This is a genomic window from Pseudomonas sp. MF7453, from assembly GCF_016405455.1.
Lineage (GTDB): Bacteria > Pseudomonadota > Gammaproteobacteria > Pseudomonadales > Pseudomonadaceae > Aquipseudomonas > Aquipseudomonas paralactis.
In genome coordinates, this window is the sequence record NZ_JAEKCN010000001.1 from 675,183 (window position 1) to 767,135 (window position 91,953).

The window sequence follows — 91,953 nt, forward strand, 5'->3', positions numbered from 1 at the left end:
GGGCATAACGCAACGGCTCGCGCTGCAATGTGCTGGGATCGCGCTCCAGGGCGCCGATCAAGGCGCGATAGCCTTCACGCAGGGCCAGGTCGTCGCCGCCATAAACCTCAAGGGTGTCCTTGGGGTCACGGATCAGCAGGCTGCCGAGCATGCAGGTCAGGCCGGCTTCCGTGACCTGGCCGGTCTTGGCGATCTTGTCCACCAGTACTGCAGCGAGAAAGACACCGCCAAGGGCCGTCAATTGCTCCTGGGTCGGGCTCATGCCGGGTGGCTCCAGGCTTGGGCCACTTCAATCACGCCGCCGCCCAGGCAGACTTCGCCGTCGTAGAACACCACGGATTGGCCTGGGGTGACCGCGCGTTGCGGATCATCGAAGGTGGCGCGGTAGCCGGTGGCAGTCTTTTCCAGCGTGCACGGCTGATCGCTCTGGCGATAGCGCACTTTGGCGGTCAGGCGGCGTGGTGTGCTCAGGTCGATCGGGTTGACCCAGTAGATCTCGGAAGCGAGCAGGGCGCCGGAGAACAGCAGCGGGTGTTCGTTGCCCTGGCCGACCACCAGCACATTGTTTTCCAGATCCTTGATCAGCACGTACCAAGGCTCTTCACCGGCGTCTTTCAAGCCGCCGATGCCCAGGCCCTGGCGCTGGCCGATGGTGTGGTACATCAGGCCGTGGTGGCGGCCGATCACTTCACCTTCGGTGGTCTTGATTTCACCCGGCTGCGCCGGCAGGTACTGCTTGAGGAAGTCGCTGAAGCGGCGCTCGCCGATAAAGCAGATACCGGTGGAGTCTTTCTTCTTGGCGGTGGCCAGGCCGTGTTTCTCGGCAATCTTGCGCACTTCGGGTTTTTCCAGCTCGCCGACCGGGAACAGAGTCTTGGCGATCTGTTCACCGCCCACGGCGTGCAGGAAGTAGCTCTGGTCCTTGTTCGGGTCCAGGCCCTTGAGCAGTTCGGTGCGGCCATCGATATCGCGACGGCGCACGTAGTGGCCAGTGGCAATCAGGTCGGCGCCGAGCATCATCGCGTAGTCGAGGAACGCCTTGAACTTGATCTCGCGGTTACACAGGATGTCCGGGTTCGGCGTGCGACCGGCCTTGTACTCGGCCAGGAAGTGCTCGAACACGTTGTCCCAGTACTCGGCGGCGAAGTTGGCGGTATGCAGCTTTATGCCAATTTTGTCGCATACGGCCTGGGCGTCCGCCAGGTCGTCCATGGCGGTGCAGTATTCGGTTCCATCGTCTTCTTCCCAGTTCTTCATGAACAGGCCTTCCACCTCATAACCCTGCTCCATGAGCAGAACGGCGGAAACGGAAGAGTCCACGCCGCCGGACATGCCGACGATGACGCGCTTCTTTTGTGTGTCAGAAGGGGCTGGATCACGCATAGGGTTTCAACGGGTGTCTTGAAAAAGGACGCGATTCTATCAGGCCCGAGCCGCTAAGGCTAAAGAGAAGGGCGGATCAATTCGAGACTGTGCCTGTGGCCGGCCAGATAATCATCGATACAGCGGATGATCAGCTCGCTGCGCCAGTCGTCGCGCACGGCCATCAGCTCGTCACGGGTTAGCCAGCGGGCGCGCAGGATGCCTTCGTCAAGTTGATAATCCGGGTGATGTTTAAGCGCCTTGGCGATAAAGCACACGCGCTGATAGGTCACGCCATTGCTCGGCGCGGTGTACAGATAGATGCCGACAATGCCGGTGGCTTCTACGTCCCAACCGGTTTCTTCAAGGGTTTCGCGCACGGCGGCTTCGGTCAGGGTTTCGTTCGGGTCCAGGTGGCCGGCGGGCTGGTTGAGCACGGCTCGGCCGCCCTTGAGTTCTTCGACCATCAGGAACTTGCCGTTGTCTTCGACGATGGTGGCGACGGTGATGTGGGGGAGCCAGGTCATTGCAAGCCTCGGTATCGGGAAGGTGACTCGGTCAATGTGGGAGCTGGCTTGCCTTAATGCCAGTCAATTAAGGCTTTTCTGTAGGAGCGAGCTTGCTCGCGAAAAACGTCAACGATAACGCGTGCTTGCTGAATGAACGCGGCGCCTTTGAGTTTTTCGCGAGCAAGCTCGCTCCTACAGGCTGTAATCGCAGGCAAGCCTGCTCCCACATTTGATTGGGTTTCTTCAATGAAGTCCCTACAAACAGAAACCCCGGCACTTGGCCGGGGCGTCTTTGCATCCTTACAACCTTACTTCAACTTGGCAATCGCCGCATTGAGGGTGTTGCTTGGGCGCATGGCTTTGCTGGTCAGCTCAGGGTTCGGCGCGTAGTAGCCGCCGATGTCCACTGGCTTGCCCTGTACGGCGTTGAGTTCGGCAACGATGGTGGCTTCGTTCTCGGCCAGGGTTTTTGCCAGTTCGCCGAACTGCGCTTGCAGTGCAGCGTCTTCGGTCTGGGCAGCCAGGGCCTGGGCCCAGTACAGCGCCAGGTAGAAGTGGCTGCCGCGGTTGTCGATGTTGCCGACTTTGCGCGATGGCGACTTGTTGTTGTCCAGGAACTGGCCGGTAGCCTGGTCCAGGGTCTTGGACAGCACCAGGGCTTTCGGGTTGTTGTAGGTCACGCCCAGATGTTCAAGGGACGCGGCCAGGGCCAGGAACTCGCCCAGGGAATCCCAGCGCAGGAAGTTTTCTTCCAGCAGCTGCTGAACGTGCTTGGGTGCCGAACCGCCAGCACCGGTTTCGAACAGGCCACCGCCATTCATCAGCGGCACGATCGACAGCATCTTGGCGCTGGTGCCCAGTTCCATGATCGGGAACAGGTCGGTCAGGTAGTCGCGCAGTACGTTACCGGTTACCGAGATGGTGTCCAGGCCCTTGCGGGTGCGCTCCAGGGTGAACTTCATCGCATCGACCGGGGCCATGATGCGGATATCCAGGCCTTCAGTGTTGTGGTCTTTCAGGTATGCCTGAACTTTCTCGACCACTACGCCATCGTGGGCGCGCTTTGGGTCCAGCCAGAAAATGGCCGGGGTGTTGCTGGCGCGGGCGCGGTTGACCGCGAGCTTGACCCAGTCCTGGATCGGCGCGTCTTTGGTCTGGCACATGCGGAAGATGTCGCCGGCTTCGACGTTCTGTTCCATCAGCAGGTTGCCCTGGCTGTCGGTGACGCGAACCACGCCGTCAGCCTTGATCTGGAAGGTCTTGTCGTGGGAGCCGTACTCTTCGGCTTTCTTGGCCATCAAGCCAACGTTTGGCACGCTGCCCATGGTGGTCGGGTCGAAGGCGCCATTGGCCTTGCAGTCTTCGATGACCGCCTGGTAGATGGTGGCGTAGCAGCGATCCGGGATCACGGCCTTGGTGTCGTGCAACTGGCCGTCGGTGCCCCACATTTTGCCGGAGTCACGGATCATGGCCGGCATCGAGGCGTCGACGATCACGTCGCTCGGCACGTGTAGGTTGGTGATGCCTTTGTCGGAGTTGACCATCGCCAGGGCAGGGCGGGCGGCGTAGACCGCCTGGATGTCCGCTTCGATCTGCGCTTGCTGATCGGCCGGCAGCGCTTTGATGCGGGCGTACAGGTCGCCGATGCCGTTGTTCAGGTTGAAGCCGATCTGCTCAAGTACGGTCGCGTGCTTGGCCAGTGCATCTTTATAGAACTCGGCAACGATCTGGCCGAACATGATCGGGTCGGAGACCTTCATCATGGTGGCTTTGAGGTGAACCGACAGCAGCACGCCTTGCTTCTTGGCGTCTTCGATTTCAGCGGCGATGAAGCTGCGCAGAGCTTTCTTGCTCAGTACGGCGGTGTCGATGATCTCGCCGGCCTGGACACTGGTCTTTTCTTTCAGGACGGTGGTGGTGCCGTCCTGGGCAACCAGCGCAATTTTGACAGCGTCGGCGGCTTCGATTTGTACGGCTTTTTCGCTGCCGTAGAAGTCACCATTGCTCATGTGGGCAATGTGCGACTTGGAGTCGGCAGCCCAGGCGCCCATTTTGTGCGGGTGCTTGCGTGCGTAGTTCTTGACCGACAGCGGTGCGCGACGGTCGGAGTTGCCTTCGCGCAGTACCGGGTTCACGGCGCTGCCCTTGACCTTGTCGTAACGTGCACGGGTTTCTTTTTCCGCGTCGGTGGTTACGGTTTCCGGGTAGTCCGGCAGGGCGTAGCCCTGGGCCTGCAGTTCCTTGATCGCGGCTTGCAGCTGCGGGGTCGAGGCACTGATGTTCGGCAATTTGATGATGTTGGCTTCAGGGGTAACGGCCAGGTCGCCCAGTTCGGCGAGGTGGTCCGGGATAGCCTTGGTGCCCAGTTGCTCGGGGAAGCTTGCGAGGATGCGCCCTGCGAGGGAGATGTCGCGGGTTTCAACGGCAATATCAGCGGAAGCGGTGAAGGCCTCTACGATAGGCAGCAGTGAATAGGTGGCGAGGGCTGGGGCTTCGTCGGTGAAGGTGTAGATGATCTTCGAGCGGGTGGGCATATTCGGATTAACTCTCTTCTTTGCTGAAAGCGTGCGCAGAAACTCGAGATGCGCCGGGTGGAGCGCGTTCGTTCAAAGTCATCCATGAGCGAAATGTCGAGGTTTCTTCGCGGTGATGTTGGGTTGCATCAGTCGAGCGTCAAGCGTTTGGACTATTGTAATAGTCCTGCTTTCTGGCTGAGGGCTACTGTCTAGAGCGGTCAGCCGTCGTGACTCTTTGGTCAGCGGCGGCATTATACATAGGTCGCTATGCTTACGCAGAGGCTTCATACAAAAGGTGTGTCGTCCATTGGTCTAAAGGTCGCAGGTGCGCAGTTGCGCCAAAAGGGGAATGATGTGCTCAAGATTGGCACTTTTCCCTTTGCTTTCAGGCTTGTAGGCGACAATTTATGCTGTTTTCGATGCAAATGAGCATGGCGCGAGGTTTCAGTCGCCATTTATCTGGAGTAGGCTCGAACGCAGCCAGATGTTCAATCCATAGATGGAGTTCAGCATGGGATACAAGAAGATTCAGGTTCCGGCAGTCGGCGACAAAATCACCGTCAACGCAGACCATTCTCTCAATGTTCCTGACCAACCGATCATCCCCTATATCGAAGGTGACGGTATCGGCGTCGACATCAGCCCGGTAATGATCAAGGTGGTCGACGCAGCTGTTGAAAAGGCTTATGGCGGCAAGCGTAAAATCTCGTGGATGGAGGTGTATGCCGGCGAAAAGGCCATCCAGGTCTACGATCAGGACACCTGGCTGCCCCAGGAAACCCTGGATGCGGTCAAGGATTACGTGGTGTCCATCAAAGGCCCGCTGACCACGCCGGTCGGTGGTGGTATTCGCTCCCTGAACGTGGCCTTGCGTCAGCAACTCGACCTGTATGTGTGCCTGCGCCCGGTGCGCTGGTTTGAAGGTGTGCCCAGTCCGGTCAAAAAGCCTGGCGATGTGGACATGACCATCTTCCGTGAGAACTCCGAGGACATTTACGCCGGCATTGAGTGGAAGGCCGGTTCGCCTGAAGCGATCAAGGTGATCAAGTTCCTCAAGGAAGAAATGGGCGTTACCAAGATCCGCTTCGATCAGGATTGCGGGATTGGCGTCAAGCCGGTGTCGAAAGAGGGCACCAAGCGTCTGGCACGCAAGGCCCTGCAATATGTGGTGGATAACGACCGCGACTCGCTGACCATCGTGCACAAAGGCAACATCATGAAGTTCACCGAAGGTGCCTTCAAGGAATGGGCCTACGAAGTGGCGGCCGAAGAGTTCGGCGCGACCCTGCTCGATGGCGGCCCGTGGATGCAGTTCAAGAACCCCAAGACCGGCAAGAACGTAGTGGTCAAGGATGCAATTGCCGACGCCATGCTCCAGCAGATCCTGCTGCGTCCGGCTGAATATGACGTGATCGCAACGCTTAACCTCAATGGCGACTACTTGTCCGATGCCCTGGCGGCTGAGGTCGGTGGTATTGGTATCGCGCCGGGGGCCAACCTGTCGGACACCGTGGCGATGTTTGAAGCCACCCACGGCACTGCGCCTAAATATGCAGGCAAGGATCAGGTCAATCCGGGTTCATTGATTCTGTCGGCAGAAATGATGCTGCGTCATATGGGCTGGGTCGAGGCGGCCGACTTGATCATCAAGGGCACCAATGGTGCGATTTCGGCCAAGACCGTGACCTACGACTTCGAGCGCCTGATGGATGGCGCTACGTTGGTGTCGTCGTCGGGCTTCGGTGATGCGCTAATCAAACATATGTAAGCAGGCAGAAAAAACCGGCCGCCCTGATGAATGGGCGGCCGGTTTGTTTTAAGTGTGTTGTTCAGTGGCTGATCAAACCAGTTTCTTTTTTTGACGTTTGACCGGGTGCTGCAGTTTTTCCTGCCGTGGACGTGGCTGTGACTAACTTGATATCCACCGCATGCAGGCCCTTTGGGCCCTGTTTGATATCAAAGGACACCGGTTGACCCGCCTTCAGCGTTTTGTACCCGTCCATATCGATCGCTGAGAAATGCGCAAAAAGGTCTTCACTCTTGCCGTCTTCATTAATGAAGCCGTAGCCCTTGACATTGTTGAACCACTTGACCTTACCGCTTAGCATCGCCATATCCCTCTGCACCAGACTCCATCACTGGAGTATCATCCTGTCTATCCGTCCTAACCCGAATAAATAAGGTTGACTGCGCGGACCTTTTTTACCCACTGTGGGTTCTATTGGTTGTAACACTGATTTGCCGATAGTCAAGGCGACCAATCGGTCAGAGTTGAAATTCTGACAGCTCGCCCCCACCACTGTAATTGAACCACTGACGAACCTTTCTTTCCATGCATGCAAATAGCCAGATTCGACTAACATTCAATCAGGATCGCCCGGATCAGGAACATGACGACGACGGTTCTGCAGGCATTGCTGTTCAGGAGGCCAAGCCTGCTTTACAGGCACCGCCGATGTACAAGGTGGTTTTGTTCAATGATGACTACACACCGATGGATTTCGTCGTCGAAGTGCTCGAGGTGTTTTTTAACCTGAACCGCGAGTTGGCGACCAAGGTAATGCTGGCCGTTCACACAGAAGGACGGGCAGTATGTGGAGTGTTTACCCGCGACATCGCCGAGACAAAGGCCATGCAGGTCAACCAGTACGCCAGGGAAAGCCAGCATCCGCTACTCTGTGAAATCGAGAAGGACGGTTAACGCCGACCACTTGGGTATGAGGTGAAGCTATGTTAAACCGCGAGCTCGAAGTCACCCTCAATCTTGCCTTCAAGGAGGCTCGTTCGAAGCGTCATGAATTCATGACCGTCGAGCACCTTTTGCTGGCACTTTTGGATAATGAAGCTGCCGCCACCGTTCTGCGTGCGTGCGGCGCCAACCTCGACAAACTCAAGCATGACCTGCAGGAGTTTATCGACTCCACCACGCCACTGATCCCCGTGCATGACGAGGACCGCGAGACCCAGCCAACCCTGGGCTTCCAGCGGGTATTGCAGCGTGCTGTCTTCCACGTACAGAGCTCCGGTAAGCGTGAGGTCACAGGCGCGAACGTGCTGGTGGCGATTTTCAGCGAACAGGAAAGCCAGGCCGTGTTTCTGCTCAAGCAGCAGAGCGTTGCCCGTATCGATGTGGTCAATTACATCGCCCACGGTATCTCCAAGGTGCCCGGGCACGGCGATCATTCCGAGGGTGAGCAGGATATGCAGGACGAAGAGGGCGGTGAGTCTTCTTCTTCCAGCAACCCGCTGGATGCCTATGCCAGCAATCTCAATGAGATGGCGCGGCAGGGGCGGATCGATCCACTGGTGGGGCGTGAGCACGAGGTCGAGCGTGTAGCGCAGATTCTCGCGCGGCGCCGCAAGAACAACCCGTTGCTGGTGGGTGAGGCGGGCGTGGGTAAAACCGCGATTGCCGAAGGCCTGGCCAAGCGCATTGTCGACAATCAGGTACCGGACCTGCTGGCCAACAGCGTCGTCTACTCCCTTGATCTGGGCGCATTGCTCGCCGGGACCAAGTACCGTGGCGACTTCGAGAAGCGCTTCAAGGCGCTGCTCGGCGAGCTGAAAAAACGCCCGCAGGCGATCCTGTTCATTGACGAGATTCACACCATCATTGGTGCCGGTGCGGCTTCCGGTGGGGTGATGGACGCCTCCAACCTGCTCAAGCCATTGCTGTCTTCGGGTGATATCCGCTGCATCGGTTCGACCACCTTCCAGGAATTTCGCGGGATCTTCGAAAAAGACCGTGCCCTGGCGCGGCGCTTCCAGAAGGTCGACGTGTCCGAGCCTTCGGTTGAAGACACCATTGGCATTCTTCGCGGCCTCAAGGGGCGCTTTGAAGCGCACCATGGCATCGAGTACACCGATGAGGCTCTGCGTTCGGCGGCTGAGCTGGCCTCGCGCTACATCAATGACCGGCACATGCCGGACAAGGCCATCGACGTCATCGACGAGGCGGGTGCCTATCAGCGCCTGCAGCCGGTCGAGAAGCGTGTGAAGCGTATCGACGTGCCTCAGGTCGAGGACATCGTGGCGAAGATCGCGCGGATTCCGCCAAAACACGTCACCAGTTCCGACAAGGAGCTGCTGCGTAACCTGGAGCGCGACCTCAAGCTCACCGTGTTCGGTCAGGATGCGGCGATCGACTCGCTGTCCACCGCCATCAAGCTGTCCCGTGCGGGGCTCAAGTCGCCGGACAAACCGGTCGGTTCGTTCCTGTTCGCAGGGCCTACCGGCGTCGGCAAGACCGAGGCGGCGCGGCAACTGGCCAAGGCCATGGGGATCGAGCTGGTCCGTTTCGACATGTCCGAGTACATGGAGCGTCACACCGTGTCGCGTCTGATCGGTGCGCCTCCGGGCTATGTCGGTTTCGACCAGGGCGGCTTGTTGACCGAAGCGATCACCAAGCAGCCACATTGCGTATTGCTGCTCGATGAAATCGAAAAGGCTCACCCGGAAGTCTTCAATCTGCTGTTGCAGGTCATGGACCACGGGACGCTGACCGATAACAACGGGCGCAAGGCGGATTTCCGCAATGTGATCGTGATCATGACCACCAACGCCGGTGCCGAAACGGCTGCGCGAGCTTCTATCGGCTTTACGCATCAGGATCACTCTTCCGATGCAATGGAAGTGATCAAGAAGAGCTTCACGCCGGAGTTCCGCAACCGTCTGGACACCATTATCCAGTTTGGTCGCCTCAGCCATGAGGTTATCAAGAGCGTGGTGGACAAGTTCCTCACCGAGCTTCAAGCGCAGTTGGAAGACAAGCGCGTGCAGCTGGATGTGACGGAAGCGGCCCGCAGCTGGATCGCAGAAGGCGGGTACGATGCGGCAATGGGCGCACGCCCAATGGCGCGTCTGATCCAGGACAAGATCAAACGGCCACTGGCCGAAGAGATCCTGTTCGGCGAACTCTCCGATCATGGCGGCGTGGTGCATATCGACCTGAAGGATGGCGAGCTGACCTTCGAGTTCGAGACCACGGCGGAAATGGCCTGATCGTTGTTCAGTAACACCAAAAGGCGCCGAAAGGCGCCTTTTTGCTGCCTGAAATACTATTTACGAAGCAATGACGGTCAACTGTGGGAGTTGGCTTGCCTGCGATGGCGGTCCTTCAATAGCCCATCTATATTCTGACCCGCCGCTATCGCAGGCAAGCCAGCTCCCACAGGGGCAAGTAGTGACTGTTAAATCCTGCGCACACAAAAACGCCCGGCATAACCGGGCGTTTTGTATTGACTTGCTTAGCGAGCGCGGTAAGTGATGCGCCCTTTGCTCAAGTCATAGGGCGTCAGCTCGACGCGCACTTTGTCACCGGTAAGAATACGAATGTAGTTCTTGCGCATCTTGCCGGAGATATGCGCGGTTACGACGTGCCCATTTTCCAACTCCACACGAAACATGGTGTTGGGCAGGGTGTCGACGACAGTGCCTTCCATTTCGAAGCTGTCTTCTTTCGACATGCAGTAAAGCCCTCGGTATCCAGTGAATGGCCCGGTGCAACTGCGCCAGGCAAAAGCGGCGTGCATTGTGCCCGAAAAAGGGGGTTCAAGCCAAGGGGTTCTAGTTAAGTGTGACCCATCTTTGATTAATCAGCAGCTCAATGGGCCGATATTGGGTCTTGTAGTTCATCTTTTTGCAGTTCTTGATCCAGTATCCGAGGTACACCGCTTCCAGTTCCAGGCGCAGTGCTTCCCCTATTTGCCAGAGGATCGCAAAGCGCCCAAGGCTGCGGCGTTCCTCCTCGGGCTCATAGAAGGTGTACACCGCCGACAGGCCGTTGGGCAGCAGATCGGTCACCGCCACCGCCAGCAGCCGTCCGTTGAGGCGGAACTCGTAAAACCGCGAGAACGGCAGATCACGAACCAGGAAGGTGGAAAACTGATCACGGCTGGGCGGGAACATATCGCCATCGGCATGGCGTTGCTCGATGTAGCGCTGATAAAGATCGAAATATTCTTCGCTGTACTGCGGCTTGACCGCATTCACCGTCAGGTCGGCATTGCGTTTGAAGATGCGCTTCTGATTGCGATCGGGCAGAAATTGCGCGGCCGGAATGCGAGCCGGCACACAGGCGTTGCAATTTTGGCAGTGTGGACGGTACAGATGATCGCCGCTGCGCCGAAACCCCATCTCGGACAGGTCGGCGTACACGTGCACGTCCATCGGCTGGCTGGGGTCGAGGAACAGCGTGGTGGCCTGCTCGTCGGGCAGATAGCTGCAAGAGTGGGCTTGAGTGGCATAGAACTTCAAGCGCGCCAGCTCGGTCATGATCAACCCTCGGGATAAGCTTTGGAATAAGTGTAAGCCAGGTAGGCGAAAGTCGCCTATGAAACCCACGGTCCAGAGCTGGGTTGGTCCAAATGTTTGCGCAGGAAATCGGCAAAGTCGCTGCGTGATATGGCGCGGGCACCGAGGCTGTGCAGGTGATCATTGGGCATCTGGCAGTCGATCAGCACAAAGCCCCACGCCTGTAATTGACGGGTCAAGGTGGCGAAACCGAATTTCGAGGCGTTGTCGGCGCGGCTGAACATGGATTCGCCAAAAAACAGCTGGCCCATCGCCAGGCCATACAGGCCGCCTACCAGTTCGCCCTGGTCCCACACTTCCACAGAGTGGGCGTAGCCGCGCTGGTGCAGCGCAAGGTAGGCGTCCTGGATGCCCTCGGTGATCCAGGTGCCATCCGCGTAGGCGCGCGGTGCTGCGCAGGCCTTGATGACGGCGGCGAAATCCTGATCGAAGGTCACGGTATAACGGCGTTGGCGCAATAACTTGCCGAGGCTGCGGGATACGTGCAGTTCGTCGGGGAAGATCACCGTGCGCGGGTCGGGTGACCACCAGAGGATGGGCTGACCTTCGGAGAACCATGGGAAGCAGCCATGGCGATAGGCCTGGATCAGGCGTTCGGCCGACAGGTCGCCACCGGCGGCGAGCAGGCCATTGGGTTCGCGCATGGCCTTGGCCAGGGGCGGGAAAGTCAGGTTGTCGCGTTGTAACCAGGTCAGCATGGCATCCAGGCTTACGGAAGGGGAGGGGAGAGACAGGCAAGGCGTCTGTCACACAAGCGTTGATTATTGTCGACCCGGCGCCAGGGGGCCAGCCCGATTAAGCTGTGATTGCGCATTAGCATGAGCGGGTGTTTCTGCAACTCTGTGCATAAGGCGCGGTCGTAATCGGGTCTGGCACATGCCAGCCATTTGCCAAGTTTGCCTGGATTGCCAGATACAGCTCATAAGCCTTTGTCAGCAAAGGCAATGCATGCTCAAATTGAACAGGCTTTGATACGTCAATTGCCAAGGCTGCCAGGTGAAGGCAAGTGTGTGGCATCGCGCACGCAAACCCGTACAATGCGGCCATTGTGGCGTTATCGCCATTTCACCTATCCAAGACCTGGTGTTAAAAGTAGATTCAGCAACATACGTTCATTTTTCAGCTGCTCGGGATAGAGCAGTCATGTGTCGTCATTCAACAGATGGACGCGCTAAAGGCGCAGGAAAAGACCCGTTTTGAAGAAATCCGCCGCAGCACCCAAAGCAGCAGTCGTACCGGCCTGGCGCCAGCACCTGCATTACCGACTCAAGGAAGGCGCACTGATTGCCATCGGTGCCCTGTGCCTGTTCCTGATGATGGCCTTGCTCACCTATGGCAAGGACGATCCGGGCTGGAGCCATAACAGCAAGATCGACGATGTGCAGAATTTCGGTGGGCCGGTAGGGTCCTACAGTGCCGATATACTGTTCATGATCCTGGGGTATTTCGCGTACATTTTCCCGCTGCTGCTGGCGATCAAAACCTGGCAGATCTTCCGTCAGCGTCACGAGCCATGGCAGTGGAGCGGCTGGCTGTTCTCCTGGCGCCTGATCGGTCTGGTATTCCTGGTGCTGTCCGGCGCGGCGCTGGCGCATATCCACTTCCATGCACCGACCGGCCTGCCGGCGGGTGCGGGCGGGGCCCTGGGCGAAAGCCTCGGTGACCTGGCACGCCGTACACTGAATATCCAGGGCAGCACCCTGATGTTCATCGCGCTGTTCCTGTTCGGCCTCACGGTATTCACCGACCTGTCATGGTTCAAGGTGATGGACGTAACCGGCAAGATCACCCTCGACCTGTTCGAATTGTTCCAGGGCGCGGCCAACCGCTGGTGGGCCGCCCGTGTCGAGCGCAAGCAAATGGTGGCGCAGCTGCGTGAGGTCGACACCCGTGTCAACGAGGTGGTGGCTCCAAGCACGCCGGATCGGCGCGAGCAGGCCAAGGTCAAGGAGCGCTTGATCGAGCGCGAGCAGGCCCTGAGCAAGCACATGTCGGATCGCGAGAAGCAGGTACCGCCAGTGATCGCTCCGGCACCGCCCAAGGCGCCGGAACCCAGCCATCGCGTACAGAAAGAGAAACAGGCCCCGCTGTTTATCGACAGCGCCGTCGAGGGCACCTTGCCGCCGATCTCGATTCTCGACCCGGCAGAAAAGAAACAGCTCAATTATTCCCCCGAATCCCTGGCGGCTGTCGGCCACCTGCTGGAAATCAAGCTCAAGGAGTTCGGCGTCGAAGTGTCGGTGGATTCGATCCATCCGGGCCCTGTGATTACCCGTTACGAAATCCAGCCGGCCGCCGGTGTAAAAGTCAGCCGCATTTCCAACCTGGCCAAAGACCTGGCGCGTTCCCTGGCCGTGACCAGCGTGCGTGTGGTTGAAGTGATCCCCGGCAAAACTACCGTGGGTATCGAAATTCCCAACGAAGACCGCCAGATCGTGCGTTTCTCCGAAGTGCTGTCGACCCCCGAGTACGACAATTTCAAATCGCCGGTCACCCTGGCCCTCGGCCACGACATCGGCGGCAAGCCGGTGATCACCGACCTGGCGAAAATGCCTCACCTGCTGGTAGCCGGTACCACCGGTTCCGGTAAGTCGGTGGGTGTGAACGCCATGATCCTGTCGATCCTGTTCAAGTCCGGGCCGGATGACGCCAAGCTGATCATGATCGACCCGAAAATGTTGGAGCTGTCGATCTACGAAGGCATTCCGCACCTGCTGTGCCCGGTGGTCACCGACATGAAGGACGCTGCCAACGCCCTGCGCTGGAGCGTTGCCGAGATGGAGCGCCGCTATAAGCTGATGGCCAAGATGGGTGTTCGTAACCTGTCGGGCTTCAACGCCAAGGTCAAGGAAGCTCAGGACGCCGGCGAGCCGCTCACCGACCCGCTGTACAAGCGCGAAAGCATTCACGACGAGGCACCGCTGCTGACCAAGCTGCCGACCATCGTGGTGGTGGTCGACGAATTCGCCGACATGATGATGATCGTCGGCAAGAAGGTTGAAGAATTGATCGCCCGTATTGCCCAGAAGGCGCGTGCTGCCGGTATTCACTTGATCCTTGCGACTCAGCGCCCGTCGGTGGATGTGATCACCGGCCTGATCAAGGCCAACATCCCGACGCGTATGGCGTTCCAGGTATCGAGCAAGATCGACTCACGGACCATCATCGATCAGGGTGGCGCCGAGCAACTGCTGGGCCATGGTGACATGCTCTACATGCCGCCGGGCACCAGCCTGCCGATCCGTGTGCACGGTGCCTTTGTGTCCGATGACGAAGTACACCGCGTGGTCGAAGCCTGGAAACTGCGCGGCGCACCTGAATACAACGACGACATCCTCGCGGGCGTCGAAGAGGCCGGCAGCGGCTTTGACGGTGGCAGCGGCGGTGGCGACGACGATGCCGAAACCGACGCGCTGTACGATGAAGCCGTGGCTTTCGTGCTCGAAAGCCGTCGCGCCTCCATCTCTGCGGTGCAGCGCAAGTTGAAAATCGGCTACAACCGCGCTGCCCGCATGATCGAAGCCATGGAACACGCTGGCGTCGTCACCGCAATGAACACCAACGGCTCGCGTGAAATCATCGCCCCCGGGCAGATGCGCGACTGATCCCGTGCCGCGTGGCAACACGCGGCACGCTCTGACTACTCAATGAGGACTCCCATGCGCTTTATCCGCATGCTGTTGTTGCCGGCACTGGCCCTGACTGCTGTTTCGGCTCACGCTGACCCGGCTTCCGTCGCCAGCCTGAAGAACCTGCTGGACAAATCCCAGACCCTGACGGCGCGCTTTTCCCAGCTGACCCTGGATGCCGGCGGCACCCAGTTGCAGGAAACCGCCGGTGAAATGGCCGTGCAGCGCCCGGGGCTGTTCTATTGGCATACCGAAGGCAAGGCTGAGCAGACCATCGTTTCCGATGGCCAGAAAGTCACCCTCTGGGACCCGGACCTGGAGCAGGCGACCATCAAGAAGCTCGATCCACGCCTGAACCAGACCCCGGCACTGCTGCTGTCGGGTGACGTGTCGAAAATCAACGACAGCTTCGACGTCACTTCCAAGCAGACCAGCAACGTCATTGAGTTCACCCTCAAGCCAAAATCCAGGGACACGTTGTTTGACTCGCTGTCCCTGTCCTTCGGCAACGGTGTGATCAATAACATGCGCCTGATTGACAGCGTTGGCCAGCGCACCGATATCCTGTTCTCCGGGGTCAAGGCCAACCAGCCGGTGCCCGCTTCCAAGTTCAAGTTCGACATCCCCAAGGGTGCCGACGTGATCCAGGAATAACCTGCCCAGAGGTTTCAAGCGCTGCCCATGGATCTGTTTCGAAGTGACCCGATTGCCCAGCCCCTGGCCGCACGCTTGCGTTCGACCAACCTGGATGAGTACGTCGGTCAGGAGCACCTGCTCGCTCGCGGCAAGCCTTTGCGCGAAGCCCTGGAGCAGGGTGCGTTGCATTCGATGATTTTCTGGGGGCCGCCGGGTGTGGGCAAAACCACCCTGGCGCGGCTGCTGGCGAAAGTCTCGGATGCCCACTTTGAAACGGTCTCGGCGGTACTCGCCGGGGTCAAGGAAATCCGCCAGGCGGTGGAAGTCGCCAAACAGCAGGCCGGCCAGTACGGCAAGCGCACCATCCTGTTTGTCGACGAAGTGCATCGCTTCAACAAGTCGCAGCAGGATGCGTTCCTGCCGTATGTTGAAGACGGCACCTTGATCTTTATCGGTGCCACCACTGAAAACCCTTCGTTTGAGCTCAACAACGCCTTGCTGTCGCGAGCGCGCGTCTACGTGCTCAAAAGCCTGGACGAAGCGGCGATGCAAAAGCTGCTGCAGCGGGCCTTGAATGAAGACAAAGGCCTGGGCAAGCGCCATCTGAGTGTCAGTGAAGAGGGCTTCAAGATCCTGCTGACCGCCGCCGATGGCGATGGCAGGCGTTTTCTCAACCTGCTGGAGAACGCCTCGGACCTGGCCGAAGACGGCGGCGAAATTGGCGTCGACCTGTTGCAAAGCCTGTTGGGTGATACGCGTCGGCGCTTCGACAAGGGCGGTGAAGCGTTCTACGACCAGATTTCCGCGCTGCACAAGTCTGTGCGCGGCTCCAACCCGGACGGTGCGCTGTACTGGTTTGCGCGCATGATCGACGGCGGTTGCGATCCGCTGTACCTGGCCCGTCGCGTGGTGCGCATGGCCAGCGAAGACATCGGCAATGCCGACCCGCGTGCCCTGAGCCTGTGCCTCGCCGCCTGGGACGTGCAGGAGCGCCTCGGCAGCCCCGAAGGCGAGCTGGCCGTGGCTCAGGCCATCACTTACCTGGCCTGCGCACCCAAAAGCAATGCGGTGTACATGGGCTTCAAGTCGGCGCTGCGGGCGGCGGCCGAACATGGCTCGCTGGAAGTGCCGATGCACTTGCGCAACGCGCCGACCAAACTGATGAAGCAGTTGGGTTACGGTGACGAATATCGCTACGCCCATGACGAACCGGATGCCTATGCGGCCGGCGAAGACTACTTCCCCGACGCGCTGGAACCGTTGCCGCTCTACCAGCCGGTGCCCCGTGGCCTGGAGCTGAAGATCGGTGAAAAGCTCAATCACCTGGCCCAACTCGACCGTCTGAGCCCTAGAAAGCGGAGAAAATCATGATTCCTTTGGTGGTTGCCGTCTCGGCTGGAGGTATCGCCGGTACACTGCTGCGCTTCGCCACCGGTAATTGGATCAATGCCAATTGGCCGAAACACTTCTATACGGCGACGCTCGCCGTTAATATCGTGGGCTGCCTGTTGATCGGCGTGTTATACGGCCTGTTTTTGTTACGCCCGGAAGTGCCTGTCGAGGTACGTGCCGGCCTGATGGTTGGCTTTCTTGGCGGCCTGACGACTTTTTCATCCTTTTCACTGGATACCGTGCGCCTGCTGGAAAGCGGGCAAGTGCCGCTGGCGATTGGCTATGCGGCCATCAGCGTATTCGGCGGGCTGCTCGCCACCTGGGCTGGCCTGTCCTTGACCAAACTTTGATAACGAGAGACCGACATGCTCGATTCCAAACTGTTACGTAGCAACCTTCAGGACGTAGCGGACCGCCTGGCATCCCGTGGCTTTGCCTTGGATGTTGCGCGCATCGAAGCGCTGGAAGAACAGCGCAAGACCGTCCAGACCCGCACCGAAGCACTGCAGGCTGAGCGTAATGCGCGTTCCAAATCCATTGGCCAGGCCAAACAGCGCGGTGAAGACATCGCGCCGCTGATGGCGGATGTCGAGCGTATGGGCACTGAGCTGTCCGACGGCAAAATCGAGCTGGAAGGCATCCAGACCGAGCTGGATTCGATCCTGCTGGGCATTCCGAACCTGCCCCACGAATCCGTACCGGTCGGCGAAGACGAAGACGGCAACGTTGAAGTTCGCCGTTGGGGCACGCCCAAAGCCTTCGATTTCGAGATCAAGGATCATGTGGCCCTGGGTGAATTGACCGGTGGCCTGGATTTCGAGACCGCGGCAAAAATGTCCGGTGCCCGTTTCGCCTTGCTGCGTGGCCCGATCGCGCGTATGCACCGTGCGCTGGCCCAGTTCATGATCAACCTGCACACCGGCGAGCACGGCTACGAAGAAGCCTACACCCCGTACCTGGTCCAGGCGCCGGCGTTGATGGGCACCAGCCAGCTGCCGAAATTCGAGGAAGACCTGTTCAAGATCACTCGTGACGGCGAAGCCGACCTGTACCTGATCCCGACGGCCGAAGTGTCGCTGACCAATATCGTCGCCGGCGAAATCCTCGACGCCAAGCAACTGCCGTTGAAACTGGTTGCCCACAGCCCGTGCTTCCGTAGCGAAGCCGGCGCGTCGGGCCGCGACACCCGCGGCATGATCCGCCAACACCAGTTCGACAAGGTCGAGATGGTTCAGGTAGTAGAACCGTCGACCTCCATGGAAGCTCTGGAAGGCCTGACCGCCAATGCCGAACGCGTGCTGCAACTGCTGGAGCTGCCTTACCGCGTACTGGCGTTGTGCACCGGCGACATGGGCTTCAGCGCCGTGAAGACCTACGATTTGGAAGTGTGGGTGCCGAGCCAGGACAAGTACCGCGAAATTTCGTCGTGCTCCAACTGCGGTGATTTCCAGGCCCGTCGTATGCAAGCGCGTTTCCGTAACCCGGAAACCGGCAAACCGGAGTTGGTGCACACCCTTAACGGTTCGGGCCTGGCCGTAGGCCGTACCCTGGTGGCCGTGCTGGAAAACTACCAGCAGGCCGACGGTTCGATCCGTGTGCCTGAGGTGCTCAAGCCGTACATGGGCGGCGTTGAGGTCATCGCCTAAATGGAATTTCTGCCGCTGTTTCATAACCTGCGCGGCAGTCGAGTGTTGGTCGTCGGTGGCGGGGAGATTGCCTTGCGCAAATCCCGGCTGCTGGCCGACGCCGGTGCGTTGCTGCGGGTGGTTGCTCCCCAGATCGAAGACCAGTTGCGTGAACTGGTACTGGGCAGTGGCGGAGAACTGATTTTGCGCGGTTACCAGGAGGCCGACCTTGAGGGTTGCACCCTGATCATCGCGGCAACGGACGATGAGCCGCTGAACGCGCAAGTGTCCAGTGAGGCCAAGCGCCGTTGCGTGCCGGTCAACGTCGTGGACGCGCCGGCCTTGTGCAGCGTGATCTTCCCGGCGATTGTCGACCGTTCACCCTTGGTGATTGCGGTGTCCAGCGGCGGCGACGCGCCGGTATTGGCGCGTTTGATCCGTGCCAAGCTGGAAACCTGGATACCTTCCACCTACGGCCAACTGGCCGGTTTGGCGGCGCGTTTTCGCGCCCAGGTCAAAGGTTTGTACCCGGATGTGCAGCAGCGCCGGGCGTTCTGGGAAGAAGTATTTCAGGGGCCGATTGCCGACCGTCAACTGGCTGGGCAGGGCGCTGAAGCTGAGCGCCTGTTGATCGAAAAGGTCAATGGCGCGCCACCTTATGCCCCCGGTGAGGTGTACCTGGTGGGGGCGGGCCCGGGCGACCCGGATTTGCTCACCTTTCGTGCGTTGCGCCTGATGCAGCAGGCCGATGTGGTGCTGTATGACCGCCTTGTGGCGCCAGCAATCCTGGAACTATGCCGTCGTGATGCCGAGCGCGTGTATGTCGGCAAACGGCGTGCCGATCACGCCGTGCCCCAGGACCAGATCAACCAGCAATTGGTGGACCTGGCCAAGCAAGGCAAGCGTGTGCTGCGCCTCAAGGGCGGCGATCCGTTCATTTTTGGGCGTGGTGGCGAAGAGATCGAGGAATTGGCGGCCCATGGCATCCCGTTCCAGGTGGTGCCGGGGATTACGGCGGCCAGTGGTTGCGCGGCGTATGCGGGCATTCCGCTGACGCATCGTGACTATGCGCAATCGGTGCGCTTTATCACCGGGCACCTGAAGAACAACACCTCGGATCTGCCCTGGCAGGACCTGGTCGGGCCGTCGCAGACTCTGGTGTTCTACATGGGCTTGATTGGCTTGCCGATCATTTGCGAGCAGTTGATCAAGCACGGGCGCTCGGCGGACACACCGGCTGCCTTGATCCAGCAGGGCACCACGTCCAACCAGCGCGTGTTTACCGGCACCCTGGCGGACTTGCCGCGCATGGTGGCGGAGCATGAAGTACATGCGCCGACACTGGTGATCGTGGGTGAGGTAGTGGTGCTGCGCGAGAAGCTCAAGTGGTTCGAGGGCGCTCAGTCCCAAGTCTGACCTCAAAAGCATCGGGGGCTTGCCCCCTCCCACATTGGAATGCATTCCAAGTGTGGGAGGGGGCTTGCCCCTGATGAGGCCATCTAATTACAACCGATGATCCGGATTAGCCAAAGACACCTTTACCTGGCAGCCGCGCTCTATCATGGCTGTTATCAAACCCCTGCAACGGCCCCTTCGGCACAATCCCCGTCGGGTTGATCGTGCGATGGCTGGCATAGTAATGCCCCTTGATATGCTCGAAATTCACCGTCTCGGCCACACCCGGCCACTGGTACATCTCCCTTAGCCAATTCGACAAATTCGAGTAATCGGCGATCCGCCGCAGGTTGCATTTGAAGTGGCTGTAGTACACCGCATCAAAACGAATCAGCGTGGTGAACAGCCGCACATCGGCTTCGGTCAGGTACTCGCCGGCCAGATAACGATGGCTGCCCAGGTGCTGTTCCAAATGATCCAGCTCGGCAAACACATCATCAAACGCACTTTCATACGCCTGTTGTGAGGTGGCGAAGCCTGCGCGGTACACGCCGTTGTTCACAGCGGGGTAGATGCGTTCGTTGAGGCTGTTGATCGTCGAATGCAGGGCTTGGGGATAGAAATCCAGGGTATTGCCGGTCAGCTCATTGAACGCGCTGTTGAACATGCGGATGATCTCCGCCGATTCGTTGCTGACGATGCGCTTGAGCTTTTTATCCCACAGCACCGGCACGGTGACGCGGCCGGTGTAGTCGGCAGTATCGGCGGTGTAGCGCTGGTGCATGAAGTCCAAACCGTCGAGCGTGTCACCGCTGGAGCCGTGAGCCTTGTCGAAGGTCCAGCCGTTCTCCAGCATCAACCAGCTGACCACTGAGACATCGATCAGGCTTTCCAGACCTTTGAGCTTGCGCAGGATCAGGGTGCGGTGCGCCCAGGGGCAGGCCAGGGACACGTAGAGGTGGTAGCGACCGGCCTCAGCCTTGAAGCCGCCTTCGCCACTCGGGCCGGGCGCGCCATCGGCGGTCACCCAGTGGCGGCGTTGTGCCTGTTCCCGTTGAAAAGCGCCATCGGCGCTACTTTCGTACCACTGGTCTTTCCACTGTCCTTCGATCAGCAAACCCATGACTGGCTCCTTGGCTGTTAAACGTTGGAGCCCAGTCTAAAGGGATGAGTTCGAACTAAAAGCGCAAAGACCGGGGGTGAATGATCGATTAAATCGATTTATTCCGCGCATCCCAGTATTGCTGGGCCAATTCAAACGCCTGTTGCCGCGGGTGACCAAGACCGCGCAGCGCCAGGGCCATGGTGGCGATCAGCGCCAGTTGCGGGTAGCTGTCCTCGATCTCGCCGCGCCACAACGCTTTCAACTGTTCAGGCTCAAGCGTCGCCGGTTTGACGTGACGCTGAGCGGAAAGGGCGGGCCACTCTTCGTCCCAGCTCTGGCCGCCGCTGGTGCCATACAGGTGGCTGACGGTGTCGGGGTTGATCTCGATCTCGCCGCCGTCACCCTTGACCACAATCACATTGTCCCCGAGCAGGCCGCTGGCATCACGATGTACGCCCTGATAGCCCGGATGGAAAATACTCTGCAGGCCGCAACGTGCATTCAGCGGGTTAAGCAGCCGCGCCAGGGAATGGATGGGCGAGCGCAGGCCCAAGGTGTTGCGCAGGTCGATCATGCGTTGCAACTGCGGTGCCCAGTCGCCCAGCGGGATAAAGGCCAGGTTGCCGTGCTCGAAGGCACTTCCCACCTGCTGCCAATTGCGGCACAGCGGGATCTGTAATGTCTCCAGCAGTTGCTCGGTGTACAACCGGCCCGCCGTGTGGGCGCCGCCGCCGTGCATCAGGATGCGCACACCGTTTTGCGCCAGGCACTTGGCTGCGAGCAGAAACCACGGCAGATGACGCTTTTTGCCGGCGTAGGTGGGCCAGTCGATGTCCACGTTCAACGCTGGTGCGTGCAGGCGTTCGCGTACCGCTTCGGTGAAGCCGGCCAGTTCTTCCGGGCTTTCTTCCTTATGGCGCAGTAGCATCAGGAAGGCGCCGAGCTGAGTGTCCTCGACCTTTTCGTCAAGCAACATGCCCATGGCTTGCCGCGCTTCTTCGCGGGTGAGGTTGCGCGCGCCGCGCTTGCCTTTGCCAAGGATGCGCACGAACTGTGCAAAGGGGTGCTCTTCGGGCGTTGTGAGGGTCAGTGGGGCGAAGTCGGTCATAAGCAATTCGTCGGCCTGGGCAGGCCCGCCAGCTTGGCGGCGAGTTTGGCGGGAGTGCCGTTAAATAGTTTGTTGAGGTGCAGGCTGTTGCCCTTTTCCGGGCCCAGTTTCAAGGCGGTGTACTTGATCAGCGGGCGTGTGGCGGGGGACAGCTGGAATTCGCTATAGAACTGGCGCAGCAGCATGAGGATTTCCCAGTGATCCGCGCTCAGCTCCAGGGCTTCAGCCGCGGCCAGGGCGTGCGCCACTTCATCGGACCAGTCATTGAGGTCGACAAGATAACCGTCCTTGTCCAGCTCCAGGCTGCGCGTACCTACGGTCAGGGTGTTCATAGCCAGGTGTTGACCTTGTCGTAGTCGATCGACAGTTGCACGAAGTCTGGATAATCCACGCTGTCCGCCCAGTCGGGAAGCGGCAGGTTGCGCGCCAGCATGTCTTCGGCCAGTACAAACACCTTTACGCCTTTGCTTGGCAGGGCGGGTGTGTGCAGCGCGTAGGCACCGTCGCCACACAGCAGGATAGCGTCCTGAGCGCCGCAGATGCGCAGGCAGCTGTCGAGGCGGCTGTCGGTAAAGGGGGAGTGAGATACCACATGTAAAGTCGACATCAGAGGGTAATCACCTCGTCGTAACGATCAATCAGCTCGCCAATGGTTTGGCTGTCCAGCGTCTGCGCGTTGGCGGGCGGCAGCAACCCGCGTGCGGACAGGCTGTGGCCGCAGGCGAATACATCATCAACGCCGAACAGGCCCAATGCCTGCAGGTTGGCACTCAGGTCTTTTTGTTGCACGGCGTTGGCAGCCTGATGCGGCGCCAGTTGGAACACACCGTCATCCAGAAACAGCAGACCGATGGGCAGGTCAAACGCACCACCGGCCAGCACGATATCCAGCGCTTCCCGCGCACTCGGCCCGGACCACGGGGACTGGCGGCTGATCACCAATAGGGATTTGGACATGTCACGGCCCTCCAAAACAGATCAGGCGGTCGGCATCCTGGATCGCGTCATGCAACTGCCCAAGGCCTGATAACGCCCAGGGTGCCTCCAGATTCACGGCGCTGCGTTGATAGCGCGTAGCCTCTTCGGCATTCAGCACACCACGGCGCAAGGCGGCGGCGATGCACACCACACCGTCGAGCTGGTGCTGGCTGACGAACTCGCGCCATTGGCGCGCAATGTCTGGCTCGTCCTGGGGCGCAACGACGTTACTGGACGCGCTGTACACGCCATCCTGATAAAAAAACAGCCGCACAATCTCATGCCCGCCGGCCAACGCTGCCTGCGCGAACAACAGGGCGCGGCGCGAGGAGGGCGCGTGGGCGGCGCTATACAGTGCAATCGCGAACTTCATGGAAGACTCTGCCAACAAACGTCGGCCAATGATAAAGCCGCCGCCGCGAAAAAGCCCGCCGTGATCAAAACGGTCACTGTGGTTGATCGTTCTGACGATTGCCGGTAGGCGCCCGGCTGCCTAGTCTGTGGTGATCGCAACCCGAATGGAGTCTTTATGTCTGGTCCCTTGGCGTCCCTTAAAGTGCTGGATTTTTCCACCTTGCTGCCCGGCCCGTTTGCCTCCCTGATGCTGGCAGACATGGGCGCCGAGGTGCTGCGTATCGAATCGCCCACGCGTATGGACCTGTTGCGGGTATTGCCGCCCCATGACCGGGGTACTTCGGCCAGCCATGCGTATCTGAACCGCAACAAGCGCAGCCTGGCCCTGGACCTCAAGCAGGCCGAGGCGGTGGAGATCGTGCGTGAGCTGATCAAGGGCCATGACATCCTGCTCGAACAGTTTCGCCCTGGGGTCATGGAGCGCCTGGGGCTGGGTTATGAGGCCTTGAAGGCGATCAATCCCCGGTTGATTTATGTGTCGATTACCGGCTACGGCCAGACCGGCCCTTATAAGGATCGCGCCGGGCACGATATCAACTACCTGGCGTTGGCCGGCGTTGCCAGCCATACGGGGCGCCAGGACACCGGCCCGTTGCCTCTGGGCGTACAGCTGGCGGATTTGGCTGGCGGTTCGCTGCACGCCGTGGTGGGCTTGCTGGCGGCGGTGATTGCCCGGCAGCAGAGTGGGGTGGGCCAATACCTGGATGTGAGCATGACCGACTGCTCGTTCAGCCTGAACGCCATGGCCGGTGCCGGCTATCTGGCCTGCGGGGTAGAGCCCGGATGGGAAAACCATGTGCTCAATGGCGGGAGTTTCTATGACTACTACCGCACACGCGATGGGCGCTGGATGTCGGTGGGCAGTTTGGAACCGGGTTTCATGCAGCAGCTGTGCGCGGCCTTGGGGCGGCCGGAACTGGCGGCACACAGCGTGACGCCCGAACGCCAGGCCGTGCTCAAACAGGCGTTGCAGGTGGAGTTCGAGAAGCGCAGTTTTGACCAGTTATGTGAGTTGTTTGCCGGGGTGGATGCCTGTGTTGAGCCGGTGTTGAGTTTGAGCGAAGCGGTGGAGCATCCACAGTTGAAGGCGCGGGAGCTGGTCAGCCAGGTGCCCCGGGGTGATGGCTCGACACAAGCGCAATTGGCCTGCCCGCTGAAGTTCTCAGAGGGGTTGCCGGCGCCCAGGCATATTGGAGTGGCGGTGGGGGCGCACAGTGATGAGGTGCTGGCGGAGTTGGGGTTCGGTATTGAGCGGATAGAGCAATTGCGGCAGGCCAAGGTTGTAGGTTGACTGAGCCGACGCTTTCGCAGGCAAGCCACATTTTGATTGTGTTCACAGATCCAAATGTGGGAGCTGGCTTGCCTGCGATGAGGCCCTTATTCCACCCGCGTTTCTCCAGTGAACACCAAGGTCTGCCGACACCGCCGACACAAATACCGCCGCCCCTGGTTCACCAGGCCATGGCGTTGCGCCGAAAACGGAAAATCGCTGTCCGCACAGGGGCACCGATAGATATAGCGGGTCACCTGGCGGCGCTTGACTTCATAGGTATGGCAACGATCCGGCGGCAGTTCATAAACCCCGCGCATGATCAGCTGCCATTCCTCGCCATGGGGCTGGATACGCTCGCCAAACAGTTGGTGGGCAATCAGGTGCGCCACTTCGTGGGCCACGGTTTGCTTGAGAAAGTGTTGGCTGTTTTCACGGTACAACTGAGGGTTGAAGCGCAGCAGGTTCTCGTGCAAATGCGCGACACCGGCTTTCTGGCCCCGCAGCTTGAGGCTGACCTGGGGGCGTTTGAAGCTTCGTTTGAAAAAGGATTCGGCTTGCAGGAAACAATCTTCGACGCGGGTATTGAGTTGCTCGGGCATGCTGTACAAATCTCCAGAGGCGCCCAGTATGCCGCAAAGCAGGGTGTTTCCGAATCTGTCAGGCGCCGAATGGTCATGCATAACGCACAAAGCCACCTTGCGGTGGCTTTGCCTACGGTTTTTTTCGGTCAACTGGTGTAGATCGGCCCGACGCCCAGGCCCCAGACGATTACGGTAAACGCCATGATCGCCACCAGTACCACCAGGCCCACGGCCAATACCGAGCTGGAAAACAGGAAGCCTTCGTCCGGGTCGATACTCATGAAGGTCGGCAGCCCCACATACAGCAGATACACCGTGTAGCAAATCGCCGCCGTGCCCACGACCATGCCCAGCCACATATGCGGGTAGAGCGCCGCCAGCCCGCCGATAAACAAGGGTGTGGCGGTATAAGTGGCAAACGCCACACAGCGTGCCATGCTGGGGCTGGCGTCGTAGGTGCGCGCCATCCAGTGAATGAACGCGCCCATCACTGCCACGCCGCCAAGCATGGCCGCGTAGGACATGAGTGTCATCCACAATGCGCTTTCCTGAGTCAGCATCACCGGTGCGCGGTTGCCGATGACCCAGCCAACCTGAGTGGTGCCAATAAAGGCGGAAATGGCGGGGATCGCCGCGAGAATCAGGGTATGAGTGAGGTACATGTGGCCGATGCTTTCTTCTTTATCGCCACGGATTTCCCGCCATTCCTGGTCGGGATGGGTAAACAGCCCCACGACGTGATGGATCATGCCAGTCACTCCTGTCGTTATTACCATCGCCCCCCATCGGAGCGCCCACGGGCCAAATGGCCTGAAAGGTCTGGATAGATGTGCGACCTCAAGTCGCAGTATAGGAAGGGATGACCGGAATAACCGTAGGGCCTTTAGAGCAAATTGCGCTGTAAACAGGCGGGCTAATCGCGGAGGGGTCTGTAAGGATTCATGCGATCCAGTGGGGGAGCTGGCTTGCCTGCGATGGCGGCCTGTCAGGACCGCAGGTGTGGACTGGCACACCGCTATCGCAGGCAAGCCAGCTCCCACATTGGAACTTCGTCAGTCTTGCCGGTAAAATGCTGCGCTTTTCGTCACACACCTTTGCGGATCCAAGCGCCATGGGCACTCTTACAGTCAACCAGAACAAGCTGCAAAAACGCCTGCGTCGCCTGGCCGGTGAAGCGGTCGCCGATTTCAGCATGATCGAGGACGGCGACAAGGTCATGGTCTGCCTTTCCGGCGGCAAAGACAGCTACACCATGCTCGACGTGTTGCTGCACCTGCAAAAGGTCGCACCGATCAAATTCGAGATCGTGGCGGTCAACATGGACCAGAAGCAACCCGGTTTCCCCGAGCATGTGCTGCCGGCCTACCTGAAAGAACTGGGCGTCGAGTACCACATCGTCGAAAAAGACACCTACTCGGTGGTCAAGGAACTGATCCCGGAAGGCAAGACCACCTGCTCGCTGTGCTCACGCCTGCGCCGTGGCACGCTGTATACCTTTGCCGATGAGATCGGCGCGACCAAGATGGCCCTGGGTCATCACCGCGATGACATCGTCGAAACCTTCTTCCTCAATATGTTCTTCAACGGCTCGCTCAAGGCCATGCCGCCCAAGCTGCGCGCCGACGACGGACGCAACGTAGTGATCCGGCCGCTGGCGTATTGCAACGAGAAGGACATCCAGGCGTATTCCGACTTCAAGCAGTTCCCGATCATTCCATGCAACCTGTGCGGCTCCCAGGAAAACCTGCAGCGCCAGGTGGTCAAGGAGATGCTGGTGGACTGGGAGCGCAAAACCCCCGGGCGTACCGAAAGTATCTTCCGCAGCCTGCAGAATGTGATCCCGTCGCAACTGGCCGATCGCAACCTGTTCGACTTCACCAGCTTGAAAATCGATGAGACGGCAGCCTCGCGTTTCGTCAATGTAGTGAACCTCTGAGCCGCATCGAGGCTCTAGTAAACGGCGCTTGCGGGCGCCGTTTTCAATTCAACTGCCAGGAGAGGGCATGCGCGATTACAAGTGGCTGCACGAATATTGTCTGAACCGCTTCGGTTCGGCGGCCGAGCTGGAAGCCCATCTGCCTGTGCCCAAAACCCCGGCGCAATTGCGCAAGATCAGTGATGACCGCTATCTGTCGACTCTGGCACTGCGCGTCTTCCGTGCGGGCTTGAAGCACAGTGTGGTCGACGCGAAATGGCCGGCGTTTGAGCAGGTGTTTTTCGGCTTCGATCCGGAGAAAGTCGTGCTGATGGGCGCCGAGCACCTGGAGCGGCTGATGCAGGACACCCGCATCATCCGCCACCTGGGCAAGCTCAAGAGTGTGCCGCGCAATGCGCAGATGATTCTGGATATCGAGCAGGAAAAGGGCAGCTTTGGCGCGTTTGTCGCCGATTGGCCGGTCACCGATATCGTCGGGCTATGGAAATACCTGAGCAAACACGGCCATCAACTGGGTGGGCTGTCGGCCCCGCGTTTCCTGCGCATGGTGGGCAAGGATACGTTCGTGCCGAGCTATGACGTGGTGGCAGCGTTGAATGCGCAGAAGATCGTCGACAAGGCGCCGACCAGCCTGCGGGACCTGGCGACGGTGCAGGGTGCCTTCAACCAGTGGCATGCCGAAAGTGGGCGGCCGATGTGCCAGCTGTCGATGATGTTGGCCTATACCGTCAACCATTGATCACTGTAGGAGCGAGCTTGCTCGCGAAGAACCTGAGGACAACGCGTTAAACCTGCATGAGCGCGTTATCGTTGACGATCTTCGCGAGCAAGCTCGCTCCTACAGGGAGTGGGTCAATCGGCCAGTCTACGGTTTAACTGATGCCGCCAACGCACATACAACAGCGCCGTACAAAACACCGCCAGGCTCGCCAGCATCTCCAACACCCCGAACCACTGACGGTTCGGGTCGTACGCCGCCAGCGCGCCCTTGATGAAATACAGGTTCACCACAAAGCACATCCACGAATGCCCGCGCGCGCTGCCGATCATCATTCCTGGCGCCAGCACCAGCAGCGGCACCAGCTCGATCAGCAGGATCACCCAGGGCCGCGCGCCGTGCAGGTCGGCAATCAACAGGTAATACACGCACAAAAGGCCTACCAGGGCGAAAAACGCCAGCAGGCTCAATGCGCGTGCAATTTTGACCCGTGGTTCCAGCCACGCCTGGGGCGGCAGGACTTTAGGCTTCCTGGCCACGGCCATGCTCCAGCAGTGTGGCGGTCTTGGCCAGGCGCAGGCCCAGGGCCCGGCACAGGGTGATTTCATGTTGATCGAGCATACGCTTGCCGTCAGGCCCGGAATGGTGGCTGGCGCCGTACGGCGTGCCGCCGCCCTGGGTATCGAGCAGTGCCTGTTCGCTGTAGGGCAGGCCGGTGATCAACATGCCATGGTGCAGCAGCGGCAGCAGCATCGACATCAGCGTGGTTTCCTGGCCGCCGTGCAGGCTGGCGGTGGAGGTGAACACGCCGGCGGGCTTGCCGACCAGAGCGCCGGTGAGCCACAGGTTGCTGGTGCCGTCGAGGAAGTACTTGAGCGGTGCCGCCATGTTGCCGAAACGGGTCGGGCTGCCCAGGGCCAGGCCTGAACAGTGCTTCAGGTCGTCCAGGCTGGCATACAGCGCGCCTTCATCGGGAATGCTCGGCGCCACGGCTTCACATTCGGTGGAAATCGCCGGCACCGTGCGCAGACGTGCTTCCATGCCGCCTTGTTCGATACCCCGGGCAATTTGCCGGGCCATTTCGCTGACCGAGCCATTGCGGCTGTAATACAGCACCAGCACATAGGGCGTGGTCACGGCAGAATCTCCAGTACGTTCTCGGGTGGGCGGCCAATGATGGCTTTGTCGGCGGTTGCCAGGATCGGGCGCTCCATCAGCTTGGGGTGCTCGGCGATGGCGGCGATCAATTGCGCTTCGCTCAAGCCGGCATCGGCCAGGTTGAGGGCTTTGTATTCGTCTTCGCCGGTGCGCAGCAGTTGGCGTGCGCTGATCCCCAGCTTTTTGAGCAGGGCCTTGATCTGTGCGGCGTTCAGCGGGGTTTCCAGGTAGCGCACTACGGTGGGGGTGAGGCCGCGGGCTTCAAGCAGTTCGAGCGCACCGCGGGATTTCGAGCAGCGCGGGTTGTGATAAAGCGTCAGATCGGTCATGTGCGGGTCGCATCTTGCGTAAGGTGGCGGGTATTCTACCTGCGCTGGCGCCTGTCCTTAAACCGTAAGAGGCGATAGGCCGCAGCCAACGTTCATTTTTGCGAAGGAATACCCCATGACAAGGCGACTGATCGGTGCATTGGCGATCATCACAACCCTGCTGCTCAGCGGCTGCGGTAACGATTACGGCGTTGACCAATATGGCCAGAAAGTGGCGGCCGAACGCTTGGACAAACAGTGGCTGGTGGTCAATTACTGGGCCGAATGGTGTGGGCCGTGCCGCACGGAAATCCCCGAGCTCAATGCCTTGGCCGAACAACTGAAGGGGCAGGGCGTTGGCGTGTTCGGGGTTAACTTCGACAACGTGCAGGGCGAGGAACTGAAGGCCGCCAGCGACAAGCTGGGGATCAAGTTTACGGTCCTGGCCCAGAACCCGGACGGGATCTTCGAGATTCCGCGCAGTGAGGCGTTGCCGGTGACTTACATCATCGACGACAAGGGCAAGGTGCGGGAGCAGTTGATGGGGGAGCAGACGGCGGAAGGGGTGTTGGCCAAACTCAAGGCCCTGAAAGGCTGACACTGTGGGAGCTGGCTTGCCTGCGATGGCATCGCTGCGGTGTACCTGATACACCGCGTGGTCCGTATCGCAGGCAAGCCAGCTCCCACAGAACCAGAGGACACCGCGTTAATACAGGAGCGTGCGCCCAGGTCAGCCTTCTTCGAGCCACAAGCGAATCGGCTTGCCTTCGGCCGGCCAGAAGCGCGTCTGTTCGATCGGCGAGATGTCCCAGCGCTGAACGCCTTGCAGGGCCTGGAAGAAGCGGTGCTCCTGCTCCATCAACGCCTCGGCGCACATTTTGCGGGTGCTGCCGATAGCTCCGAAGCTCAGCTTGTCACCCTCGACGGTGTACGGCGCAAACCAGTGGTTGCAGCCGCCGTTGCCGTAGGCACGGCCATCGGCGCCCAGGGTGACGGTCAGGTGCGCGTAGTCCATCAACGGCCGCTCACCGATCCACTCCACCACGTAGCTATGGTCGCGTTCGAGCTTTGCGCTATCAGCGGCGCAGCCCGTCAGCCCCAAGCCGATTGCGGCGAGCAGCAGCGGGCCCTTCATTGGGCGGCCTGCTGGCATTTCGGGCAGCGGTGTTTGTCGCCTTCGCCGGCCCAGCCGAGTTCTTTGATGCGTGCGTTGGCGGCCGGTTGCAGCGGCTCTTTGGTCAGCTTGGTTTCCACCGCGAATTCAAACTCCAGCACGGCCTCGCAGCTGTCGCAGTTGACCTTCCAGGTGTGAATCTCCAGTTCGCCGAACTTCGGCCCCTGGGCCATGGCGACCCATTGGCCCGCCGGGCGGATGGAGTAGCGCACGTCCCCTTCGACCGTCAGGCGCATCGACAGGGTTTTACTGCCGCGCAGGGTGACGATCAGAACGTCGCCGTGTTTGATCGAACCACCGTTGCCGGTGACCTGGTAACGGCCCGGCACCAGGGCGCGGCATTCGATCAGGGTGTGTTGCGGGCTCAGCAAGCTGAAGCGGAAATCGTGTTCGGCCATGGATCCTCCAAATAGGCGCGGCATCCTATCACGGGTGCCGGCCCATCATGAGCCTGGTATGTGACCGCTGATCAACCCTCGACCAGGTTCTGCGCCCGGCCATCGGCCCACGCCACGATGTTGGCCAGCGTGGTGCCGGCGATCGCCGCCAGGGCTTCACGGGTGAGAAAGGCCTGGTGTGCAGTGATGATCACGTTGGGGAAGGTCAGCAGGCGCGCGAGTACGTCGTCTTGCAGGGGCAGGTCCGAGCGGTCCTCAAAAAACAGCTGGGCTTCTTCTTCATAAACGTCCAGCCCCAGGTAGCCCAATTGGCCTTCCTTGAGGGCTTCGATCAGCGCGGGCGTGTCGACCAGGCCACCGCGGCCGGTGTTGATCAGCATTGCGCCGGGCTGCATATGCGCCAGGGAGCGGGCATTGATCAGGTGTTTGCTGTCGGCAGTCAACGGGCAGTGCAGGCTGATGATCTGCGCCTCGGCCAGCAAGTCGGGCAGGCTCACGTAGCGGGCGCCCAGGGCCTGGACGTGTGGATTGGGGAAGGGGTCATACGCCAGTAACTGGCAGCCGAAACCGGCCATGATCTTGGCGAAGGTTGCGCCGATCTGCCCGGTGCCGACCACACCAACGGTTTTGCCGACCAGATCAAAACCGGTGAGCCCATGCAGGCTGAAGTCGCCATCGCGCGTGCGGTTGTAGGCACGGTGCAGGCGGCGGTTAAGGGCCAGGATCAGCGCCACGGCGTGTTCGGCCACGGCGTGGGGTGAATAGGCCGGCACGCGTACGATGCTCAGGCCCAGGTGTTTGGCGGTGACCAGGTCGACATGGTTGTAACCGGCGGAGCGCAGAGCAATCAGGCGTGTACCGCCCTTGGCCAGTTGCTCCAGCACTGGAGCACTGAGGTCGTCGTTGATAAAGGCGCAGACCACCTGATGGTGTTCGGCCAGGGCCACGGTATCAAGGTTGAGGCGGGCGGGTTGGAATTGCAGTTCCAGGCCGGCCGGCAGCGGTTCGCCGAGGAAACTCTCGCGGTCGTAGGTTTGGCTGCTGAAGAGAATGACGCGCATTAAGAAGGCTCCCTGCAATTTACATATTGGAGTGCTGACTGAATGTGGGAGGGGGCTTGCCCCCGATTGCGGTGCATCGGTTACAGATATTTCGACTGACAAACTGCTATCGGGGGGCAAGCCCCCTCCCACATTGTTGATTCATTGCCCATGAAAACAGGGTCAGGCGCTGACTCTGGCTTCACTGGCCAGCCGCGCAATCGCCATGTCCAGTTCATCCAGCGCGGCCATGGCCTTGGCATCATCCTGTTTGAGCAGGGTTTCAGCGCGTTGGCAGGCCGCGCGCAGTTGTGGCACGCCACAGTAGCGTGTGGCGCCGTGCAAACGGTGCACGCGTTCGATCAGGGCATGGTTGTCATTGGCTTCGCGGGCGACGGTAATCGCCAGGCGGTCGGCTTCCAGGGAGGCCAGCAGCATGGCGAGCATATCGGCGGCCAGGTCGGCCTTGTTGGCCGCCAGGCGCAGGCCTTCCTCGTGGTCGAGCACCAGCAGTTGCACGCCTTGAACCAGGCCTTCGTTGACGCGTTCCGGGCCTTGGTTACGCAGGGCCAGGCCGGTCCACTTCAACACCACCTGGGCCAGTTGCCGCTCGCTGATGGGTTTGGTCAGGTAGTCGTCCATGCCGCTTTGCAGCAGGGCGCGTTTTTCATTGGCCATGGCGTGAGCCGTGAGGGCCACCACCGGCAGCGGCGTGCCGTGTCGCTCGCTTTCCCACTGGCGAATCGCCTCGGTGCTTTGGCGACCGTCCATGCCGGGCATTTGCACATCCATCAATACCAGGTCGAAGGTTTCCTGTTTCACCGCATCAATGGCCGCGTAACCGCTTTCCACCGCCAGTACCTTGGCGCCCATGTCTTCCAGCAGGGTTTGTACCAGCAGCAGGTTCGCCGGGTTGTCGTCCACGCACAGCACACGTGGCGCACGGCTGGACAACGGCTCTCCCGGCTCGCTGCGTGAAGGGCGGGGGCTGATCAGGTCGGCCAGGGAGCGGCGCAGCTTGCGTGTACAGGCGGGCTTGGCCTGCAATTGGCTGTTGGGGTTGGGCACCGATTGGTTGAACAGCATCTGCTCTGTGGTCGGGCACAGCACCAGCACCTTGCAACCCAGGTGTTCAAGGTCCCACAAATGTTGGTTGAGACGCTCGGGCGGAATGTCATTGGCGGTGACGCCAAGCACGGCCAGGCTGATGGCCTGTTCGGTCTGGTGCGCACTGGTAATGCCATTGGTCAGGCTTTCCAGGGTATTGAACGGAGTGACTTCCAGGCCGCAGTCTTCCAATTGATGTTGTAGAGCCTGGCGCGCCAGTTCGTGGTTTTCCAGCACGGCCACGCGGCGCCCCAGCAGCGGTGGGGCGGGCAGGTCTTCGACGTCGTCGCGGGTCTTGGGCAGGTTCAGGCTGATCCAGAACTCCGAGCCTTCACCCGGTGTGCTGTCGACGCCAATTTCGCCACCCATCTGCTCGATCAATCGCTTGGAAATCACCAGGCCCAGGCCGGTGCCGCCAGGCTGGCGCGACAGCGAGTTGTCAGCCTGACTGAACGCCTGGAACAGCGCGCGCACATCCTGGTTGGACAGGCCGATGCCGGTATCTTGTACGCTGATGCGCAACTGCACGCTGTCTTCCTGTTCGTCCTCGACCATCGCCCGGGCGACGATAGTGCCTTCGCGGGTGAACTTGATGGCGTTGCTGATCAGGTTGGTCAGGATTTGTTTGAGGCGCAGCGGGTCGCCTACCAGCGCCAGTGGCGTGTCGCGGTACACCAGGCTCACCAGTTCGAGCTGCTTGGCATGGGCGGCGGGGGCGAGGATGGTCAGGGTGTCTTGCAGCAAGTCCCGCAGGTTGAACGGCACGCTGTCGAGCACCAGCTTGCCGGCTTCAATCTTGGAGAAATCGAGGATTTCGTTGATGATGCCCAGCAGGTTGTCGGCGGACTTTTCAATCGTGCCCAGGTAATCCAGCTGGCGCGGCGACAGCTCGCTTTTTTGCAGCAGGTGGGTAAAGCCGAGGATACCGTTGAGCGGCGTGCGGATTTCATGGCTCATATTGGCCAGGAACTCGGACTTGATGCGGCTGGCCTCCAGGGCCTCCTTGCGTGCCAGGTCCAGCTCGATGTTCTGGATCTCGATGGTCTCCAGGTTCTGACGCACGTCTTCGGTGGCCTGATCGATGCTGTGTTGCAGTTCTTCCTGGGCGTTTTGCAGGGTTTCGGCCATGCGGTTGATGCCCGATGCGAGCTGGTCCAGTTCCTGGCTACCCAGGGGCGGCAGGCGTGTTTCCAGGTTACCGTCCTTGAGCTGGGCCACGGCTTGCTTGATCTGGCCAATCGGCGAATTGATGGTGCGGCTGATCCGCAGGGCGAGCGCTGCGGTGAACATCAGGCCGATGGCGATCAACAACAGGCTGGCGAACAGGCTACGGTAGCCGCGCAGCAACATGCCATTGTGTGAGAGTTCCACTTCGACCCAGCCCAGCAGGCGGTCGGCCTCATCAGGTATCACGTCGCCGGCGAGGTTGCGATGACGGCCGAATACCGGCAGCAGATAGCGGGTGGCATCGTTGCCGGTGCGCTGCAACAGGCGCGAACTGTTGCCGGTGGGCGGTTGGTTGAGCATGGTTGGGCCGGCGTGGGCCAGGGACGAGCGGTCCGGCGCCAGGAACGACACGGCGCGCACGTCCGGTTGCTCCAGGGACTGGGTGGCGATGCGCTCCAGCAGCTCGGTGTTCTTGTGGCCCAGGGCGGGCGCTACCAAGGGCGCCAATTGCTCGGCGATCATTTCGCCGCGTTGCAGCAATTGGCTCTGCAACTCCGACAGTTGCATCCAGGTGAAGTAGCCTCCCAACAACAGGGCCATCAGGCTGGTCGGTAATAAGGTCAGCAACAGTACGCGGCCTTTTATCCCCATTCTTCTAAGCACGCCACTCTCCTGCTACCACGTTGTTATCCATTATCCACACAGGCATCCGGCCCGCGCCACCTGCGCAGTGTAGCCATTTGCACGGTCTGGAATCTCGCAAATTAATGACATGCGGCAATCTTCGGGCCATTCGGCGCCGGGTGGCGATTGCCTGTGAACGTTTAATCTTGAATAATCAGTGATTGAGAATGACTTGCAGACGCTAATGAATCCCGCAGCAGTTGGCTTACCCACAATCCTGACCATCGAAGATGACCCTGTGCTGGGTGCCTACGTGCATGAGCAGCTTGGTCGCAGTGGTTTCCAGGTGACGTGGTGCCGCAACGGCCAGCAGGGCCTGCAAATGGCTTGCGAGCAGGCGTTCGACCTGGTGTTGATGGATATCCTGCTGCCGGGGCTCGACGGTTTGTCGATCCTCACCCATTTGCGCAGGAGCCATACCATGCCGGTGATCCTGATGTCGGCCCTGGGCGCTGAAGCCGACCGCATCAGCGGCTTTCGCCTGGGGGCGGACGACTACCTGCCCAAACCGTTCAGCATGGTTGAGCTGCGTGTGCGCATTGAAGCCATCCTGCGCCGCGTGGCCCTGGACCGCCGACCCGAGCCGCCGCGCCCGGTGGTGCGCGAGGATGCCCGGGTACTGCAGTTCGATGATGAGCGCTGTGATGTGGCCTGCCAGGCACAGTGGGCCGGGTTGACGCGCAGTGAATACCGTCTGCTGGAAACCCTGCAGCGCAATGTTGAAGAAGTACTCAGTAAAGCCTTCCTGTATCAGCACGTGCTGCAGCGTGGTTATGCGCCCCATGACCGCAGCCTCGATATGCACGTCAGTCAGATTCGCCGCAAACTCAAGGCCATCGGCTACGCCGAGCGTGAAGTGCGCACGGTGTGGGGCAAAGGCTATGTGCTGAGCGGTCATGATGAAGGGCTTTGAGCGGCTGCCTGGCAAGCACTCACTGTTTTGGAAACTGGCCTGCCTGTTGATCGCCTTCTGTTTGCTGATGATTTGGCTCAGTTGGTCGTGGGGCCGCTACATGGAACAGCAGAGTGCTTACCTGTCCGACAAATCGCGGGAGATCCTCAACGGTTACGCCGCAGGTGCCGAACTGGCGTGGAGTACGCAAGGCAGCGCTGGTGTGGATGCCTGGTTGCAGCTGATGGCCAAGCGCGAAACTACCTGGGTGGGAGTGATCGGCAACGATTTGCAATCGCTCGGCAGTACGCCTCTCAACGACAAGGAAAGTCAGCGCCTGACCTTTTTGCGCGGCCTGGATTGGCCGGTCAGCCGGCATGTCATCGGCCTGCCGTGGATGAAGGTACCGTTTCCGGTTGACCCCGGGATGGGCTCGCTGGTGATCGAATTGCCGCAGCGCTTTATGCCGGGCCGCTATCAGCTGTTCTGGCGGGTGGTGACCAATGGCGTCATCCCGGGCCTGTTTACCTTGTTGCTGTGCATTGGCCTCTATCGGCTGCTGATCATGCCCCTCAATCAACTGCGTGAGCAGGCCAATGCCTGGCGTGCGGATCAATTGAATACGCGGATGTCCCGCGATGCCACCAGTCGTCAGGACGAACTGGGGGAGTTGGGCCGCGCCTTTGACCATATGTCTGAACGCTTGCAGGGCACGGTGCGCTTGCAGCAGCAGTTGCTGCGCGATATGTCCCATGAATTGCGCACGCCCTTGAGCCGCCTGCGGGTGGCCTGCGACAGTGAGCAGGATCCGACCCGTTTGCGCGAGCGCCTGGGCCGGGAGATCGACGCCATGCAACGCCTGGTGGAAGACAGCCTGCAACTGGCCTGGCTCGACAGCGAAACAGCGCCGCTGCCCCAGGAAGATATTCAGCTCCAGGCGTTGTGGGACATGTTGCGGGAAAACGCCTGTTTCGAAAGCCATTGGCCGGCATCACGCTTACCATGCCTGTTGCCGGCCGACAGCTGGGTGCGCGGCAACCTGAATGCACTGGCCCAGGCCCTGGAAAATATCCTGCGCAACGCCATACGTCACTCGCCAGCCGATGGCGCCGTGCTACTCGACGGCTGCCGCGAGGGAGATTATTGGCATATCTGGCTGCAGGACCAGGGCGGCGGCATTGATGAGCAGGATTTGGAACGTATCTTCGCGCCCTTTACCCGCTTGGACGGCTCGCGACCTGGCGATGGTGGGTTCGGCCTGGGCTTGAGCATTGCCCGCAACGCTGTGCAGCGTCAGGGCGGGCGCCTGTGGGCGCAGAACTGCGGGCCGGGTTTGCGTGTGCATATGCGCTTGCCGGCCCGTTAACCGTCAACGGCGACGCAGCTTGCGTTTCTTCCACTGGTGGGCGACCCACCAGCGCCAGTAGGCCATGGTCAAGCAATAGGCCAGCGCACCCAGCACCAGCCCCAATACCACCGAGCCCAGCAAAAACGGCTGCCAGAGCGTGCTCAACTGGCCGCTGATCCATTCCCAGGTCAGGTCGTCGGGCAGGCTGCGCGGCGGTACATTCATCAGCCAGGCGCCGGTCAGGTAGGTACAGACGAATACCACCGGCATGGTGACCGGATTGGTCAGCCATACCAGGCTGACCGCTATCGGCATATTGCCGCGCACGGTGATCGCCAGGATCGCTGCAAGCAGCATCTGCAACGGAATCGGTATAAACGCCGCAAATAAACCCACCGCCATCGCGCGCGCGACTGAATGCCGGTTCAGGTGCCAGAGGTTCGGGTCATGCAGCAGGGTGCCAAGAAACTGTAATGACTTGTGTTCCCTGATGCTGCTGGGATCGGGCATGTACCGTTTGAATAAGCGCCGGGGCATAAGGGGTCCAGGTCAATTTGAAGGGCAAGTATGCCCGGATTCTATAAACAGAAAATTCAGACTTTGTGACAAAACATCATAGGCGCTCCCGGTCAGTCGGCTAAGACTTAAGTGGATCACTGGAAAAGGATGATCCATGAAAACAGGGATGTTCGCGCTGGCGCTGGGGTTGCTGGCGTTGCGCTGGTTACCCGCGCTGCCGTCTGGCGCCGGGCTGCTGGCCATGCTGATACTGGCCTTGATACTGCTGCCTTTTCGCACCTATCCCGTGGCGTTCTTTCTGGTTGGCTTGAGTTGGGCCTGCATCAGCGCACAGTGGGCACTGGATGATCGATTGCAACCGACGCTGGACGGTCAGACACGCTGGGTGCAAGGGCGTGTCATCGGCTTGCCGCAGCACACACGCACGGGCGTGCGTTTCGAGCTGGCCGACAGTCGGTCCCGTAATGCACGGCTACCCCAACGTATCCGCGTGTCCTGGCACGGCGGGCCGACCGTAAACAGCGGCGAGTACTGGCGTCTGGCATTGACCCTCAAGCGGCCTGCCGGCCTGCTCAATTTCCATGGCTTTGACCACGAAGCCTGGCTGCTGGCCCAGCGCATCGGCGCCAGTGCGACGGTGAAGGACGGTGAGCGCCTGGCGCCGGCGCGCCATGCCTGGCGCGATGCGGTTCGCCAGCGCCTGATGGCCGTGGAGGCCCACGGCCGTGAGGCGGGCCTGGCGGCGTTGGTGTTGGGCGACGGTTCCGGGCTTGCACCTGAGGATTGGCAAGCGTTGCAGAACACCGGCACGGTGCATCTGCTGGTGATTTCCGGACAGCACATCGGCTTGCTGGCGGGGTTGATCTACGGCTTGGTCGCCATGTTGGCGCGCTATGGTTGCTGGCCGCGAGGCTGGCCGTGGCTGCCGTGGGCGTGCGGCTTGGCGTTTGCCGCGGCGTTGGGCTACGGCCTGCTGGCGGGGTTCGGAGTGCCGGTGCAGCGGGCGTGTGTGATGGTCGGCCTAGTGCTGCTGTGGCGTATGCGTTTTCGCCATTTGGGGGTCTGGTGGCCGTTGTTGCTGGCGTTGAATGGCGTGCTGCTCATTGAGCCCCTGGCCAGTTTACAGCCGGGGTTCTGGTTGTCGTTTGCGGCGGTCGCGGTGTTGGTGCTGGCGTTCAGCGGGCGCCTGGGGCCCTGGAACGTCTGGCAGATCTGGACCCGCCCCCAGTGGTTGATCGCAATTGGCTTGTTTCCGGTACTGCTGGTGTTGGGGTTGCCCATCAGCCTCAGTGCCCCGGTGGCCAATCTCTTCGCCGTGCCCTGGATCAGTCTGGTGGTACTGCCGTTGGCGCTGCTGGGCACGGCGCTGCTATGGGTGCCGTTGATCGGCGAGGGCCTTTTGTGGCTGGCTGGTGGCGCGCTGGATGGGTTGTTCAAGGGCCTGGCGCTGCTGGCTGCACAACTGCCGGCCTGGGTACCGGCTGAAGTGCCGTGGATGTATTGGTTGGTGAGCCTGGCGGGCGCAGTGATCGTGCTGTTGCCCAAGGGGCTGCCGTTTCGAGTGCTGGGTTGGCCGATGCTGTTGGTGGCAGTGTTTCCGCCCAGGGATGGGGTGCCCAATGGCCAGGTGGAGGTGTTGCAACTGGATGTCGGTCAGGGCCAGGCACTGATTCTGCGTACCCGCCATCACACCTTGCTCTACGATGCCGGCCCACGCTCGGGGCCTGTCGATCTGGGCGCGCGGGTGGTCTTGCCGTCGCTGAAAAAGCTCGGGGTAGGGCAGTTGGACATGATGCTGCTCAGTCATGCCGATGCTGATCATGCCGGCGGTGCGGCGGCGGTGGCTCTTGGCCTGCCCGTCAAGCGTGTGGTGGGCGGTGAAACCGAAGGGCTGCCAGCGTTCCTCGCTACACAACCCTGTAGCAGTGGCGAGCAGTGGGAGTGGGACGGCGTGGCATTTGAACTGTGGCAATGGTCTGACGCGATTGAGGGTAATCCGAAATCCTGCGTATTGCAGGTCCAGGCCAATGGCGAGCGCTTGCTGCTCACCGGTGATATCGACCGCGCCGCCGAACAAGCATTCCTGGCCTCGCCGCTGGCGGTTCCGACCAACTGGCTGCAAGCGCCGCACCATGGCAGCCGCAGCTCTTCATCCTGGTCTTTCCTGCAGCGGCTGGCGCCAACAGCGGTGCTGATTTCCCGGGGGCGCGGCAATGCGTTCGGGCACCCGCATTCGCAGGTGCTGGAGCGCTATCAGGCATTGGGCAGCCGGGTCTATGACAGTGCCGAGCAAGGCGCTGTACGGTTGCGCCTGGGAGCATTCACGCCACCGACGGTTGCGCGCAGTCAACGTCGTTTCTGGCGCGAACCGTTACCGTAACCCGGCGTTACCAAAGACTCAGGGCCGCAACGGGCGGGCCTGTTGCCGACGAACCCCGCCGCTGAACCTATATGGTAAAGTGGCGCACTTTTTCGAGGGGACATTCACTGTGTGGGAATTGGTCAAATCCGGCGGCTGGATGATGTTGCCGATTATTCTGAGCTCCATCGCCGCACTCGGCATCGTCGCCGAACGCCTGTGGACCCTGCGCGCCAGTCGCGTGACCCCCGAGCACCTGCTGGGGCAGGTCTGGGGCTGGATCAAGAACAAACAGCTCGACAAGCAAAAGCTCAAGGAGCTGCGCGCCAATTCGCCGCTGGGTGAAATCCTTGCCGCCGGCCTGGCCAACTCCAAGCATGGCCGCGAGATCATGAAAGAGTGCATTGAAGAAGCCGCTGCCCGGGTTATCCATGAACTGGAGCGCTACATCAACGCTCTCGGTACCATTGCCGCTATGGCACCGCTGCTGGGCTTGCTCGGTACGGTGCTGGGCATGATCGATATCTTCAGCTCGTTCATGGGCGCTGGCATGGCGACCAATGCGGCGGTTCTCGCCGGTGGTATTTCCAAGGCCTTGATCACCACGGCAGCGGGCCTGATGGTAGGGATTCCGGCGGTGTTCTTTCACCGCTTCCTGCAACGTCGCATCGACGAACTGGTGGTTGGCATGGAACAGGAAGCCATCAAGCTGGTGGAAGTGGTGCAGGGCGACCGTGACGTAGACCTGGTCGAGGGCAAAGCGTGAAATTTCGCCGCAAGCAACGGGAAAATGTCGATATCAACCTCGCGTCATTGATCGACGTGGTGTTCATCCTGCTGCTGTTTTTTGTCGTGACCACCACCTTTACCCGAGAAACCCAGCTGCGTGTCGATCTGCCGGAGGCGGTGAGCGGTTCACCCGCCGAAGACCAGCAGGTCAAGCAATTGGATATCGCCATCAGCGCAGACGGCGTTTTTTCAGTGAATAACCAATTGCTGCCGAAAAACGACCTCGCCAGCCTGATGGAGGCCTTGCAGAAGGAATCCGGTGGCGACACCCAGCTACCGCTGTCGATCAGTGCTGATGGCAAGACCCAACACCAAGCGGTGATCACTGCCATGGACGCGGCCGGCAAGCTGGGCTTCAGCCATTTGCGCATGACCACCGTCGAGGCGGCGAGCCCGCCCTGATGGCCATGTCCGATCGTTTGCTCAAGGCCTGGTACGAGGGCCATCCGGCATTGGTGCTGTTGCGGCCGCTGGAGTCACTGTATCGCCGGGTGGTGGAACGCAAGCGTGCGCGCTTCGTGGCAGGCGAGGGCGAGATTTATCAATCACCGGTGCCGGTGGTGGTAGTCGGCAATATCACCGTGGGTGGCACCGGCAAAACGCCGCTGATCCTGTGGTTGATCGAGCATTGCCGTCGTAGCGGTTTACGCGTGGGCGTGGTCAGCCGTGGCTACGGCGCCAAGCCGCCGCAGTTGCCGTGGCGGGTCGAGGCCAGCCACAGCGCCGAGGTGGCCGGCGACGAGCCCTTGCTGATCGTGCAACGCAGCGGCGTAGCACTGATGATCGACCCCGACCGCAGTCGTGCAGTAAAGGCCTTGCTGGCCAGTGAACCCCTGGACCTGATCCTTTCCGACGACGGGCTGCAGCATTACCGCCTGGCCCGCGATCTTGAACTGGTGCTGATCGATGCCGCCCGCGGCCTCGGCAATCGTCGCTGCCTGCCTGCCGGGCCGTTGCGCGAGCCGGTAGAACGCCTGCAGAGTGTGGATGCATTGCTCTATAACGGTGCCGGCTCGGACCCCAAGGATGGTTTTGCCTTCCGGCTGCAGCCCACCGCGCTGGTCAACCTGCACAGTGGCGAACGCCAGCCCGTCACGCATTTTCCAAGGGGCCAACAGGTGCATGCGGTCGCCGGTATCGGCAATCCGCAACGTTTCTTCAATACCCTTGAAACGCTACACTGGCAGCCGCTGCCCCATGCTTTTGCCGACCACGCGCCCTATAGCGCCGAGGTCTTGAATTTTACCCCGTCATTGCCGCTGGTGATGACCGAAAAGGACGCGGTGAAGTGCCGCGCCTTTGCCCAGCCAGACTGGTGGTACCTTGCGGTGGATGCGGTGCCGTCGCCGGCGTTTGTCGCCTGGTTCGACACGCAGTTGATGCGCCTGCTGCCCAACCGTCTATTGCCTTAACGCTTCTTTCCAGGAATCACTCATGGACACCAAACTGCTCGATATCCTCGCTTGCCCGATCTGCAAAGGCCCGCTCAAGCTCAGCGCCGACAAAACCGAGCTGATCAGCAAAGGTGCCGGCCTGGCTTACCCGATCCGTGATGGCATCCCGGTCATGCTCGAAAGCGAAGCCCGTACCCTGACCACCGATGAGCGCCTGGATAAATGACCACCGCCTTTACCGTTGTCATTCCCTCGCGTTATGCCTCGACGCGCCTGCCGGGCAAGCCGCTGCAACTGATCGGCACCAAGCCGATGATCCAGCTGGTATGGGAACAAGCGTGCAAAAGCAGCGCCGAGCGGGTGGTGGTGGCTACCGACGACCCGCGTATCATCGAGGCGTGCAAAGGTTTTGGAGCCGAAGCGGTCCTGACCCGCGAAGACCATAACTCCGGCACTGATCGTCTGGCCGAAGTGGCGACAAAGCTTGGCCTGGCGCCCGACGCCATTGTGGTCAACGTGCAAGGCGACGAGCCATTGATCCCTCCGGGTGTCATCGACCAGGTCGCCGCCAACCTCGCGGCCCATGGCGAGGCGCGTATGGCGACCCTGGCCGAACCGATCGAAGACATCGAGACGCTGTTCAACCCGAACGTGGTGAAAGTGGTCAGCGACATCAATGGCCTGGCACTGACGTTCAGTCGCTCCACCTTGCCGTGGGCGCGGGATGCCTTTGCCAAGAATCGCGACGTGTTGCCGGAGGGCGTGCCATATCGCCGCCATATCGGCATCTACGCCTACCGCGCCGGTTTCCTGCATGATTTTGTCAGCTGGGGCCCCTGCTGGCTGGAAAACACCGAATCCCTGGAACAACTGCGCGCCCTATGGCACGGCGTGCGCATCCATGTGGGCGATGCGTTGGAAGCGCCGCCGGCGGGTGTCGACACCCAGGAAGACCTCGAACGCGTCCGTCGCCTGCTGGGCGCCTGATGGAAGTTCTGTTTGTATGCCTGGGCAATATCTGCCGCTCGCCAACAGCCGAAGGCATCTTGCGCTATAAATTGCGCGAAGCCGGCTTGGCGGGCCAGGTTGAGGTGGCGTCTGCCGGTACGGGCGAATGGCATGTCGGCAACCCCCCGGACCAGCGCAGCCAGCGTGCGGCGCTGGCGCGTGGCTATGACTTGTCGAGCCAGCGTGCCCAGCAGGTCAGCCGCGCCGACTTTGCGCGCTATGACCTGATCCTGGCCATGGACGACAGTAACCTGCGCAACCTCAAGGCCATGCAGCCGGGGCAGGGCAAGGCGGAACTGGATTTGTTCCTGCGCCGCTTTGACGGCGAAGTGGACGAAGTGCCAGACCCTTACTACGAAGGTGAACAAGGTTTCGAGCGGGTCCTGGACCTGATCGAGCGCGCCTGTGATTTATTGGTGATCGAATTGAAGGGGCGGTTATGACCTTGCAAGTGCGTGCTCAGGTATCGCTTAAGCCATTCAACAGCTTCGGCATTGATGTGCGCGCTCGATTATTCGCCGAGGCCCACAGCGATGCCGAGGTTCGCGAGGCCATCGCCTATGCCGCTGCACACGCGGTGCCGCTGCTGGTGATCGGCGGCGGCAGCAATTTGCTGCTGACCCAGGATATCCCGGCGCTGGTGTTGCGCATGGCAACCCAAGGCATTCGCGTGCTGCACGACGACGGCATGCATGTCGTGATCGAAGCCGAAGCGGGCGAAGCCTGGCATCCGTTCGTCCTCTGGACCCTTGAGCACGGCTTCTGCGGCCTGGAAAACCTTAGCCTGATCCCCGGCACCGTCGGCGCTGCTCCCATGCAGAACATCGGTGCCTACGGCGTAGAGATCAAGGATGTCTTCACCGGCCTCACTGCGCTGGATCGCCAGACGGGCGAGCTGCGGGATTTCAGCCTGGACGAATGCAACTTTGCTTACCGTGACAGTCTGTTCAAGCATGAGGTCGGGCGGTGGTTGATCCTGCGGGTACGCTTTGCCCTCAGTCGCGCCACTCACCTGAAACTCGACTACGGCCCTGTTCAACAGCGCCTGACCGCGCAAGGCATCACCCACGCTACGCCAAGCGACGTGAGCCGGGCGATTTGCAGCATTCGCCGCGAGAAACTGCCGGACCCGGCAGAACTGGGCAATGCTGGCAGCTTTTTCAAGAACCCACTGGTACCCCAGGCCCTCGCTGCCGAACTGCAAAGCCACTACCCCGACTTGGTCGCATACCCTCAGGCCGACGGGCAAATGAAACTCGCCGCCGGCTGGCTGATCGACAAGGCAGGGTGGAAGGGCTTTCGAGACGGCGATGCGGGTGTGCACAAGATGCAGGCGTTGGTCCTGGTCAATTACGGCGCAGCCACAGGGCGTGAGATTGCCAACCTGGCGCTACGTATCCAGCAGGATATCTTCAAGCGTTTCAAGGTCGAGCTGGAGATGGAACCCAACCAGTACTGATCTTTCAGGCCTGGAAATGAAAATGCCCCGTATCTTGCGATACGGGGCATTTTTTATTGCGCTGGTTGATCAGTCGTCGCGGCTCATGATGCCGAAGATCTGCAACAGGCTGATAAACAGGTTGTAGATCGACACATACAGGCTGATGGTGGCCATGATGTAGTTACGCTCACCACCGTGGATGATGGCGCTGGTCTGGAACAGGATGCACACCGAAGAAAACAGCACAAAACCCGCGCTGATCGCCAGTTGCAGGCCGCTGATCTGGAAGAACATGCTGGCCACTACCGCTGCCAGCAGCACGAAGAAACCTGCGGTGATAAAACCACCCAAGAAGCTCATGTCCTTACGGCTGATCAGCACGTAGGCGGACAGGCCACCAAACACCAGTGCGGTCATGGCAAACGCCGAACTGACCACTTCCGCACCGCCGGCCATGCCCAGGTAACGGTTGAGGATCGGGCCGAGGATAAAGCCCATGAAACCGGTCAGGGCAAACGCCGACACCAGGCCCCATGCCGAGTCACGCAGCTTGTTGGTCAGGAAGAACAGACCGTAGAAGCCGATCAACACGACAAAGATATTCGGATAACCAACGCGCATCTGTTGGGCCACATACGCCATCACGCCGCTGAATGCGAGCGTCAAGGCGAGCAAGCCGTACGTATTGCGCAACACGCGGCTGACTTCAAGCTGCTCAGCCTGCGCGTTGCCATTCACTGCGTAATTCTGTTCGCGCATGGCGACACTCCTTCAGTTTTGAAACGTTCAGTCGCAAAGATCATAACAGACGCCCTGTAACAAGCGATGCAGAGAGTTTGACAGTGTGTTTCATTCGGGTATTATGGCGCCCGCTGACACGGGATGAGCGACTATAATCCTGTGATGCACAAGGGAAATTGGCAGAGTGGTTGAATGCACCGGTCTTGAAAACCGGCGGACGTTAATAGCGTCTCCAGGGTTCGAATCCCTGGTTTCCCGCCAAGATTTACACGAAAGCCTCGCGAAAGCGGGGCTTTTGCGTTTCTGGGGGTTTGAGTGTGCTGATAATCAAACAAATGCTGTTTTTCGCATTTATACCGTTCAAAGACGAACCACCATTCGTCTAACATCCCGCACTCTCCATCCGTTGCTACCTCTCAATCTTAAGCGCGGATATCCCGAGCGATAAAACGGAGAGCCAGTATGGAAATCAACGAGAAAGCCCCAGGCAACATTTCCCAGCAAGCGGTTACCCGTAACACCGATAACGAGACGGGGCATGACCCGAGGCGCGATGAGGACAATATCCCGCTACCCCCGGATGACGAGGCCCTCATCGAGGAGGATATGGCGGATGTAGACGCGGCGGATTCCGTGGCAAGTGAGCACCCCGCTACCTGAAGACGTCCCGATCAATGAAGCCCGGCCCAGCGCCGGGTTTTTATTACGGCTTTCGGCTCACTTGAACAACCAGGGCCCCTCAATATTGCCATCGCATAATTGTGAATGGCTTCACGATGCCTCTATGATCAGCACGCACTGTATTGGATCGCTGAGCCTCAACCCTTTGAAGGACATGAGCATGGACAAGCACTTCGGTAATTCAGGCCTTTTCAAAACCACTTCGTATCAAGGCAACGACGCTCACGACGGCTGCAGCACTGCTGACTGGGAGCTGAAAAACAGTGCGCTGAATACGAAGGAGTTTTTGATATGTCCAAAGAACTACTCGGAGTTTTTGCTCTAGGGTTGATGGTGGTCGGTGAGTTTTGTGCAATCTACAGTGAGGTGGTGACCGCCAAGTTGGCCCAGACCGGCAGTGGTTCCTGGGAGGCCTTTGTACTTCCTGTGGTCTTGATGTGTTTTGCAGGGCTGTGCCTGCTGGGTGCCTATTGGCTGGGGTATATGGTTGTCGGTGATATCTGGATTGTCACGGTAGTCTCGGTCACTTCGTTATTGCTTCTGGAGCCTGTGGTGGTCTGGGCGCTGTTTCATGAAGCACCAGGGCGCGGCGCGTTGATCGGGTTCTGCCTGGGCGCCTTGGGGATGCTTGCGACGGTAGTGCTCTAGCACCCCGGGGAATCAAGTGCCGGGTCAGATCAGCATCTGTAGTCCGATGCTTATCTGGCCCGCACCACTGCACTTTTTTCCATTCTGCTGATCTACCCTGTCCCAGCCACCCGACTCACACGGGTGGCCAACAGAATCAGACCCGGTGCCGATGGATCGAACGTCAACTGTTTTTACCTCCCGATGGCCGCTGCTGCTTGCTGCGGTTGTCGCGCTCTGCGCAACAGGTTGCAGCCAGCAACAGGGCCGCGATATCGCCAGGCAATTCAGCGATGGCAAGCCCGATGAATTCTTCCAGACCAGTGTCGACCGCATGGCCACCCTGGGGATGCGCGACAACCTGCAAAGCCTCTACTTGCTGATGAGCAAGCTCTACCTGCGCAACCCCAGCCAGTGGCGTCAGTCGGGCTACCCGGATGCGGTGAGCGCCGCTCGGGTCATTCGCCAGGCCATCGAAAATCGTCAACCCTTGCCCGCATTGGGGGACCGGCGTGATCTGGCCGCCCTGAGTTACTCCCTGAGCCCTGACTTTCGTGGCGACCGGGTAGGCGCGTTTATCTACGCGATTGGCAGCATGCTCGTGACCGCCCACGGCGGGCGTACGCAGTTCTATGTGACCGACTCAATCAACCCGCAGTTTGTCAGCAATGCGGCGCGCAATATTGAAAAGGCCACCTGGCTGCTCAGCCAGCGCCAGGATGCCAACGGTGTGTTGCTGTTGTTTTCCAACGAAATATCGGAGGAGGGCAGTAACCTCAGTTTTGCCGTTGAGTTCGGCAAGATCGTGGCGCGTCTGGACTTGCTCACCCAAATCCTCGATGAGCGTTACCGACGCATTGGCCTCAATTACGCGCAAAGTTTGTTGCTGATGAACTTCCTGCCGGTGCAGTGAGGCTTATCCATCGACCAATCGGTACGGTGTTTCCCTTTCCGCTGTAGGAAGCGGCCTATCTTGCCTCCCGCTGCTTGAAACGCTTGCCTGCGGGCAATAGCCTCGGATTTTTCTTAAACACGAGGCCCTCCCTTGGGTAAACGAAAAACGGTTTGGCCCACGGATCGCGAAATACGTTTGCGGTTTATCCTGTTCGCGGTGATCGATGCCGCGACTGTCCAGGGCGTCTCTGCCGAGTTGCTGTTGCCGGCGCATACGCTGCTGCGCAACTCGCCTTCGGAGGCGCAGTTGCGCGATGCACTGGGCGACATCCTGGCTACCGATGAAATGTACGGTTTTCGCTTTCCGCCGGGTTCGGATGCGGACGATCTGATGCGGGAATTGGCGGAGCCGGACGGCTGAAACCTGACCGGTGCTGGTTTGCCGGCGCCATGGTTCGTCATTAAGGCGTGACCTGACGGGTGTACTTGCCTTCCCATCACTGTTCGCGTGGTGGGCCCGGCCTGCCACGCCCCCGCATTCCAAGGACTTGCCCCAATGTTGCTGCGCCAACCGCCGTTTCTTTTCGCCGCCCTGACCCTCAGTTCGCTGGTACAGGCCGAAGGCCTGCAATTGGCGCCAGTCGAAGTCACCACCACCGAGGCCAGTGCCGGGGAAATCGCCCAGGGCCAGCTCAAAAGCGTGCCCGGCGGCACCAATTACATCGATATGGGCAGCGTGCAACAGGGGCGGGTGAGCAGTAACGAGGATGTGTTCAAGTACCAGGCCGGGGTGTACGCCAAGGCGGCGAATAACGAAGGCGTGAAGCTGTCCATTCGTGGTTCGGGGCTGAACCGCAGCCCGGGTGCCCATGGCTCCGGCCTGTATGAAATGTTCGACGGTCTGCCGCTCACGGGCCCGGGCGGTACGCCGTATGAGCTCAAGGACCCGCTGTGGCAAAGCCGCGTGGAAGTGCTACGGGGCGCCAATGGTTTCGATCAGGGCGCGTTGGCTTTGGGCGGTTCGGTCAATTACGTGACCCGCACTGGCTATGACGCGCCCAAGCTGCAAGTGCGCTATGAAGTCGGTAGCCGCGGCTATGCCCAGCGTGAGATCAGTTCCGGCCAGGTGCTGGGGGAGGCCGATTACTACATCAGCCTCACCGATTCCGAGTCCGACGGCTACCAGCACCAGAGCGCCGGGACCGGCAAGGGCATCGCCGCCAACTTCGGCTACCGCTTCAACCCGGACCTGGAAACGCGCTTCTACCTGCGCTACCGCGAAACCACCAACGACTCGCCCGGCAAGCTTACGCGTTACCAGATCAGCCATGACCCGCGTGCCGCCAACAGCCTGAACGCCACCCGCGATTCAAAACGCCTGCAACCGGGCTCTACCTGGATCGCCAACAAGACCACCTTGCAACTCGATGACGCATCAAGAATCGAAGTCGGGCTGGCCTATCACGATTACCCGATGGATCTGCGCGAGGGCACCAACCGCCTCAAGGTTGCCTACACCGATATCAGCGGCACCCTGAACTACATCCGTCAGGACAACCTGTTCGGCCATGCCAGCAAAACCACCGTCGGCCTGCGCACCACCCAGGCGATGCCCAATAATGGCGCCTCGGAATATGTGCGCATCCCGGCGGGCAAGACCGCAATCTATGCGCCCGGCACCAAAACCCGCGATTACAGCTACCTGGGCTCCGACACCGTGCTGCATGTTGGCAACGAGCTGGAGCTGGTGGAGGATCTGTGGCTGACCACTGGCCTCGCGGCGATCTACACCCGTCGCGAAACCCAGGTGACTTACCCCGACGGCTAGGCGCCGCTCAGTCAGCATGACTGGGACTACGCACCGCGCATCGGCCTGCGTTACGACTTCACCCCGCAATTGCAGGTATACGCCAACCTGAGCCGGTCGGTAGAGCCGCCGCACGCCTGGTCGATGATCTGGGGTTCCAACAAATATTTCGACGCCGGCCCTGCCAATGGGTTGGCACGCGAAGGTGTCAGCCTGAAGAACCAGACCGCCACCACCCTGGAAGTCGGCGGGCGCGGTGAAGCATGGCTCGGCCATTGGGACCTGGCCCTCTATCGCTCCGAAGTACGCCACGAATTGCTCTCCGTGGAAACCCAGGCCCAAACCGCCAACAGCAGCGCGATTATTGCCGAATCCAACGCCAGCCCCACCGTGCACCAGGGCGTGGAGCTGAGCCTGCTCAGCCCGCTATGGGACGGTGGCCGCAACGGCAGGCTCGACCTGCGCCAGGCCTATACCTTCAGCGACTTCCACTACCGCGACGATGACCGTTTCGGCGACAACACCTTGCCCGGCATCCCCAAGCATTACTATCAGGCCCAGGTGCGCTACAGCCACCCGACGGGTTTCTACACCAGCCTCAACACCGAGCACGCCTCGCGGGTAGCGGTGGACTACGCCAATTCCTACTACGCCGCGGCTTACACCACCCTCGGTGCCACGTTCGGCTATGACGCACCCCAGCAAGACTGGCAAGCCTGGGTCGACCTGCGCAACCTGACCAACCGCCGTTATGCCAACACCGTTACGCCGGGGTACGACGACAACGGCATGGACGCAGCACGTTCAACCCCTGCCGATGGGCGTGGCATTTACACCGGCGTGTCGTGGAGCTGGCGCTAAATCAACCCTCGTGTTCGCGCAGGCGCTTGTACAGCGTGTTGCGGCTTACGCCCAACTCCCGCGCCAGGTGGGAAATATTCCCGCCCATGGCTTGCAGGCGTTGTTTGAGGTCAAGGTTTTCATCCAGACGCTCGCGGGTGGGCAGCGGCGGCGCTTGCTTCAAATCGGTAAAAAAATCATCCGGCAGATGTTCTGCGCGAATCGGCTGGTCCTCGGCCATCGCCAACGCCACCTGCAGCACGCTGCTCACCTGACGCAAATTGCCCGGCCACGGATGTTGCTCAAATAACCTCAGCACCTCGGCACTCAGCCCGGCCCACTGGTTCGGCTCGCGGTGTTGCTGCCACAGTTGCTGAAACAACGCCTGCTTGTCGGTGCGCTCGCGCAACGGCGGCAATTCCAGGGTCAGGCCGCCGATGCGGTAGTACAAATCCTCGCGAAAACGTCCGGCTTGCACCAGCTCGCGCAATGCACGGTTGGTCGCCGAGATAATGCGCAAATCCACCGGGAACACCTCGCTGCTGCCCACCGGCTGCACACAGCGCTCCTGCAACACCCGCAACAGGCGGGCCTGGGTTGGCAACGGCATATCGCCGATCTCATCGAGAAACAACGTGCCCTTGTCGGCCTTGCGGATCAGGCCGATGCTGCCTTTCTGATTGGCGCCGGTAAACGCGCCTTTTTCGTAGCCAAACAGTTCCGATTCCACCAGCTCTGCGGGAATCGCCGCACAGTTCACCGCGATCAACGCCTGTCGGCTGCGGGAACTGGCCTGGTGCAGGGCTTTGACGAACACCTCTTTGCCCACGCCGGTTTCGCCATGAATCAGCAGTGGAATGTCCTTTTCCAACAGGCGCTCGGCCTGGCGCACGGCTTTCTCCACGCGCGCATCGCCAAAATGCAGGGTCTTGAGGTTGATCGAGGTCGGTGCTGGCGGCGGCGGTTGGCTGAACACCCGCGCCTGTACCGGCATCTGCCTGGGCCGTTTCAACAGGCACTGGAAGCGATTGCGTCCCGCCGCCTGCAACGCAAACGGCAACCCTTCGGGCTGGTTGAGCAACTCCAGCAGTGACACCTTGAACAGACTGTCGATCATCACCCGCGACAGGCTTATGCCCAGCAGGTTGTCCGCACGCCGATTGGCCGACAGCACTTGGCCGCTTTCATCAAAGATCAGCAGGCCCGCCCACTGGCTGTCGAGGTTGCTCAAGCCGGTGTTGAAGGTCAGTTGAAAATGTTCGCCACGAAAGAGGTTGAGGATCAGCCGATTTTCCACGGTCTGGCTCATCATCTTGACCATGCCCAGGGTGTGGGAGGGCGGCAGGTAGCTGTCGCTGGACACATCCAGCACCGCGATGATTTCCCGTTGGGCATCGAAGATAGGCGCCGCCGAGCCGGTCATGAAGCGGTTGGCCTTGAGGAAATGTTCGTCGTGTTCGATATGCACGGCCTGGGCGCAGGCCAGTGCGGTGCCGATGGCGTTAGTGCCGCTGGCACGCTCCATCCAGCTCGCGCCGGGGCTGAAGCCACGGGCCAGCCTGGGTTCGATAAACCGTTGGGTGCCCCACGACGTCAGGACCTGGCCCTGATTGTCGGCCAGCATGATCAGGCAGTTGGAGTTGCTGAGGATGTTTTCGTAGTAGGGCAGCACTTCCTGATGCGTGGTCTGCACCAGTGAATGCTGGCTTTCCAGCAGTTGACTGATGCCGTCGGCGGGCAGTTGGTCAAAGCTGGGGGGGCTCTGGTGATCCAGGCCATAGGCGCGGCAACGGCGCCAGGATTCCTGGATAAGGGTGTCGTGGGTCAAGGGTTCGGCCATCGTGCGACCTTCATTATTATTGTTGTCGGGTCTTGCGCCATCTAACGTCAGACATCGAACAATGTGGGAGCGGGCTTGCCCGCGATGGCAGAGGGTCAGGCACAGCATCTACAAACTGATGCACCGCCATCGGGGGCAAGCCCGCTCCCACATTTGATCTTCGTCGCGCATAAAGTGTTGTTCACAACTGTTCATTGTCAACCCCGACAGTGTTCAGTTGTTCAGCCGGATTGTTCACTCCTGAACATCATGGTTCACCCATTTCCTTACACATCAAGCGCTTGCGGTTTTGGCACGAAACTCGCTCTGACAACGGACCAGATTCATTCCAATAATAAAAAAGGTCGTGTCATGTCATTGACCCTGGAACATGTCTCCCGCGTTGTCGACGGCCAAACCTGGATCGACGACGCCAACCTGCGGTTCGAAGCCGGCTCCTTCAACGTGCTGCTCGGTCGCACCCTGTCCGGCAAGACCAGCCTGATGCGCCTGATGGCCGGCCTGGACAAGCCCGACAGCGGTCGCATCCTGATGAACGGCGTGGACGTCACGCAAAAGCCGGTACGCCTGCGCAATGTGTCGATGGTCTACCAGCAGTTCATCAACTATCCCACCATGACCGTCTTCGAGAACATCGCCTCGCCGTTGCGTCAGGCCGGTGTATCCAACGAACTGATCCAGAGCAAGGTGCTGGAAACCGCCAGAATGCTGCGCATCGAAAAGTTCCTGCAACGCCACCCGCTGGAACTGTCCGGTGGCCAGCAGCAACGCACCGCCATGGCCCGCGCCCTGGTCAAAGACGCCGAACTGATTCTGTTCGATGAGCCGCTGGTCAACCTGGACTACAAACTGCGCGAAGAGCTGCGTCAGGAAATGCGCGAACTGTTCAAGGCGCGCCACACCATCGCCATTTATGCCACCACCGAGCCCAACGAGGCTTTGGCCCTGGGTGGCACCACCACCATTCTTCATGAAGGCCGGGTGATCCAGAGCGGCAAGGCTGCCGAGGTCTACCACCAGCCGCAGACCGTGCTGGCCGCTGAGCTGTTCTCCGAGCCGCCGATCAACCTGATGCCAGGGCGTATCAGCGGTAATGAAGTGAGTTTCGCCAACTTCGTGCATTTCCCACTCAACGTCGACCTGCGCCCCATCGGCGAGGGCGAGTTCCGTTTCGGCGTGCGCCCAAGCCATATCAGCCTGGTGCCGAGCAATGACGATGACCTGGAGCTGGCGGTGACCGTGGAGGTCGCTGAAATCAGCGGCTCGGAAACCTTCCTGCATGTGCGCAGCGAGCACTTCCTGCTGGTGCTGCACCTGCCGGGGGTGCATGAATACGACGTGGACGCGCCGATCCGCGTGTATATCCCTACCCATAAACTGTTTGTGTTCGATGGTCAGGGCCGCTTGGTCCAGGCCCCCGGGCGCCGTGTCGCGAGGGTTGCCTGATGGCCGAGATCCATTTGCGCAACCTGGCCCATAGCTACAACCCTACGCCTACAGTGCCAGAAGACTACGCCATCCGGGAAATGAACCATGTGTGGGAGCAGGGCGGTGCCTACGCCTTGCTCGGGCCGTCAGGCTGCGGCAAGTCCACGCTGCTCAATATCATTTCCGGCCTGCTTAGCCCCTCCGAAGGCCAGGTACTGTTCGACACCCAAGTGGTCAACGACCTGACCCCGGAAAAGCGCAACATCGCCCAGGTGTTCCAGTTCCCGGTGGTGTACGACACCATGACGGTGTTCGATAACCTGGCCTTCCCGCTGCGAAACCAAGGCATGGCCGAGGCGAAAATTCACAGCAAGGTGCAGGAAATTGCCGAAGTTCTTGACCTGCAAACCCTGCTGAGCAAAAAAGCCCGCAACCTCACCGCCGACGAAAAACAGAAAGTCTCCATGGGCCGTGGCCTGGTACGCGATGACGTGTCGGCGATCCTGTTCGACGAGCCGCTGACGGTGATCGACCCGCACCTGAAGTGGAAACTGCGGCGCAAGCTCAAGCAGATCCATGAGCAGTTCAACATCACCATGGTCTACGTTACCCACGACCAACTGGAAGCCTCCACCTTCGCCGACAAGATCGCGGTGATGTACGGCGGGCAGATCGTGCAGTTCGGCACGCCGCGGGAACTGTTCGAGCGGCCGAGCCATACCTTTGTCGGCTATTTCATCGGCAGCCCGGGGATGAATCTGATTGAGGTGCAGGCCAAGCCTGGCGGTATAGGGTTTGCCAACACCTTCCTGCCGCTGTCGGAGGCGTTGCAGCAACGGCTCAACGTCACCGACTGCAAAAAACTCCAGGTCGGCATCCGCCCGGAGTTTATCCACGTATGGGATGAGCACAACCCTGACGCCCTGCAAGCCGAGGTCCTGCATGTCGAAGACCTGGGCACCTACAAAATCATGACCCTCAACCTTGACGGCGCCACGCTTAAAGTGCGCCTGGCCGAAGACAAACCGGTGCCGGAAGGCAGGGCGTCCATCAGCTTCCCCGCTCAATGGCTGATGCTCTACGCCGACGATTACCTGCTGGAGGTGGCGCCATGAACAAGGTGCAGAACAACAAGGCCTGGTGGCTGGTGTTGCCGGTGTTCCTGCTGGTGGCGTTCAGTGCGGTGATCCCGATGATGACCGTGGTCAACTATTCGGTGCAGGACATTTTCGACCAGTCCAGCCGCTATTTCGTCGGGGCCGACTGGTACAAGCAGGTGTTGCTCGACCCACGCCTGCACGACTCGCTGCTGCGCCAGTTCATCTACTCGGCCTGCGTGCTGTTGATCGAGATCCCGCTGGGCATCGCCATCGCCCTGACCATGCCCACCAAGGGCCGCTGGTCCTCGCTGGTGCTGATCATCCTCGCCATTCCCTTGCTGATTCCGTGGAACGTGGTCGGCACCATCTGGCAGATCTTTGGCCGCGCCGACATCGGCCTGCTGGGCTCGACCCTCAACGCCCTGGGCATCAGCTACAACTACGCGGCGAACACCATGGACGCCTGGGTCACCGTGCTGGTGATGGATGTGTGGCACTGGACCTCATTGGTGGCCCTGCTGTGCTACTCCGGCTTGCGGGCCATTCCGGACGTGTACTACCAGGCCGCACGGATTGATCGTGCATCGGCCTGGGCGGTGTTCCGACATATCCAGTTGCCGAAGATGAAAAGCGTGCTGCTGATCGCGGTAATGCTGCGGTTTATGGACAGCTTCATGATCTACACCGAACCCTTCGTGCTCACCGGCGGCGGGCCGGGGAACGCCACCACTTTCTTGAGTCAGACGCTTACCCAGATGGCCGTCGGCCAATTCGACCTGGGCCCGGCGGCGGCGTTTTCCCTGGTGTACTTCCTGATCATTCTGTTGGTGTCCTGGCTGTTCTACACCGCCATGACCCATTCCGACGCCAACCGCTGAGGCCGCCAACATGAGCAAGCGCAAGCTTATTCCATTACTGATCTACATCCTGTTCCTGCTGGTGCCGATTTACTGGCTGCTGAACATGTCCTTCAAGAGCAACACCGAAATCCTCGGCGGCTTGACCCTGTTTCCGCAGGATTTCACCTTGGCCAACTACAAGGTGATCTTCACCGACCCAAGCTGGTACACCGGCTACCTCAACTCGCTGTACTACGTGAGTCTGAACACGCTGATCTCTCTGAGCGTGGCGCTGCCGGCGGCCTATGCGTTCTCGCGCTATCGTTTCCTGGGTGATAAGCACTTGTTTTTCTGGCTGCTGACCAACCGCATGGCGCCGCCTGCGGTGTTTTTGCTGCCGTTTTTTCAGCTGTATTCCTCCATCGGGTTATTCGACACGCACATTGCCGTGGCCCTGGCCCATTGCCTGTTCAATGTGCCGTTGGCAGTGTGGATCCTGGAAGGTTTCATGTCTGGGGTGCCCAAGGAAATCGACGAAACCGCCTACATCGATGGCTATAGTTTTCCCAAGTTCTTTGTGAAAATTTTTGTTCCGTTGATCGGCTCCGGCATCGGCGTCACGGCGTTTTTCTGCTTTATGTTTTCCTGGGTCGAACTGCTGCTGGCGCGCACCCTGACTTCGGTCAACGCCAAGCCCATCGCGGCGGTGATGACCCGCACGGTGTCAGCATCGGGGATTGATTGGGGCGTCCTGGCGGCAGCGGGCGTGTTGACTATCCTCCCTGGCATGTTGGTGATCTGGTTTGTTCGCAACCACGTGGCCAAGGGCTTTGCCCTCGGCCGGGTCTAGAGGAGTCGATGATGGAATGGATGGCCTGGACCACCCCCACTGCGTTGTTCTTTGGCGGCATCGCCCTGATTCTGGCGGGCATGACCACCTGGGAGCTGCGTTCGCCGAGCATCCCCCGGCGCGGGTTGCTGCCGATCAGCACCACCCGTGGTGATCGCTTGTTTATCGGTCTTCTCGGCAGCGCCTACCTGCATTTGCTGGTCATTGGCGTTACCGACTGGAGCATCTGGGTGGCGTCCGCGCTCTCCCTGGTATGGCTGTTGAGTGTGATGCGTTGGGGCTAGGTCTACACAACCCTGTAGGAGCGAGCTTGCTCGCGAAAATCGTCAACGATAACGCAGTGTTCCTGGTAGCCCGCGGTGTCTTTGAGTGCTTCGCGAGCAAGCTCGCTCCTACAAGGGAGGTGGTTGCAGATAGCCCGTTTGAAACTAACCTGGAGGTCTCTATGTTGAATAAAAACAATAAGCTGCGACATAGCATTTCATTGGCCGCCGTACTGGCCCTCAGTGGTTTGAGCGCTTCGGCCTGGGCCGATGCGTATGAAGATGCCGCAAAAAAATGGATCGGCAGCGAGTTCAAACCCTCAACCCTCAGCGAAGCCCAACAGCTTGAAGAGTTGAAGTGGTTTATCAAGGCGTCGGAGCCGTTCCGTGGGATGAAGATCAACGTGGTGTCGGAAACCCTCACCACCCACGAGTACGAGTCCAAGGTGCTGGCCAAGGCCTTCAGTGAAATCACCGGCATCAAGCTTACCCATGACCTGCTGCAGGAAGGCGACGTGGTGGAGAAGCTGCAAACCCAGATGCAGTCCGACAAGAATATCTATGACGGCTGGGTCAACGACTCGGACCTGATCGGTACGCACTTTCGCTACGGAAAGACCGAGTCCATCACCGATCTGATGGCCAACGAAGGCAAGGACTTCACTTCGCCCACCCTGGACCTCAAGGACTTTATCGGCCTGTCGTTTACCACCGCGCCGGACGGCAAGATCTACCAGTTGCCCGACCAGCAGTTCGCCAACCTCTACTGGTTCCGCGCCGACTGGTTCGAGCGCCCGGAGCTGAAGGCCAAGTTCAAGGAAAAATACGGCTACGACCTCGGCGTACCGGTGAACTGGTCGGCTTATGAAGACATCGCCAAGTTCTTCAGCGAAGACGTCAAGGAAATCGACGGCAAACGCATTTATGGGCACATGGACTACGGCAAGAAAGACCCGTCCCTGGGCTGGCGTTTCACCGATGCCTGGTTCTCCATGGCCGGCGGCGGCGACAAGGGCTTGCCCAACGGCTTGCCGGTGGACGAGTGGGGCATTCGTGTAGAGGACTGCCATCCGGTGGGCTCCAGCGTCACCCGTGGCGGCGACACCAACGGCCCGGCGGCGGTATTCGCCACGCAGAAATACGTGGATTGGATGAAAGCCTACGCGCCACCGGAAGCGGCGGGCATGACCTTCTCCGAGTCCGGCCCGGTGCCGTCCCAGGGCAACATTGCCCAGCAGATCTTCTGGTACACCGCGTTTACCGCCGACATGGTCAAACCGGGCCTGCCGGTAGTGAACGCCGACGGTACGCCGAAATGGCGCATGGCGCCGTCGCCGGTCGGGCCGTACTGGGAAAAGGGCATGAAGAAGGGCTATCAGGACGTAGGCTCCTGGACCTTCCTCAAGTCCACGCCCGAGAAGCAGAAACTCGCGGCCTGGCTCTACGCGCAGTTCGTGACTTCCAAAACCGTATCGCTGAAGAAGACCATCGTCGGCCTGACACCGATTCGAGAGTCTGATATCAACTCCCAGGCCATGACCGACATGGCGCCCAAACTCGGCGGCCTGGTGGAGTTCTACCGCAGCCCGGCGCGCACCGAGTGGTCGCCGACCGGCACCAACGTGCCCGACTACCCACGCCTGGCGCAACTGTGGTGGAGCAACATCGCCGCCGCAGCCAGCGGCGAGAAAACCCCGCAACAGGCGCTGGACAACCTGGCCAAGGAGCAGGATGCGATCATGACGCGCCTGGAACGCTCCAAGGTGCAACCGGTATGCGGCCCGAAAATGAACCCAGAGCGTGACGCACAATACTGGTTCGACCAGCCGGGCGCACCGAAGCCGAAACTGGCCAACGAGAAGCCCAAGGGTGAAACCGTGAACTACAACGACCTGCTCAAGCAGTGGGAGGCAGCGCGCAAGTAATAGCGCCATCTCAACCCCTGTAGGAGCGAGCTTGCTCGCGAAAAACGTCAACGATAACGCGTGTTTCCTGAATAAACGTGGCGTCTGTGAGTTTTTCGCGAGCAAGCTCGCTCCTACACGCATTTTGGTTTTGTGCGCCCTGAAAAACGACCGCTTATCCCTCCCAACTCAACGCCATTTGAATTTTCCGCACGCCCCGACGCTCTGCATTTTAGAAGCGCGTGATGTTGAGCGCTCTTGCGGGGCCACCTTGTGGGAGGCCCGTTGTAACGGACTTTGCGGAAACTGCCATCATGACACTCCTTACAGCGCTGTCAGGCCAGCCGGCCTCTCTCACCGACTCGGCCCAGGGCCGCCATCAACGGGTGTATCAACAGCTGTACGGCGAAACGCCAGACGCCGCCGAGCTGGCGCGTGAATACCTGCAGGATCAATTGGCCCAGGTAGAGCAAACCGATTGCGACTTGCCTGAGGCGCCCGAACAACTCACGGCCTGGGTCGAGCAGCGCTGCGCCGCCGTGGCTCAGGCCTATGCCGATTATCTTGAACAGCGCCAGCAAGGGCGGCCACGACGCTATTTCCACAACAAAGCCCACGCGTTGTACGTGCTGCAACGCGTGGCGCCGACCAAACAGGTGGATGGCGCCTGGCTCTACGGCCTGCTGCGCTACTGGCAAGACCAGCGCTTTGACGGCTTGCTCACCACCTATCTGGAAGAATTGGGCGATGGTGAAGCCGCGCAGAACCATGTGGTGATCTATCGCAAGCTGCTCAGTGATCACGACGCCGACAGCGAAGCCGGGCTTGAGGACGAGCACTACCTGCAAGGTGCGCTGCAACTGGCCCTGGGCTTGTGCGCCGAGGAGTTTTTGCCGGAAGTTATCGGCTATAACCTGGGCTACGAACAACTGCCGCTGCACCTGCTGATCACCGCTTACGAACTCAGCGAACTGGGCATTGACCCCTATTACTTCACCCTCCATGTGACCATCGACAACGCCAGCAGCGGCCACGCCTGCAAGGCTGCACAAGCGGTGCTGGGCCTGCTGCCGCTGGGCGAGGGCAGGGCAGACTTTTATCGCCGTGTCGCCGCTGGCTATCGCCTTAACGATCTTGGCCCCGGTACCACGGCGGTGATCCAGCAGTTCAACCTGCAAGATGAGGTGGTCGCGATGCTTGAGCGCAAGCGTACCTTCGGCCAGCACATGCACTCGGACTACTGCCGCTTCGAAGGCCAGACCGTTAACCAATGGTTGGCCAAGCCAGGGCAGATCGGTGATTTCCTCAACGCCTTGCAAGACAAGGGCTGGATCAAGCGCAACCAGGACCCGGCCGAGAGCCGTTTCTGGCAGTTGATCGAGGGGGCGGGTGCGGCGATGTTCGGTGTGTTCAGCGCAGCGGAAAAACAGCTGCTGCATGACTGGATCGCTGCTGACTGGGCCAGCGGTCAGCGTGTGCCGCCGGTGCGGCCGGGGCGCGGCAGCCGGCTTGCCCGCGACCATCACCGCCCGGCAGACCCCGACACCCAGGCCCTGGCCGATTCGCTGTGGAACCTGCCTGACGAGCAACAGCTCAACGCGCTGATTCCGTGGCTGTCGGCACGCCGCCACAGCAGCCCCGCAGGCTTGTATGCCACTCGCCGCTTTATCCAACTGCGCGCGCGTTTGCGCTAAGGAATGTATCTATGTCTGCCCAACAACTCTCTGATCGCGCCTTGCTGAACCTGGGCCGAGGGTTGAAGGAAAGCGGTTACCGCTTCATTACGCCGACGCCCTTGACCCACGAGCGTGTCTACCGGCGTTTGGCGACGCCGTTGGCGATGACCCTGCGCGACGTATTCGGCTGGTCGATGCCGTTCGACCACGACCTGTTGCCCGAGGCGTTTCGCGAAGAGTTGCAGCAAGCCGATGTGATCGAAAAGCACGACGCCTTATGGCGCAGCACGGTACGTTGGTCGAGCCTCGACGACCTGCTGTTCGCCCATTCACCTTACCCTACGGTGCAAGCGGACGCGGTGTTCTTCGGCCCCGACAGCTACCGTTTTGCCCAGGTGATCGAAGCCCATTTGCAGCAGCGTTTTGAACCGCTCAAGCGCGCTGTAGATATTGGCTGCGGCGCCGGTGTGGGCGCATTGGTGGTTGCCCGTGCCCGGCATGACGCCCAGGTGCTGGCGGTGGACATCAACCCCCGCGCCCTGCGCCTGACTGCTGTGAACGCCGAACTGGCCGGGTTGAGTAACGTCAGTGTGTACCACAGTGACGTGCTGGCCAGCGTTGAGGGGCAATTCGACCTGATCGTTGCCAACCCGCCGTACATGAACGACGACCGCCAGCGTGCCTATCGCCATGGCGGGGGAGCGTTGGGCGAGCAGTTGTCGGTGCGCATCGTCAGCGAATCCCTCGGGCGTCTGGCCCTGGGTGGCAGCCTGCTGCTGTACACCGGGGTAGCCATGGTGGCGGGTGGCGATCCTTTCCTTGATGCGGTCAAACCGTTGCTGGGCAGTGATGCCTATGGCTGGACCTATCGCGAACTGGACCCTGATGTCTTCGGTGAGGAGCTGGAGAAACCTGGTTATGAACGCGTGGAGCGCATCGCGGTGGTTGCGCTCACGGTCACTCGACTGCGTTGACCCTTGATGCTTACTTTCGGTATCGAAGAGGAATACTTCATCACCGACCTGCACACGCGCCGGATGCTCGGCGAGCCTTCGGCAGCGGTGCTGGCGGCGTGTCGCGAGGCGATCGGCGCTGGCTTCTCGTATGAGATGTTCCAGGGCCAGATCGAAGTTGCGTCACCGGTATTCAGTGCCAGCGCTGAAGCCGCGGATTACCTGGCTACAGTGCGCCGCAATCTGGCGCAGCGCCTGGGTGAGTTTGGCCTCGGCGTGGTATGTGCCGGCAGCCATCCGTTGGCCGACTGGCGCGAACAGCGGCCCACCGACCAGGCCCATTTCCAGCAGTTGTTCGACGATATTCAATACGTAGCCCGGCGCAGCCTATTGTGCGGGCTGCATGTGCACGTGCAGGTGCCGCAAACCCATGACCGCATCGCCGTGATGAATCAGGTATCACCCTGGCTGCCGCTGTTATTGCTGCTCAGTTGCTCCTCGCCATTGTGGGACGGCGCACCCAGCGGGTTTATGAGCTACCGCCAGGCCGCGTGCGATGAATGGCCGCGCATGGGCGTGCCGGAACATTTCGCCGACTGGAACGAGTACCTGCACTACCTCGCGGTGCTGCAACGCATGGGCGCGATCAAGGCCGATGGCAATGGCTGGTGGGGCATTCGCCCGGCGGCGCGTTACCCAACCCTCGAACTGCGCATGACCGATGCCTGCCCGCGGCTGGCGGATGCCCTGGCCCTGGCCGCGCTGTTTCGCGTCATGGTCACCCACGCCTGCGGCCTTGAGCGGCCCGGCGCCGGGTTCACTGCCCAGACGCGCTGGCTGCTCAAGGAAAATCGCTGGCAGGCTAAACGCTACGGCGCGGGCGGCCACTTTGCATTGGATGACACCGGCGCCATGGGCAGCGCCGAACAATGGTTGCACTGCGCGCGCCAGACGTTCGGCTCCACCGCGGAGGCCATGGGCGAGCCGCAGCTGTTCGATACGCTGCAAGCGCTGCTGCGGCGCGGCAACAGTGCGACCGAGCAGTTGCGTTGGTACGCCCTGGCCCGCGACGAGGGTGTCGATGAGGTGGCCAGCCTGCGCAGCGTAGTCGACCATCTGCTGGCCCAAAGTCGCGGCGACCATTGATCGGGTGCCGCCCCTCGTAGAGGGAACACCGGCGCGCTGCGCGGCCCTTATCTAGTAACCCCTCAACGGCAGGAGCGCAGATCATGCGAGCGATGACTTACCAGGGCGCACACAAGGTGCAGGTCGATACGGTGCCCGATCCGATCATTGAACAACCCGATGACATCATTCTGCGTGTCACCGCGACCGCAATCTGCGGCTCGGACCTGCACCTGTACCGCGGTAAAATCCCAACCGTGGAACACGGCGATATCTTCGGCCATGAGTTCATGGGTATCGTCGAAGACACAGGTCCAGCGGTTACGGCTGTGCAACGTGGCGACCGCGTGGTGATTCCATTTGTGATTGCCTGCGGTGACTGCTTTTTCTGCCAGTTGCAGCAGTTCGCCGCCTGCGAAACCACCAACGACGGGCGCGGCGCCATTCTGAATAAAAAAGCGATCCCACCGGGGGCGGCGCTGTTCGGCTACAGCCGCTTGTATGGTGGCGTGCCGGGCGGCCAGGCGGAATTGGTACGGGTGCCCAAGGCCAACACTGGTCCGTTCAAGGTGCCCGGTACCCTGGCGGATGAAAAGGTGCTGTTCCTCTCGGATATTTTGCCCACCGCCTGGCAGGCAGTGACCAATGCCGGCATCGGCCAGGGTTCCAGCGTGGCGATCTATGGCGCCGGCCCGGTGGGGCTGCTGAGTGCGGCGTGCGCGCAGATGCTGGGGGCCGAGCAGATCTTCATGGTCGACGATCATCCGTACCGGCTGGCTTACGCACAGCAGATGTACGGCGTGATCCCGATCAACTTCGAAGAAGATGACGACCCTGCCGACACCATCATCCGCCAGACCGCCGGTATGCGTGGCGTCGACGGAGTGATTGATGCGACGCAAGGTGATCCTGCTGCCGGGGATCAGTGATCGGCCACTGACCGAGCCGCTTGAAGAGGAACTGACCCCAGAGCTGCGCGTGCAGGGTGTCCCCGGTTTCTAGACCCGTAGGAGCGAGCTCGCTCGCGAAAAACGTCAACGATAACGCGTGTTTCCTGATTAAACATGGCGCCTGTGAGTTTTTCGCGAGCAAGCTCGTTCCTACACAAAGCCTTTAAAGATCGGCATACACCATTAGACGCTGTCAGGCCATGGCTTGGGGTTGAATGCGCAACTCACCGTCCACATCCTTGACCAACCTACTGGCCACAAACAACGGCGCCAGGCGCTTGTGCAACTGCGGCTCGACAAACTCCTTGACCGTGTCCAGCACCAGCACACCACTGAGCGGCAACTCGGCCTTGGTGTACGACAACCATGCCTTCTTCAACGCCATCAACACATCGCTGCCGGCCGTCGAAGCGAAACGCCGATGCATCGGTTTGGCATCAAAGGAAAAGGTGTGCTGGAACTCATAGCCGGTTTCATCACCGCCACTGGCAGCGCAACGTACGCAGGTACAAGGGCCATCGCCGAAGGCGCTGCGCAGGTAGGCGTTGAAGTCCACCACGGGCTTGAGTGACAGGCGTTTATCAACCTCAAACAGGTCTCCGGTCATTTTTTCGTCAGTGTTCAACGTCCATTTCCTCGCAATCGGTGGCGGTATTTCAAAGCGCGGCACAATACCAGCCGAGCGCTAGTTTGGGGATTATTTGCATAACAATAGATCCCGATATTCTTTTCGTGTCTTAAAAAACGTCGCTACGCTCCATCACCTTCTCGATATCGCAGCGGACTCTTTCATGACCTTCAAGCGTTCCTCGTTGCCCCTCCTGGCCGCCTCGCTGGCCGCCGCGAGCGCCTTGCTCAGCCCCGGTGCCCAGGCCGAAGGCAAGATCAGCATCGCCCAGCAGTTCGGCATTGGTTACCTGATCCTTGACGTGGTGCGCGACCAGCATCTGATCGAAAAGCACGGCAAGGCGCAAGGCCTGGATATCCAGGTGGAATGGAACAGCATCTCCGGCGCTACCGCCATGAACGAATCGTTGCTGGCCGGCGCGCTGGATGTGGTCTCGGCCGGTGTACCGCCGATGCTGACTCTGTGGGACCGCACCAAGGGCAAGCAGAACGTCAAGGCCATTGCCTCCCTCGGCTCGATGCCCAATTACCTGCTCACCAACAACCCCAATGTGAAGAGCCTCAAGGACTTCAGCGAGACCGACCGCATTGCCGTGCCCGCCGCCGGTGTGGGGTTCCAGTCCCGAACCTTGCAGATCGAGACCGCCAAGCAGTTCGGCGACGCCAACTACAAGAAATTCGACAACATCTCCATCAGCCTCGCGCACCCTGATGCCACCGCCGCGCTGATTGCCGGTGGTTCGGAGATCAACTCGCACTTCTCCAGCCCGCCGTTCCAGTATCAGGAACTGTTGAATCCCAACGTACACAAGGTGCTCAGCTCCTACGACATCCTGGGCGGGCAGGCGACGTTCAACGTGCTGTACACCACTCAGAAATTCCACGACGAAAACCCCCGGACCTACAAGGCGTTCTACGCCGCGCTGGCCGAGGCCGAGCAGATCATCAAAGCCGACAAGCCTGCGGCCGCCAAGGCATATATCCGCGTCGAACAGTCCAGGCTGCCGTTGGACCTGGTGGAGAAAATCGTCCAGGACCCGGAAATCGACTTCACCATCGTGCCCCAGCGCACCTTTATCTATGCCGAGAAGTTGCAGGAGTTGGGGGTGTTGAAAAACAAGGCGGCGAGCTGGAAAGAGTATTTCTTCGAAGAAGCCCATGGCGGTGCGGGTAGCTAAACCCTCTGCGGCTATGAAATACAGTCAACTCTGGGAGGGAGCTTGCCCTATTGCCTGTAGGAGCGAGCTTGCTCGCGAAAAACTCACAGGCGCCGCGTTCATTCAGGACGCACGCATTATCGTTGAGGTTTTTCGCGAGCAAGCTCGCTCCTACAGAAGGCAATTTACGGCAAGCCCCCTCCCGGCTGTTGATTCTTGTTGCGCCTGAATATCAGCGGAAGAACTCACCGGGCGTTGCATCGAACTGCTGACGGAACGCAGCAATGAACGCCGACGTTGATTCATATCCACACCCCAGCGCCACATCCGTCACCCGCTCGCCGCGTTCCAGGGCGGGCAGGGCGCTGAGCAGTCGCAGGCGCTGGCGCCATGCGCGGAACGTCAGCCCGGTGTCCTTGAGGAACAAGCGGCTGAGGGTCTTTTCGCTGACGCCCAGCCTGGTGCTCCACTCTCCCAGGGTGGTCTGCTGCTCGGGGCGCAGGTTCAGGCTGCGGTAGATCTGCCGCAGCCGTGGCTCATGGGGTAACGGCAACATCAAATCCACCTGGGGCGCTGCGGCGAGTTGATCGAGCAACACCTGGGCCAGGCGCCCGTCCGGGCCATCCTCTGCATATTCCACCGGCACCTGGCTGAAATTGCGGATCAACTCACGCAACAAACTGCTCACCTCCAGCACCTGGCAACGCTCGGCCGCCCAGGCGGTGACGCTGCAATCAAGGTACAAGCTGCGCATTTCGGTATGCGGCGAGCTGAATACCCGATGGGGCATACCCGCTGGGATCCATACTGCGCGCTGCGGTGGCGCGACGAAACGCCCTACGCTGGTATGGATCTCCAGCACCCCGGAAATCGCGTAGGACAACTGCACCCAAGGGTGGCTGTGGCGTCGCGTCAGCGCACGATTGGGCAAGGATTCGGTGCGCCCATACACCGGCCGTGGCAGGCTGGAAAGCCCGGGTACACTGCGCCGAACGGTTTTTTCATGTCCTTTTGGCGGCATTTAGTGGCTCATTGGCGTTAGTCGGTAAAGGATCGTTACGTTAGAGTCGCCGGAACGCTCTTGGCAACCCCTGGAAGATTTGCTTATGACCCGCCCGCGCTTTCTGCCCGACAACTTCACCCTGACCCTTATCGCCACGGTGATCCTCGCCTCATTGCTGCCGGCCAGCGGCCAGACCGCCGTGGCCTTTGGTTGGGTCACCAACCTGGCCATCGCGCTGCTGTTTTTTCTGCACGGCGCCAAGCTGTCGCGCCAGGCTATCGTCGCCGGCGCCGGCCACTGGCGTTTGCACTTGCTGGTATTCAGCCTGACCTTCGTACTGTTTCCATTGTTGGGCCTGGCGCTCAAGCCGGTGCTGTCGCCGCTGATCGGTACAGAGCTTTACATGGGCATGCTCTATCTCTGCGCGTTGCCGGCCACTGTGCAATCGGCGATTGCCTTCACGTCCCTGGCTCGCGGCAATATTCCTGCGGCGATTTGCAGTGCGGCGGCTTCCAGCCTGTTCGGTATCTTCCTGACCCCGCTGCTGGTAACGCTGCTGCTGAACGTCCACGGGGAGGGCGGTTCCACCGTCGATGCGATCCTGAAGATCAGCGTGCAGTTGCTGCTGCCATTCATCGCCGGGCAAATTGCGCGGCGCTGGATCGGCGACTGGGTCGGACGCAATAAAGCCTGGTTGAAATTTGTCGACCAGGGCTCGATTCTACTGGTGGTCTACGGCGCATTCAGCGAAGCGGTCAATGAGGGCATCTGGCATCAAATCCCGCTGTGGGAATTGGGCGGGTTGGTGGTGGCGTGCTGCGTGTTGCTGGCCCTGGTGTTGGTGGCGTCTACGCTGCTGGGCAAGGCGTTTGGTTTTAACCAGGAAGATCGCATCACCATTCTGTTCTGCGGCTCGAAGAAAAGCCTGGCCACCGGCGTGCCGATGGCGCAGGTGCTGTTCGCCGGGGCGAGCATGGGCGTGTTGATTTTGCCGTTGATGCTGTTTCATCAGATCCAGTTGATGGTGTGCGCGGCATTGGCGCAGCGCTATGCCCAGCGCCCGGAAACCATCCCCGAGTTGATGGGGCAGGTGGATCCGTGATCCACCTCTCATTCCCGGGCAAATAAACTCAAGTTAACGACCACGCCGACGATTCACTTCTTACTAACCCAAGAAGGAGTGTCGGCATGAACGTTCGTCGTGTTTCGGTAATGACTGGCCTCCTGTGCCTATGGGCAAGCGCCTGCGGCGCTGCAGAGACCGCGGGGCAGGGCACCATCCGGTTCAGTGGTGCCATTGTCGAGTCAGGCTGTGCGACAAATGCGCACAGCGGTTCGGTGATGGAACTGCGCGGCTGTGCCAAAGTCAGTCGCGGCAGCCGCTTCGAGGTGCGCAATGTGGCGCCGGTGGCCAGCGTCAATGCGGCCCATGTGCGGCTGGTGGCAGACAGCGGCGAGGGGCGCTATTACGACCAGCGCTATCTGCTGGTAGACAACGCCGGCAAGGCCATTCAGTCCGGCAACTACATCATTACCATGACGTCGCCATAAACCTTCAGCCGACGATCCGCATCAACAGCCGGCCGAGAAACCTATAGAATGCTCGGCGGCGGCGCTTGTCCTGGGTGGCCGTTTGATCACCGTCAGAGTACCGCGCCCGTCAATGAGCCTTTCAGCCGCAACCCCCCAAGCCAATTGGCAACCGGTCATCGCCCTTGCGCTGGCCGCGTTTGTGTTCAATACCACCGAATTTGTCCCCGTCGGGCTGCTCAGTGCCATTGGTGCCAGCTTCGACATGCCCGTGGCCAGCGTCGGCCTGATGCTCACCATCTATGCGTGGATCGTGTCGCTGACCTCGCTGCCGGTGATGCTGCTGACCCGCAACGTCGAACGGCGCAAGCTGCTGATCGTATTGTTCGGTCTGTTTATCGCCAGCCATATCCTCTCCAGCGTCGCCACCAGCTTCGGCCTGCTGATGGTCAGTCGCGTCGGCATCGCCCTGGCCCATGCGTTGTTCTGGTCGATCACGGCTTCACTGGCTGTGCGCCTGGCGCCAGAGGGCAAGCAAGTGCAGGCCCTTGGCTTGCTGGCCACCGGCACGTCCCTGGCGATGGTGTTGGGCATTCCCTTGGGCCGTCTGTTGGGCGAGGCCATGGGCTGGCGCACCACCTTCCTGGTGATCGCCGCCTTCGCCGCCGCCCTGGTGTTCTGGCTGGGGCGCACCTTGCCGCTGCTGCCCAGCCAGAACTCCGGCTCCCTGCGCAGCCTGCCGTTGCTGTTCAAGCGCCCGGCGCTGGTGGCGCTCTACGTGCTGACCGCAATGACCGTCACTGCGCAGTTCACCGCCTACAGCTACATCGAACCCTTCGTCGAAGGCGTCGCCGGGCTGGGCGGCAGTGCCGTGACCCTGATCCTGTTGGTGTTCGGCGGTGCCGGCATCATCGGCTCGCTGTTGTTCAGCCTGGTGCACCGCTTCAACCCGCACCTGTTCGTAATCGGCGCCGTGTTCATCCTCGCCGCGTGCCTGGCGCTGATGCTGCCGTTGAGCGGCGCCGAATCCTACCTGGTGGTGTTGAGCATTTTCTGGGGCATGGCGATCATGGGCTTTGGCCTGGCCATGCAGTCCAAGGTGCTGGTGCTGGCACCGGACGCCACCGATGTGGCCATGGCGATGTTTTCCGGGATCTACAACATCGGCATCGGCGGTGGTGCGTTGATGGGCAGTTGGGTCGGCAGCCACTTCGGCTTCGCCTGGATCGGCGCGGCGGGTGGGTTGCTGGCAGGGTTGGCCTTGGTGGGGTATTGCCTGGCGATTCGGCGGTTTGGGCAGGGTGTGCCGCTTAACAAATGAATTTCACAGGGATTGGTGATTGATGAAGTACTTGATCGTTGCATGTGTTCTGTTAGGGCTCAGTGGTTGCGTTACCAACCAGTTGCACTTCGCGGCGTACTCGACGGAGGCCGAGTTGGCGGCAATCAAAAGTAGTGTTGTACAGGCCGACATCGTGCAAGTGACGGGCGCTGAAAAGTGTACGCGCTGCAAGGAGTCGAGCAAGCTTGTTTGGCATGCTGCCAATTACAAAGTCGGCCTTTACGAGGGGTTCGCCAACGTTCCTGTTGACGACTGGACCGATTTCACCAAGCGTGCGGTGGGCGTTTCTCCCTCTTCGACACTCAAAACCAGCGTCGAGATCGACAGAGTCTTCGTCAAGACTTGGAACTCTCCTGACTATTACGCCTGTGAGGTTAGCCTGACGGTGGATATCGCCGGCACGAAATATGCCGGGCATTCCCGACTCAAGTTGAAGCAGGCGGGGCAAAGCTTGATAGGTGACAAGCTTGCTGCCCTTAACGCGCAGGTATTGGATACTGTAGGCCTGACAGTTAAAGCAGCATATATGAATGCTTTGGCCAACTATCACAAGGCACGCTGAATAAATGCGGCTTTGCTGATTTGCTGAGTTTATAGAGGGCGACCGTAAGGTCGCCTGTTTTCGGTTACGACATCCTTGCCCTTAGCCTACGCCCGATCACATCCAGTAAATCGCAGCCGTCCCGCAATGGAATACTCAACAGCAACGCGAAGTCCTGCAGCACCACGGTATCGCTGGTGATTTCATCGCGAAGTGCCAGGTTTTCCAGAACTTGAGTGACTGCCCGAATACGAAAAACTGCTGCGTCATGCAAAGCATCAAGCGGCGCCTGAGTATCGATTAGCAGTGTAGGTATGGTGCAATCGGGGCCCGTTATGGGCATATACCGATCAGATGAGGTCATGGTTCTTGCTCCTATATCTAAGTGAGCCGTCACCTTCTGCCGCCAAGCAGAATTAGGGTGGCGGATTACGCAAGGTTGGCGGACCGGGGATATAGGACCCGGCACTTCCGAAGAAGTCCCTGCGCAACCCGCCATTGCACGAAATCACGGGCGCAAAAAAAGCGCCTGCAATCGTGTTGGGGGCGCCGTTGCGCCTATATCTGGTCGGACCGCCAAGTCCAATCGCAGCACTTGCTGCGAGTTGAAAGAGTAGCCTGCGCGATGCTCCATCGCAACCGGGAAGTGGATGACATCAAAAAAATGGATCGTTCACATCCTGTCATTGTAGTGAGCAACGCGAAGTTCTACGCCACCGGAATCAACGGATCGGCCGCCGCCAGCGCCACAGCCCGATCCGCCGCCGGTGGGTAGATCCACACGCTATTGATCTGCTGTTTGAGTTCCTTGGCTTCCTGGCCCACCAGCTTAAGCTGACGATCCCAGCCTTCGGTGTACACCGCGCCCCAGGCGCCGAGATCGAGGCAGGTCACGTATTTAGGTTGGCTGTAGACCATTGACGCCACACCGATCAAGTCGGCGGCGACGTTGTTACCAGCGTAGCGGCCCAGGGCGATGGCGTGCTGGCAGGACATGGCAGCGAAGTTGCCCAGCTCGTCGGTGGCGGCGTAGGCCACGTCCCCGGCGGCGTAAACGGCAGGTTGGCCTTTGACTCTGAGGCTGGCGTCCACATGCAGGCGGCCCTGAGGATCGCGGGTGCCATCGACTTGCTCGGTCAACGGGTTGGCGCGAAAACCAATGGTCCAGATCACGGTGCTGGACTCAATCCGCTGCCCATCCGCCAGGGTCACACCGCCGGCATCCACTGAGGCAACCGAGGTGTTCAGTACCCATTCAAGCCCGAGCGCCTGGCTGGCCTCGATGATCGCCGGGCGAATGCCATCCCCCATCGACGCCGCTATCTGCGGGCCGCGGTCCACCACGATCACGCGAATATCGGCAGCATCCCCCAGCGCCGCACGCAGTCGCGCGGGCATTTCGGTGGCGGTCTCGATCCCGGTAAAACCACCGCCGGCGACCACCACCGTGTTGCGCGCCGGGCTGTCGGGCAGGTTTTTCAGGGCCTTGATATGCGCTTCAAGTCGCGTGGCGTCCTCGATCTGGTCCACGTCGAATACGTGCTGGATGCCGTCCATGCTCGGGCGATTCAAGCGGCTGCCGGCAGCAAGCACCAAGCGGTCGTAGGTGAGGGTGGCCGGAGTGCCCGCCGCGTTGCGGTAGGTCACTTGCCTGGCGTTGGTGTCGATGCTGTCGGCAGCGCCTTGTACAAAGGTCACGCCCACGGCGTCGAACAGCGCATCAAGCGGGGCCAGCATGGTATGCACATCGGGCTCGTAGAACCGCGGGCGGATACGCAGCTCCGCTTGGGGGGCGAGCAGGCTGATGCGCACATCGTTGCGGTCGTGTTTATCCAGTAGCCGAGCCGCGCTCAAGGCGCTCCACACGCCACCGAACCCGGCGCCAATGATCAGAATGTGTTGTTTCATGGGGTTGCTCCAGAGACCAGATAAGCCGCAAGGCATTGCCGGATCACTGTAAAAGCACTGCTGTTTGTCAGAAAGGACAGATAACCCTGAATCACTGCCACTTCTCATCGGCCTAGCGAGAAAAGCGCTCGCGGTAGTCGCGGGGCGCGATGGCCAGATGCCGGTGGAAGGTGCAGCGCATACGCTCCTCGTCGCCAAACCCGCACAGGCGGGCGATCTGGTCGATGCTGCGTTGGGAGTCTTCAAGCATCCGCCGCGCCGCTTCCATGCGAAACAATTCGATGGCCTTGGCCGGGGTACGACCGGTTTTCTGCTTATAGACCCGCGCAAAGTTACGCGGGCTCATATGGCTTTGTGCAGCCAGGCGTTCCACGCTGAGGTCGCTGTCGCGCAGGTTGTCGCTGATCCACACGTGCAGGGCATCGAAGCCGGCGCTGTCGGCGGTTTGCGCTTGCAACACCTGGCTGAACTGCGCCTGGCCGCCGGGTCGCTTGAGGAACACCACCAATTCGCGCGCCACTTGCAGCGCTACCTCGCGGCCGCAATCGGCTTCCACCAGTGCGAGGGCCAGGTCGATCCCGGCACTCACGCCGGCGGAGGTCCACACCGTGCCTTGCTGCACGAAGATCGCGTCCATGTCCACCTCGATGCTCGGGAAGCGTTGTCTGAGCAGCTCGCACATGGCCCAATGCGTCGCCGCGCGGCGCCCCTCAAGCAAGCCTGCCTGCGCCAGCAAAAAGGTACCACTGCATACCGAGGCGGTACGTCGAGCCTGGCCGGAGGCGTTGCGCAGCCAGGCCACCAGCGCAGTGTTATCCGCCATGGCTTGCTCAATGGCGGGCGCGCCGGGTACCACCAGCGTATCGATGGCGCCAGGGTCCAATTGTGCCAGCGCTACCGTGTCGACGCTCAAGCCTTCGGCGGTCGGCATCAGGCCACCCGCCAGGCTGGCATTGTGCACCACGTAGCCTTGTAAACCGCGTTCGGCCATAGCCTTGGTCGCGGCCCAGAACACCGTTTGCGCACCGGTCAGGTCGAGCAAGCCCATTTGTGGGTAAGCCAGAAACACCAGCGTGCGGGGTTGGCCCAGCGGTTTGATAGCGGTCATGCGCCGGCCAGCAGTTTTTCCAGTTTTTCCTGATCCCGCGCGAACTGCCGAATCCCTTCCGCCAGCTTTTCGGTTGCCATCGCATCTTCGTTCGAGGCCCAGCGAAATTGCGCTTCGGTGAAGCTTTGGCGCGCTTCGCCATGGGTGCCCGGCACCAGCTTGCGCTCCAGCGGGCCGTTGTCTTCGGCGAGCTTTTGCAGGAGGTCGGGGCTGATGGTCAGGCGGTCACAGCCGGCCAGTTGTTCGATCTGGCTCAAGGTGCGAAAGCTGGCGCCCATGACCACGGTGGGGATCTGGTTGGTCTTGTAGTAATTGTAGATTCGCGTCACCGACTGCACGCCCGGGTCATCCACGCCGGTGTAGTCCAGGCCGGTATTTTTGCGATACCAGTCGTAAATGCGGCCCACGAAGGGCGAGATCAAAAACACCCCGGCATCGGCGCAGGCCACGGCCTGGGCGAAGGAGAACAGCAGCGTGAGGTTGGTCTGGATACCGGATTTTTCCAGGCGTTCGGCAGTGCGGATGCCTTCCCAGGTCGAGGCCAGTTTGATCAGCACGTGGTCGCGGCTGACACCGGCCTGGTCGTACAGGGCGATCAACTGATTGGCCTTGGCCCACAACGCGTCTTCGTCGAAGGACAGGCGCGCATCGACTTCAGTGGAAATACGCCCCGGGATCACCTTGAGAATGCCCGCACCCACCGCCACAGCGAAGTGGTCGCAGGCCAGGTCCACATCCCCTTTGGACAAGGACACGGCATTGCGCAGCAGCTCGGCGTATTCCGGGATGGCGGCGGCCTTGAGCAGCAGCGACGGGTTGGTGGTGGCGTCCACCGGGCGCAGGCGGCTGATGGCGTCCAGGTCGCCGGTGTCGCAGACCACGGTGGTGAATTGCTTGAGTTGTTCGAGCTTGGATGTCATGAGCGGCGGCCTCCAGGAAAGTGGCAAGGACTGCTTTTGTACCACTTCCCGCCCGTCTTGTTTACCTGGGTTGCCAGGTCTGTAGCGACTTGGGCAGCAAATGCATCGGCTTGTGGGAGGGGGGCTTGCCCCCGATGGCGGCCTGACAGCCGACCAGGATGCTGGACTTTGATCGAGTGCATATCCGTTATTTAGGTAGTGGCTGCTATTGGTTCCGCCCTTACGGCGGCTCACTTTTGAAAAGCGCAAAAGTAAGCAAAACGCTCTTGCCCCACCACTCGGCACCTCGCCTGGGCTCGGTGTGCCCGTAATCCGCCATGGATTTGGGGGGCCGCCGCCACGCGCCATCCATGGCGCGGGGCGGCTAAACCGGCATCCCTGCCGGTTTACCCCCCAAATCCCTGTCGAATTCCGGCCAGCGTGGTTTGACGGGGCGCCTAAGATCAAGATCAAAAACAGATCAAGAGCAAGAGCGGCTCGCTTCGCATCGTGGTTACGGTTGGCAGTGGCTACAAAAGTTGTGTGGATACCCATGCCTTGATGACGGTGGGTCAGATATGGATTGACTGACCCAACGCTATCGGGAGCGCTCTCTCGCAGGAGTTATGGGGTGTTGGTGGGTTTGGGTTGCAGGCAATCCAGTGCGCGGTCGGCGAGGGTGCGGGCCATATCGATCAAGTGGGCGGTGGAGCAGGCCATGTCACGTTGGCTGCCTTCGAGGCCCTCGGCGGTTTCGGTGGCGGTGGTGGCGGCGCAGCGCAGCAGCGAAGAAATGCTGGCGATGGCGTATTCGAAGCTCAGGTCTTCGTGGGCAACAAACACGGGATAGGGTGGATCAGGGACGATTTTGCTCATGGGTGAAGCTCCTGCTTGGATTGGGAGCCATTCTTTTGCCGATCTCACACGTCAAAAGGTGGCAGCTATGTGCGGGGTGAGATACCGGAAAGCAGGACCCGGCCAGACCGAAGTCTGCCCGCACATAGCCGCCATAGACGGTTGTAGCGCATGACGCCTGCTGATACACGGGATCTCACACCCGATCGCTGATAGGCAGCGACGAAGCGAAGGCTAGCCAGCGGGTTGAGCAGGCGCAAGGCCGAAAGATTGTCTAGGAAACGTCCTGCAAATTAAAGGGATATGGATTGCTGGCCTTTAACAATGCATGTCGAGCAGGCGATGCCGATATGGGAAGTGGTTAGTGAGTGAGGCTGTCAGCGATCTATCGGATTTATACGACGAAAATCTCGGAATCGTCTGACTTTACCCTAAGGAAATCCCTCTCCAAAGTTTGGCTTTCTACTGGCTTTCCCTTACTCGTTGATCTCGATTGAAATGCGTCACGCGTCAGTTTTCTTATCGAAACGAGCAGGGAAGTACGGCCAAAAAGCAGGGGCAAAAGGCAAAACAATGAGCGTAGGTTATTTCATCCGCCAAGGTGACAAAACCAGTTGCGGCGGCCAAGTACTGGACGGAGATCAAAGGACCCATATGCATGGCAGTCTTCGTGCGTGCGAAGGTGACCCAGTCACCTGTGGCAAGGATGGGCAAACGTATAAGATCCTCGGCGGTATTTCCTTCATGCAAAGCAATGGCCGGCTTATTGCCGGTACGTTGGACAGCTACAGCGGCTGTCCCTGTAAAGCCGAGCTGATTCCTTCGGTGTTACTCGGCAAGTACCACGGCAGAGGTGGCTCCGTTGTGCGCGCCAACGGACAAGCCGTTGAGCCGGTCCAGCCAGCGCCCCAATGGTCAGCCCCTTCTCAACGCGCTGCCACCGTGCCAACTTATTCGCCCCGGTCCGCATTTGGCGCATTTAAAGCTCTCTCAGGCGAGGAGCCAGGTTTCTATATCGTCCCCAAAAGCATGACCCGCGAGGCGCTGGAGGCGACACTTTTTTCGACGCTCGACCCGGCTGTAATGCGCAAGTTTCAATCACTGAATCCCAATACCGGCAACGTCAAAGCCGGCTCGATGATCGTGCTCAGCGATCCGAACAACACCTCCTGCACCTATCAGGAAGCGCAACTGATGCAGGCTGCACAACAAGTCAGCGCATCTCTGGACTCACTGACGCCGGACGAGGCCGACTTTCTGTATCGCCACGGTGCCGAGATCGCAGGTTTCATCGGCCATACCTCAACCTGGCTTGGCGTCAGTGCTGTGGTGATGGAAAAGCATCTGAGCAATCTGCGCGATACTCTCCAAGCCATGGAGCGGTTGCATCAGGAAAACTATCGGCAGCACGGCCACCTTAGGTCGCCGCAGTTCTTTGCTGATCGCCAGCGGTTGATGAGTCAGTTGGATGCTCATTTGCTCAACTCCACGCGCCTGCGCGGCCAGACAACCCTGGGCGATCACCCGAAGTTGAAAGCAGCCCTGGGTATTTCCAGCCGTAGCCTGGTGCATCACTGGGACAAGGCGGGTGGGCCGGGGCAGATTCGGGGGTATGCCGCTCATGTTGAGGCGGTCAGTCGTGCCACGAAGTATATGAAGGCTGGGGGGTACATCGGGATTGCTCTTGGCGGGATATCTTCACTTTTGGCTATTCAGCAGGTGTGTAATGGAGATACTGGGGCAGCGTGTGAAAAGGTTAAGTTTACCGAAGGAGGAAAATTCGCGGGGTCTACTGCAGTAGGTGCTGCAAGCGGGTTGGCAGCGAGTTATGCCAGTACTGCGATCTGCATTGCGCTTGGCGTCACAACAGGGACCGGTGGTGTTATATGTATCGCCGCTGTTGTAGGCGCGGGCACGTGGGTGGGCACGACTTACGGTGGTAAAACGGGTGAGTACATAGGTGAAAAAATTTATGGGGCCAGACAACCATGACCAGTATTGATACTTGGCCTCTCTGGATCGCAATGATGGTTACAGGAGGACCAATTTTGCTCGCTGTTGCTGGCATTACTTTTAGTCTTTACCTGAGTCGTCGGCACTTGGGCTCTATGAGGGAGGCACTGAAGAATAGTCGTTTTATTTATATCTGGGGGACGAGCCTGGGTAAGCGAGGGGTAATCTGGTCGCTTTGGGAAATATCCAAAATTGCCGGAATGGTGACGATGCCGAACGCGTCTATCCGTATCGGAGAACTGGACCCTGTCGATCTAAAAAATTTCCCCCCTTACCTAAAGCGTCTTTTGACCATCAATATGATGATGTTGATCGGTTCGGTCGCTTGGTCAGTAGTTGCAGCCTTGCTGGTGAAACTCCGGTAGGTTGAAGACTCTCGAGCAAAAACGGGAACCCTCCCACCCGACACTTGTCCCCGCTTCCCATGTCACCCCCCACCGTGCAAATCCCTTAATTTTCCAAGCCTGCCGGAAGCCTCTCCAGGCCCCCGGCTGCGCCCGTTGTTTTTCAAGGGCGCTGCGCCTAGCGGCAAAACTGAATACGGACTTTCTCTTAAACCGTGAATTATCAGGCAGGTTACCCCAATGCAGTTCAGCGACTTACTGGCAGCGATCTCCACCTATGCGATCCGTCTGCAAACTGAAGAAGGCGACCTGATCGTCCTGGGCGATGACGAGGCATTGGATGATGCGCTCTGGGATCAATTAATCGCGCATAAGTCCCGGTTGCTGGTACTGGTCGCCGAGCATGGCGGTGACTGGTTGAGCCCGGCCTATCGCATTACCCCGGACATGCTGCCATTGGTCAACCTCGACCAGCCGGCCATCGACCGTATCGTCGCGGCGATCCCCGGCGGCGCGGCGAATGTGCAGGATATCTACCCCCTGGCGCCGCTCCAGGAAGGCATGCTCTACCACCATCTTTCTGCCGCCCAGGGTGATCCCTACGTGCTGCACGCGCAGTTTGTGTTCGACAACCGCGCACGCCTGCAAGCCTTTGCCGAGGCGCTGCAATGGGTGATCGACCGCCACGATATTCTGCGCACCTCGATGGTGTGGGAGCGCCTCGATGAACCGCTGCAAGTGGTGTGGCGCAAGGCGCAGCTGGCGTGTGATGAGGCGCAGTTGGACGGCGGCGACCGTCTCGCCCAGTTGCTTGCGCGCTATGACGCCCGTGCTTACCGCATGGACCTTGGCCAGGCGCCGCTGCTGCGCCTGGTGTTCGCTGAAGACCCGGCCAACCAGCGCGTGGTCGCGATGCTGTTGTTCCACCACACTATTCTGGATCACACCGCTCTGGACGTGGTGCGCCATGAAATTCAGCTGTACCTGGCCGGTGAGCAAGCGCAAGCGGGCTCGCCAGTGGCGTTTCGCAGCTATATAACTCAGGTGTGCCAAGGCGTCAGCGAACAGGCCCATGAGGCGTTCTTTCGCGACATGCTTGCCGATATCGATGAGCCGACCTTGCCGTTCGGCCTGCAAAATGTGCAGGGCGATGGTCAGGGCGTTGATGAAGCGCGCATTCCCGTCGATAGCGCCCTTGGTCTTCGCCTGCGCAGTTTGGCGCGGCCGCTGGGGGTGAGCGTGGCGAGCCTGATGCACCTGGCGTTGGCGCGCGTGCTGGGCGTGGTTTCCGGTCGTGAGGCGGTGGTGTTCGGCACCGTGATGCTCGGGCGCATGGGTGCAGGCGAAGGCGGTGAACGGGCCTTGGGCATGTTCATCAACACCTTGCCGTTGCGGGTTGATGTTGGCGCGCAAGGCGTGCGCGCCGCCGTGCAAGTCACCCATGAACGACTTACGCGCTTGCTCGATCACGAACATGCGTCCCTGGCACTGGCCCAGCGTTGCAGTGGGGTCGCGGCGCCCACGCCATTGTTCAGCGCGATCCTCAACTATCGTCACAGTGCCGCCACCGACATGGCCGCGGTGATCGAGGTGGCCGACGGCATCCGCGTACTGGGCGCCGAAGAGCGCACCAACTACCCGCTGACGGTTAACGTCGACGACCTGGGGCAAGATTTCGCCCTGACGGTGATGGTCGATGGGGCTATCGGTGCACAGCGGGTTGCCGGCTATCTGCACACCGCCCTGCAAAGCCTGGCCGACGCCCTTGAGCATCGACCGGATGGGCCGCTCTGCGGCCTGAACATCCTGCCCGACGCTGAACGCCACGCCTTGCTGCACACCTTGAACCACAGCCCCACGCATTATGCCGATACCGCGCTGATCCACCAGCAAGTCCAAGCCCACGCCGCCGCCCAGCCTGAAGCCATTGCCGTGCGATTTGAGCAGCAGCGCCTCAGCTATCGTCAACTCAACGAACGCGCCAACCAGGTTGCCCATGCACTGCTGGCCCAGGGCGTGGAACCCGACAGCCGCGTGGCGATCTGTGTGGAGCGCGGCCCGCAAATGATCATCGGCCTGCTCGGTATCCTCAAGGCCGGTGCCGGCTACGTGCCGATAGACCCGGCTTACCCACAGGAACGCATCGCCTACACCCTGGCCGACAGTCAACCGGTGGTGGTGCTGGTGCAGGCCAATACCCGGGACAGGGTCGGCAATACCCTACCAATCGACCTCGACAGCCTGGGCCAACTGCCCGTCAGCGATCCACGGCTGCACCTGAGCCCGGCCCATCTCGCCTATGTGATTTACACCTCCGGCTCCACAGGCCAACCCAAGGGGGTGATGATCGAACATCGCCAGGTGGCGCGCCTGTTCAGCGCCACCCAGCACTGGTTCGGGTTCAATCGGCACGATGTGTGGGCACTGTTCCACTCCTTTGCGTTCGATTTTTCCGTGTGGGAAATCTGGGGCGCGCTGATGCACGGCGGCCAGTTGCTGATCGTGCCGCAACTGGTCAGCCGCTCGCCGGATGAGTGCTACACGCTGCTCTGCGAAGCCCAAGTGAGCATCCTCAACCAGACGCCGAGCGCGTTCCGCCAGTTGATCGCGGCCCAGAGCCACAGCACCCAGGCGCATTCGTTGCGTCAGGTGGTTTTTGGGGGGGAGGCCCTGGAACCGGCCATGCTTAAGCCGTGGTACGCCCGCGCAGTGAATGCCGGTACCCAGTTGGTGAATATGTACGGTATTACCGAAACCACCGTGCACGTGACCTATCGTGCGCTGGAGGCGGCGGATGCCCATCTGATCGGCGTCAGCCCGATTGGTGTGCGCATCCCTGACTTGCAGGTGTACGTGCTGGATGAACACCGCGAGCCGTTGCCCTGCGGTGTGGTGGGCGAGCTGTACGTGGGCGGCGCCGGGGTGGCGCGCGGTTACCTGAACCGCGAGGCACTCAACGCCGAACGTTTCCTCGCCGACCCGGCCACCGGCCTGCGCATGTACAAGACCGGCGACCTGGGCCGCTTGCTGGCCGATGGCAGTGTCGAGTACCTGGGGCGTAACGATGACCAGGTCAAGATTCGCGGTTTCCGCATTGAGCTTGGCGAAATTCAGGCGCACCTGGCCACCGCCCACGGCGTGCGTGATGCGGTGGTGATCGCCCGTGAAGATGAACCGGGAGACAAGCGCCTGGTGGCCTACGTGATCACCGAGGGTGAGCCCAGCGTCGCTGCCTTGCGCGATCATTTGCTACTGAGCCTGGCCGAACATATGGTGCCCAGCGCTTTCGTGCGTCTGCAGGCGTTCCCCCTGACCACCAACGGCAAGCTCGACCGCAAAGCCTTGCCCGTTCCCGATGCCGACGCGTTGGCTCGGCGCAGTTATGCCGCGCCCCAAGGTGCGGTGGAAAACACCATTGCGATGATCTGGCAGGACCTGCTCAAACTCGACAAAGTGGGACGTGACGATAACTTCTTTGAGTTGGGTGGGCATTCGCTGCTGGCGGTCAAGCTGATCGAACGCATGCGCCAGGTAGAGCTGAGCGCCGATGTACGTGTGCTGTTCGGCCAGCCGACCCTGGCGGCCCTCGCGGCGGCGGTGGGCGGGCACCATGAGGTGCAGGTCCCGGCCAATCTGATTCAAGAAGACAGTGAGCGCATCACGCCAGACATGCTGCCCTTGGTTGAACTGGGCCAGGCCGCCATCGATCACATCCTGCAGGCCGTACCCGGTGGCGTGGCCAACGTGCAGGACATTTACGGTCTGGCGCCGTTGCAGGCCGGTATTCTCTACCACCACCTGGCAACCACCGAAGGCGATCCCTACGTGTTGCAGGTGCAGTTGCGCTTTAACGACCAGTGCGCGGTGGATGGCTTTATCCAGGCGCTGCACAGCGTCATCGAACGCAACGATATCCTGCGCACAGCCATTCTCTGGGAGGGCCTGGAGGAGCCGGTGCAAGTGGTGTTGCGCCAGGCACCGCTGGCGGTTGAGCGCTTGGATACCCAGGGCGCCGATGCCCTGGCGCAGTTGCAACAGCGCTTCGACCCTCGCCACTATCGCCTGGACCTGTCCCGCGCTTCGCTGATGCGCCTGGCCTATGCAGAAGAGGTGGGCGGCTTTGTCGGCATCCTGCTGTTGCACCATATCCTGCTTGATCACACAGCCCTGCAAGTGCTGGTTGAAGAAATGAGCGCCAGCCTGCATGGCAATCGCGCGCAACTGCCTGACGCGGTGCAGTACCGCAACTATGTGGCTCAGGCGCGGCTGGGCCTGAGCCAGGCCCAGCACGAAGCCTTCTTCAGCCAGATGCTCGGCGATATCGACGAACCGACCCTGGCCTTCGGTTTGCAGGACGTGAACGGCGACGGCAGCGGCATCCATGAAGCCCATTTGCCGCTGGAACCGGCCCTCAGCCTGGCCCTGCGCGAACAGGCACGGCAGCTGGGTGTCAGCACGGCGAGCCTGGTGCATCTGGCTTGGGCTCAGGTGCTGGGGCAGGTGTCCGGCCAGCAGGACGTGGTGTTCGGCACTGTGTTGCTGGGCCGTATGCAGGGCGGCGAGGGCGCCGACCGAGCGCTGGGAATGTTCATCAATACCTTGCCGCTGCGGGTCAGCCTCGGCAGCGTCGGCGTGCAAGCCGGCGTACGCGCCACCCATGCGCGCCTGGCGCAGTTGCTCGGGCATGAACACGCCGCGCTGTCCCTGGCCCAGCGTTGCAGCGGCGTACCGGGTTCGTTGCCGTTGTTCAGCACCTTGCTCAACTACCGGCACAGCGCGCCGGAGGAAGCGCCGGGGGACAACCCCTTTGGCGCATTCGGCATCCAGATTATCAGCTCCGAAGAACGCAGCAACTACCCGCTGGTGCTCAACGTCGATGACCTGGGGATTGGCTTTGCCCTGACGGTGCAAGGCGTCACCCACCTGGATGTGCAACGCGTGGGCGAGTACATGCTCACCGCGTTGCGCCATGTGGTAAGCGCGCTGCAACACGCGCCGACCACCGCCTTGCACGAAGTGTCGATTCTACCCCCTGCCGAGCGTCATCAAGTGCTGGTAGGTTTCAACGCCACCGCCCGGCAATACCCCTCGCAACTTACTGTCTCGCAACTGTTTGAAGCCCAGGCGCTGGCCCGCCCTGAAGCGCCGGCGGCGGTGCAGGGCGAGCTGTCACTGAGCTACCGTGACCTCAATCGCCGTGCCAACCGCCTGGCCCATCATCTGATCAGCCAGGGTGTGCAGCCCGGCGAAAGCGTGGCGATTGCCTTGCCGCGTTGCCTGGATCTGCTGGTCTGCCAACTGGCGATCCTCAAGTGCGCTGCGGTGTATGTGCCGCTGGACGTCAACGCGCCTGTCGAACGCCAGGCCTTCATCGTCAAAGACAGCGGCGCACGCCATGTGCTGGACGACCTGGCGCAGTTGGATCTGGACGCGCAGTCGCCCGCTAACCTCGACCTGGCCCACTCTGCGCAAAGTGTTGCCTACATCCTCTACACCTCCGGCTCCACCGGGGCGCCCAAGGGCGTGCAAGTGCCCCATCTCGCCATCTCACGCCTGGTGCTCAACAACGGTTTTGCCGAATTTAATGCCCACGACCGCGTGGCTTTCGCTTCCAACCCGGCATTTGACGCCAGCACCCTCGACGTGTGGGCACCGTTGCTCAATGGCGGTTGTGTGGTGGTGGTCGAGCAGGCGCAGCTGTTATCCCGGGCCGCGTTCGCCGAGCTGTTGCAGGCGCAGGCGGTCAGCGTGTTATGGATGACCGCAGGACTGTTCCATCAGTACGCCGATGCGTTGATGCCGGTGTTCCGCCAATTGCGCTACCTGATCGTCGGCGGCGACGTGCTTGACCCTCAGGTGATTGGCCGGGTGCTCAAGCTCGGCAAACCCGAGCATCTGCTGAATGGGTATGGCCCGACCGAAGCCACCACGTTCTCCACCACGTTTGAGATCACCACGCTGTGCGAGGGTGCCATTCCGATTGGCCGACCGATTGCCAACGCCCAGGTCTATGTGCTGGATGCGCGCCAGCAACCGCTGCCCGTGGGTGTGACCGGCGAGCTGTATATCGGCGGAGCGGGCGTTGCCAAGGGCTACTTGAACCAGCCCCAACTGAGCGCGCAAAAGTTTGTCCCGAACCCATTCGGCGACGGCCACCTGTACCGCAGCGGTGATCTGGCCTGCTGGCGCGCCGACGGCAACTTGCTGTACCAGGGGCGCAATGACCTGCAAGTGAAGATTCGCGGCTTTCGTATCGAACCTCGTGAAATCGAAGCGTGCCTGGGCACCTGTGCCGGGATCAGGGATGTTGTGGTGCTGGTTCGCGAAGACGAGCCCGGCGACAAACGTTTAGTTGCCTATTACACCGCCGACGCAACGCTGGATATCGCAAGCCTGCGCGCTCATCTGCTGGGCCAGTTGCCTGACTACATGGTGCCTTCGGCTTATGTGTGGCTGGCGCAGTTGCCGCTCACCGCTAACGGCAAGCTCGACCGCAAGGGGTTGCCGGCGCCGGACCAGAATGCGCTGCTCAGTCGTGGCTACGAAGCCCCGCAAGGCGAGGTGGAAACCTTGTTGGCGCAGATCTGGCAGGACGTGCTCAAGCTCGAACGCGTTGGGCGCCACGATCATTTCTTTGAGTTGGGCGGCCATTCGCTGCTGGCGGTGAGCCTGATCGAGCGCATGCGCCAAGTGGGCCTGAGTGCCGATGTGCGCGTGCTGTTCAGTCAGCCGAGCCTGGCGGCGTTGGCGGCGGCGGTGGGCAGTGGTCGCGAAATCCTGGTGCCGGCCAATGGCATCCCGGTCGGTTGCACGCAGATCACACCGTCGATGCTGAGCCTGGCGCAGCTGACTGCGCAGGCCATCGAGCGAATCGTCGCCAGCGTGCCGGGTGGTGCGGCGAATGTGCAGGATATTTACCCGCTGGCGCCGTTGCAGGAAGGGATTCTCTACCACCACCTCAGCGCCGAACAGGGCGACCCGTACTTGCTGCAATCGCGCATGGCGTTCGACAGCATCGAGCGCTTGCACGGGTTCATGGGCGCGCTGCAACAGGTGGTGGCCCGCCACGACATTCTGCGCACGGGCGTGGTCTGGGAGGGCCTGGACAACCCGGTGCAAGTGGTGCGGCGCGAGGCGCAGCTGGTGGTGCAGGAGGTTCATCTGGACCCGGCCGACGGCGGTATCCTCGAACAACTGCATGAGCGCTTCGATGCCCGGCACTACCGCCTGGACATCACCCAGGCGCCGTTGCTGCGCATGGTCTATGCCCAGGACCCGGTGCACAACCGCGTTGCGGCGATCCTGCTGTTTCACCACCTGGCGCTGGACCACACAGCCATGGAGGTGGTCGGCCAGGAAATGCACGCCTTTATGTTCAACCAGGCCCAGGACTTGCCCGCTGCCGCGCCGTTTCGCAACTACGTGGCCCAGGCGCGATTGGGTGTCAGTGTGGCCGAGCATGAACAGTTCTTTCGCGAGATGCTCGCCGATGTCGGCGAACCAACCTTGCCGTTTGGTTTGCAGGATGTGCAGGGCGACGGCCGCGCCATCGAGGAAGCCGCGCTGCCACTGGACGCCGCGCTGGCGCAGCGGGTCCGCCAGCAGGCGCGACAGCGGGGCGTGAGCGCTGCGAGCCTGATGCACCTGGCGTGGGCCCAGGTGGTGGGGCTGGTGTCCGGCCGCGATGACGTGGTGTTCGGCACCGTGCTGATGGGCCGTATGCAAGCCGGCGACGGCGCGGACCGGGCGCTGGGGATGTTTATCAACACCTTGCCGCTGCGGGTCGATGTTGCCGCCGGGGCGTCAGCGGCGGTCAAGGCCACCCATGCGCGCCTGAGCGCCTTGCTTGGGCATGAACATGCCTCGCTGGCCCTGGCTCAGCGTTGCAGCGGTGTGCCGACCAGCACGCCCTTGTTCAGCGCCTTGCTCAACTACCGTCACAGCAACCCCGGCGAAATGGCCCGCGACGGCCATGGCATCTGGGAGGGCGTGCAACTGCTGGGTGGTGAGGAGCGCAGTAATTACCCGTTGACCCTGAGCGTGGATGACCTGGGTGACGGCTTCGGGCTGAGCGTGCTGGCGGTGCCGCAGATCGGCGCGCAGCGTCTGTGCGACTACATGCACAACGCTGTGGCGCAGTTGCTCACAGCCTTGGAAGATACGCCGGACGCTGCCCTCAATCGCCTGCCGATCCTGCCCGCGACGGAGTGTGAAACCCTGCTGCGCGAGTTCAACGCCACGGCCCAGGACTTCCCCCGTGGCCACACCGTGCATGGCGCCTTTGAGGTGCAGGCCGAGCGCCAACCCCACGCCATTGCCGTGCAGCAGGGCGGTGAGGCGCTGACCTATCAGCAGCTCAATCAGCGTGCCAACCAGTTGGCTCATCACCTGCTGGCACTCGGCGTGCAGCCGGATGACCGCGTGGCGCTGTGCTGCCGTCGCGGCCCGCAGATGCTGGTGGGGCTGTTGGGCATTCTCAAGGCCGGCGCCGGCTATGTGCCGATTGACCCGGCGTATCCTGCCGAACGTATCGCTTATTTATTGCAGGACAGCGCCCCGGTGGCGGTACTGGCTGAGGCCAGTACCCGTGACCTGCTGGGGGCGGTCACGTTGGTCGACTTGCATGACCCGGCCTGGCAGCACCTGCCCATCAACAATCCACAGCTGCCCGCGCTGACGCCTGCGCACCTGGCCTACGTCATCTACACCTCCGGCTCCACCGGCCAGCCCAAGGGCGTGATGGTCGAACACCACAACGTGGAAAACCTGGTGCACTGGCACTGCGAGGCCTTTGGTTTGGCCGCTGCGAGTCACGCCAGCAGCGTGGCCGGGTTTGGTTTTGATGCGATGGCCTGGGAAGTCTGGCCAGCCTTGTGCGTCGGTGCGACTTTGCACCTGCCGCCCGCCGAAGTCGGCAATGAAACCATTGATGAACTGCTGGCCTGGTGGCTGGCGCAGCCGTTGGACGTAAGCTTTTTGCCCACGCCGGTAGCCGAGTACGCGTTCAGCCAAAACCTGCAACACCCCACCTTGCGCATCCTGCTGATCGGCGGCGATCGCTTGCGTCAGTTCACCCAGGAACGGCGTTTTGCCGTGATCAACAACTATGGCCCCACCGAAGCCACGGTAGTTGCCACCTCCGGCCGCGTGCGGGCCGGGCAGGCATTGCATATCGGTCGGCCCATCGCCAATGCGTGCAGCTATGTGCTGGATGCGCAGTTACGCCCGGTGCCGGTGGGTGTGGCCGGTGAGTTGTATGTAGGCGGCAGCGGCGTCGCACGGGGTTACTTGAATCGCCCGGACTTGACTGCCGAACGCTTCCTGCAAGACCCGTTCAACCCCGGGCGCATGTACCGCACCGGCGACCTGGTGCGCTGGTTGCCCGATGGCAACCTGGAGTACCTGGGCCGCAACGATGACCAGGTCAAACTGCGTGGCGTGCGAGTTGAACTGGGCGAAATCGAAAGCCGCCTGGCGGCGCTGGACGGCATTCGCGAGGCGGTGGTGCTGGTGCGTGAGGGTCGATTGTTGGCCTGGTTCACCGAGCAACAAGCGCTGAGCATCGAAACTTTGCGCACGCAATTGCAGGCCCAGCTTCCCGATGCGCTGGTGCCGGTCGCCTACATGCGCCTTGATGTGTTGCCGCTGACCGCCAACGGCAAGCTGGACCGCAAGGCGTTGCCCGATCCCGATCAGGCCGCTGTGCTGAGCCGCGAGTACCAGGCCCCCCAGGGCGAGGTTGAAACCACCCTGGCGCGTATCTGGGCCGAGGTGTTGCAGGTGGAGCAGGTGGGGCGCCATGACCACTTCTTCGAACTGGGCGGCCATTCGTTGTTGGCCGTCAGCCTGATCGAGCGTATGCGCCAGATCGGCCTCAGTGCCGATGTGCGCGTGCTGTTCAGTCAACCGACCCTGGCCGCGCTGGCCGCTGCCGTCGGCAGTGGTCGCGAGGTGCAAGTGCCGGCCAACCGCATCAGTGCCGAGTGCCAACGTATCACCCCGGACATGCTGACGCTGGTGACCCTTGATCAGTGCGCGATTGATCAGGTAGTCGCCCAGGTACCCGGCGGTGCTGCCAACGTACAGGACATCTACCCACTGGCGCCTTTGCAGGAAGGCATTTTCTACCATTACCTCACGGCCGAGCAGGGCGACCCGTACCTGCTGCAATCGCACCTGGCGTTTGACCGTGTCGAGCGTCTGCATACCTTCGCCCAGGCGCTGCAACAGGTGATCGACCGCCATGACATCCTGCGCACCGGGGTGGTGTGGGAGGGGCTGGCGCAACCGCTGCAAGTGGTGTGGCGCAAGGCGGCGCTGAGCGTTCAGGAACTGCATTTGCACGGCGATGTACTTGCCGGCCTGCATGAGCGTTTCGATGCGCGGCATCATCGCCTGGATATCAGGCAGGCGCCGCTGATCCGCCTGATGTATGCCCAGGACCCGGCCAACCAACGCGTGGTGGCGGTGTTGCTCTACCACCATATCGCCCTGGACCATACCGCGTTCGATGTGGTGCTGCGGGAAATGCAGGGTTACCTGCTCGGCCACGCCGCGCCAACCACCGCGCCGATGCCGTATCGCAACTATGTGGCCCAGGCGCTCCTTGGTGTCAGCGAGCAGGAGCACGAAGCCTTCTTCCGCCAAATGCTCGGCGATGTGGATGAACCGACGCTGCCATTCGGTTGGCAGGATGTACGCGGCGACGGCAGTGCGATTGAAGAACATACCCTGCAACTGGACAACCACCTGAACCGGCGCCTGCGCAGCCAGGCGCGGCTGTTGGGCGTCAGCGGCGCCAGCCTGTTTCATCTGGCCTGGGCACAGGTGCTGGCCGCGGTATCGGCGCGCCACACGGTGGTATTCGGCACCGTACTGGTTGGCCGCCTGCAAGGTGGCGAGGGCGCTGACCGGGCCCTGGGGGTGTTTATCAATACCTTGCCGCTGCGCCTGGACATCAATGACCAGGGCGCCCACGCCGCCGTGCGGGCCACCCATGCGCGCCTCACCGAGTTGCTCGGCCATGAGCACGCTTCCCTGGCCCTGGCCCAGCGTTGCAGCGGCGTGGCGGCACCGGCGCCGTTGTTCAGCTCGATGCTCAACTATCGCCATCGCGGCGCCGCCACCCGTTCGGCGGATGCGCACTTGGCGTGGGAAGGTATGCAGACCCTGGTCAATGACGGGCGCACCAATTACCCGTTGACCCTGAACGTGGATGACCTGGGTGATGGTTATGCGTTCACTGCCTTGGCCCAAGTGGATGCGCAACGGCTCTGCGGTTATATGCACAACGCCTTGTCCGCACTGGTCGAAGCCCTTGAGCAGGCACCCCACCAGGCGATCAATCGCCTGTCGATCCTGGGACCAGAAGAGCGGCAACAGCTGCTGGTGCGATTCAATGCCACCGAGGTCAACTACAACCTCGACCAGACCCTGCACGGGATGTTCGAGGCCCAGGTTCTGCGCACGCCGCACGCCGTGGCGGTAAAGGCGGGCGAGCAACAGCTGACCTACCAGCAGCTCAACGAGCACGCCAACCGCCTGGCCCATCACCTGCGTGAAAGGGGCGTGCAGCCGGACTCACGGGTTGGCATTTGCCTGGAGCGTGGCCTGGATATGGTGATCGGCCTGTTCGCCATCCTCAAGGCCGGTGGCGGTTATGTGCCGCTGGACCCGGCCTACCCGCAAGAACGCATCGCCTACATGCTGCAAGACAGCGCGCCGGTGGTGGTGCTGGCCCAAGCCGCCACTCGTGCCTTGCTGGGCGACGTGGCCGTGATCGACCTCGACCACTGCACCTGGCACCAGCAGTCGTGCGTCAACCCGCAGGTCGCGGGCCTCACTGCGCGGCACACGGCCTACGTGATCTACACCTCCGGTTCCACCGGCCAGCCCAAGGGCGTGATCAATGAACACGCCGGGGTGGTCAACCGTCTGTTGTGGATGCAGGACGCCTATGGCCTCAAGGCCCACGACGCGGTGTTGCAGAAAACCCCGTTCAGCTTCGACGTGTCGGTATGGGAGTTCTTCTGGCCGCTGTTCACCGGTGCACGCCTGGTGATGGCGCGGCCTGGTGGGCACAAGGACCCTGCGTACCTGTGTGAAGTGATCGAAGCAGAAAACATCACCACCCTGCATTTTGTGCCGTCGATGCTCGATGTGTTTCTGGCCCATGGCGATGTGAGCCAGGCGGCCGGGCTGGTGCGTGTGATGTGCAGCGGCGAGGCGCTGCCGGGCAGCTTGGTGCGCCGCTTCAAGCAGCAGTTACCGGGCATTGGTTTGTACAACCTGTATGGCCCCACGGAAGCGGCGGTGGACGTGACGGCCTGGAACTGCGCACGCCCGGATGTGCCGGACAACACCCCGATTGGCAAGCCGATTGCCAACACGCGCCTGTACGTGCTGGACGGGCAGTTGCAGCCGGTGCCGCTGGGCGTGGTCGGTGAGCTGTTCATTGCTGGCGTACAAGTGGCGCGGGGTTATCTGAACCGTGCGCAGTTGACGGCCGAACGCTTCCTCGACGATCCCTTTGCGCCAGGCCGGATGTACCGCACCGGTGACGTGGGCCGCTACCTGCCCGACGGCAACATCGAATACCTGGGGCGCAACGATGACCAGGTCAAGATCCGTGGCCTGCGCATCGAGCTGGGGGAAATCCAGGCGCGGCTGCTTGAGCATCCGGCGGTCAAGGACGCGGTAGTGGTGGCCCGTGAAGAGCGCCTGGTCGCCTATTACACCGGCCTGCCAAGCGACATTGACGGCCTGCGCGCTCAGCTGTTGCAGCACTTGCCGGACTTCATGGTGCCTGCGCTGTTCGTACACCTGCCCGCCATGCCCCTGAGCCCCAACGGCAAGCTCGACCGCAAAGCGCTGCCCGCACCGGGCATGGACGCATTGACGGTGCGTGAGTACGAAGCACCCGAAGGCGATACCGAAACCCTCATGGCCCAGCTGTGGGCCGAGCTGCTCAAGGTGGAGCGGGTAGGCCGGCATGACAATTTCTTTGAACTGGGCGGGCACTCGCTGCTCGCTGTGAGCTTGATCGGGCGTCTGCGCCAGGAAGGCATGGAAGCCGATGTACGGGCGTTGTTCGAACAACCGACCCTGGCCGGCTACGCCGCAATGACCGAACGAATGGAGATCGTCCTGTGAACATCCTTGAGCTATTGGCAACCCTGAAAACCAAGGACGTGCAACTGGCGCTCAAGGGCGAACAGTTGGCGGTGAACGGCAACAAGCAAGCCTTGAGCGACCCGGCAATATTGGCTTCCTTGCGCGAGCACAAACCGGCGCTGATCGCGCTGATCAAGGCCGGTGAATACTCGTCTGCCAAGGCCGGGGAAGTGGCAGTGCCGGCCAATCGCATTCCCGCCAATGCCGAGCGCATCACCCCCGACATGCTGACCCTCTCGACCCTGAGCCAGGATGAGATCGAGCGCATCATCGCTACGGTGCCGGGCGGTGTGGCGAATATTCAGGACATCTATCCGTTGGCGCCGTTGCAGGAAGGCATCCTGTTTCACCATGTCAGCGCCGAGCAGGGCGACCCCTACGTGATGCAGTCGCAGTTTGCGTTTGACAGCCTGGAGCGCTTCGAGGCGTTTGCCCAGGCGCTGCAAAGCGTGATGGACCGTCATGACATTTTACGTACCGGGGTGGTCTGGGATGGCCTGGCACAACCTTCGCAAGTGGTGTGGCGCCAGGCGCGCCTGCCGGTGCAAGCCTTGATGCTCGATCCGGCCGACGGCGATATCGCCGCGCAACTGCATGACTTGTTCGATGCCCGTCATTATCGTCTTGATGTCGCCCAGGCGCCGTTGCTGCGCCTGGTGCGAGCTGAAGATCCGACCCACCAGCGCATCGTCGCTACCTTGCTGTTCCACCATATGGCGATGGATCACAGCGCCCTGGAAGTGGTATGCCATGAAATGCAGGCGTGTCTGTTGGGGCAGGGCGCGGCCCTCGGCCAGGCCGTACCGTTTCGCAACTACGTGGCACAGGCGCGCCTGGGCATCAGCGAGCAGGAGCATGAAAGTTTCTTCCGGCAGATGCTCGGCGATATCGTCGAGCCGACCTTGCCGTTCGGGCTGCAGGATGTTCAGGGCGATGCTCGCGCCATTGCTGAGGTCAGCCCGCCATTGGCGCCGCAGCTGGCGCAGCGTATACGCGTGCAGTCCCGGCAACTGGGGGTGAGCGCCGCCAGCCTGTTCCATCTGGGCTGGGCCCAGGTACTGGCGGTGTTCGCCGGCAAGGCGCAGGTGGTGTTCGGCACCGTGTTGATGGGGCGTATGCAAGGCAGCCATGCGACTGACCGCGCCTTGGGGATCTTCATCAACACCTTGCCGTTTCGTGTGGATGTCGACGCCCAGGATGTCCGCAGCGGGGTCAAGGCCACCCACGCAGGTTTGACCACGCTGCTGCGCCATGAGCACGCGGCCCTGGCATTGGCCCAGCGTTGCAGCGGCGTGATCGCCCCGACGCCGCTGTTCAGTGCGCTGCTCAATTATCGCCACAGCGCTCCCGCCGCCAGTGCCGAGGCAGTGTCGGCCTGGCACGGCATTACCGCACTGCGCGCCGAGGAACGCACCAACTACCCGTTGACCCTGAGTGTGGACGACCTGGGCGAAGGCTTCGGCCTGAGTTTGCTGGCCAGCACCCAGGTCGACCCCCACCGCGTCTGCGCCTACCTGTACACTGCGCTGGAAAACCTCGTCACCGCGCTGGAGCAGGCGCCACACACCGCGCTTGACCAACTCTCGGTAGTGCCTGTCGCCGAACAGCGCCTGCTGCTGCAACAGTTCAACGCCACCCAGGCCGTATTCCCCCAAGGCACCACCTTGCACGGGCGCATCGAAGCCCAGGCTGCGCTCACGCCGGACGCCATCGCCGCCGTGAACGAAGGGCGGCAGCTGACCTACGCCGAACTCAACCAGCAAGCCAACCTGTTGGCCCATCATCTGTTGGCGCTGGGGGTTAGGCCGGATGATCGCGTGGCGATCGTGGCGCGGCGCGGGCTCGACACCCTCGCCGGGTTGCTGGCGATCCTCAAGGCGGGTGCCGGTTATGTGCCGGTGGACCCGTCCCACCCGGCCGAGCGCTTGAGCTACTTGCTCAGCGACAGCGCCCCGGTGGCGGTGCTCACTCAACACGCCTTGCTGGCCCGCCTGCCAGAGCTTGACGTGCCGGTGATCAACCTCGACCGCTTCACCTGGCAGCATCACTCGGCGAGCAACCCCAAGGTCGCTGTCGGCCCGACGAACCTGGCGTATGTGATCTACACCTCGGGCTCCACCGGCTTGCCCAAAGGCGTGATGGTGGAACACCACACTGTTGCCAACCTGGTGGACTGGCATTGCAGCGCCTTCGACCTGCGCGCCGGCCGGCATACCGCCAGCGTCGCCGGTTTTGGCTTTGACGCGATGGCCTGGGAAGTCTGGCCGGCGCTGTGTGTGGGCGCCACATTGCACCTGCCGCCCGCCCATGACGGCGCCGAAGACATCGACGCGCTGCTGGCCTGGTGGTGCGCACAGCCCCTGGACGTGAGCTTTCTGCCCACGCCGGTGGCCGAGTACGCGTTCAGCCAGAATATCGAGCACCCGACCTTGCGCACCTTGCTGGTCGGTGGCGATCGCCTGCGCCAGTTCGGCCGAGCGCAGCGCTTTGAACTGATCAACAACTATGGCCCCACCGAAGCCACGGTGGTGGCCACTTCCGGCAAGGTCGAGGCAGGCCAGCCGTTGCATATCGGCAAGCCCATCGCCAATGCCACGGTCTACGTGCTCGACGAACACCAGCGCCCGGTGCCGCTGGGGGTGGCGGGGGAGTTGTACGTG

78 protein-coding genes, 1 tRNA gene and 2 pseudogenes (1 of these 81 cut by a window edge) are annotated in these 91,953 nt (G+C 60.9%); 48 read left to right on the forward strand and 33 right to left on the reverse strand.

The window, feature by feature from the left end:
* The 4 genes from hflD to JFT63_RS03195 form a co-directional block, all read right to left on the reverse strand.
* A protein-coding gene (hflD, locus tag JFT63_RS03180) for a high frequency lysogenization protein HflD (RefSeq protein WP_198708655.1) crosses the window boundary here: on the reverse strand, window positions 1-262 show its start. The gene continues 362 nt to the left of window position 1, outside the view; 262 of the gene's 624 nt are visible here — the first part of the coding sequence; the start codon lies at window positions 260-262; its stop codon lies off the left edge, out of view.
* Complete coding sequence (gene mnmA, locus JFT63_RS03185; RefSeq protein ID WP_057703108.1) at window positions 259-1,383, reverse strand: tRNA 2-thiouridine(34) synthase MnmA; 1,125 nt, start codon at window positions 1,381-1,383, stop codon at window positions 259-261. The genes hflD and mnmA overlap by 4 nt, the downstream gene beginning before the upstream one ends.
* Before the next feature lie 59 nt (window positions 1,384-1,442).
* The gene (locus tag JFT63_RS03190; protein WP_057974909.1) at window positions 1,443-1,889 is read right to left on the reverse strand and encodes an NUDIX hydrolase; all 447 of its coding nucleotides are present in this window, start codon (window positions 1,887-1,889) and stop codon (window positions 1,443-1,445) included.
* A gap of 290 nt (window positions 1,890-2,179) precedes the next feature.
* Entirely contained in the window at window positions 2,180-4,405 is a 2,226-nt protein-coding gene (locus JFT63_RS03195; RefSeq protein WP_198843437.1) for an NADP-dependent isocitrate dehydrogenase, read from the reverse strand.
* 493 nt (window positions 4,406-4,898) lie between these two features.
* Here JFT63_RS03195 and icd point away from each other — a divergent pair, with 493 nt between their 5' ends.
* Window positions 4,899-6,155 (forward strand): NADP-dependent isocitrate dehydrogenase, encoded by a 1,257-nt coding sequence (icd, locus tag JFT63_RS03200; protein ID WP_198843438.1) that lies wholly within the window; start codon window positions 4,899-4,901, stop codon window positions 6,153-6,155.
* Between the two features lie 61 nt (window positions 6,156-6,216).
* Here icd and cspD read toward each other — a convergent pair whose 3' ends face one another.
* Window positions 6,217-6,501, reverse strand: a complete 285-nt coding sequence (gene cspD / locus JFT63_RS03205; RefSeq protein ID WP_269835559.1) for a cold shock domain-containing protein CspD — start codon at window positions 6,499-6,501, stop codon at window positions 6,217-6,219.
* A 218-nt stretch (window positions 6,502-6,719) separates the two neighbouring features.
* Here cspD and clpS point away from each other — a divergent pair, with 218 nt between their 5' ends.
* On the forward strand, window positions 6,720-7,088 hold the full coding sequence (clpS, locus tag JFT63_RS03210; protein ID WP_005789091.1) for an ATP-dependent Clp protease adapter ClpS: 369 nt from the start codon (window positions 6,720-6,722) through the stop codon (window positions 7,086-7,088).
* A gap of 29 nt (window positions 7,089-7,117) precedes the next feature.
* Window positions 7,118-9,388 carry an ATP-dependent Clp protease ATP-binding subunit ClpA gene (gene clpA / locus JFT63_RS03215; RefSeq protein ID WP_198708652.1) on the forward strand — a complete coding sequence of 757 codons (2,271 nt, stop codon included), beginning with the start codon at window positions 7,118-7,120 and terminating at the stop codon, window positions 9,386-9,388.
* Window positions 9,389-9,633: 245 nt separating this feature from the next.
* Here the strand turns inward: clpA and infA are convergent, their stop codons facing one another.
* From infA to aat, 3 genes are all read right to left on the reverse strand, one after another.
* Window positions 9,634-9,852 (reverse strand): translation initiation factor IF-1, encoded by a 219-nt coding sequence (infA, locus tag JFT63_RS03220; RefSeq protein WP_002553999.1) that lies wholly within the window; start codon window positions 9,850-9,852, stop codon window positions 9,634-9,636.
* Between the two features lie 100 nt (window positions 9,853-9,952).
* Complete coding sequence (locus JFT63_RS03225; protein ID WP_186558589.1) at window positions 9,953-10,660, reverse strand: arginyltransferase; 708 nt, start codon at window positions 10,658-10,660, stop codon at window positions 9,953-9,955.
* 56 nt (window positions 10,661-10,716) lie between these two features.
* Window positions 10,717-11,397, reverse strand: coding sequence for a leucyl/phenylalanyl-tRNA--protein transferase (gene aat / locus JFT63_RS03230; protein ID WP_198708650.1), 681 nt, complete (start codon window positions 11,395-11,397; stop codon window positions 10,717-10,719).
* A gap of 498 nt (window positions 11,398-11,895) precedes the next feature.
* Between aat and ftsK the strand changes: the two genes are divergently transcribed.
* Genes ftsK through cysG form a run of 6 tightly spaced genes read left to right on the forward strand, consistent with a single transcriptional unit; the run spans window position 11,896 to window position 19,397 of the window.
* Window positions 11,896-14,304, forward strand: a complete 2,409-nt coding sequence (ftsK, locus tag JFT63_RS03235) for a DNA translocase FtsK (RefSeq protein ID WP_057703114.1) — start codon at window positions 11,896-11,898, stop codon at window positions 14,302-14,304.
* Window positions 14,305-14,358: 54 nt separating this feature from the next.
* On the forward strand, window positions 14,359-14,982 hold the full coding sequence (lolA, locus tag JFT63_RS03240) for an outer membrane lipoprotein chaperone LolA (protein WP_057703115.1): 624 nt from the start codon (window positions 14,359-14,361) through the stop codon (window positions 14,980-14,982).
* Between the two features lie 27 nt (window positions 14,983-15,009).
* The gene (locus JFT63_RS03245; protein ID WP_057703116.1) at window positions 15,010-16,335 is read left to right on the forward strand and encodes a replication-associated recombination protein A; all 1,326 of its coding nucleotides are present in this window, start codon (window positions 15,010-15,012) and stop codon (window positions 16,333-16,335) included.
* On the forward strand, window positions 16,332-16,706 hold the full coding sequence (gene crcB, locus JFT63_RS03250; RefSeq protein WP_003192080.1) for a fluoride efflux transporter CrcB: 375 nt from the start codon (window positions 16,332-16,334) through the stop codon (window positions 16,704-16,706). Before JFT63_RS03245 ends, crcB begins: the two co-directional genes overlap by 4 nt.
* 15 nt (window positions 16,707-16,721) lie before the next feature.
* Window positions 16,722-18,002: a serine--tRNA ligase gene (gene serS, locus JFT63_RS03255; protein WP_198843439.1), complete on the forward strand. Its 1,281-nt coding sequence runs from the start codon at window positions 16,722-16,724 to the stop codon at window positions 18,000-18,002.
* Window positions 18,003-19,397, forward strand: coding sequence for a siroheme synthase CysG (gene cysG / locus JFT63_RS03260; protein WP_186558590.1), 1,395 nt, complete (start codon window positions 18,003-18,005; stop codon window positions 19,395-19,397).
* A 106-nt stretch (window positions 19,398-19,503) separates the two neighbouring features.
* On the opposite strand, the gene JFT63_RS03265 is transcribed toward cysG, so the two are convergent.
* From JFT63_RS03265 to tusD, 6 genes are all read right to left on the reverse strand, one after another.
* The gene (locus JFT63_RS03265) at window positions 19,504-20,499 is read right to left on the reverse strand and encodes a glutathione S-transferase family protein (protein ID WP_198843440.1); all 996 of its coding nucleotides are present in this window, start codon (window positions 20,497-20,499) and stop codon (window positions 19,504-19,506) included.
* 88 nt (window positions 20,500-20,587) lie between these two features.
* A complete protein-coding gene (locus JFT63_RS03270) occupies window positions 20,588-21,589 on the reverse strand; it encodes a glycosyl transferase family protein (RefSeq protein ID WP_198843441.1) in 1,002 nt (333 codons plus the stop codon).
* Complete coding sequence (locus JFT63_RS03275; RefSeq protein WP_198708646.1) at window positions 21,586-21,921, reverse strand: TusE/DsrC/DsvC family sulfur relay protein; 336 nt, start codon at window positions 21,919-21,921, stop codon at window positions 21,586-21,588. Before JFT63_RS03275 ends, JFT63_RS03270 begins: the two co-directional genes overlap by 4 nt.
* Window positions 21,918-22,196 (reverse strand): sulfurtransferase complex subunit TusB, encoded by a 279-nt coding sequence (tusB, locus tag JFT63_RS03280; protein WP_198843442.1) that lies wholly within the window; start codon window positions 22,194-22,196, stop codon window positions 21,918-21,920. Before tusB ends, JFT63_RS03275 begins: the two co-directional genes overlap by 4 nt.
* Window positions 22,196-22,546 (reverse strand): sulfurtransferase complex subunit TusC, encoded by a 351-nt coding sequence (tusC, locus tag JFT63_RS03285; RefSeq protein WP_198843443.1) that lies wholly within the window; start codon window positions 22,544-22,546, stop codon window positions 22,196-22,198. The genes tusB and tusC overlap by 1 nt, the downstream gene beginning before the upstream one ends.
* A 1-nt stretch (window position 22,547) precedes the next feature.
* Window positions 22,548-22,940 (reverse strand): sulfurtransferase complex subunit TusD, encoded by a 393-nt coding sequence (tusD, locus tag JFT63_RS03290; RefSeq protein ID WP_057703124.1) that lies wholly within the window; start codon window positions 22,938-22,940, stop codon window positions 22,548-22,550.
* A 156-nt stretch (window positions 22,941-23,096) separates the two neighbouring features.
* On the opposite strand from tusD, the gene JFT63_RS03295 reads away from it, so the two are divergent.
* Entirely contained in the window at window positions 23,097-24,272 is a 1,176-nt protein-coding gene (locus JFT63_RS03295; RefSeq protein ID WP_198843444.1) for a CaiB/BaiF CoA transferase family protein, read from the forward strand.
* An 86-nt stretch (window positions 24,273-24,358) separates the two neighbouring features.
* Here JFT63_RS03295 and JFT63_RS03300 read toward each other — a convergent pair whose 3' ends face one another.
* Window positions 24,359-24,853 (reverse strand): SprT family zinc-dependent metalloprotease, encoded by a 495-nt coding sequence (locus JFT63_RS03300; protein WP_057703126.1) that lies wholly within the window; start codon window positions 24,851-24,853, stop codon window positions 24,359-24,361.
* A 128-nt stretch (window positions 24,854-24,981) separates the two neighbouring features.
* Entirely contained in the window at window positions 24,982-25,584 is a 603-nt protein-coding gene (locus JFT63_RS03305) for a Yip1 family protein (RefSeq protein WP_057703127.1), read from the reverse strand.
* Between the two features lie 362 nt (window positions 25,585-25,946).
* Between JFT63_RS03305 and ttcA the strand changes: the two genes are divergently transcribed.
* Both ttcA and JFT63_RS03315 read left to right on the forward strand, forming a co-directional pair.
* Window positions 25,947-26,771 (forward strand): tRNA 2-thiocytidine(32) synthetase TtcA, encoded by an 825-nt coding sequence (gene ttcA, locus JFT63_RS03310; RefSeq protein WP_198843445.1) that lies wholly within the window; start codon window positions 25,947-25,949, stop codon window positions 26,769-26,771.
* Between the two features lie 67 nt (window positions 26,772-26,838).
* Window positions 26,839-27,510: a DNA-3-methyladenine glycosylase I gene (locus tag JFT63_RS03315; RefSeq protein WP_010209632.1), complete on the forward strand. Its 672-nt coding sequence runs from the start codon at window positions 26,839-26,841 to the stop codon at window positions 27,508-27,510.
* Window positions 27,511-27,623: 113 nt separating this feature from the next.
* Here JFT63_RS03315 and JFT63_RS03320 read toward each other — a convergent pair whose 3' ends face one another.
* The 3 genes from JFT63_RS03320 to arsC are packed head-to-tail and all read right to left on the reverse strand — an operon-like array spanning window position 27,624 to window position 28,976.
* Window positions 27,624-28,028: a DUF2069 domain-containing protein gene (locus JFT63_RS03320; protein WP_057703128.1), complete on the reverse strand. Its 405-nt coding sequence runs from the start codon at window positions 28,026-28,028 to the stop codon at window positions 27,624-27,626.
* Entirely contained in the window at window positions 28,012-28,626 is a 615-nt protein-coding gene (gene wrbA / locus JFT63_RS03325; protein ID WP_198843446.1) for an NAD(P)H:quinone oxidoreductase, read from the reverse strand. Before wrbA ends, JFT63_RS03320 begins: the two co-directional genes overlap by 17 nt.
* Window positions 28,623-28,976, reverse strand: a complete 354-nt coding sequence (gene arsC, locus JFT63_RS03330; protein ID WP_198843447.1) for an arsenate reductase (glutaredoxin) — start codon at window positions 28,974-28,976, stop codon at window positions 28,623-28,625. Before arsC ends, wrbA begins: the two co-directional genes overlap by 4 nt.
* A 115-nt stretch (window positions 28,977-29,091) precedes the next feature.
* Between arsC and JFT63_RS03335 the strand changes: the two genes are divergently transcribed.
* Window positions 29,092-29,553: a TlpA disulfide reductase family protein gene (locus tag JFT63_RS03335; RefSeq protein ID WP_057703130.1), complete on the forward strand. Its 462-nt coding sequence runs from the start codon at window positions 29,092-29,094 to the stop codon at window positions 29,551-29,553.
* A 132-nt stretch (window positions 29,554-29,685) separates the two neighbouring features.
* Here the strand turns inward: JFT63_RS03335 and JFT63_RS03340 are convergent, their stop codons facing one another.
* The 4 genes from JFT63_RS03340 to JFT63_RS03355 all read right to left on the reverse strand — a co-directional run bounded on the left by JFT63_RS03340 (window position 29,686) and on the right by JFT63_RS03355 (window position 34,504).
* Entirely contained in the window at window positions 29,686-30,090 is a 405-nt protein-coding gene (locus JFT63_RS03340) for an META domain-containing protein (RefSeq protein WP_186558603.1), read from the reverse strand.
* Window positions 30,087-30,527: a hypothetical protein gene (locus tag JFT63_RS03345; protein WP_198843448.1), complete on the reverse strand. Its 441-nt coding sequence runs from the start codon at window positions 30,525-30,527 to the stop codon at window positions 30,087-30,089. Before JFT63_RS03345 ends, JFT63_RS03340 begins: the two co-directional genes overlap by 4 nt.
* Window positions 30,528-30,598: 71 nt before the next feature.
* The gene (locus JFT63_RS03350) at window positions 30,599-31,588 is read right to left on the reverse strand and encodes a 2-hydroxyacid dehydrogenase (protein ID WP_198843449.1); all 990 of its coding nucleotides are present in this window, start codon (window positions 31,586-31,588) and stop codon (window positions 30,599-30,601) included.
* A 162-nt stretch (window positions 31,589-31,750) separates the two neighbouring features.
* The gene (locus tag JFT63_RS03355) at window positions 31,751-34,504 is read right to left on the reverse strand and encodes a response regulator (protein ID WP_198843450.1); all 2,754 of its coding nucleotides are present in this window, start codon (window positions 34,502-34,504) and stop codon (window positions 31,751-31,753) included.
* Window positions 34,505-34,709: 205 nt separating this feature from the next.
* On the opposite strand from JFT63_RS03355, the gene JFT63_RS03360 reads away from it, so the two are divergent.
* On the forward strand, window positions 34,710-35,438 hold the full coding sequence (locus JFT63_RS03360; protein WP_057703135.1) for a response regulator transcription factor: 729 nt from the start codon (window positions 34,710-34,712) through the stop codon (window positions 35,436-35,438).
* On the forward strand, window positions 35,425-36,783 hold the full coding sequence (locus JFT63_RS03365; RefSeq protein ID WP_057703136.1) for a sensor histidine kinase: 1,359 nt from the start codon (window positions 35,425-35,427) through the stop codon (window positions 36,781-36,783). Before JFT63_RS03360 ends, JFT63_RS03365 begins: the two co-directional genes overlap by 14 nt.
* A gap of 3 nt (window positions 36,784-36,786) precedes the next feature.
* Here JFT63_RS03365 and JFT63_RS03370 read toward each other — a convergent pair whose 3' ends face one another.
* A complete protein-coding gene (locus tag JFT63_RS03370; protein WP_005789057.1) occupies window positions 36,787-37,302 on the reverse strand; it encodes a DUF2062 domain-containing protein in 516 nt (171 codons plus the stop codon).
* 136 nt (window positions 37,303-37,438) lie between these two features.
* Between JFT63_RS03370 and JFT63_RS03375 the strand changes: the two genes are divergently transcribed.
* The 8 genes from JFT63_RS03375 (at window position 37,439) to murB (ending at window position 44,293) form a co-directional block, all read left to right on the forward strand.
* Window positions 37,439-39,664 carry a DNA internalization-related competence protein ComEC/Rec2 gene (locus JFT63_RS03375; protein WP_082629642.1) on the forward strand — a complete coding sequence of 742 codons (2,226 nt, stop codon included), beginning with the start codon at window positions 37,439-37,441 and terminating at the stop codon, window positions 39,662-39,664.
* A 109-nt stretch (window positions 39,665-39,773) separates the two neighbouring features.
* Complete coding sequence (locus JFT63_RS03380; RefSeq protein WP_046068614.1) at window positions 39,774-40,409, forward strand: MotA/TolQ/ExbB proton channel family protein; 636 nt, start codon at window positions 39,774-39,776, stop codon at window positions 40,407-40,409.
* A complete protein-coding gene (locus tag JFT63_RS03385; RefSeq protein WP_186558615.1) occupies window positions 40,406-40,834 on the forward strand; it encodes an ExbD/TolR family protein in 429 nt (142 codons plus the stop codon). Before JFT63_RS03380 ends, JFT63_RS03385 begins: the two co-directional genes overlap by 4 nt.
* Window positions 40,834-41,844 carry a tetraacyldisaccharide 4'-kinase gene (gene lpxK / locus JFT63_RS03390; protein ID WP_198843451.1) on the forward strand — a complete coding sequence of 337 codons (1,011 nt, stop codon included), beginning with the start codon at window positions 40,834-40,836 and terminating at the stop codon, window positions 41,842-41,844. The genes JFT63_RS03385 and lpxK overlap by 1 nt, the downstream gene beginning before the upstream one ends.
* A 22-nt stretch (window positions 41,845-41,866) precedes the next feature.
* Window positions 41,867-42,052 carry a Trm112 family protein gene (locus tag JFT63_RS03395; protein WP_003174668.1) on the forward strand — a complete coding sequence of 62 codons (186 nt, stop codon included), beginning with the start codon at window positions 41,867-41,869 and terminating at the stop codon, window positions 42,050-42,052.
* A complete protein-coding gene (gene kdsB, locus JFT63_RS03400) occupies window positions 42,049-42,813 on the forward strand; it encodes a 3-deoxy-manno-octulosonate cytidylyltransferase (RefSeq protein ID WP_198843452.1) in 765 nt (254 codons plus the stop codon). Before JFT63_RS03395 ends, kdsB begins: the two co-directional genes overlap by 4 nt.
* Window positions 42,813-43,277: a low molecular weight protein-tyrosine-phosphatase gene (locus JFT63_RS03405; protein ID WP_198843453.1), complete on the forward strand. Its 465-nt coding sequence runs from the start codon at window positions 42,813-42,815 to the stop codon at window positions 43,275-43,277. Before kdsB ends, JFT63_RS03405 begins: the two co-directional genes overlap by 1 nt.
* Window positions 43,274-44,293: a UDP-N-acetylmuramate dehydrogenase gene (gene murB / locus JFT63_RS03410; protein ID WP_198843454.1), complete on the forward strand. Its 1,020-nt coding sequence runs from the start codon at window positions 43,274-43,276 to the stop codon at window positions 44,291-44,293. Before JFT63_RS03405 ends, murB begins: the two co-directional genes overlap by 4 nt.
* A gap of 69 nt (window positions 44,294-44,362) precedes the next feature.
* Here murB and JFT63_RS03415 read toward each other — a convergent pair whose 3' ends face one another.
* The gene (locus JFT63_RS03415) at window positions 44,363-45,034 is read right to left on the reverse strand and encodes a Bax inhibitor-1/YccA family protein (protein WP_003192030.1); all 672 of its coding nucleotides are present in this window, start codon (window positions 45,032-45,034) and stop codon (window positions 44,363-44,365) included.
* 152 nt (window positions 45,035-45,186) lie between these two features.
* Between JFT63_RS03415 and JFT63_RS03420 the strand changes: the two genes are divergently transcribed.
* The 6 genes and pseudogenes from JFT63_RS03420 (at window position 45,187) to JFT63_RS03445 (ending at window position 49,886) form a co-directional block, all read left to right on the forward strand.
* A tRNA-Ser gene (locus tag JFT63_RS03420) sits at window positions 45,187-45,277 on the forward strand.
* A gap of 201 nt (window positions 45,278-45,478) precedes the next feature.
* The gene (locus JFT63_RS03425; protein WP_198843455.1) at window positions 45,479-45,676 is read left to right on the forward strand and encodes a hypothetical protein; all 198 of its coding nucleotides are present in this window, start codon (window positions 45,479-45,481) and stop codon (window positions 45,674-45,676) included.
* Window positions 45,677-46,027: 351 nt separating this feature from the next.
* Window positions 46,028-46,345, forward strand: a complete 318-nt coding sequence (locus JFT63_RS03430; protein ID WP_198843488.1) for a hypothetical protein — start codon at window positions 46,028-46,030, stop codon at window positions 46,343-46,345.
* A gap of 151 nt (window positions 46,346-46,496) precedes the next feature.
* A complete protein-coding gene (locus JFT63_RS03435; protein WP_198843456.1) occupies window positions 46,497-47,237 on the forward strand; it encodes a hypothetical protein in 741 nt (246 codons plus the stop codon).
* 132 nt (window positions 47,238-47,369) lie between these two features.
* Window positions 47,370-47,639, forward strand: a complete 270-nt coding sequence (locus JFT63_RS03440; protein WP_057703146.1) for a hypothetical protein — start codon at window positions 47,370-47,372, stop codon at window positions 47,637-47,639.
* A 135-nt stretch (window positions 47,640-47,774) separates the two neighbouring features.
* Window positions 47,775-49,886 (forward strand): annotated as a pseudogene (locus JFT63_RS03445) (TonB-dependent receptor family protein).
* 1 nt (window position 49,887) lies between these two features.
* Here the strand turns inward: JFT63_RS03445 and JFT63_RS03450 are convergent.
* Window positions 49,888-51,705 carry a sigma-54-dependent Fis family transcriptional regulator gene (locus JFT63_RS03450; RefSeq protein ID WP_057703148.1) on the reverse strand — a complete coding sequence of 606 codons (1,818 nt, stop codon included), beginning with the start codon at window positions 51,703-51,705 and terminating at the stop codon, window positions 49,888-49,890.
* Window positions 51,706-52,056: 351 nt separating this feature from the next.
* Here JFT63_RS03450 and JFT63_RS03455 point away from each other — a divergent pair, with 351 nt between their 5' ends.
* The 10 genes and pseudogenes from JFT63_RS03455 to JFT63_RS03500 all read left to right on the forward strand — a co-directional run.
* Entirely contained in the window at window positions 52,057-53,151 is a 1,095-nt protein-coding gene (locus JFT63_RS03455) for an ABC transporter ATP-binding protein (RefSeq protein WP_057703149.1), read from the forward strand.
* Window positions 53,151-54,248 carry an ABC transporter ATP-binding protein gene (locus JFT63_RS03460; protein ID WP_198843457.1) on the forward strand — a complete coding sequence of 366 codons (1,098 nt, stop codon included), beginning with the start codon at window positions 53,151-53,153 and terminating at the stop codon, window positions 54,246-54,248. The genes JFT63_RS03455 and JFT63_RS03460 overlap by 1 nt, the downstream gene beginning before the upstream one ends.
* Window positions 54,245-55,111, forward strand: a complete 867-nt coding sequence (locus JFT63_RS03465; RefSeq protein WP_003192014.1) for a carbohydrate ABC transporter permease — start codon at window positions 54,245-54,247, stop codon at window positions 55,109-55,111. Before JFT63_RS03460 ends, JFT63_RS03465 begins: the two co-directional genes overlap by 4 nt.
* 10 nt (window positions 55,112-55,121) lie before the next feature.
* Entirely contained in the window at window positions 55,122-55,922 is an 801-nt protein-coding gene (locus tag JFT63_RS03470) for a carbohydrate ABC transporter permease (protein WP_198843458.1), read from the forward strand.
* Between the two features lie 11 nt (window positions 55,923-55,933).
* Entirely contained in the window at window positions 55,934-56,206 is a 273-nt protein-coding gene (locus JFT63_RS03475) for a DUF2160 domain-containing protein (protein WP_014718862.1), read from the forward strand.
* Between the two features lie 161 nt (window positions 56,207-56,367).
* Window positions 56,368-58,110 carry an ABC transporter substrate-binding protein gene (locus JFT63_RS03480; protein ID WP_044273975.1) on the forward strand — a complete coding sequence of 581 codons (1,743 nt, stop codon included), beginning with the start codon at window positions 56,368-56,370 and terminating at the stop codon, window positions 58,108-58,110.
* Window positions 58,111-58,403: 293 nt separating this feature from the next.
* The gene (locus JFT63_RS03485) at window positions 58,404-59,783 is read left to right on the forward strand and encodes an iron-containing redox enzyme family protein (protein WP_198843459.1); all 1,380 of its coding nucleotides are present in this window, start codon (window positions 58,404-58,406) and stop codon (window positions 59,781-59,783) included.
* An 11-nt stretch (window positions 59,784-59,794) separates the two neighbouring features.
* Window positions 59,795-60,739 (forward strand): methyltransferase, encoded by a 945-nt coding sequence (locus JFT63_RS03490; RefSeq protein WP_198843460.1) that lies wholly within the window; start codon window positions 59,795-59,797, stop codon window positions 60,737-60,739.
* Window positions 60,740-60,745: 6 nt separating this feature from the next.
* Window positions 60,746-61,864: a carboxylate-amine ligase gene (locus JFT63_RS03495; RefSeq protein ID WP_198843461.1), complete on the forward strand. Its 1,119-nt coding sequence runs from the start codon at window positions 60,746-60,748 to the stop codon at window positions 61,862-61,864.
* An 83-nt stretch (window positions 61,865-61,947) separates the two neighbouring features.
* Window positions 61,948-62,739 (forward strand): annotated as a pseudogene (locus JFT63_RS03500) (alcohol dehydrogenase catalytic domain-containing protein); the annotation flags it as partial.
* Between the two features lie 247 nt (window positions 62,740-62,986).
* Here JFT63_RS03500 and JFT63_RS03505 read toward each other — a convergent pair.
* Window positions 62,987-63,418 carry a hypothetical protein gene (locus tag JFT63_RS03505; RefSeq protein ID WP_198843462.1) on the reverse strand — a complete coding sequence of 144 codons (432 nt, stop codon included), beginning with the start codon at window positions 63,416-63,418 and terminating at the stop codon, window positions 62,987-62,989.
* 166 nt (window positions 63,419-63,584) lie between these two features.
* Between JFT63_RS03505 and JFT63_RS03510 the strand changes: the two genes are divergently transcribed.
* A complete protein-coding gene (locus JFT63_RS03510) occupies window positions 63,585-64,598 on the forward strand; it encodes an ABC transporter substrate-binding protein (RefSeq protein WP_198843463.1) in 1,014 nt (337 codons plus the stop codon).
* Window positions 64,599-64,809: 211 nt separating this feature from the next.
* Here JFT63_RS03510 and JFT63_RS03515 read toward each other — a convergent pair whose 3' ends face one another.
* Window positions 64,810-65,598, reverse strand: coding sequence for an AraC family transcriptional regulator (locus JFT63_RS03515; RefSeq protein ID WP_186558936.1), 789 nt, complete (start codon window positions 65,596-65,598; stop codon window positions 64,810-64,812).
* An 85-nt stretch (window positions 65,599-65,683) separates the two neighbouring features.
* On the opposite strand from JFT63_RS03515, the gene JFT63_RS03520 reads away from it, so the two are divergent.
* The 4 genes from JFT63_RS03520 (at window position 65,684) to JFT63_RS03535 (ending at window position 69,014) form a co-directional block, all read left to right on the forward strand.
* Window positions 65,684-66,682 (forward strand): bile acid:sodium symporter family protein, encoded by a 999-nt coding sequence (locus JFT63_RS03520; RefSeq protein ID WP_057703157.1) that lies wholly within the window; start codon window positions 65,684-65,686, stop codon window positions 66,680-66,682.
* An 86-nt stretch (window positions 66,683-66,768) separates the two neighbouring features.
* Window positions 66,769-67,131, forward strand: coding sequence for a type 1 fimbrial protein (locus JFT63_RS03525; RefSeq protein ID WP_198843464.1), 363 nt, complete (start codon window positions 66,769-66,771; stop codon window positions 67,129-67,131).
* 112 nt (window positions 67,132-67,243) lie between these two features.
* Complete coding sequence (locus JFT63_RS03530; RefSeq protein WP_057703159.1) at window positions 67,244-68,431, forward strand: sugar transporter; 1,188 nt, start codon at window positions 67,244-67,246, stop codon at window positions 68,429-68,431.
* A gap of 22 nt (window positions 68,432-68,453) precedes the next feature.
* Window positions 68,454-69,014, forward strand: a complete 561-nt coding sequence (locus JFT63_RS03535) for a hypothetical protein (RefSeq protein WP_198843465.1) — start codon at window positions 68,454-68,456, stop codon at window positions 69,012-69,014.
* A 64-nt stretch (window positions 69,015-69,078) separates the two neighbouring features.
* On the opposite strand, the gene JFT63_RS03540 is transcribed toward JFT63_RS03535, so the two are convergent.
* The 5 genes from JFT63_RS03540 to JFT63_RS03560 all read right to left on the reverse strand — a co-directional run bounded on the left by JFT63_RS03540 (window position 69,079) and on the right by JFT63_RS03560 (window position 73,784).
* Window positions 69,079-69,336 (reverse strand): hypothetical protein, encoded by a 258-nt coding sequence (locus JFT63_RS03540; protein WP_186558983.1) that lies wholly within the window; start codon window positions 69,334-69,336, stop codon window positions 69,079-69,081.
* A 365-nt stretch (window positions 69,337-69,701) separates the two neighbouring features.
* Complete coding sequence (locus JFT63_RS03545) at window positions 69,702-70,901, reverse strand: NAD(P)/FAD-dependent oxidoreductase (protein WP_198843466.1); 1,200 nt, start codon at window positions 70,899-70,901, stop codon at window positions 69,702-69,704.
* 112 nt (window positions 70,902-71,013) lie between these two features.
* Entirely contained in the window at window positions 71,014-72,009 is a 996-nt protein-coding gene (locus JFT63_RS03550) for a GlxA family transcriptional regulator (protein WP_198843467.1), read from the reverse strand.
* Window positions 72,006-72,929: a transaldolase gene (gene tal / locus JFT63_RS03555; RefSeq protein WP_198843468.1), complete on the reverse strand. Its 924-nt coding sequence runs from the start codon at window positions 72,927-72,929 to the stop codon at window positions 72,006-72,008. The genes JFT63_RS03550 and tal overlap by 4 nt, the downstream gene beginning before the upstream one ends.
* 603 nt (window positions 72,930-73,532) lie before the next feature.
* Entirely contained in the window at window positions 73,533-73,784 is a 252-nt protein-coding gene (locus tag JFT63_RS03560) for a DUF6124 family protein (RefSeq protein ID WP_198843469.1), read from the reverse strand.
* A 552-nt stretch (window positions 73,785-74,336) separates the two neighbouring features.
* Here JFT63_RS03560 and JFT63_RS03565 point away from each other — a divergent pair.
* The 4 genes from JFT63_RS03565 to JFT63_RS03580 form a co-directional block, all read left to right on the forward strand.
* A complete protein-coding gene (locus JFT63_RS03565) occupies window positions 74,337-75,755 on the forward strand; it encodes a PAAR domain-containing protein (RefSeq protein WP_198843489.1) in 1,419 nt (472 codons plus the stop codon).
* Entirely contained in the window at window positions 75,752-76,141 is a 390-nt protein-coding gene (locus tag JFT63_RS03570) for a hypothetical protein (RefSeq protein WP_057703166.1), read from the forward strand. Before JFT63_RS03565 ends, JFT63_RS03570 begins: the two co-directional genes overlap by 4 nt.
* Before the next feature lie 219 nt (window positions 76,142-76,360).
* Window positions 76,361-89,272 carry a non-ribosomal peptide synthetase gene (locus tag JFT63_RS03575; RefSeq protein ID WP_198843470.1) on the forward strand — a complete coding sequence of 4,304 codons (12,912 nt, stop codon included), beginning with the start codon at window positions 76,361-76,363 and terminating at the stop codon, window positions 89,270-89,272.
* Window positions 89,269-91,953: AMP-binding protein (locus tag JFT63_RS03580; RefSeq protein ID WP_198843471.1), on the forward strand; the 2,685-nt coding region annotated here is incomplete at its 3' end. The genes JFT63_RS03575 and JFT63_RS03580, both read left to right, overlap by 4 nt.

What these genes read in the sequence shown, in the direction of transcription:
- JFT63_RS03430 (WP_198843488.1), top strand. Translation starts at nt 46,028, where the DNA reads ATGGTGGTCGGTGAGTTTTGTGCAATCTACAGTGAGGTGGTGACCGCC.
- aat (WP_198708650.1), bottom strand. Translation starts at nt 11,397, where the DNA reads ATGCTGACCTGGTTACAACGCGACAACCTGACTTTCCCGCCCCTGGCC.
- JFT63_RS03575 (WP_198843470.1), top strand. Translation starts at nt 76,361, where the DNA reads ATGCAGTTCAGCGACTTACTGGCAGCGATCTCCACCTATGCGATCCGT.
- JFT63_RS03560 (WP_198843469.1), bottom strand. Translation starts at nt 73,784, where the DNA reads ATGAGCAAAATCGTCCCTGATCCACCCTATCCCGTGTTTGTTGCCCAC.
- JFT63_RS03530 (WP_057703159.1), top strand. Translation starts at nt 67,244, where the DNA reads ATGAGCCTTTCAGCCGCAACCCCCCAAGCCAATTGGCAACCGGTCATC.
- ttcA (WP_198843445.1), top strand. Translation starts at nt 25,947, where the DNA reads ATGGGCACTCTTACAGTCAACCAGAACAAGCTGCAAAAACGCCTGCGT.
- JFT63_RS03315 (WP_010209632.1), top strand. Translation starts at nt 26,839, where the DNA reads ATGCGCGATTACAAGTGGCTGCACGAATATTGTCTGAACCGCTTCGGT.
- icd (WP_198843438.1), top strand. Translation starts at nt 4,899, where the DNA reads ATGGGATACAAGAAGATTCAGGTTCCGGCAGTCGGCGACAAAATCACC.
- JFT63_RS03435 (WP_198843456.1), top strand. Translation starts at nt 46,497, where the DNA reads ATGGATCGAACGTCAACTGTTTTTACCTCCCGATGGCCGCTGCTGCTT.
- JFT63_RS03475 (WP_014718862.1), top strand. Translation starts at nt 55,934, where the DNA reads ATGGAATGGATGGCCTGGACCACCCCCACTGCGTTGTTCTTTGGCGGC.
- JFT63_RS03490 (WP_198843460.1), top strand. Translation starts at nt 59,795, where the DNA reads ATGTCTGCCCAACAACTCTCTGATCGCGCCTTGCTGAACCTGGGCCGA.
- mnmA (WP_057703108.1), bottom strand. Translation starts at nt 1,383, where the DNA reads ATGCGTGATCCAGCCCCTTCTGACACACAAAAGAAGCGCGTCATCGTC.
- JFT63_RS03305 (WP_057703127.1), bottom strand. Translation starts at nt 25,584, where the DNA reads ATGATCCATCACGTCGTGGGGCTGTTTACCCATCCCGACCAGGAATGG.
- JFT63_RS03265 (WP_198843440.1), bottom strand. Translation starts at nt 20,499, where the DNA reads ATGGGTTTGCTGATCGAAGGACAGTGGAAAGACCAGTGGTACGAAAGT.
- cspD (WP_269835559.1), bottom strand. Translation starts at nt 6,501, where the DNA reads ATGGCGATGCTAAGCGGTAAGGTCAAGTGGTTCAACAATGTCAAGGGC.
- tal (WP_198843468.1), bottom strand. Translation starts at nt 72,929, where the DNA reads ATGACATCCAAGCTCGAACAACTCAAGCAATTCACCACCGTGGTCTGC.
- JFT63_RS03370 (WP_005789057.1), bottom strand. Translation starts at nt 37,302, where the DNA reads ATGCCCCGGCGCTTATTCAAACGGTACATGCCCGATCCCAGCAGCATC.
- crcB (WP_003192080.1), top strand. Translation starts at nt 16,332, where the DNA reads ATGATTCCTTTGGTGGTTGCCGTCTCGGCTGGAGGTATCGCCGGTACA.
- tusB (WP_198843442.1), bottom strand. Translation starts at nt 22,196, where the DNA reads ATGTCGACTTTACATGTGGTATCTCACTCCCCCTTTACCGACAGCCGC.
- JFT63_RS03535 (WP_198843465.1), top strand. Translation starts at nt 68,454, where the DNA reads ATGAAGTACTTGATCGTTGCATGTGTTCTGTTAGGGCTCAGTGGTTGC.
- JFT63_RS03510 (WP_198843463.1), top strand. Translation starts at nt 63,585, where the DNA reads ATGACCTTCAAGCGTTCCTCGTTGCCCCTCCTGGCCGCCTCGCTGGCC.
- JFT63_RS03450 (WP_057703148.1), bottom strand. Translation starts at nt 51,705, where the DNA reads ATGGCCGAACCCTTGACCCACGACACCCTTATCCAGGAATCCTGGCGC.
- JFT63_RS03270 (WP_198843441.1), bottom strand. Translation starts at nt 21,589, where the DNA reads ATGACCGACTTCGCCCCACTGACCCTCACAACGCCCGAAGAGCACCCC.
- JFT63_RS03550 (WP_198843467.1), bottom strand. Translation starts at nt 72,009, where the DNA reads ATGACCGCTATCAAACCGCTGGGCCAACCCCGCACGCTGGTGTTTCTG.
- JFT63_RS03465 (WP_003192014.1), top strand. Translation starts at nt 54,245, where the DNA reads ATGAACAAGGTGCAGAACAACAAGGCCTGGTGGCTGGTGTTGCCGGTG.
- JFT63_RS03275 (WP_198708646.1), bottom strand. Translation starts at nt 21,921, where the DNA reads ATGAACACCCTGACCGTAGGTACGCGCAGCCTGGAGCTGGACAAGGAC.
- JFT63_RS03570 (WP_057703166.1), top strand. Translation starts at nt 75,752, where the DNA reads ATGACCAGTATTGATACTTGGCCTCTCTGGATCGCAATGATGGTTACA.
- JFT63_RS03190 (WP_057974909.1), bottom strand. Translation starts at nt 1,889, where the DNA reads ATGACCTGGCTCCCCCACATCACCGTCGCCACCATCGTCGAAGACAAC.
- JFT63_RS03485 (WP_198843459.1), top strand. Translation starts at nt 58,404, where the DNA reads ATGACACTCCTTACAGCGCTGTCAGGCCAGCCGGCCTCTCTCACCGAC.
- clpS (WP_005789091.1), top strand. Translation starts at nt 6,720, where the DNA reads ATGCATGCAAATAGCCAGATTCGACTAACATTCAATCAGGATCGCCCG.
- JFT63_RS03470 (WP_198843458.1), top strand. Translation starts at nt 55,122, where the DNA reads ATGAGCAAGCGCAAGCTTATTCCATTACTGATCTACATCCTGTTCCTG.
- JFT63_RS03340 (WP_186558603.1), bottom strand. Translation starts at nt 30,090, where the DNA reads ATGAAGGGCCCGCTGCTGCTCGCCGCAATCGGCTTGGGGCTGACGGGC.
- JFT63_RS03375 (WP_082629642.1), top strand. Translation starts at nt 37,439, where the DNA reads ATGAAAACAGGGATGTTCGCGCTGGCGCTGGGGTTGCTGGCGTTGCGC.
- JFT63_RS03295 (WP_198843444.1), top strand. Translation starts at nt 23,097, where the DNA reads ATGTCTGGTCCCTTGGCGTCCCTTAAAGTGCTGGATTTTTCCACCTTG.
- JFT63_RS03460 (WP_198843457.1), top strand. Translation starts at nt 53,151, where the DNA reads ATGGCCGAGATCCATTTGCGCAACCTGGCCCATAGCTACAACCCTACG.
- JFT63_RS03365 (WP_057703136.1), top strand. Translation starts at nt 35,425, where the DNA reads ATGAAGGGCTTTGAGCGGCTGCCTGGCAAGCACTCACTGTTTTGGAAA.
- JFT63_RS03455 (WP_057703149.1), top strand. Translation starts at nt 52,057, where the DNA reads ATGTCATTGACCCTGGAACATGTCTCCCGCGTTGTCGACGGCCAAACC.
- JFT63_RS03515 (WP_186558936.1), bottom strand. Translation starts at nt 65,598, where the DNA reads ATGCCGCCAAAAGGACATGAAAAAACCGTTCGGCGCAGTGTACCCGGG.
- JFT63_RS03195 (WP_198843437.1), bottom strand. Translation starts at nt 4,405, where the DNA reads ATGCCCACCCGCTCGAAGATCATCTACACCTTCACCGACGAAGCCCCA.
- tusD (WP_057703124.1), bottom strand. Translation starts at nt 22,940, where the DNA reads ATGAAGTTCGCGATTGCACTGTATAGCGCCGCCCACGCGCCCTCCTCG.
- cysG (WP_186558590.1), top strand. Translation starts at nt 18,003, where the DNA reads ATGGAATTTCTGCCGCTGTTTCATAACCTGCGCGGCAGTCGAGTGTTG.
- arsC (WP_198843447.1), bottom strand. Translation starts at nt 28,976, where the DNA reads ATGACCGATCTGACGCTTTATCACAACCCGCGCTGCTCGAAATCCCGC.
- JFT63_RS03540 (WP_186558983.1), bottom strand. Translation starts at nt 69,336, where the DNA reads ATGCCCATAACGGGCCCCGATTGCACCATACCTACACTGCTAATCGAT.
- JFT63_RS03565 (WP_198843489.1), top strand. Translation starts at nt 74,337, where the DNA reads ATGAGCGTAGGTTATTTCATCCGCCAAGGTGACAAAACCAGTTGCGGC.
- JFT63_RS03395 (WP_003174668.1), top strand. Translation starts at nt 41,867, where the DNA reads ATGGACACCAAACTGCTCGATATCCTCGCTTGCCCGATCTGCAAAGGC.
- JFT63_RS03405 (WP_198843453.1), top strand. Translation starts at nt 42,813, where the DNA reads ATGGAAGTTCTGTTTGTATGCCTGGGCAATATCTGCCGCTCGCCAACA.
- JFT63_RS03350 (WP_198843449.1), bottom strand. Translation starts at nt 31,588, where the DNA reads ATGCGCGTCATTCTCTTCAGCAGCCAAACCTACGACCGCGAGAGTTTC.
- lpxK (WP_198843451.1), top strand. Translation starts at nt 40,834, where the DNA reads ATGGCCATGTCCGATCGTTTGCTCAAGGCCTGGTACGAGGGCCATCCG.
- clpA (WP_198708652.1), top strand. Translation starts at nt 7,118, where the DNA reads ATGTTAAACCGCGAGCTCGAAGTCACCCTCAATCTTGCCTTCAAGGAG.
- JFT63_RS03480 (WP_044273975.1), top strand. Translation starts at nt 56,368, where the DNA reads ATGTTGAATAAAAACAATAAGCTGCGACATAGCATTTCATTGGCCGCC.
- kdsB (WP_198843452.1), top strand. Translation starts at nt 42,049, where the DNA reads ATGACCACCGCCTTTACCGTTGTCATTCCCTCGCGTTATGCCTCGACG.
- infA (WP_002553999.1), bottom strand. Translation starts at nt 9,852, where the DNA reads ATGTCGAAAGAAGACAGCTTCGAAATGGAAGGCACTGTCGTCGACACC.
- JFT63_RS03415 (WP_003192030.1), bottom strand. Translation starts at nt 45,034, where the DNA reads ATGCGCGAACAGAATTACGCAGTGAATGGCAACGCGCAGGCTGAGCAG.
- JFT63_RS03335 (WP_057703130.1), top strand. Translation starts at nt 29,092, where the DNA reads ATGACAAGGCGACTGATCGGTGCATTGGCGATCATCACAACCCTGCTG.
- JFT63_RS03360 (WP_057703135.1), top strand. Translation starts at nt 34,710, where the DNA reads ATGAATCCCGCAGCAGTTGGCTTACCCACAATCCTGACCATCGAAGAT.
- JFT63_RS03345 (WP_198843448.1), bottom strand. Translation starts at nt 30,527, where the DNA reads ATGGCCGAACACGATTTCCGCTTCAGCTTGCTGAGCCCGCAACACACC.
- JFT63_RS03520 (WP_057703157.1), top strand. Translation starts at nt 65,684, where the DNA reads ATGACCCGCCCGCGCTTTCTGCCCGACAACTTCACCCTGACCCTTATC.
- JFT63_RS03545 (WP_198843466.1), bottom strand. Translation starts at nt 70,901, where the DNA reads ATGAAACAACACATTCTGATCATTGGCGCCGGGTTCGGTGGCGTGTGG.
- JFT63_RS03300 (WP_057703126.1), bottom strand. Translation starts at nt 24,853, where the DNA reads ATGCCCGAGCAACTCAATACCCGCGTCGAAGATTGTTTCCTGCAAGCC.
- JFT63_RS03245 (WP_057703116.1), top strand. Translation starts at nt 15,010, where the DNA reads ATGGATCTGTTTCGAAGTGACCCGATTGCCCAGCCCCTGGCCGCACGC.
- murB (WP_198843454.1), top strand. Translation starts at nt 43,274, where the DNA reads ATGACCTTGCAAGTGCGTGCTCAGGTATCGCTTAAGCCATTCAACAGC.
- JFT63_RS03525 (WP_198843464.1), top strand. Translation starts at nt 66,769, where the DNA reads ATGAACGTTCGTCGTGTTTCGGTAATGACTGGCCTCCTGTGCCTATGG.
- JFT63_RS03225 (WP_186558589.1), bottom strand. Translation starts at nt 10,660, where the DNA reads ATGACCGAGCTGGCGCGCTTGAAGTTCTATGCCACTCAAGCCCACTCT.
- lolA (WP_057703115.1), top strand. Translation starts at nt 14,359, where the DNA reads ATGCGCTTTATCCGCATGCTGTTGTTGCCGGCACTGGCCCTGACTGCT.
- JFT63_RS03495 (WP_198843461.1), top strand. Translation starts at nt 60,746, where the DNA reads ATGCTTACTTTCGGTATCGAAGAGGAATACTTCATCACCGACCTGCAC.
- JFT63_RS03425 (WP_198843455.1), top strand. Translation starts at nt 45,479, where the DNA reads ATGGAAATCAACGAGAAAGCCCCAGGCAACATTTCCCAGCAAGCGGTT.
- tusC (WP_198843443.1), bottom strand. Translation starts at nt 22,546, where the DNA reads ATGTCCAAATCCCTATTGGTGATCAGCCGCCAGTCCCCGTGGTCCGGG.
- serS (WP_198843439.1), top strand. Translation starts at nt 16,722, where the DNA reads ATGCTCGATTCCAAACTGTTACGTAGCAACCTTCAGGACGTAGCGGAC.